A 110,982-nucleotide genomic window follows, 5' to 3' on the forward strand; every position below is an offset into this window, starting at 1 on the left:
GCCGGCGCTACCGATGCTGCGTCACGGTCGGCCGGTACCTGCGCTAGCGCGATTTGCGGCGGTAGCCCCGGCCGTTGGCCGGACCACGGATCGCTTGGGCCGGCCAACGGCCGGGCGCTACCGAAGACGCATCACATGCTTGGGTAGGTACCGACCGTTGGTCGGTACATGGCATCACCGGGCGAGGTAATCGACCACCCCGCACCCGGCCCTTAACCCGCTGGCAAAGCATGCGGTCAACAGATAGCCGCCGGTGGGTGCTTCCCAGTCGAGCATCTCACCCGCACAGAACACGCCGGGAACCTCGCGTAGCATCAGCGCCTCATCCAGCGCCTCCAGCCGCACGCCGCCGGCGGTGCTGATCACCTCGTCGATCGGGCGCGGACGCAGCGGCGACAGCGTCAGCCGCTTCAGCGCAGCGGCGATGGTGTCAGCCGGCAGCTGGCCGGCGTCTTTGCCCAGCACTTCAAACAACAGCGCCGATTTCACTCCACCCAGGCCCAGTTGGCGGCGCAGGTGTTCGCCGAAGCTGCGGCCCTGGCGTGGCTTGTGCAGCTTGTCCAGCAACTGCGCTTCGGTCTGGCCGGGCAACAGGTCCAACTGCAGCCGCACGTGGCCATCGCGCGCCAGGGTGTCGCGCAGGTCTGCGGCCAGCGCGTAGATGAGGCTGCCTTCAATGCCGTTGGCGGTGATGACACACTCACCCTGCTGCGCGTGTTCCCGGCCATCGAGCCCGATCCAGTGCGCGACCACCGGCTTCAGCGGTGCGCCGGCCTGGCGGTCACGGAAGTAAGGCGTCCAGTCGATGTCGAAGCCGCAGTTGGCCGGCTTCAGCGGTGCGATGTCGATGCCGCGCGCGGCCAGTGGTGCCACCCATGCGCCGTCCGAGCCGAGCTCAGGCCAGCTGCCGCCGCCCATCGCCAGCACCACCGCATCGGCCGGTACCGTGGCAACGCCATCCGGCGTGTCGAAGCGCAGCGTGCCGTTGTCCTGCCACCCGGTCCAGCGATGCTGCACGTGGAAGCGCACGCCCTGTTCCTTCAGCCGGCGCACCCAGCCGCGCAGCAGCGGGGCCGCCTTGCGGTCGACCGGAAATACCCGCCCGGAGGTACCAACGTAGGTGTCCACGCCGAAGCCTGCTGCCCACCCGCGCAGCGCAGCGCCATCGAAATCGGCCAACCACGCCCCGACCTCGGCGGCGCGTTCGCGGTAACGGGTCACGAACACGTCATGCGGATCGGAATGGGTAAGGTTCAAGCCGCCCTTGCCCGCGATCAGGAACTTGCGGCCGGGCGAACCCTTGGCTTCGTACAGGTCCACGACATGGCCAGCGGCGCGCACGGTCTCGGCCGCCATCAGCCCGGCCGGGCCGCCGCCGATGATCGCCACGCGTCGCGCAGGACGTACCGGGGTGCTCATGCGGTTCAGCGCGGCTTGACGTCGAGCAGCTCGACATCGAAGACCAGCGAGGCATTCGGTGGGATCGGGCCGGCGCCCGAGGCACCGTAGCCGTATTCGGCCGGAATCATCAGGGTGCGCTTGCCGCCGACCTTCATGCCGGCAAAGCCTTCGTCCCAGCCCTTGATCACCTGGCGCTGGCCCAGTCCAAAGCTGAATGGCTCGCCGCGGTCGACCGAGCTGTCGAACTTGGCGCCGTGCTTGTCGGCGGCTTTTTCGTCATATACCCAGCCGGTGTAATGGACCACGATGGTGCTGCCCGGGGTAGCCTCGGCACCGGTGCCGGGCTGGGTGTCGATTTTCTCGAAGGTGGCGATGCTGCCCCCCGGCGGCGGGCCGGGCGGGGTGCAGGCGGCCAGCAGCGACAGCAGCGCGGGAACGAGCAGGAACTTCGGCAGACGAGCCATGGGCAGCACCGGTGGAAAACGGGGACGCAAGGGTATCGCATCGCCGGGCGCTATCATGGGCGCATGTCGAAACTGCTGCTCAACCTGCGCAATGTCGCGGACGATGAAATCCAGGATGTCACCGCCCTGCTGGACCGGGTGGGCATTGCCCACTACCGCACCGAGCCCAGCCCCTGGGGGATCTCCTTTGGCGGCATCTGGATCCGTGACGACGCCGACCAGCCCCGGGCCAAGGCCCTGATGGCCGAGTACCAGCAGGCGCGTGGCGAGCGGGTCCGCGCCGAACGCCAGGCCGCGCTGGCCGACGGCACCGCCGAAACCTTCAGCACGCTGCTGCGCCGCCGCCCACTGTTCGTGGTGGCGGTGCTGGCCGGCATGCTGGTGGCCGCGGCACTGGTGCTGCTGCCGTTCGTGCTGCTGCGCGGCTGAACGCCGGGGTAAAATACCCGGATGATCGCCAATACCGCCGCCTACCACTTCACCCCGATCGCCGACCCGGACGCGCTGTGCGCGACGCTGCTGGCGCGCGCCGAGGCTGCCGCACTGCGCGGCACCGTGCTGGTGGCGGGCGAGGGCATCAACCTGTTCCTGGCCGGTCCGGAACCCGGCATCGACGGCTTTTACGCTGACCTGCGCGCCGACCCGCGCTTCGACGGGCTGCGGGTGAAGACTAGCTACAGCCAGATGCAGCCGTTCGCCCGGCTCAAGGCCAAGGTCAAGCCGGAGATCATCAGTTTCCGCATCGACGACGGCCAGCCACTGGCGTACCCGCGCGCGCCCTCGGTCGACCCGGCCACGGTGCAGCGCTGGTTGCGCCAGGGCCATGACGACGCAGGCAAGCCGGTGGTGATGCTCGATACCCGCAACACCCAGGAAATCGAATACGGCACCTTCCAGGATGCGCTGGTGCTGCCGATCACCCGATTCACCGACCTGCCCGACGCGCTGGCCCCGCACCGCGAGGCGCTGCGCGACAGTACCGTGGTCAGCTTCTGCACCGGCGGCATCCGCTGCGAAAAGGCCGCGTTGTGGATGCGCAACGACGGCATGGACAACGTGCTGCAGCTCGACGGCGGCATCCTGGGCTATTTCGAAGCGGTCGGTGGCGAAGGCTACGACGGCCGCTGCTTCGTCTTCGACGAGCGCGTGGCGCTGGATCCACAGCTGAAGCCGCTGGTTGACGCAGTCGCGGACTGATTGCGGGCGCTGATCATCTGCGTGGGCCGGCCAACGGCCGGCGCTACCGGCATTCGGCCGCGCCCCTTGCCGCTGCACCTGCGGTCGCCGGCCGTTGGCCGGCCCAGGCGGCATCGGCCGCGTCTCGTGCCGCGACACCTGCGGTAGCGCCGGCCGTTGGCCGGCCCAGGCGGTCCGTGCAGGAATCACCATCCTGCCAGCGCCCATGGTCTGCGGGGAATACGCCCCCATCGATGACGGATAACCTTGAATGGAACGCCCCATGCAGCTATCGATCCTCGACCTCGCCCCGGTCTGCGAAGGCAGCAACACCACCGCCGCCTTCGCCAACATGCTGGACCTGGCCCAGCACGCCGAAGGCTGGGGTTTCCATCGCTATTGGCTGGCCGAGCACCACAACATGCCCGGCATCGCCAGCGCCGCCACGGCGGTGTTGATCGGCCACGTGGCCGGTGGCACCCAGCGCATCCGCGTCGGTGCCGGCGGCATCATGCTGCCCAACCACTCGCCGCTGCAGGTGGCCGAACAGTTCGGCACGCTCGCCTCGCTGTACCCGGACCGCATCGACCTCGGCCTCGGCCGCGCGCCGGGCACCGACCAGCCCACCGCGCGCGCGCTGCGCCGCTACTTCGACAGCGCCGACCAGTTCCCGCAGGACGTGCGCGAGCTGCTGCACTACTTCGAGCCGGCGCAGCCCGGGCAGGCGGTGCGCGCGGTACCCGGCGCCGGCATCCCGGTGCCGGTGTGGCTGCTGGGCTCCAGCCTGTTCAGTGCGCGCCTGGCCGCGGCGATGGGCCTGCCGTTCGCCTTTGCCTCGCACTTTGCGCCCGATGCGATGGACGAAGCGCTGGCCGTGTACCGCCGCGAGTTCCGTGCCTCGCAGTACCTGGCCGCGCCGTACGCCGTGTTGGGCCTGAACGTGGTGGCCGCCGAATCCGAGGCCGAGGCAAAGCGCCTGTTCACCACCCAGCAGCAGAGTTTCGTCAACCTGCGGCGTGGCTTGCCGGGCTTGATTCCGCCGCCGATCGACGACATCGAAGCGTTCTGGCAGCCGCACGAGAAGATCGGGGTGCAGAACGCGCTGGCCTGCGCCGTGGTCGGCGACCTGCGTCAGGTCACTGAAGGCATGGCCGCCTTCGCCGCGCGTCACAAGCCCGACGAACTGCTGCTTACCGCCAACATCTACGACCACGCCGCGCGAAAGCGTTCGTTCGGCCTGGCGATGCAGGCGTGGCAAGGCATCCCCGACCCGGCGTGATGACGAACGCCTCGCCACGCGCCCGGGCAATGACGCAACGACGCACTGCCCCGCGGTAGAGCCACGCCCTGCGTGGCTGCGGGTACCGGGCAATGCGTCAGCCACGCAGGGCGTGGCTCTACCGCGCTGGTTCTTTCAGAACCAGCGCTGGAACAGCTCGGCCAGGTACTGCAGCAGTTGCCCCGAGCTGAAACTGAAGAACAGCACCGCGGCAATCGCGCCGATCCAGTTGATCAGCATCAGCGTGCCGTCGCGCTCGAGCAATGCCAGCGAAAACAGCAGCAGTTGGAACCCGAACAGGTAATTGGTGAACGGAATCGGCAGCGACAGAAGTACGCCGGTCAGCACCAGCAGCAGGCCGGTGAACGCATGCGCCGGCAGTGGCGCCAGCAATGACGGGCGACGCGGCTTGAGCATGCGATCCAGGCGGCGCAGTGCACCGTCGATCTTCACCAGGAATCTGTGCATCGTGCCGCGTCGCGGCCCGCGGTTGGCGATGAAGCCCGGCAGCCAGGGGCGCCGCAGCCCGCACAGCATCTGCACGCCGATCAGGATCACCAGTGGACCGCTGACGGCACCGCCCAGGCCCGGGATCGGAATGAAGGACGGCAGGATCGCGATGAACAGGAACGCCCCGAAGGCACTCTGCTGCAGGCCCTGCAGGATCTGGCCCAGGCGCAGGCGTTCTTCCGGGTCGCCATGGTCGAACATCGCCAGCAGCGTGCGGATGCCTTCGTTCTGATACTCCGGCCGGCTCTGGTCCGGCGCCGGGGGCCGATCAGCCGGTGAGTTCATCAGTCTCCTCTTCGGCCAGCGCGCGCAGCAGCAGCTTGTCCACGCGCGCGCCGTCCAGGTCGACGATTTCGATGCGCCAGCCGGCCCAGTCGAAGTACTCCCCGGCATGCGGGATGCGGCCGAAGTAATGGATGCACATGCCAGCCAGCGTGTAGTAATCGCCGTCCTCGGCATCGGGCAGCTGGGCATTGCCCATCAGTTCGCGCAGGTCTTCGATCGAGAGCGAACCATCCACCAGCAGCGAACCGTCTTCGCGGGTCACCACAAGCGCATCCTCGTCCACGTTCTCCACCGACTGCATGCGGCCGACCACCGCGCCCATCAGGTCGCTGATGGTCACCAGGCCCTGGATTTCGCCGTACTCGTCCACCACCAGCGCCATCGACTGCTGTTCTTCGCGGAAGATCTCCAGCAGCTTCATCGCATGGGTGGATTCGGAGACGTACAGCGGCTCGCGCAGCTGCTGGAACAGCGAGTGCTCATCGCGCACCAGGCGGGTGACCAGGCTCTTGACCTCGAGCACGCCGACGATGTCCTGGTCATTGTCGCGGTACACCGGGTAGCGCGAGAACTCATGCTCGCGCATGGCCGCCAGGTTCTTCTCCGGGTCGGCCTCGGTATCCAGCCAGGCGATCCGGTTGCGCGGGGTCATCAGGCTGTCGGCGGTGCGGTCGCCCAGGCGCATCACCCGGTTCATCATGTCCCGCTCGTGCGCATCGATCACGCCGGCCTCGTGGCTCTCGGCCACCAGCATGCGGATCTCTTCTTCGCTTACCGTCGCCGCCTCGTCGTTGCCCAGGCCGAGCAGGCGCAGGACCAGGCGGGTGGTCTTGGACAGCAGCCAGACGAACGGGAAGGCCAGCTTGGCCAGCCAGCTCATCGGCAGGGCAACCAGCCCGGCGATGTCTTCCGGGCGGGTCAGGGCCAGGCGCTTGGGGACCAGTTCGCCGAAAATAAGCGTGACGAAGGTGATCAGGGTGACAGCCAGGCCCTTGCCGACCAGCTCGGCGTGGCCGAAGCCGGGCGTCAGGCTCTTGATCCAGGTGGCAATGGCCTCGCCGATGGCGTCGCCGCCCAGCAGGCCGGTCAGCACGCCGATCACGGTGATGCCGATCTGTACGGTGGACAGGAAGCTTTCGGGCTTCTCGGACAGCTCAAGGGCCTTGGCGGCGCGCTTGGAGGTGCCGGCCATCTGCTTCAGGCGGCTCTTGCGCGAGGTCATGACCGACATCTCGGACATGGCGAAGAAGCCGTTGAGCAGGATCAGGGCGAAAACAAGCAGGATCAGTTCAAACACGGGCGTCGTCCCCGGTTGGTGGCAGGGAAGGCGTGTTCAAGCGCGGGCGGCTACCGGGCCAGGTCAAGCCTGGCGGGCGCGGCGGGGGATAAGGGTCGTCGTCCATAGAGTGCACCCGAAGGTGCCCGCGCATCTTAACAAAAGCCAGGGGGAGGGATGCAAACAGGGTCGTTCAGGAGGCCCCTTGGTGGCGTGAAGACGACAGGAGTACCCGGATTGGACATCAAACCGTCATAATTCCGCCCGGTGCCGTCCTTCCTCGACGGCGAATAGGTTTCTCAATGTTCTCTCTGCAGACCATTTTCGGCTCCGGCAAACAGTTCTACACCCTGCTGGACGAGGCTGCCCAGGCCGCCCACGACAGCGCCAAGGCGCTGCATGCGATGCTGCGCGACGCCGACCGGCAGCCGGCGCTGGATGCCTTCAAGCTGGCCCGCCTGCGCGAACGCGCCGCCTCGGACAAGATCAGCCAGGCGCTGGTGGACAGCTTCATGACCCCGATCGAGCGCGAAGACATCGAAGCGCTGGGTTCGGCGCTGTACAAGATTCCCAAGCAGGTCGAGAAGTTCGCCGACCGCTACTCGCTGGCCACCCAGCACCTGGAGCACATCGACTTCGCGCCGCGCGCGGCGATGCTCGAACAGGCCGCCACGGTGGTGGTGGAAATGGTCAGCGACCTGCGCCACATGAACCTGGACCGGATGACCGCGCTCAACGAGCGGCTGCGCTCGCTGGAAAACGAAGCGGACCGGCTGATGCTGGAGTTGTACCGCGATATCTATTCCGGTCGCCTGGACAACCTGCAGATGTTCCTGCTCAAGGAATTCTTCGAGATCCTGGAAAAGGCCATCGACCGTTGCCGCGAGGCCGGCGTGGTGGCGTACCAGATCGTGCTGAAGAACAGCTGACGGACGCCACAGCATGCTGACCCTCGTTCTGGTGGTGATCCTGGCCGCGCTCGTCTTCGAGTTCATCAACGGCTTCCACGACACCGCCAACTCCATTGCCACCGTGGTGGCGACCAAAGTCCTCTCGCCCGGCTGGGCGGTGATGCTCGCCGCCTTCATGAACCTCATCGGGGCGCTCACCGGTACCGCAGTGGCACTCACCATCGCCTCGGGCCTGCTCAACACCAACGTGATCGACGTGACCCCGCAGGTGATCCTGTGCGCGCTGCTGGGCGGCATCATCTGGAACCTGATCACCTGGTGGAAGGGCCTGCCGTCGTCGTCCTCGCATGCGCTGATCGGTGGCCTGTGCGGCGCCGGCCTGGCTGCGGCCCACAACAACTGGGACGCGCTGATCTGGTCCGAACGCATCGGCACCTGGGCGCAGAACAAGGGCCTGCTGTGGAAGGTGTTCCTGCCGATGATCACCTCGCCGATCGCCGGCTTCCTGCTCGGCATCGTGGTGATGCTGCTGCTGTGGGCGATCATCGCGGGCATGGCCAAGGTCGGTGGCTGGCTGGGCCGCCTGGCCCGCCCGCGCATCGTCAATGCGTTCTTTGGCAAGGCGCAGATCGTGTCGGCGGCCTACATGGGCTTCGCGCACGGCCACAACGACGCGCAGAAGACCATGGGCATCATCGCCATGACCCTGATCGGCGCCGAGGCGACCGGTGCGTTGAACGACCTGCCGTCCTGGCTGGCCTTCATGCACCCGGACGCGCAGGCCGGTGACGGCATCGCAATGTGGATCGTGCTGACCTGCGCGGTGGTGATGGCAGCCGGCACCGCCTCGGGCGGCTGGAAGATCATCAAGACGCTGGGTCACAAGATGGTCAAGCTGCACCCGATCCACGGCTTCGCGGCGGAAACCAGCTCGGCCACGATCCTGACCCTGGCCGCGCATTTCGGCATGCCGGTGTCCACCACGCACAGCATTTCCACCGCGATCATGGGCGTGGGTTACGCCAAGAACCCGCGTTCGCTGCGCCTGGGCGTGATCGAGCGCATCGTCTGGGCCTGGATCCTCACCATCCCGGCCGCCGGCGGCTGCGCCTACCTGATCCTCAAGCTGTTCGAGCTGTTCGGCTGGACCTGATGGATATTGATTGAAATGCGAAAAACCCGGCTTTGGCCGGGTTTTTTGTTGTTCGGCCGCCTGGATTGCAAGCGATCCCGTAGAGCCGGGCTCTGCCCGGCTGCTTCATGCATCCAGGCGAACAGCCGTGGTCTGCGAACACGCTTGGCTTAGGCGGGACGCCCCGACCCACCTTTTGACAGTGTGTCGTTGCCATGGGAAACGCGGGGGGGCAGCCGTTGGCCGTCATGTGATTTCGTTTGATTCGATGCGCTATTGAACGTTGATGCGTTCACGGCGGTTGTCTGGGGACCAACCCTACCGCCGTCGCCGGCCCAGCTCAGACCATGCGATGGCCACCGGCTGTTCGCCCAGATGCTTGAAGCTGCCGGGCAAGGCCCGGCACTACCGGATCGCGTGCAATTGCCGGGCAGGGCCCGGCGCTACACCTCGAGGGAGGCCAGGTCGCCCTTGTTCTCCAGCCACTGCTTGCGGTCGCCGGCGCGCTTCTTGGCCAGCAGCATGTCCATCAGCGCGCTGGTCTGCTCACCGTCGTCGACGGTCAGCTGCACCAGCCGGCGCGTGTCCGGGTGGATGGTGGACTCGCGCAGCTGCAGCGGGTTCATTTCGCCCAGGCCCTTGAAACGGGTCACGTTGACCTGGCCCTTGATCTTCTCGCGCTCGATCTTGTCCAGCAGCGAACGCTTTTCTTCCTCATCCAGTGCGTAGAACACCTGCTTGCCCACGTCCACGCGGAACAGCGGCGGCATCGCCACGAACACGTGGCCGGCATCGACCAGCGCCGGGAAATGCTTCAGGAACAGCGCCGTCAGCAGCGTGGCGATGTGCAGGCCGTCGGAGTCCGCGTCGGCCAGGATCACCACCTTGCCGTATCGCAGCCCGCTGATGTCGTCCTTGCCCGGGTCGCAGCCGATCGCGATTGCCAGGTTGTGCACTTCTTCCGACGCCAGCACGCTGCCCGACGACACTTCCCAGGTGTTCAGGATCTTGCCGCGCAGCGGCATGATCGCCTGGAAATCCTTGTCGCGGGCCTGCTTCGCACTGCCGCCGGCCGAGTCGCCCTCGACCAGGAACAGCTCGGTCCGCGACAGGTCCTGGCTGATGCAGTCGGCCAGCTTGCCCGGCAGGGCAGGGCCTTGGGTGACCTTCTTGCGCACCACCAGCTTTTCGGTCTTCAGGCGCGCACTGGCGCGCTCGATCGCCAGCTGGGCAATCTGTTCGCCCAGCACCACGTTCTGGTTGAGAAGCAGGCTGAAGGCGTCATGTGCCGCGCCCTCGACGAAGCCCGCGGCCTGGCGCGACGACAACCGCTCCTTGGTCTGCCCGCTGAACTGCGGGTCGGTCATCTTCAGCGACAGCACGAACGAAACCCGGTCCCAGACGTCTTCCGGAGCCAGCTTCACGCCACGTGGCAGCAGGTTGCGGAAGTCGCAGAACTCGCGCAGCGCCTCGGTCAGGCCAGTGCGCAGGCCGTTGGCGTGGGTGCCGTGCTGGGCGGTCGGAATCAGGTTGACGTAGCTTTCCTGGACCAGCTCGCCCTCCGGCAGCCAGGCCACCGCCCAGTCCACCACCTCGGTGTCCTTCTTGAGCTGGCCCACGAACAGCTCGGCCGGCAGCATCTCGCGCTCGCCCAGCTCGGCCTTCAGGTAATCGCTCAGGCCATCCTCGAAGTACCAGGTGTCCTGCTCGTCGGTGGCCTCGTCGCGCAGCTTCACCGTCAGGCCCGGGCACAGCACTGCCTTGGCGCGCAGCAGGTGGCGCAGCGCACGCAGGTTGTACTTGGGCGTATCGAAGTACTTCGGGTCGGCCCAGAAGCGCACCCGCGTACCCGTGTTCTTTTTGCCGACGCTGCCGACCACTTCCAGCGGGGTGGCGCGGTCGCCGTTGCGGAAGGTGATGCGGTGTTCGCTGCCGTCGCGCTTGATGTGCACCTCCACCAGCGTCGACAGCGCGTTGACCACGCTCACGCCCACGCCATGCAGGCCGCCGGAGAAGGTGTAGTTCTTGTTGTTGAACTTGCCGCCGGCATGCAGCCGGGTCAGGATCAGCTCCACGCCGGGGATCTTCTCCTCCGGGTGGATGTCCACCGGCATGCCGCGACCGTCATCGCTGACCTCGCAGCTGCCGTCCTTGTACAGGGTGACCTCGACCGTCCGGGCGTGCCCGGCCAGCGCTTCGTCCACGGCGTTGTCGATCACTTCCTGCGCCAGGTGGTTCGGGCGCGCGGTGTCGGTATACATGCCCGGGCGGCGCTTGACCGGGTCAAGGCCGGACAGGACTTCAATATCGGCGGCGTTATAGCGGGTGTTCATCTGTCTTCAGAAAGCGCAAAGCGACGGCGAAGTTTGCGGTCTGGCCGGTTTTTTTGCACGCCACACGTTCAGGGGCCGGCCGACCAGCCCGCGATAGACTGTGATCCAGCCATATGCGAGGAGACCCCATGAAGAAGTTGCTGACCATCGTTGCCATTGCCGCCGCCGTCGTGGCCGTGCCGCTGGCCATGGCGCAGAACGCCGGACAGGGCCAGTCCACCGCGCAGCAGGGCGAGCAGGCAGAGGCCAAGGCCCAGTCCGAGGCCGACGCCAAGGCCAAGCGCCGCGCGGCCGCCAACGCCGAAATGAAGGCCAAGGGGCAGCAGGCGCCGCAGAAGGAAGAGGAAGAAGAGGCCAAGAAGAAGCGCTGAACCCGCGTTTCGGCCTCCCTGACGCCCCGGCTTGCCGGGGCGTCTTCGTTCGTGCCCCTTGGGCTGGACGCCCTCAATCTGTAAACTATGGCTTTCCGGGAGCAGTGCGTTGTCATCCATCAGCGAATGGACTGGTCTGGTCGTGCGCGACCGCCAGCAGGTCAGGCAGGAGGTGACGGTCCCATCGGCGACCGGCACGGCCACCCCGACCTCGCCGACCGGCTGCCACCCCGCCTCTCCCTCGATCCAGGCCCTGGTGCGTGAACATCCCGCCGCCGCCCGGATCCCCCCCGATTTCCCCTTTACGTCGTCCGCCGCCCTGCGCGCCGGCGCCGTTTCCCCCTTCCTGACAGGACACCCCCAGCCATGACTCCCTTGATCTTCGTAACCGGTGGCGTGGTTTCCTCGCTTGGCAAAGGCATCGCCGCCGCCTCGCTGGCGTCCATCCTCGAAGCCCGTGGCCTGAAGGTCACGATGATGAAGCTCGACCCGTACATCAACGTCGACCCGGGAACCATGAGCCCGTTCCAGCACGGCGAGGTGTACGTCACCGACGACGGCGCCGAGACCGACCTGGACCTGGGCCACTACGAGCGCTTCGTGCGCACCCGCCTGAGCCGCAAGAACTCGGTCACCACCGGCCGCATCTACGAGAACGTGATCCGCAAGGAGCGTCGCGGCGACTACCTGGGCGCCACCGTGCAGGTCATTCCGCACATCACCGACGAGATCCGCCGCTGCATGGACGAGGCCACCGAAGGCTTCGACGTGGCGCTGGTGGAAATCGGCGGCACCGTGGGCGACATCGAATCGCTGCCGTTCCTGGAAGCCATCCGCCAGGTTCGCACCGAGCGTGGCCCGGAAAAGGCGCTGTTCATGCACCTGACGCTGGTGCCGTACATCGCCGCCGCCGGTGAGCTCAAGACCAAGCCGACCCAGCACTCGGTCAAGGAACTGCGCTCGATCGGCATCCAGCCGGACGTGCTGCTGTGCCGCTCCGAGCAGCCGGTGCCCGAATCCGAACGCCGCAAGATCGCCCAGTTCACCAACGTCTCCGAGCGCGCGGTGATCAGCGTGCCTGACGTCGACGTGTTGTACCGCATCCCGATGGGCCTGCATGAGCAGGGCCTGGATGAAATCGTCATCAACCAGCTCAAGCTCGGCGACAAGGCCGGCCCGGCCGACCTGCACGAGTGGGAAGCGGCGTTGGACGCCACGCTGCACCCGGTGGACGAAGTCACCATCGCCGTGGTGGGCAAGTACGTCGACCATCAGGACGCCTACAAGTCGGTCGGTGAAGCGCTCAAGCACGGCGGCCTGCGCCAGCGCACCAAGGTCAACCTGAAGTGGCTCGAAGCGCAGGACCTGGAAGGCACCGACATGGCCGCGCTGAAGGACGTCCACGGCATCCTGGTGCCGGGCGGCTTCGGTGACCGTGGGTTTGAAGGCAAGGTGCTCACCTCGCGGTTCGCCCGTGAGCAGCAGTTGCCGTACTTCGGCATCTGTTACGGCATGCAGGCCGCGGTGGTCGACTTCGCCCGCAACGTGGTGGGCCTGGACGGCGCCAACAGTACCGAGAACGACCGCCAGTCGCCAAACCCGGTGATCGGCCTCATCACTGAATGGCGCACCGCCACCGGCGATGTCGAAAAGCGCGACGACAAGAGCGACCTGGGCGGCACCATGCGCCTGGGCCTGCAGGAGCAGCGCCTGAAGCCCGGCACGCTGGCCCGTGAGCTGTACGGCAAGGACGTGGTGTCCGAGCGCCACCGCCACCGTTACGAGTTCAACAACCGCTACCGCACCCAGCTGGAAGACGCCGGCCTGGTGGTTGCCGGCAAGTCGATGGACGACACCCTGGTGGAAGTGATCGAACTGCCGCGCGACCAGCACCCGTGGTTCCTGGCCTGCCAGGCGCACCCGGAATTCCTGTCCACCCCGCGCGATGGCCATCCGCTGTTCATCGGCTTCATCCGCGCCGCGCGCGAGCGCAAGGCGCGCCCGATGACCGACGGGCACTGATTCGGCCATAATCACGCGGCATGTTTGACGCGCCCCTGCCGGGGCGTCCCCCCTTTCTGACTGGTAACCGGCCCGCTATGACCACGATCCGCAGCATCCACGCCCGTGAAATCCTCGACAGCCGTGGCAACCCCACGCTGGAAGCCGAAGTCACCCTGGAGGACGGTTCGTTCGGCCGTGCCGCCGTGCCGTCGGGCGCCTCTACCGGCACCAAGGAAGCGGTCGAGCTGCGCGATGGCGACAAGACCCGTTACCTGGGCAAGGGCGTGCGCAACGCCGTGGCCAACGTCAACACCACCATTGCCGCTGCATTGAAGGGCGTCGACGCCGCCGACCAGGAAGCCCTGGACCGCCGCCTGATCGACCTGGATGGCACCGAGAACAAGGGTCGCCTGGGCGCCAACGCGCTGCTGGGTGTTTCCATGGCCAATGCCCATGCCGTGGCCGCCTCTAAGAAGCAGGCGCTGTGGCAGCATCTGGCGCAGGGCCGCGACGTCTCGCTGCCGGTGCCGATGATGAACATCATCAACGGCGGTGCGCATGCCGACAACAACGTCGACTTCCAGGAGTTCATGGTGTTGCCGGTCGGCTTCACCTCGTTCTCCGAAGCGCTGCGCGCCGGCACCGAAATCTTCCATTCGCTCAAGTCGGTGCTCAAGGGCCACGGCCTGAGCACGGCGGTGGGCGACGAAGGTGGCTTCGCGCCGGACTTCCGCAGCAACGTCGAAGCACTCGACACCATCCTCGAAGCGATCGGCAAGGCCGGCTACACCGCCGGTGAAGACGTGCTGCTGGGCCTGGACGTGGCCTCCAGCGAGTTCTACGAAAACGGCAAGTACAACCTGGTGGGCGAGAACAAGCGCCTGACCTCCGAGCAGTTCGTCGATTTCCTGGCCGACTGGGCCGCCCAGTACCCGATCATCACCATCGAAGACGGCCTGGCCGAGAACGACTGGGCCGGCTGGAAGCTGCTCACCGAGCGCGTCGGCAAGAAGGTGCAGCTGGTCGGTGACGACCTGTTCGTGACCAATCCGAAGATCTTCAAGGAAGGCATCGAGTCGGGCACCGCGAACGCGATCCTGATCAAGGTCAACCAGATCGGCACCCTGACCGAGACCCTGGAAGCGATCGCGATGGCGCACCACGCCAACTACGCGGCCGTGGTCTCGCACCGTTCGGGCGAAACCGAAGACACCACCATCGCCGACATCGCCGTGGCCACCACCGCCACCCAGATCAAGACCGGCTCGCTGTGCCGCAGCGACCGCGTGGCCAAGTACAACCAGCTGCTGCGCATCGAGGAAGCCCTCGGTGCCGGCGCGCGTTACGCCGGCCGTGACGCGTTCGTGTCGCTGAAGCGCTGATCCGCATGCGCAACTGGCGCTGGCTGCTGCTGGTGCTCGCGGTACTGCTGGCATGGCTGCAGTACCGCTTCTGGTTCGGCCCGGGCAATTCGGGAGAAGTGATGATGCTCGAAGCCCAGGTCGAATCCCAGAAGCGCGACAACGCCGGCCTGCAGCAGCGCAATGATGCGCTGGCTGCCGAGGTCAAGGATCTCAAGGAAGGCGAGGCCGCCATTGAAGAACGCGCGCGCAGCGAGCTGGGCATGATCAAACCTGGCGAGACGTTCTACCGCGTGGTCGAGAACGCGCCGGTGGCGGCGCCGCGTGCGCCGGCGCGGGCCGCCGACCCGAACGCGCCGCACCAGGACGTGCCCTGATGGGCAGCGTATGGGCCGTGGTTCCGGCCGCCGGCCGTGGCACCCGCTTCGGCAGCGACACGCCCAAGCAGTACCTGGTCGCAGGCGACCGCGTATTGCTGGCGCACACCCTGGAAGCCCTGCTGTCGCACCCGGTCGTGGCCGGGGTGATGGTGGTGATCGCCGAGAACGATGCCGACTGGCCGGGCTGGCAGTCGCTGGCCGGCAAACCGATCCTTACCTGCACCGGCGGGGCGACCCGCGCCGCGTCGGTGCTGGCCGGGCTGCAGGCACTGCCGGACAGCGTGCGTGCCGACGATTTCGTGCTGGTGCATGACGCCGCGCGGCCGAACCTGGCGGCGGCCGACCTGGGGCGCCTGCTGGAAGTGGGGCGTACCGATCCGGTCGGGGCGATCCTGGCCGCGCCGGTACGCGACACGCTCAAGCGGGCCGGTGACGACGGCGGCATCGATGGCACCGAGCCGCGCGCGCGCCTGTGGCGTGCGCTGACCCCGCAGCTGTTCCGCCGCCACCAGCTGGCACGCGCGCTGCAGGACGCCGCTGCGGCCGGCCTGGAGGTCACCGACGACGCCATGGCGATGGAGCGGCAGGGACTGCGCCCGTTGCTGGTAGAGGGCAGCGAGGACAACTTCAAGGTCACCACCCCGGCCGATCTGTCCCGATTCGAATTCGAGCTGACGCGCCGCGGCTCCTGAGCCCGTCCTCGTCGGCCATCACAGCAGGTTTTTGCCATGAACACCCCGTTTCCTCCGGTCCGCATCGGGCAGGGTTATGACGTCCACGCCTTCGGCGAGGGCGACCACATCATGCTCGGCGGCATCCGCGTTGCGCACAGCTGCGGCGTGCTGGCGCACAGCGATGGTGATGTGATCCTGCACGCCTTGTGCGATGCCATGCTGGGCGCGCTGTCGCTCGGCGATATCGGCCAGCACTTCCCGCCCTCGGACATGCGCTGGAAAGATGCAGACAGCAGCCGCTTCCTGGAGCATTGCAACAGCCTGCTGCGCGAACGCGGCTGGCAGGTCGGCAACACCGACATCACCGTGATCTGCGAGCGGCCCAAGGTCGGCCCGCATGCGCTGGCCATGCGCGAGCGCATCGCCGGACTGCTTGGCATCGCGCTGGATGCGGTGAGCGTCAAGGCCACCACCTCCGAGAAGCTCGGTTTCACCGGGCGCGGCGAAGGTATCGCCGCCCAGGCCGTCGTGCTGCTGGTGGCGCTGTGATTCCGTTGCCGCTGGCCTTTGGCGAGGCCCTGCTGCGTGCGCAGATCCGCACCACCCCGGAAGATTTCCAGGTGGATGAACTGCCGGCGTTCGAGCCGAGCGGGGAGGGCGAGCACCTGCTGCTGACGATCCGCAAGCGCGGCGCCAACACCGTGCACGTGGCCAAGCTGCTGGCCAGGTGGGCCGGGCTGCCGGACATGGCGGTCAGCTACGCCGGCATGAAGGACCGGCATGCGGTCACCACCCAGCGTTTCAGCGTGCACCTGCCGAAGCGGGTTGCGCCGGACATCGCGTTGCTGGCCTCCGATGAAGTCGAGGTGGTCGAGTCGACCTGGCACAACCGCAAGCTGCAGCGCGGCGCGCTGGCCGGCAATCGTTTCCGGCTGGTGCTGCGCGGGGTGCAGGGTGAAGCGAAGGCGATCGACGAGCGCCTGTCACTGATTGCCGCGCGCGGGCTGCCGAACTGGTTCGGCGAGCAGCGCTTCGGCCGCGACGGCGGCAACGTGCCGGCCGCGCTGGCGATGTTTGGTGGCCGCCGGGTGCGCCCGGACCAGCGCTCGCTGCTGCTCTCGGCAGCCCGGTCAGCGCTGTTCAACCAGGTGCTGGCCGAGCGCGTGGTGCAGGGCAGCTGGGACAGCCCGCTGGACGGCGAGGTGTGGATGCTCGATGGCAGCCGCAGCGTATTTGGCCCCGAGCCGTGGACTGACCTGCTGGCTGACCGCCTCGGCCGTTTCGACATCCATCCCAGCGGCCCGTTGTGGGGCGAGGGCGAGCTGCGCAGCAGTGGTGCGGCCGCGGAGCTGGAGCGGGGCGCGGTCAGCGACGAACAATCGCTGCAGCTGCGCGCCGGCCTGGAAGGTGCGCGCCTGAAGCAGGAGCGCCGCGCGCTGCGCCTGCGCCCGGCCAACCTGCAGCATCGCTGGTTGGCGCCGGACGTGATGGAACTGACCCTCGCGCTGCCACCGGGCTGCTATGCCACCGCCGTGCTGCACGAGCTTGGCCAGGTCAATGACGTCGGAGGCGCCCCGGTTCCGGAATGACCGCGCAGACACGCATGGCGTGTCCCTACGCGGCCCCTCGACCAAAAAAGGTCGTTCGACCACCAGGTCGCCCGACCAAGGATCGTAGTGACACGCCATGCGTGTCAACGCCATGCCGAACACGCACGGAACCCGCCATGCGTGTCAACGCCATGCGTGACACGCCCGGTTCACCGGTTTGCCAACAACACCAACACCGCCCCGGTCCCGCCTTGCCCGGCCGGCGCCGAATGGAACGCCAGCACGTCGTTGCGCTGGCGCAGCAGCCGGTCCACCAGGTTCTTCAGCACCGGCGCGCCGCCGTCCGACTGCAGCCCCTTGCCATGGATGATGCGCACGCAGCCGTACTCATGCGCATGGGCTTCCAGCAGGAACTGCCGCAGCAGCGTCTCAGCCTGGACCACGGTGGCGCCATGCAGGTCCAGTTCGTCCTGTACCGAGTACTGGCCGCGCTTGAGTCGCTGGAACATCCGCGCCGGCAGGTTGTCGCGCCGGTAACTGGCAGTGTCGCCGGCTTCCAGCGGGCTGCTGTCGCGCAGCAGCCGGGCGAACTCCCCGCGCGCGGCGTGGTCGTCCTGTTCGGCCATGCGCGCGCGCGGCTTGGGCCGTGGCGCCGCCGGCGGCGCGGCCACGGGTCTGCGCAGCGGCGTAACCTCGCCGATGGCGGCACGGAACAGCGCGGCCGGATCTTCGTCTTCAGGATGTGACATGCGTACAGCCTAATGCCCTGAATCGGTCGTGCCTACCTCCCGCCGGGGTAGGCCGATCTGCCCGGTTGCGGCACAATAGCTGACGCACTTGCGCGGTCGGTGATCCCGGAACGGGTGAAGGCCGGCCCCGCCAACGCTGGAAAGTGATGGAAATGAAGTCTTGAACAATCAAGTGGTTAAAACCCGGATGCGGATCCTGGTCAGTAACGATGACGGCGTTGATGCCCCCGGCATCAGGATGCTCGCCAGCGTGCTGCGCGAGGCCGGCCACGATGTGATGGTGGTCGCCCCCGACCGCGACCGTTCCGGCGCCAGCAACTCGCTGACGCTGGACCTGCCGGTGCGCGTCAAGCGCATTGACCACTACACCTGTTCGGTGGCGGGAACCCCGACCGACTGCGTGCACCTGGCCCTGACCGGCCTGCTGGAATACGACCCTGACATCGTCGTGTCGGGCATCAACAACGCCGCCAACCTGGGCGATGACGTCATCTATTCCGGTACCGTTTCCGCGGCGATGGAAGGCCGTTTCCTTGGCTTGCCGGCGGTGGCGATGTCGCTGGTGAGCCACAACCACGATCCGCGCAATTTCGAAACCGCCGCACGCGCCGCAGTGGAGATCGTGACCCGGCTCAAGGCCGATCCATTGCCGGCCGACACCATCCTCAACGTCAACGTGCCGGACCTGCCCTGGTCCGAGGTGCGTGGCTTCGAAGTGACCCGGCTGGGCAACCGCCACCGTGCCGAAGGCTGCATCGCCCAGCGCGACCCGCGCGGCAATGAGGTGTACTGGATCGGCCCGGCCGGCCGCGAACAGGATTCGGGCCCGGGCACGGACTTCCATGCCGTGCGCAACGGGTTCATCTCGATCACCCCGATCCAGGTCGACCTGACCCGCTACCAGGCGCTGGAGAAAGTGGCCAGCTGGGTGGGCGGGCTGACTGCCGCGCTGGACCGGCCGGCATGAGCCAGCGCCTGCGCCTGCAGCCCGAAGCGGTCGGCATCGGCATGACCTCACAGCGCGTGCGCGACCGCCTGGTCGAGCGCCTGCGCGAAAGCGGTATCGCCGACGAAGCCACCCTCAACGCGATCCGCGTGGTACCGCGCCATCTGTTCATCGACGAGGCCTTGGCCTCGCGTGCCTACGAAGACACCGCACTGCCGATCGGCCACGGCCAGACCATTTCGCAGCCGTGGGTGGTGGCGCGGATGACCGAAGCGGTGCTGCAGTCGGCGCCGAAGAAAGTACTGGAAGTGGGCACCGGTTCGGGCTACCAGGCCGCCGTGCTCGGCGCGCTGGGGCTGGAGGTCTACACCGTCGAGCGCATCGGCGACCTGCTGCGGCAGGCGCGCAAGCGCTTCCGCGCGCTGGGCATGAACATCCGCAGCAAGCATGACGATGGCCGCATCGGCTGGGCCGAACACGGGCCGTTCGATGCCATCGTGGTCACGGCCGCTGCGCCGGCGCTGGTGGATGCGCTGGTCGAGCAGTTGGCCGTGGGCGGGCGCCTGGTCGCGCCGGTCGGCGGGGCGGGGGCGCAGTCGCTGATCCAGCTGACCCGTCGCGACGACGGCAGCGTTGACCAGCAGGTACTGGCGCCGGTTACGTTCGTGCCCTTGCTGTCTGGCATGCTGGACTGATTCCAAGGAGCGTCGCGTCATGAAGATTTTTGGTCCGCTGTACGAGCGGGCGATGAAGTGGGCCGCACATGAGCGCGCCCCGACCTACCTGACGGTGCTGAGCTTCATCGAGGCGATCATCTTCCCGGTGATGCCCGAAGTGATGCTGGCGCCGATGTGCGTGGCCCAGCCCAGGCGTGGCTGGTGGTTCGCCACGCTCAGCCTGGCCGGCTCGATGGCCGGTGCGCTGGTCGGCTATGCGCTGGGCCATTACGTATTTGAAGCGGTCAAGCCGCTGTTCGCCGCGATGGGCATGTTGACCAGCATCGAGGGCGGCATTGCCATCGTGCAGGCCAAGATGGCCGAATCGCCGTGGGCGGTGTTCACGTTCCTGGTACTGGGCGGCTTCATGCCCATTCCGATGAAGGTCTTCACGTGGGCATCGGGTATCGTCGGCGTGCCGCTGCCGCAGTATTTCCTGAGCATGCTGATCGGGCGGGGCAAGCGCGTGTACGTGCTGGCCGCGGTGATCCGCGTTGGCGGGGCGCGTGCCGAAGCGGTGCTGCGTCGTTGGATTGAACCGCTGGGCTGGATCGCCACCGCATTGGTGGTGGGTCTGGTGGCCTGGCTTGTCTGGAGGTCGAAGTTCGCATGAGTGCTGATCGTTTGAGCGGGGCCGCGCGGCTGACCGCACTGCTGCTGGTGGTGTCCACCCTGAGTGCCTGCGGCACGGCCACGGTGGTCAAGCCGTCAGGCGGGCGCACCGCGCACACCACGCCGCAGACCTCGGTGGCCAAGCCGGGCCAGACCGCCGTGGTGCGTCGCGGCGACACGCTGTACGCGCTGGCACGCATCCACAACATCACCCCGCGCGACCTGGCGGGCTGGAACGGGTTGGCCGAGCCGTACACGATCTATCCGGGCCAGGTGCTGCGCCTGTATCCGGGCAGCAGTCCGGGCCGCGCGCCCACCACCGTGGTGACCGCGCCGCGACCGGGAACCACGACGCCCACGCCGACCCCGTCGCCGACCACCGCCATCAAGAGCAACATCAGCTGGCGCTGGCCGGCCGAGGGTGCCGTCGTCGGCCGCTTCGTCGGTGCCGACGTCACCAAGCAGGGTGTCGATATCGCCGGCACCAGCGGCCAGCCGGTGCGCGCCACGGCGCCGGGCGTGGTGGTCTATTCCGGCGCAGGCCTGGTCGGTTTCGGCGAGCTGATCATCGTCAAGCACAGCGACCAGTGGCTGTCGGCCTACGGCCACAACCGCAAGCGACTGGTCAATGAAGGCCAGAGCGTCAAGGCCGGCGAGCAGATCGCCGAAATGGGCCGGACCGGTACCACCCGCGACATGCTGCACTTCGAGATCCGCTACAACGGCAAGCCGGTTGACCCGCTGCTGTACCTGCCGCCGAAATGATCGCGCAGCCACGTAGGGCGTGGCTGAAATCCCACCGAAGTCGCAAGAAAAAGGCCGCCAACGGCAGCCTTTCCTGAACAAAATCAACGAATTTCAGCCCGGCAGGATGATCGCCGCAGCCACCTTGCGGCTCTCGCTGGCCAGCAGGTTGAAGGTCCGGGCCGCCGCCGCATTGGTCATCACTTCAATGCCGATGCCACGGGTCAGGCAGGCCCCCATGACGTCGGCGGAAGGAAACTGCTGCGTTTCCCCGGTCCCCAGGATCACCAGCTCCGGCGCCAGCGCCAGTACCGGCGCCAGGTCCGCCGGCGTCAGTTCCTTTGCGCTGGCGGGTGCCGGCCAGGCCTCCACCAGCGTGTGCGGGGTCACGATGAAGCTCAGGCCCAGCTCGCGGGTGCGGACCTGCTCGCGGTCTTCAAGGACCACCGAACCCGCGCCAACGGCGCGGAACGCGTAGGCGTAATCGGGGATTTCGTGGTTCAGCTGCATGGCGATCAGCCGCGCGGAAGCACGATCTGGCGCATTTCCTTGCTGGGGCGGTAGAGCACGGCCACGTGGCCGATGCGCTGCACCAGTGCGCTGCCAGAGGCCTGCACCAGTTCGGCGATCATGGCGTCGCGGGCGTCGCGGTCTTCCGCGCCCACCTTCACCTTGACCAGTTCGTGACGCTCCAGCACTTCGTCCAGTTCAGCCAGGAAGGCCGGTGTGACCCCCTTGCCGCCGATCTGCAGCAGGGCTTTCAGATCATGGGCGTGGCCGCGGAGGAAGCGGGTCTGGGACGAGGTCAGGACAATAGACATTCAGGAACAAGCGGTTAACTGGGGCGATCAGGGTATCATGACCACCCCGTCCGGCCCTATCTCCAATGGTTTCCCGCAGCAAGAGCAGCCAACGCTGGTTGAAAGAACACTTCGCCGACCCCTTCGTGAAGAAGGCCCAGGCAGAGGGCATGCGCTCGCGCGCGGCCTACAAGCTGGAGGAGCTGCTCGCGCGTGACCGGCTGCTGAAACCGCACATGGTGGTAGTCGACCTGGGCGCCGCCCCGGGGGGCTGGTCCCAGCAGGTCCGGCGCCAGATCGGCGACACCGGCCGGGTGCTGGCCCTGGACATCCTGGAGATGCCGCCGCTGGCCGGCGTCGAGTTCCTTCACGGGGACTTCAGGGAGCAGGCCGTCCTATCGGAGTTTGAAGCGATGGTGGGGGATCAGCCGGTAGACCTTGTGCTCTCGGATATGGCCCCCAATAAAAGTGGCATGGACGCGGTGGACCAGCCGCGGATGATGCACCTGGCCGAGTTGGCGCTGGAGTTTGCCGACAACCATCTCAAGCCGGGTGGCGCGTTCCTGATCAAGCTGTTCCAGGGCGTGGGCTTCGACGACTACGTGCGCGAGATGCGCCGCCGGTACGACAAGGTCGTGATCCGCAAGCCTGAAGCGTCCCGGAAGCGCTCGCCCGAGGTGTACGCCTTGGGGCAGGGCAAACGCACCCAGATCAAGTAAGCTCAACCAGACCAATAGCATCAGGCATTAGAGGAACACCGGAGCCAATGAGGATGAACGACTTGACCAAGAACCTCCTGCTATGGGTGGTCGTCGCCGTGGTGCTCATGGTGGTGTTCCAGAGCTTCTCGCCCAAGAGCAGCGGCGCCGGTACCCAGGGCGCCACGTATTCGCAGTTCCTCGACCAGGTGGACAGCGGCAACGTCCAGAAGGTGACCTTCAGCGGTGACATGCGCAGCGGCGTCAACCAGATCGCCTATGTCACGCGCAGTGGCCAGTCGGCCACCATCACCGCGCCGCTGGACCGTGAACTGATCAACGTGCTGCGCGCCAAGAACGTGGAAATCGTCCAGGAAGAGCCCTCCAGCGGCATCTCGCTGGGCGCCATCCTGATGAATTTCCTTCCGGTGATCCTGATCATCGGCTTCTGGCTGTTCATCATGCGCCAGATGCAGGGCGGTGGCGGCGGTGCCAAGGGCGCGATGTCCTTCGGCAAGTCGCGCGCCAAGCTGCAGGGCGAAGACCAGATCAAGGTCACCTTCGCCGACGTCGCCGGCTGCGACGAAGCCAAGGAAGAAGTCGGCGAACTGGTCGACTTCCTGCGCGACCCGACCAAGTTCACGAAGCTGGGCGGCAAGATCCCGCGCGGCGTGCTGATGGTCGGCCCGCCCGGTACCGGCAAGACCCTGCTGGCACGTGCCATCGCCGGCGAAGCCAAAGTCCCGTTCTTCTCGATTTCCGGTTCGGACTTCGTGGAAATGTTCGTCGGCGTCGGCGCCAGCCGCGTGCGCGACATGTTCGAGCAGGCCAAGAAGCAGGCTCCGTGCATCATCTTCATCGACGAAATCGACGCCGTGGGCCGCCATCGTGGTGCGGGCCTGGGCGGCGGTCATGATGAGCGCGAGCAGACCCTGAACCAGCTGCTGGTGGAAATGGACGGTTTCGAGGGGGGCGAGGGCGTGATCGTCATCGCCGCCACCAACCGCCCGGACGTGCTGGACCCGGCGCTGCTGCGCCCGGGCCGCTTCGACCGCCAGGTCGTGGTGGGGCTGGCCGACGTCAGGGGCCGCGAGCAGATCCTCAAGGTGCACATGCGCAAGCTGCCGCTGGCCGACGACGTCGAGCCGATGGTCATCGCGCGCGGCACCCCGGGCTTCTCCGGTGCCGACCTGGCCAACCTCTGCAACGAGGCGGCGCTGTTTGCTGCGCGCAGCAACGAAAAGGAAGTGCGCATGGAGCACTTCGACCGCGCCCGCGACAAGATCCTGATGGGGGCCGAGCGTCGTTCGATGGCCATGAGCGAAGAAGAGAAGACGCTCACCGCCTACCACGAAGCCGGCCATGCCATCGTCGGCCGCCTGGTGCCCGAGCATGATCCGGTCTACAAGGTCACCATCATCCCGCGCGGCCGCGCGCTGGGCGTGACCATGTACCTGCCGGAAGGCGACAAGTACTCGATGAACCGCGTGGCGATCGAATCCCAGCTGTGTTCGCTGTACGGCGGTCGCGTGGCCGAAGAGCTGATCTTCGGCGCCGACAAGGTCACCACCGGCGCCTCCAACGACATCGAGCGCGCCACCAAGATGGCCCGCAACATGGTCACCAAGTGGGGCCTGTCCGACGAGCTTGGCCCGATTGCCTATGGCGAAGAGGACGACGAAGTGTTCCTGGGCCGTTCGGTGACCCAGCACAAGAGCGTGTCCGACGATACCGCGCGCCGCATCGACGAAGTGGTGCGCAGCATCCTGGACAAGGCCTACGCCCGGACCACCGAGCTGGTTACCGCCAACCTGGACAAGCTGCATACGATGTCCCAGCTGCTGCTGCAGTACGAGACCATCGATGCGCCGCAGATCGACGCCATCATGGAAGGCCGCGATCCGCCGCCGCCGATGGGCTGGGGCAAGTCCAACAAGGACGGTGGCAACAACAACGACAAGGGCGGCGATGCCCGTCCGCTGCCGCCGATCGCCGGGCCTGCCGAGCAGATCTGAGTGTAGCGCCGGGCTCTGCCCGGCAAGTCGTAGCGCCGGGCTCTGCCCGGCCGCTTCAAAGGCCGGGGCAACCCGGCCTTGTTGGTTTCCAAGCGTCCCCGGAGCTTCCATGTCCACCCCACCGCCCCCGGTCTCCCACACCACCGAAATCGTGATCGCCACGGTGGTCGGTGCCGCAGTGGGCCTGCTCAGCGAAAACTACCTGCTGGGGGGCGTTGTCGGCATCGCGCTCGGCATTGGCCTGAGCGTGGGCAAGACCCTGTACCTCGACCGCAAGCGTCGCCGCCGCTGAGCCCTTGCGCCGCTGCGCGGCAATCGGCACGATGCCGGGGCGCGGTTGCATCAGGCAACCACCGCCAACATTCCAGGGGGAATACATGCGTCATTCGATGCGCGCGGCCGCTGCCGTGCTGCTGTGCTGTGCCACGCCCGCGTTCGCGGCCACCGTCCATGTGCAGGACCCGGTGCCGTTCTCCGAGTCGTCCTACATCGCCGACAACATCAAGGCCGAATGCCGGATGGGGGCGCAGCTGGCCACCGCGCTGGGCAGCAACGCCCCAAAGTTCGGTAACACGATCGCTTTCGATGAGGCACCGGTCGGCCAAGGACGGGTGCTGAAGCTTGAGTTGGTGGAAGCGCAGAGCGCCGGCAACGCCTTCAGCGGTCACTTCAAGTCGGCAACCGTGCGTGGCGTGTTGATGGACGATGGGCAGAAGGTCGCCGTCGTAACCGCGCGCCGGGTATCGCGCGGCGGCGCGTTCGGGGGCTTCAAGGGGTCCTGCGACGTGCTCGAACGCGTGGTCACTGCCATTGGCGGCGACCTGGCCGAATGGCTGGCCAACCCGGTCGACAACGCCAGGCTCGGCGATCTCTGACCCGGTAGAGCCACGCCCTGCGTGGCTTCGGGGTGCCGGACACGGTCGAAGCCTACCCGTTGACGGAGGATGCGCCAGCGTAAACTAGGCGCTGGCGTATTTCGTGGATGGCCCATGTTCGACACTTTCCCCCAGCTTGACTGTGCCGGCCGGGTGCTGCGGCTGGACCGCCCGCGCGTGATGGGCATCGTCAACGTCACCCCGGATTCGTTCTCCGACGGTGGCGCGCACGACAATACCGACGCCGCGGTCGCGCACGGTCTGCAACTGGTCGCCGAAGGTGCCGACCTGCTCGACATCGGCGGCGAATCGACCCGTCCCGGCAGCGCCCCTGTGCCGCTGGAGGAGGAGCTGCGCCGGGTGATCCCGGTGATCGAACAGCTCGCGCGCCAGACCCATGTGCCGATCAGCATCGACACCTTCAAGCCGGAGGTGATGCGCGCGGCCGTGGCCGCCGGGGCCGGCATGATCAACGACATCCATGCGCTGCGGCAGGACGGCGCCTTGGCCGCCGCCGCCGAGCTGGGCGTACCGGTGGTGCTGATGCACATGCGGGGCGAGCCCGGCAGCATGCAGGACACTCCGCGCTACGACGACGTCGTGTCCGAGGTGCACCGCTTCCTGGCGGACCGCATGTTCTCGGCCGAGATGGCCGGCATCGCAAAGAAGAACCTGGTGATCGACCTGGGATTCGGCTTCGGCAAGAGCACCGAACACAACATGACCCTGCTGGCATGCTCCGCCCGCTTCCTGGAGCTGGGCGTGCCGATGCTGGCCGGGCTGTCGCGCAAGCGCAGCATCGGTGAGCTGACCGGGCGCGAGGTGCCGCGTGACCGCGCGGCCGGCTCGGTGGCCGCGCACCTGATCGCCGCCCAGCGCGGCGCGATGATCCTGCGCGTGCATGACGTTGCCGCCACCGTGGATGCGCTGAAGGTGTGGGCCGCGGTGGATGCGGTGCCGATGCCGCGCGTGGACGCCGCCCCGGCAATGCCGCGCTGGCCGGACGAGGACTGATGGGCGCCGATCAGCGCCCCTTGGCGATCGCAGTGATGGGCCCGACCGCCTCGGGCAAGACCGCCACCGCCATTGCCCTGGCCCGGCAGCTGGGCGGCGAGATCGTCAGCGTCGATTCGGCGCTGGTGTATCGCGGGCTGGATATCGGCTCGGCCAAGCCGGATGCCGCCGAGCGCGCACAGGCACCGCACCACCTGCTCGACCTGCGGGATCCGTGGCAGACCTACTCAGCGGCTGAATTCGCCGCCGATGCCGCGCGCGTGGTGGCCGACATCGTTGCCCGCGGACGCATGCCGATCCTGGCCGGCGGTACCGGCCTGTACTTCCGCGCGCTGCTGCAGGGGTTGTCGCCGATGCCGCCGGCCGATCCCGCCACCCGCGCGCTGATCGGCGCCGAGGCTGCCGAGCGGGGCTGGCCGGCATTGCATGCGCAGCTTGCCCAGGTCGACCCGGTTGCGGCAGCCCGCATCCACGCCACCGACCCGCAGCGTATCCAGCGGGCGCTGGAGGTGTACCGCCTGACCGGCACGCCGATCAGTGAATGGCAGAAACTGCCCGGCGTGGACCGGCTGCCGGTGCGCTGCCTGAAACTGGTGCTGGCCCCGCGCGAGCGCAGCGTGCTGCACCAGCGGATCGAAACCCGTTTCGACAGCATGCTTGGCCAGGGTTTCCTGGACGAGGTCCGGGCGCTGCGTGCCCTGCCGCAGATGGCGGCGGTCGCCGCGCCGCTGGACCTGCCGGCGATCCGTGCCGTCGGCTACCGCCAGGCGTGGGAGTTCCTGGGCGGGCAGGGGAGTGCCCGTGATTTCCGGGACAAAGCCATCTACGCCACCCGCCAGCTGGCCAAGCGCCAGTTGACCTGGCTGCGGGGGGAGCTTGATGCACGCTGGTTTGACCCCCATATAGACGGGGATTCCCTGGCCGATGCCGTAGCGGCCTTTGTTGCCCGCTGAGCCACAGCGCCTTGGCCCCGGCCCGTGTACCATCGGAGTTTCCGGTGCGGGGGCCGTGGCAGTTGCCGGAAGACCATAAAAACAATAATGAGGAGTGTGCAATGTCCAAGGGGCAATCGCTGCAGGATCCGTTTCTGAATGCACTTCGGCGCGAACGCGTGCCGGTGTCGGTGTATCTGGTCAATGGCATCAAATTGCAGGGAACGATTGAATCGTTCGATCAGTTCGTTGTCCTGCTGCGCAATACGGTGAGCCAGATGGTGTACAAGCACGCCATTTCGACCGTGGTGCCTGCGCGCAACGTCAAGGTGGGCCCCGGTGGTGGCTATGTGCAGTCCAATGAAGGTGGCGCCGACGGTGCCCAGGAAGAAGACGACGTTGAATGAAGTAAGCAATAACGGAGGCGCGCGTGTTTGATCGTTCCAAGCGAGGCGAACACGCGATCCTGATCCAGCCGCACTTCGGCCGGCTGGAAGAAGATGTGCTGGAAGAGTTCACCGATCTGGCCCGCTCGGCCGGGGCCAGCGTCGCGGCCACCCTGACCGCGCGCATCGACCGGCCCAACCCGTCGATCCTGATCGGCTCGGGCAAGCTGGACGAGATCAAGGCCGCCGCCGAGGCCACCGGTGCCGATCTGGTGCTGGTCAACCACGCGCTGTCGCCCTCGCAGGAGCGCAACCTGGAGCGCTTCCTCGAGCGCCGCGTGATCGACCGTACCGGCCTGATCCTGGACATCTTCGCCCAGCGTGCGCACAGCCACGAAGGCAAGCTGCAGGTGGAACTGGCGCAGCTGCGCCACATGTCCACCCGGTTGGTACGTGGCTGGACCCACCTTGAGCGCCAGCGCGGTGGTGCCATCGGCCTGCGCGGCCCGGGCGAAACCCAGCTCGAAACCGATCGCCGCCTGCTGCAGAAGCGGGTGGAGCAGTTACAGAAGCGGCTGGAAAAGGTCGAAGTACAGCGCACCCAGATGCGTCGCGCCCGCGTGCGCAGCGAACTGCCGCGCGTGGCGCTGGTGGGCTACACCAATGCCGGCAAATCGACCCTGTTCAATGCGTTGACCGGCGCGGAAGCGTACGCCGCCGACAAACTGTTCGCGACCCTGGACCCGACCGTGCGTCGCATCGCGGTGCCTGGCGGCAACGTGGTGCTGGCCGACACGGTCGGCTTCGTCCGCGACCTGCCGCATGAGCTGGTGGCTGCGTTCCGCGCGACCTTGAGTGAAGCGCGCGAAGCCGACTTCCTGCTGCACGTGGTCGATGCCGCCGATCCGCACCGCGAGGAGCGCATCGCCCAGGTCGACGAAGTGCTCAATGAAGTCGGTGCGGGCGAATTGCCGCAGCTGCTGGTGTTCAACAAGATCGACCGCATCGAAGGCAGCGAAGTCCGCCACGACGGCCAGGACGGCATCCCGGATACCGCACGCCGCGAACGGGTGTGGCTCTCGGCCCGCGACGGGCTGGGCCTGGACCTGCTGCAATCGGTACTGGGCAAGCGCCTGGGCCTGCAGCACGTCAGCGGCGACCTGCGCCTGCCGCCCAGCGCGGGCCGGTTGCGCTCGCGCCTGCACCAGCTGGAAGTGGTGCGTGGCGAACAGAGCGACGAGGACGGCTGGCTGCTGCAGGTCGAAATCCCGATCGCCGAAGCCGAGAAGCTGGCGGCCGCCGACGACGGTGCCCCGATCCGCGCGTTGCTCCCGGAGAAGGTACCCGAGTGGTGAATCCGTCCCAAGGACACGCATGGCGTGCCCTACGCAACGGGTGCAGCCGACATCAACGTTCGACCCCCAACCCGCGCGACCAAGGATCGTAGTGACACGCCATGCGTGTCAAAGCCACGACCCTGCGCACGTGACACCCCACGGGCAACCGGGTTAAAACGCTGCCATGAACATTCCCACCGACACCGAACTCTCCGACCTCGCCCGCGCGGTCGGCCAGCGCCTGCACCAGGCGTCGCTCCAGCTGGTCAGCGCCGAAAGCTGCAGCGGCGGCTGGATTGCCAAGGCGATGACCGACATCGCCGGGTCGTCGGCGTTCTTCGACTGCGGCATGGTGGTCTACAGCTATGAAGCCAAGCAGCGCCTGCTTGGCGTGCGCGCGCAGACCCTGGAGCAGTTCGGCGCGGTCAGCCGCGAGACCGTGCTGGAAATGGTGTCCGGTGCGCTGGTCAATTCCGGTGCCGGCATGGCTGTGGCCGTGACCGGTATCGCCGGCCCCGGTGGCGGCAGCCCCGACAAGCCGGTGGGCAGTGTCTGGATCGGCTGGAAGCAGCGCGGGGGATACGCCCGCGCCCAGCTGTTCCAGTTCGATGGCGATCGTGAAGCCATCCGCCGCCAGACCGTGCAGCAGGCGCTGACGGGAATTTTCCCGGCGCTGTGACATCCTGAGCCCTGCTGTCGAACGAGGGTGCACCGATGTGGGAAACGCTGGGAACCGTCCGTGACCTGGGGCGCCTGCAGGAAATCGCCTCGGTCCTGATCCGCTATGGCTTCGGCGACCTGGTGCGCCGCATCGGGCTGGCCGACGTGCTGGAACGCGCTGGCCGCCTGCTGCACTGGAACGACACCCAGCAGATCCTGCGCATGACCGCCCCGGTGCGGGTGCGCCGGGCGATGGAAGACCTGGGGCCTACCTTCGTCAAGCTGGGCCAGGTGCTGGCCACCCGCGTGGACCTGTTCCCGCCGGACTGGATCGCCGAATTCTCCGAATTGCAGAACGCGGTGCCGGCGTTGCCGTATGCGCAGGTCCGCGAACAGCTGGAAGCCGATCTTGGCGCACCGGCCACCGAGGTGTTCGCGTGGCTGGACCAGACCCCGATGGCGGCCGCCTCGCTGGCCCAGGCGCATCGTGCCACCCTGCACGATGGCAGTGCGGTGGTGTTGAAGATCCGCCGGCCCGGCATCCGCGAGGTGATCGAAGCCGACCTGCGCCTGCTGGCGCGCCTGGCCGAGATCGTCGAAGCGCGCCTGCCGGACCTGCAGCGCTATCGCCCCGCCGAAGTGGTGCAGCAGTTCCAGGTCTCGCTGCGGCGCGAGCTGGATTTCGCCGCCGAGTGCCGCAACGCCGAGCGCATCGCGCGCAACTTTGCCGGGCGCAATGACATCCTCATTCCCAAGGTGCATTGGCAGTGGACCTGCGAGAGCCTCAACGTGCAGGACTTCGTGGACGGTATCCCCGGCCGCGACCTGGCCGGCGTGGATGCGGCCGGGCTGGACCGGGTCCGGCTGGCCCGCACCGGCGCCCGCATCGTGCTCAAGATGGTGCTCGAGGACGGCTGTTTCCACGCCGACCCGCACCCGGGCAACATCATCTACCTGCGTGACGGCCGGATCGGCGTGATCGATTTCGGCATGGTCGGGGCGATTTCAGAGCAGCGGCGGTTCCAGGTCGCGCAGCTGCTGCATGGGCTGGTCAGCCAGGAACCGGAGTCGGTCACCGACGTGCTGCTGGACTGGTCGGGCGGCGTGGACGTTGACGAATCGCGGCTGCAGCAGGACATCAGCACCTTCGTCGACCAGTACCGGGGCGTGCCGCTCAAAGACCTGCACATGGGGCTGATGCTGGGCAACATCACCCAGCTGCTGCGCCAGCATGCGCTGACCCTGCCGGCCGACCTGGCGCTGATGATCAAGACCTTCCTGACCCTGGAAGGCATGGGCCGCCAGTTGGACCCGCAGTTCGACATGGCCACCGCCGCGCGCCCGTTCCTGGAGCGCGTGATGTGGCAGCGCTTCGCGCCCTCGGCGATGCTCAAGCGCGGCAAGCGCAGCCTGATCGGGTTGCTGGACCTGGCCGGTGACCTACCGCGCGATGTGCGCCAGCTGGTGCAGATGGCGCGTCGCGGGCGATTGCAGCTGAAGGTGGAGACCACCGCGTCGCAGGGCTTCGGTGAGCAGGTCAACCGGGCCGCGAACCGGCTGGTGGTGGGGATCGTCACCGCCGCGCTGATCATTGGGTCGTCGATCGTGATGCACAGCGTGGGCGGGCTGTCGAGCCGCTGGTTGCTGGCGCTGGGGGTGGCCGGGTTCGTGGGGGCGGGGTTCTGCGGTGTGTGGATCCTGTTCTCGATCTGGCGCTCCGGGCGGCATCCGTGACGGGAGCGAACGCCGACGATCATTTACCTACCGGCGTAGGGACACGCCATGCGTGTCCGCTCTCCGTTCCGGTGGCATGACCGCTGACGGGCGGCTTCGGACGGTCTAAACGTCGGTTGGATGGTGCCGATCGATGCCCGTTCGGCTTCGGATCCTTGTGCCGCGCTGCGCGCGGTTGCCACGCATGGCGTGGCACTACGAACTGCTACGTGCTGGCGGCCAGACCCGGATACCGACACGTTGTCTTCGCTTTTTCCTGGTGGGGGCTTGCGTGTGTCGGGTGTTAGTAGTAATACTACTAACCATGGACCTTACCGACACCCAGCAGGCGATCCTGCAGTTGATCGCCGAGCGCATCGAGACCGATGGCGCGCCGCCGTCGCAGACGGAAATCGCCCGTGCGTTCGGCTTCAAGGGCGTTCGGGCCGCGCAGTACCACCTGGAAGCGCTGGAACAGGCCGGGGCGATCCGTCGCATTCCCGGCCAGGCCCGCGGCATCCGGCTGGTGCAGGCGCCGCCGCTGCAGGACGGGCTGCCTGCCTCGCTGGCGGTTCCCGCGCTGCCCGACCACGTGCTGCGCCTGCCGGTGCTGGGCCGGGTGGCGGCGGGCCTGCCGATCGGCGCGGACATCGGCTCGGACGATTTCGTGGTGCTGGACCGGGTGTTCTTCTCACCCGCGCCCGACTACCTGCTCAAGGTCCAGGGCGACTCGATGATCGACGAGGGCATCTTCGACGGCGACCTGATCGGCGTGCACCGGACCCGCGACGCCCGCTCGGGCCAGATCGTGGTGGCGCGCATCGATGACGAGATCACCGTCAAGCTGCTGAAAATGGGCAAGGACCGGATCCGGCTGCTGCCGCGCAATCCCGATTACAAGCCGATCGACGTCCTGCCTGACCAGGATTTCGCCATCGAAGGCCTCTATTGCGGCCTGCTGCGCCCGAACCGCTGATTTCTTCAACGCACGACATGCACGGTCTTTTGTGGCGATTCTCTGGTTTGGCTGAGGTTGGTACGGATGTCCGATAATTTTTTTCCGAACGCCGGGCAGAATCTCAGCCTGTGCGATACGCCAACCTTAAAGTGACCCCGTGGCCAAGAAGACCTCCAAAGACACCCCCTCCAACGACATGACCTCTGCAAGGACCAATCCGATGGACGAGAACAAAAAGCGTGCCCTGACCGCCGCCCTGAGCCAGATCGAAAAGCAGTTCGGCAAGGGTTCGGTCATGCGCATGGGCGACCGCGTCATCGAGGCCGTCGAGATCATCCCGACCGGTTCGCTGATGCTGGACATCGCGCTCGGCATCGGCGGTCTGCCGAAGGGGCGTGTCGTGGAGATCTACGGTCCGGAGTCCTCGGGCAAGACCACCCTGACCCTGCAGGCGATCGCCGAATGCCAGAAGAAGGGCGGTACCGCCGCCTTCATCGACGCCGAGCACGCGCTGGACCCGATCTACGCCGCCAAGCTGGGCGTGAATGTGGACGACCTGCTGCTGTCGCAGCCGGACACCGGTGAGCAGGCGCTGGAAATCGCCGACATGCTGGTCCGTTCGGGCTCGGTGGACATCGTGGTGGTCGACTCGGTCGCCGCGCTGACCCCCAAGGCCGAAATCGAAGGTGAAATGGGCGACCAGCTGCCGGGCCTGCAGGCCCGCCTGATGAGCCAGGCGCTGCGCAAGCTGACCGGCAACATCAAGCGCTCCAACACCCTGGTGGTGTTCATCAACCAGCTGCGCCACAAGATCGGCGTGATGATGCCGGGCCAGAGCCCGGAAGTGACCACCGGCGGCAACGCCCTGAAGTTCTACGCCTCGGTCCGCCTGGACATCCGCCGCATCGGCGCGATCAAGAAGGGCGACGAGATCATCGGCAACCAGACCAAGATAAAGGTCGTCAAGAACAAGCTGGCGCCCCCGTTCAAGCAGGTCATCACCGAAATCCTGTACGGCGAAGGCATCAGCCGCGAAGGCGAACTGATCGACATGGGCGTGGAAGCCAAGCTGGTCGAGAAGGCCGGCGCCTGGTACAGCTACGGCGAAGAGCGCATCGGCCAGGGCAAGGACAACGCCCGCGGTTACCTGCGCGACAACCCGCAGGTTGCCCAGCGCCTGGAAGCCGAGCTGCGCGAGAAGTTCCAGCCGGCCGAAGCTGCCCGCGAGAGCGGTGACAGCGATGGCGACGACGCCGAAGAGTAAGTTTACTGCGGGGCAGGGCGGCGCCGTCAGTGACGCTCGCCCTGTCCCGCAGCTTCAGTTTTCCCCCGACGGGGAGCGCCACGGATGGCGCAGCAGATGAGGGCTGCCATGCACGATTCCGACGCCCCGCCGCCCGGCCGCAAACGCCGGGTCCGTGAACAGACCCCGGTCCAGCGGGCACTGGGCCTGCTGGTACGCCGCGAGCATTCGCGCAAGGAACTGACCCGCAAGCTCACCGCGCGCGGTATCGAAACCGAGGCCGCCACGGCGGCGGTGGAAAAGCTGAGCGAGGCCGGTTGGCAGGATGACACCCGGTTCGCCGAGAACCTGGTCCGGTTCCGCGCCAACAGTGGCTATGGGCCGCTCCATATCCGTGCCGAACTGGGGACCCACGGCCTCGACAGCGAGCAGATCGCGGCCGCCATGGACACCTTCGAGGGCGACTGGATCGAAAATGCCCGGGATATGGTCCGCCGCCGGTTTGGCGAGGCCGGGCCGCAGGACCTGGCCCAGCGCCGAAAAGCGGCCGACCTGCTGGCCCGCCGCGGGTTCGATGGCGACAGCATCCGCCGGGCGACGCGTTTTGACCTGGAAGATTGACCGGGTCGGACTGTCAGACGGGCGCGGCGTGTCGCTGCGGCCTTGGCCTGTTACCCTTGGTGGTTTCGGCGGTCCTGTAGATGACACCCGGCCATAGGGGCTGCGTGCCAGGGGCCGACCGGCCCGCAGACAGCCAGCCCCCCCATGACCGAATCCGCCAAATTCACCACCTCCCAGATCCGCAGCGACTTCCTTGAATTCTTCAAGGGCAAGGGCCATACCATCGTGCCGTCGGCACCACTGGTGCCGGGCAATGATCCGACCCTGTTGTTCACCAACTCCGGCATGGTGCAGTTCAAGGACGTGTTCCTTGGCGCCGAGAAGCGCAGCTACGTGCGTGCGGCGGACGTGCAGCGCTGCCTGCGTGCCGGCGGCAAGCACAACGACCTGGACCAGGTCGGCTACACCGCGCGCCACCACACCTTCTTTGAAATGCTGGGCAACTGGTCGTTCGGTGATTACTTCAAGAAAGATGCCATTGCCTGGGCCTGGGAGCTGCTGACCCAGGTCTGGAAGCTGCCGGCCGACCGCCTGCTGGTCACCGTGTACCAGACCGATGACGAGGCCTACGCGCTGTGGCGCGACATGGTCGGCATTCCAGAAGAGCGCATCGTGCGCATCGGCGACAACAAGGGCGCCCCGTTCGCCTCGGACAACTTCTGGCAGATGGCCGACACCGGCCCGTGCGGCCCGTGCACCGAAATCTTCTACGACCACGGCGCGCACATTGCCGGTGGCCCGCCGGGTTCGCCGGATGAAGACGGCGACCGTTACATCGAAATCTGGAACCTGGTGTTCATGCAGTTCGACAAGCAGCCCGACGGCACCCTGGTGCCGCTGCCGGCCCCGTGCGTGGACACCGGCATGGGCCTGGAGCGCCTGGCGGCGATCCTGCAGCACGTGCACACCAATTATGAAATCGACCTGTTCCAGGCGCTGATCCGCAAGGCCAGCGAACTGACCGGCATGGCGGACCTGGAAAACAAATCGCTGCGCGTGATCGCCGATCACATCCGCGCCTGTTCGTTCCTGGTGGTCGATGGCGTGCTGCCGTCCAACGAAGGCCGCGGCTACGTGCTGCGCCGGATCATCCGCCGCGCGCTTCGCCATGGTTGGATGCTGGGCGTGCGCCAGCCGTTCTTCAGCAAGCTGGTGCCGACCCTCGTCGAACAGATGGGCGACGCCTACGCGGAACTGCCGGCCCAGGCCGACACCGTGGTGCGTGCGCTGCAGGCTGAAGAAGAGCGGTTCGCGCAGACGCTTGATTCGGGCATGAAGATCTTCGACGACGTGGCGGCCCAGGTGACCAATGGCGTCATTCCGGGCGTGGATGCATTCCGTCTGTACGACACCTATGGCTTCCCGCTGGACCTGACCCAGGACATCGCGCGCGAGCGCGACCTGACCGTGGACATCGACGGTTTCAACGCGGCGATGGAGAAGCAGCGCGAGGACGGCCGCAAGGGCGGCAAGTTCGGCGGCGGCGTGACCCTGTCGGCAGACCTCGTTGCCACCCTCACGCCCACCGCGTTCCTTGGCTATGACCGCCTGCAGGCCGATGGCCTGGCCGTGGTGGCACTGCTCAAGGAGGGTCGTCCGGTTGACGCGGTGCAGGCCGGCGACGAGGTGATCGTGCTGACCGACAAGACGCCGTTCTATGCCGAATCCGGCGGCCAGGTGGGTGATACCGGCCGCCTCTCCGGCAACCGCGTGAACCTTCAGATCACCGACACGCAGAAGTTCGCAGGCCAGTTCCACGGCCATGTCGGCCGCGTGACCGACGGCAGCCTGAAGGTAGGCGACGTGCTCAGCGGCCAGGTGGATGGCCAGCGCCGTGGCGCCACCATCCTCAACCACTCCGCCACCCACCTGCTGCACGCCGCGTTGCGCGAAGTGCTGGGCACGCACGTGCACCAGAAGGGTTCGCTGGTCGCACCCGATCGCCTGCGTTTCGATTTCTCGCACTTCGAACCGATCAGTGCGCATGACCTGGCCGTCATCGAGCGCAAGGTCAACGAGCAGGTGCGCGTGAACAACGCCGTCGAAGTGCACAACATGGCCATGCAGGAAGCACTCGACTTCGGCGCGATGGCGCTGTTCGGCGAGAAGTACGGCGAGAACGTGCGCGTGCTGAAGATGGGGGATTACTCCACCGAATTGTGCGGTGGCACGCACGTGTCGCGCACCGGTGACATCGGTCTGTTCAAGATCACCTCCGAAGGTGGTGTGTCCTCGGGTGTGCGCCGCATCGAAGCGGTGACCGGGCAGGGCGCCTTGGACTACGTGGCGCACGAAGAAGCGCAGTTGGCCGAAGCCGCCGCGCTGCTCGGCGGCAACGTGGGCGAGGTGGTCGACAAGATCCGCCAGCTGGCCGAACGCCAGAAAAAACTGGATCGCGAACTGGAGTCGCTCAAGGCCAAGCAGGCCACCGGTGCGACCGCGGATCTCGGTGCTGGCGCAGTTGAGGTAAAAGGCGTCAAGGTCCTGGCCGCGCGCCTGGAAGGTTTCGACGCCAAGGCACTGCGCGAAGCCATCGACCGCCTCAAGCAGCAGCTGGGGGATGCGGTGATCGTGTTGGCCGGTACCCAGGACGGCAAAGCCGCATTGGTCGCCGGCGTGAACGGCAGTGCAACCGGCAAGGTAAAGGCCGGGGAACTGTTGTCCCACATCGCCGGTCAGATCGGGGGCAAGGGCGGCGGCCGCCCGGACCTCGCCCAGGGTGGTGGCGAGGACGGGCCCGCCCTTGCTTCCGCACTGGCCGCCGTCGTCGACTGGGTCACCCCTCGTATCTGAACGCCTGAATCCTCCTGCTCCTTGATGGGGCGGGAGAGCTGACGGTACTATGGCTAATCTTTTCCCTTTGTCGTGTGGCGTGCCTTGGCAGGGCGCTGAGCCGGTCGGGAAAATCCACCGGTTCCCTGGAGACTTGCAAAAATGTTGATCCTGACTCGCCGTGTTGGCGAAACCCTGATGATCGGTGACTCGGTCAGCGTGACCGTGCTCGGCGTCAAGGGCAACCAGGTGCGTATCGGTATCACCGCTCCGAAGGACGTGGCCGTGCACCGCGAAGAGATTTACCAGCGTATCCAGCGAGGCGATGAGCCGAATGCATCGGGAAGTGAAAATTCTTCCGATTAAGGCTTTACCTCGGGGTGTGAAAAACGTTATTCTTCGCGCCCCCGCTGAGAAGAAACACCGCAGCGACGGAACCAGAATACTGGAGCGGTGCCCGAGTGGCTGAAGGGGCTCCCCTGCTAAGGGAGTATACGGCCAAAAACTGTATCGAGGGTTCGAATCCCTCCCGCTCCGCCAGTAACAAGAAAGGCCTTCGTACGAAAGTACGAAGGCCTTTTTCTTTGTGCGCGCCTCCCTGCCGTTACAGCGGCAGGTCGAACACCAGCACTTCGGCATCGCTGGCGTTTTCCAGGGTCACTTGGGCCTCGTCGGTGATCTGCAACGCATCGCCGGTGTCCAGGGTGATGCCGTTGACCTGCAGCTGGCCGCGGGCAACCTGCACATAGGCGCCACGGCGCGGGGCCAGGGCCAGGTGGGCACGGTCGTCGCCATCCAGGATCGTGGCGTAGATGTTGGCATCCTGGTGGATCAGCAGCGCGCCATCACGGCCATCCTTCGAAGCGATGAGGCGTAGCTGGCCGCGCTTGGCCTCCGGGGCGAAATGCGTCTCCTGGTAGCTCGGGGTGATGTTCTCGGTATCCGGGAACAGCCAGATCTGCAGGAAGTGCACGGTTTCATCGGCCGAATGGTTGAACTCGCTGTGGCTGACCCCGCTGCCGGCGCTCATGCGCTGCACGTCGCCGTAGCGCAGCACCGAGCCGGTGCCCATCGAGTCCTTGTGCTCAAGCGCGCCGCCGAGCACATAGGAGACGATCTCCATGTTGCTGTGGCTGTGGGTGCCGAAGCCCTGGCCGCCGATCACCTTGTCTTCGTTGATCACGCGCAGCGGGCCGAAGCTCATGTAGCGCGGGTCATGGTAGTTGGCGAAGGAGAAGGTGTGCTGGGAGTTCAGCCAGCCATGGTTGGCCTGGCCACGGGTGGCGCTCTTGCGGATCTGCAGCATGATGCTCTCCTCGGGTGTTCGATGGTTTCGATGACGGTCCGGGGCGATGTGTGTTGTCCCTTTCCTGTTGGCGCCAGTATCCGCTTGCGTGGCGGCCTTGAAAAACGGATAGTTTTGCAAGCCATCATCGAAAAATTCGAATGCTCAAGCTCAGCCTCGACGCCCTGCAGATCCTGGATGCCATCGACCGCCGCGGCTCGTTCGCCTCGGCGGGCAAGGAGCTGCACAAGGTGCCTTCGACGATCTCCTACACGGTGTCCAAGCTGGAGCAGGACCTGGGCGTGCAGCTGTTCGACCGGATCGGCCCGCGCGCGCAGCTGACCGAGGCCGGGGTGGCGCTGCTTGAAGAGGGCCGCCACCTGCTGCGCGCGGCGCGCGAGCTGGAGATGCGGGTGCGCCGGGTGGCGTCGGGGTGGGAGGCGGAGCTGACCGTGGCGGTGGATTCGCTGTTCCAGCCGGCCTTGCTGGCCGAACCGGTGCGGGCCTTCAGCGCGGTGGCCGAGCAGACCCGGATCCGGCTGATCAGTGAGGCGCTGTCGGGCACCTGGGAGGCGCTGCTGGACCGGCGTGCGGACCTGTTGGTCGGCGCGGCCGGGGAGGGGCCGAGTGGCGGGGGATACGTAGTGGAGCCGCTGGGCGTGGTGCGGTTCGTATTCGCGGTGGCGCCCGGTCACCCGCTGGCGACCGTATCGGAACCACTGGGGCGCGAGCAGTTGGCGGCGCATTGCGCCATCGCCGTGGCCGATTCGGCGCGGCGGTTGCTGCCGCGTACGGTCGGCCTGCTGATGGGCCAGGAAACGGTGACCGTGCCCGATACGGTCAGCAAGTTCCGGCTGCAGTGCGCGGGGCTGGGGTTCGGGTTCCTGCCGGAGCCGTATGTGCAGGCGGCGGTGGCGCAGGGTCGGCTGGTGGTGCGGCAGGTGGAGGAGCCGAAGCCTGACGAGACCTTCTGGCTGGCCTGGCGGACCGGGGAGGAGGGCGCTGCGCTGCGCTGGTGGCGCGAGCGGATGCGCCAGCCGGGGGTGATGGAGGGGTGGTGGGAGCAGATGCGGGGATGGCTGTAATCCCGGGAAAATCCTGCCGTAGGGCCACGCCCTGCGTGGCTGCTCTCTGTTCCGGGGTCATGAACGCCTGAGGCGTGGCTTCGGTTCGTCCAAACGCCGGACAGATTGGCGGCGGCGGCGGTTTTCTGGGTCTTCGGACGCTTGTGCCGCGCTGCGCGCGGTGTCCGGCCAACGGCCGGACCTACGAATTGTTACGGGCCCATTGGGGCAGGGATACATCCGGTAAAGCCGTGCGCCGGACGGGGCCGTGATTGCTGAACGACGGCTGGTTGTCACGGTTTGGTCATCTGGGTGCGGTAGAGCGCCGTCCGCGCGGTCGCTAACCTGCGGGGCTCAATGTGAACCTTTGCGCCCATGAAACGCCTGCTGCTGCTTGTGCTGGCCGGGGCCGGCCTGTGGCTGGCTGCGTGCTCATCGCTTACTTCCTCTGCCGCCTCGACCTCGCTCAGCGATCGGTTGGTCGCGCCGGGCGGCGTGTCGACGTTGCTCGATACCGCGCGCATCGCGGAAGCGGTGGAGGCGGTGCCCAACCGGCATGGCTTCGTGACCGGCCGCACCGGCGTGCCGCTGTTCTGGCGCGCCTTCGATCCGGGGCGCTATGGTCTGCGCTATCAGTACCTGGCACAACAGCACGAGAACGGCGAGCCGTTGAATACCGGGCTGCAGCTGGCCTTGCCGTACCCGTTCCAGGCGCAGCCGCCGCGTGGCACCGTGGTGCTGCTGCACGGCTGGATGATGAACGGTGATTCGATGTTGCCGTGGTCGCTGCAGCTGGCCGAATCGGGTTACCGGGTGATCACCATCGACCTGCGCAACCATGGCCATTCCGGCGCGGCGCCGTCGGGCTATGGCACGTTCGAATCCGATGACGTGATCGATGTGATCGATGCACTGCAGCGCCGCGGTGAAGTGGTCGGACCGCTGTACCTGTTCGGCGTGTCCTACGGGGCGGCCACCGCACTGTTCACCGCCGACAAGCTCGGCGACCGGGTCACCGGCGTGGTCGCGATGGAGTCTTTCGCCAATGCCGGCGACGCGATCCGCAGCATGATCCCGCACCTGATGTCGCTGCAGCCAACCGCGTGGAAGGCGCAGGCGATGGCTGCGTATGGGCGTTGGCGCTATGGCGGGCAGAACATCGACGCGGTGATTGCCGCCGCCAGCCAGCGCCTGGACCTGGACCTGGATACGGTGGACGTGACCCGCGCATTGGCGGATACGCGCGCCTGCGTGCTGCTGCTGCACGGCCAGGATGACGCGCACGTGCGGGTGGAGCAGGGGCGTGCACTGGCGGCCGCCAGCCCGCGCGTGCACTACATCGAGATGCGCGGCGAAGACCACATCACCCTGCCGCTGCGCCTGGACCTGCTGGGCGGGGTGGTCGACGACTGGCTTGCGCACGATGACCACGCTGGCGGCCGATGCCCTTCGCCGCAGCTGCCCCGGGAAGCCGATCGGATGGCGATGGCCGCGGTCCGCGCGCCGGTTTCCGGGCAGGGGTAGAGACACCCCATGGGTGTCGGTGCGGCGCACACAAAAAAGGCAGCCCATGGCTGCCTTCTTCTCATCGATGCAATGGTGCGCCCGGAGAGATTCGAACTCCCGACCGCCTGGTTCGTAGCCAGGTACTCTATCCAACTGAGCTACGGGCGCGCTTGCATTGTCTGGTGTTGCCTGGCCGCGATGTAATGGTGCGCCCGGAGAGATTCGAACTCCCGACCGCCTGGTTCGTAGCCAGGTACTCTATCCAACTGAGCTACGGGCGCATTTACATCACGTTGTTGCTGCTGCCGGCAGAGGCGACGCTGCCAGCCTGTTGATGGTGCGCCCGGAGAGATTCGAACTCCCGACCGCCTGGTTCGTAGCCAGGTACTCTATCCAACTGAGCTACGGGCGCGTCAACAGGAGCGGAATTATGCGGATCGACGCCGCATCCGTCAACGCTTTTGTGAAGAACTTCATTCAAATGAATGAAAAAGTGCCTTCACCACGGCCTCCGGCGCCTTCATCCACGCGAAGTGGTCGGCGCGCGCGCCCAGCGTGCTCGCGGGCACTATGGACAGCGTGGAAGTGACCTGCGGCAGCTTGGCCAGCAGGCCCTGCATCGAGCCCGCTGGCGCCAGCCAGTCGTCGGCCAGCAGCACCGCGTCGGCCTGGCCGCGCAGCTGGCGCATGCCGGCCTCCAGATCCGCGCTGATGCCCGTACCGGCGTAGTGATTGTTCAGGCCGACCCGGGACCAGTCGTGGATCAGTCCGCGTGCTTCGGTGCCGCCAAAGCCAAGCCGGCGTCCATGCAGCACGCCCTGGCGTTGCGCCAGCCACGGCAGGAAGCGGTATACCAGCGGCAGGGTCCAGCCACGCGGGGCAGGGAAGGTGCGCCAGTATGGGGTGCCGGTGGCGACCAGCCAGAGCCGCGCGAACACGCCGGGATGCAGGCCGGCGAACACACACGCCAGCTGCCCGCCCAGGCTGTGCCCACCGATGATCAGCGGTGCGTTGCCGTGCAGGTGCAACCCGGCCAGGCTGGCCGGCAGGTCCTGTTCGAGGATGTCCCGGTAGCCCCAGTCCTGCGCGCGCGAGGGTCGCAGGCTGCTGCTGCCGTTGCCCCGCCACTCGTGCAGGAACACGCTGATGCCGCGTGCGGCCAGCGCATCGGCGAACGCCTGGTAGTTGCGCGCCGACACGCCCAGGGCCGGCAGCCACAGCAGCTGCGCGCGTGGCTGCGCCGGCACGCGCCCGATCAGCTCGAACCGATGGCCATCGTCGGCCTGCACCGGCACCACGATCGAGCGCGTCATGCCGGCCGTGCCGCGCCGAAGTGATCCAGTACCCGTACATCGCCGCGGCCGGGCGCATAGCCGTTCTGCAGGCCGCGTGCGACGTAATCGATGGCCGCCTCGCAGGCGTTCGGCAACGACAGGCCGCAGCACAGCTGTGCGGCAATCGCCGAGGACAGCGTGCAGCCGGTGCCATGCGCGTCCATCGGCAGCCGGGTGTGGATGAACTCCTCGCGGGTGACGCCATCGAAGTAACGGTCGATCACCCGTGCGCCCTCGGCCATGTGGCCGCCCTTGAGCAGCACCGCGCCCGCACCGAGGTCGAGCAGTGCGGCGGCGGCATCTTCGGCGTCATCGGCGCTGGTGATGCGGCGGCCAAGCAGCAGTTCGGCTTCGGGCGTATTGGGGGTGAGCAGGGTAGCCAATGGCAGCAGCCGCGTGCGCAACGCCGCCAGTGCGCTGCCTTCGAGCAGGCGTGCGCCGCTGGTGGCGACCATCACCGGGTCCAGCACCACGTGGGTGGGCCGGTACTTTTCCAGCGCGTCGGCGACCAGTCCGATCACCTCGGCGTTGGCCAGCATGCCCAGTTTGACCGCGTGGATGTCGAAGTCGGCGAAGCACGCGTCGATCTGCGCCTGCAGGAAATCCAGCGGCGGGACATGCACGGCGGTGACGCCGCGGGTGTTCTGTGCGGTGAGCGCGGCAATCGCCGACAACCCATGCACGCGGTGCGCGGCGAAGGCTTTCAGGTCGGCCTGGATACCGGCGCCGCCACCCGAATCGGAGCCGGCGATGGTCAGTGCGGAAACGGGAGTGGAGGGCGTCATGCGCCGATTGTGCAGTGTTTGCGGTGGTCGTGCTGGCGTGCCTGCTCAGTGCTGGTGCAGCCGTTGCCACTGCGTATACAGCATGTAGCCGAATCCGGTGCCGCCGGTCAGCAATGCCGGCGCGAGCAGGGCGTTGTAGCCCAGGCGCAGGAACAGCCATGCGCCGAGAATGCCGCCGGCCAGAAAACCGCTGATGATCAGCCCGCTGAGGGTCAGGCGCCGGATCGGCAGCGGCAGGCCGCGCAGCAGGTGGCCCAGTCCGATGCCCAGGTCGGTGAACATGCCGCTGAGGTGGGTGGTGCGCACCACCGCGCCGCTGAAGGTGGTGGCCATCGCGTTCTGCAGGCCGCAGGCCATCGCGGCGGCCAGCGCACCCCAGATCTGCTGCTGTTTGAACAGTGGAATGGCGACCAGCAGCAACAGCGACTCCAGCGTCAGCACCATGCCATAGCGGCGACCAAGCCGCAGGGCGCTGTCCTGCACGATCATGCCACTGAGCATCGCGCCCAGGCAGAACGCGATGAGCAGGCCCCAGAGGTGACCGACCACGCGCCAGTCGCCCTGCGCCAGGGCCATGCCGAGCTGGCTGGTGGTGCCGGTCATATGGCTGACGGCCTGGTGCTCGAACCCGAGGAAGCCGACCACGTTGACCATGCCTGCCACGCACGACAATGCGATCGCGCCGATCCATACCCAAGTGGGTAACCGGATGGTCATTGGCCGTGGACGGCGTTGAACATGGAGCGCTCAGCGACCCACGGGGGGGCCGTTGAACTGCAGCTCGGAGAATGTGCCGGTGGCCGGATCGAATACCGCGCCCCAGAACATTGCGCCGCCATCGCAGACGCGGATCGCTTCGCGGGCCGGATCGACTTCGCTGTGGTCGGGCAGACGGAAGGCGTTGAGATAGATCACCTTGCGTCCGTCCACTTCGATGCCGACATACTGGCGATCGAAATCGGTGACGTTGGGTACCTGCGCCTCCAGCGTGGGCAATCGGCTTTCCAGCAGTTCGATCTGCTGGCGGCTGGGTGCCCAGTAGCCGGTCACCCGCCCCGGCGTCTGGCCGGGGCTGGGACGCGAGCAGGTATCGAGCACCTGGGCAACCACCAGTGGGCGGGTTACCACCCACGATTGGCCGGTCTTGACCGCTGTCGGCACGGTGGCGCCGGGACGGGTGTTGGCAGGCGTGCAGGCGGCTGCCAGCGTGGCCAGCGCCAGCGGCAGCAACGCACGGAACAGGGAACGGTTCACAACACCTCCGAAGCGTAATCGGCCAGGCGCGAACGCTCGCCACGGCGCAGCGTGATGTGCGCGCTGTGCGGCCAGTTCTTGAAGCGGTCCACCGCGTAGGTCAGGCCCGAGGTGGTTTCGGTCAGGTACGGCGTATCGATCTGCTCGACGTTGCCCAGGCAGACGATCTTGGTGCCGGGGCCGGCACGGGTGATCAGTGTTTTCATCTGCTTGGGGGTGAGGTTCTGCGCCTCGTCCAGGATCAGGTAACGCGACAGGAACGTGCGCCCGCGCATGAAGTTCAACGAACGGATCTTGATCCGGCTGGCGATCAGGTCGTTGGTGGCGGCGCGGCCCCAGGCGCCGCCTTCCTGGGTGTGGGTGAGCACTTCCAGGTTGTCGGTGAGCGCGCCCATCCAGGGGGTCATCTTCTCTTCCTCGGTGCCGGGCAGGAAGCCGATGTCTTCGCCGACGCTGACCGTGGCACGGGTCATGATGATTTCGCGGTAGCGCTGCTGGTCCATCGTCTGGGCCAGGCCGGCGGCGAGCGCGAGCAGCGTCTTGCCGGTGCCGGCGGTGCCGAGCAGGGTGACGAAATCGATCTCCGGGTCCATCAGCGCGTTGAGGGCGAAGTTCTGCTCGCGGTTGCGCGCGCTGATTCCCCATACCGCGTGGCTGCCATGGCGGAAATCGTCGACCAGCGACAGGGTGGTCTTACCGCTGCCGTCGACCTTGGCAACGCGCAGTTCCACTTCATCCTCGCCGGGCAGGTAGGCGTACTGGTTGGGATGCCAGTCCTCGTCGTCCGTGGCCTGGATTTCGTAGCTGGTGCGGCCCTTGTCGCTCCAGCTGCGCAGGTCGTCGGTGTGCTTCTTCCAGAAATCTTCCGGCAGCTCGGTGGCGCCGGTGTAGAGCAGGCTGAAATCGTCCAGCGCGCGGTCGTTCTCGTAGTCTTCCGACACGATCCCGGCGATGGCCGCCTTGATCCGCAGGTTGATGTCCTTGGACACGAACACCACCGGAATCTCCGGGGTCTGTTCCTTCAGTGCCAGGATCGCGCCGAGGATGGCGTTGTCCGGAATGACCGCGCCAAAGCTCTTGCCGGCATCGAAGTGGCTGGTCTGGAAGCGCAGCAGGCCCACGCTCTGCTTGCCGCGCAGCTGCAGCCCGTTCGGGCGCTGCAGCGGAATGCCGTCGGCCAGGTTGTCCAGGCCGGAGGCCTGCACCAGTTCGTTGAGGAAGCGGCTCACCTGGCGGGCATTGCGGCTCGCTTCAGAGGTGCCCTTCTTGCCGTTGTCCAGCTCTTCGATCACCTGCATCGGCAGGTAGACATCATGCTCCTCGAACTTGAACAGCGCGGTTGGATCGTGCATGAGCACGTTGGTATCCAGAACGTAGATGCGCTTGCCTCGGGTCATCGTCATTTCCTGGTGGCAGAACAGGGACAAGCCATCACGGCCTGCAGGGCAGGGTGATGGCCATTGTGGGGTGCAGGTGGGTCACTGGGTTTTCGCGGCCTTCAGGGCATCAAGGACGGCATCGGCGTGGCCGGCGACTTTCACCTTGCGCCACGACTGCACGATACGACTGTCGGGAGAAATGAGGAAGGTGCTGCGTTCGATGCCACGCACCTGCTTGCCGTACATGTTCTTGAGCTTGATCACGTCGAAGGCGGTGCACAGCGCTTCGTCGGTATCGCTGATCAGTGGGAAGGCGAAACCCTGCTTGGCGCAGAAATTATCGTGCGACCTGACTGAATCGCGCGACACGCCGAACACCCGTGCGCCGGCGCGTTTGAACCTGGGCAGCAGCGCGTTGAAGTCGATGCCTTCGGTGGTGCAGCCCGGGGTGCTGTCCTTGGGGTAGAAGTACAGCACCAGCCACTGGCCGGCGAGATCGCCGAGGGTGGTGTGTTCGCCGCCGGACAGGGCCAGCGGGAGGGCGAGGGTGGTGCTGTCCAGGGTATCGCCGTTGTTCATGAGGTCCTTGCTGCGGAGCCTGAGTGAAGCGTCTTACAACTGCATGAAACACCGCGCGTTCGTGATGAACGCGCGAAGCCGTCAGAACTTCATCGGGTCCATGATCGCGTCCAGGTTGAGGTGGTCGCAGAATTCGAGGAAATCGTCGCGCAGTGCGGCGATGTGCATGTTGGCGGGCACCCCGATGGTGACCTGCGCCGAGAACATCTCCGCGCCGGTCTGCATGGCGCGGTAGCGGGTGCTCTGCAGGTTTTCGATGGTGATGCCCTGGCGGTCGAAGAAATCGGCCAGCTGGAACAGGATGCCGGGCTTGTCGGCGGCGATCACTTCCACGATGTAGGGCAGCAGGTTCGACTGCGCCTGCTTGGCGCCGGTGCGGTACCACACCAGTTTCAGGCCTTCCTCGCGTTCCAGCCGGGTCAGCATGGCTTCCAGCTTGGCCACCGAGTCCCATGAGCCGGTGGCCAGGGCGGTGACCGAGACATCGCGGCCCACGGTGGCAAGGCGGGCATCGACCAGGTTGCAGCCGCTGTCGGCGATGCGCCGGGTGACGGGCAGCAGGGGGGACTCCGGATGCGTCGTATAGGCGTTGATCAGGAGATGGTTTTCGGTCGGCGCAGGCCGCGGCGTGGTGTCGGTCAAGGTGGTTCCGGTAATGCGGGATGAGTCTGAACGGCGCCGACGACGGCGCGTTCGCCGGAGTCCAGCATACTTGCCCGCGCTTTCGACCCGCAAGTAACATGCAACGTACGTCCGACCGCGCTTTCAGCGGCCGTCGTCCCCCTTTCTTCCGAGCATCGTTTCCTTGTCCCTTTCCGGTCTCATCACCGCGCTGGCCACGCCTTTCCAGGCCAATGGCGCATTGGATCCCGACGGTTGGCAGCGCCTGCTGCACCTGCAACTGGAGGGTGGCGTTCACGGGGTGGTGGTGGCCGGGTCGACCGGCGAGGCCGCGACCCTGTCCGATGACGAATACGACCAACTGCTGCGCAGTGCGGTCGAAACCGTTGCCGGGCGCGTCCCGGTGCTGGCCGGCACCGGCCTGTCGGGAACCGCCAAAACGATCGAGCAGACCCGCCGCGCGGCCGCCAACGGCGCCACCCATGCGCTGGTGGTGACCCCGCCGTACGTGCGCCCGACCCAGGCCGGCCTGATCGCGCACTACCGCGCGGTGGCCGACCAGGGCGGCCTGCCGGTCGTCCTGTACAACGTGCCGGGCCGCACCGGGTGCGACATGCTGCCGGAGACCGTGGCCGAGTTGGCCAGGCACCCGAACATTGTGGGGATCAAGGAGGCGGTGGGGGATGTGGGCCGGGTCCAGGCCCTGCTGGCGTTGCGTTCGCCGGACTTTGCCATCCTCAGTGGCGACGATGGCACCGCCGCCCGTTCGATCCTGTCCGGCGTGGACGGGCTGATTTCGGTTGGCTCCAACGCGCTGCCCGGCGCCTACCGGCGCATGTGCGACCTGGCTGCGGCCGGCGAGCGCGAGGCCACCGAGGCCTGGGATTCCAGGCTGGAACCGTTCCATGAATTCTGTGGCGTGGAGCCCAACCCCATTCCGGTGAAGGCGCTGCTGCACCGGATCGGCATCGGCCACGGCCTGCGCCTGCCGCTGCTGCCGCTGTCGGCCGCCCACCACGCCGCCGCCGAACACCTGGCCACCGACATCGGTGCCCTTGAAGCCCTTTCCAGCCACTGACACCAGTGGCCTGACCCAGGAGATTCACATGCGTCAATCCGTTTCCGCCATCCGCGTGCTGTCGTTCGCGATTCTGGCCACCGCCACCCTGGTGGGTACCACCGGCTGCTTCAAGCGCGGTGTCAAGGGCGACTACGCACTGGCGCCGGAAGTGCGCCCGCTGGAAATCCCGCCGGATCTGAACGCCCCGGGCAACCCGGCCGCCCAGGTTCCGGTGCTGGCCTCGCAGGCCGCCACGTCGGCCCCGGCCCAGGCGCCGGCTGCCAACAATGCCGGTTTCACGATCCCGGGCAGCAAGGAAGAGGTGTTCGGCAAGGTCGGCACGGCGCTGGAGTCGGTTGAGGGCGTGAAGATCGCCAGCAAGGCCCAGCTGCTGGGCTCGTTCGACGTCAACTATGAAGACAACGATTTCCTGGTCCGCGTGGTTGCCGTCGAAGCCGGCGCCTACATCTCGGCCGTCGACCCGCGCGGCCTGCCGGCCACCGGCCCGGCCCCGACCAAGCTGCTGGGCGAGCTGAAGGCCAAACTGGCGCAGTGATTTCCTGCGGGTCCGGCCGTTGGCCGGACCTGTTTGCCCAGATGGGCCAGCAATTGTTACGGGCCCATTGGGATCGGGATTAAACAACCAGGGGCCCATTGGGCACCGGATTAACCAACCATGTGCCCCGAACCGTTACAGGCCCGGTGGGTTCCAGATGGCCACCGATTCAAACAAAAAAGGCGCCAGAGGCGCCTTTTTTCGTTTCACCGCTCCAGATGCTGGAGCTTGTCTGGTTTGCCGTCCCACTCCCCGGCGTCCGCGGGCGGGTCCTTGCGCACGGTCAGCACCGGCCAGGCCTTGGCCAGCTCGGCGTTGAGCGCCACGAACTTTTCCTGCCCGGCGGGCACGTCGTCTTCGGGGAAGATAGCGTTGACCGGGCATTCCGGCTCGCACAGGGTGCAGTCGATGCACTCATCCGGGTCGATCACCAGGAAGTTCGGGCCTTCGTGGAAACAGTCCACGGGGCACACTTCCACGCAATCGGTGTGTTTGCACTTGATGCAGTTTTCAGTGACGACAAAGGGCATGGCTGGATCTGGATCCGACAGTAAGCCGGACAATTCTAGAACAGTTGGGCCTTTGTCGCAGTGCACGATGCGCCGGAGCCGGTCGGTGCGGTTAGATGCCGATGCCCACCGGTAGACACCCGGACGGGCGGAGAGGCAGGCAGACCAACCCCCGCAGCCCTTTGTGGGCGGGCGTGGAGGTGTGAGAACCTGCTGAACGAATACCCGCTGCGCTGACCCGTTGCCGTCCCACTCCTGCCAGGACCCTTCATGTCCACCACACTTGCAGCCAACGCCGCCCGCGGCGAGAACACCTCCTTCATCGTGCTGATCAGCTGTGTCGCCACCATCGGCGGCTTCCTGTTCGGGTTCGACAGCGGCGTCATCAACGGCACCGTCGATGGCCTCAAGCAGACCTTCCAGTCCAGCGAGGCCGGGATCGGCTTCGAAGTGGCCTCGATGCTGCTGGGCTGCGCGATCGGCGCCTTCTTCGCCGGCCGGTTGGGCGACCGCATGGGCCGGCGCGGGGTGCTGATCATCGCCGCCGTCATGTTCCTGCTGTCGGCGCTGGGCGCCGGGTCGGCGCACAGCTCGTTGGCGTTCGTGATCGCGCGGGTGATCGGCGGATTTGCGGTCGGCGCGGCCAGCGTGATGTCGCCGGCCTACATCGCTGAAGTGGCCTCGGCCCGTTATCGCGGGCGGCTGGCCACGGTGCAGCAGATCGCGATCATCAGCGGGCTGTTCTGCGCGTTCCTGAGCAACTTCCTGCTGGCCCGCGCCGCCGGCGCCTCCACCGAGGTGCTGTGGCTGGGCCAGGCTGCCTGGCGCTGGATGTTCTGGATGCAGGCCATTCCCTCGGCCGTGTTCCTGGTGCTGTTGCTGGTGATCCCGGAAAGCCCGCGTTACCTGGTGGTGAGGGGCCGTCGCGCCGATGCGCTGGCGGTGATGACCCGGCTGTACGGTGCGGCGGAGGCCCAGGCCAAGATCGCCGAAATCGAGGGCTCCCTGGCCCAGGACCAGCACCGCCCGCGGCTGTCGGACCTGGTCGACAAGGGCACCGGCAAGCTGCGTGGCATCGTCTGGGTCGGCATCGGCCTGGCCGTGTTCCAGCAGCTGGTCGGCATCAACGTGGTGTTCTATTACGGCGCGGTGCTGTGGCAGGCGGTCGGTTTCTCCGAGAACGACGCGCTGCTGATCAACGTGCTTTCCGGCGCGCTCAGCATCGGTGCCTGCCTGCTGACGGTGGTGCTGATCGACCGGATCGGCCGCAAGCCGCTGCTGTGGGTCGGCTCGGTGGGCATGTCGGTGGCGCTGGCGCTGATGGTGGTGGCCTTCGCCAGCGGCACCCTGGCCGATGGCCGTCTGCAGCTGTCCGATGGCATGGGCCGGCTGGCGCTGGTGGCGGCCAACGTCTACGTGGTGTTCTTCAACATGTCCTGGGGCCCGGTCATGTGGGTCATGCTGGGCGAGATGTTCCCCAACCAGATCCGCGGCTCGGGCCTGGCGGTGGCGGGGGCGGCCCAATGGACGTCGAACTTCGCCATCACCGTGACCTTCCCGATCCTGCTGGCCGGCATCGGCCTGGCCGGGGCCTACGGCATCTACACGGCGGCGGCGGTGGCGTCGATCTTCTTCGTGGCCCGCCATGTGCGCGAGACCAAGGGCAAGGAGCTGGAGCAGATGGAGGGGTGAGAGGCTCCCCTCAACGCAAAAACCCCGCCAAGGCGGGGTTTTTCGTCAGTCAGCGCGCGGCGGTGGTGCTCCCTAGGGGACTCGAACCCCTGTTTTAGCCTTGAGAGGGCCACGTCCTAACCTCTAGACGAAGGGAGCATGCTTTGTCGCGAACTGCGCAGCGCGCTAGTATATGGACCTCGATGCCATTGGGCAATCCCGAAACTTCAACCGGAAGCGCCAACATCAATTCCTCTGCTACATCACCGTTCAGTCTGCGCGTGATTCCCCGCGACCAGCACAACATCTCCCGCAAGGACATCAGCCCCAACGCCCTGCGCGTTCTGTACCGGCTGCGCGATTCGGGCTTTGGCGCCTATCTGGTCGGTGGCGCCGTGCGCGACCTGCTGGTCGGCGGCAACCCCAAGGATTTCGACGTGGCCACCGACGCCACGCCGGAGCAGGTCAAATCGCTGTTCCGCAACTGCCGCCTGATCGGGCGCCGCTTCCGGCTGGCGCACGTGGTGTTCGGCCGTGAAATCATCGAAGTGGCCACCTTCCGCGCCAACATCGATGATGGCAGTGGCGACCGCGAGATGGAGAACGGCATGCTGGTGCGCGACAACGTGTACGGCAGCATCGAAGACGATGCGGTGCGCCGCGACTTCACGTGCAACGCGCTGTACTACGCCATTGAAGATTTCTCGGTGCGCGATTACACCGGCGGCTTCGAGGACGTGCAGGAGCGCCTGATGAAACTCATCGGCGACCCCGAAAAGCGTTATCAGGAAGACCCGGTGCGCATGCTGCGCGCGGTGCGCCTGGCGGCCAAGCTGGGCTTCCAGATCGATGACGCCAGCGCCGAACCGCTGCCGCGCCTGGCCAGCCTGCTGGGCGAAGCCGCGCCGGCCCGGCTGTTCGAGGAAGTGCTCAAGCTGTTCCTCTCCGGCCACGGCGTGGCCAGCTTCGAAGGCCTGGAGCGCTACGGCCTGCTCGACGTGCTGTTCCCCGAAAGCGCCGCCGCGCTGCGCAGCAACCGCAGTGGTGCGCTGCGCCGCATGGTGATCGAAGGCCTGCACAACACCGACCAGCGCGTGGCCAACGATGAGCCGGTGTCGCCGTCGTTCCTGTTCGCGCTGCTGCTGTGGCCGGCCTTCTGCCGCGCGCTGGCGACCCTGCAGAAGCAGGGCGTGCAGCTGGAAGAAGCGCAGCGCCGTGCCGCCGACCGGGTCACCCTGCACCAGTTGACCACCATCGCGCTGCCGCGCCGGTTCTCGCTGCCGATGCAGGAAATCTGGCTGTTGCAGGGGCGCTTCAGCTCGCGCCAGCGCAAGCGCGTCATCCGTACGCTGACCCACCCACGCTTCCGCGCGGCGTTCGACTTCCTCGCCCTGCGCCAGGTCGCGTCCAGCGAGCACCAGGCCGACGTCGAGTTCTGGCGTGAAGCCCAGCTGCAGTCCGGCCCCGAGCTGGATTCGACGCTGGATGCCGCGCAGGCCGAAGGTGAGCTGGACGAGAGCGGGGCACCGCGCAAGCGCCGCCGCCGCCGTCGTCGTCCCGGTGGCGCTGCAGGCGAGTAAGCCGTGACCCTGGCCTGTATTGGACTGGGCGCCAACCTCGGCGACGCCGCGCAGACCCTGCGCGCGGCATTCGAGGCCATGGCCGCGCTGCCGCTGACCACGCTGCGGGCGCGCTCGCAGCTCTACAGCACGCCGGCCTGGGGCAATGAAGACCAGCCGGCGTTCGTCAATGCCGCCGCGCTGTTGGATACCGGGCTGGAGCCGATCGTGCTGCTGGACGCCCTGCTGCGCATCGAGCGCGAGTTCGGCCGGGTTCGCGATGCGGCCGTGCACTGGGGCCCGCGCACGCTCGACCTGGACCTGTTGCTGTTTGGCGATGCGGTCATCGACCTGCCGCAGTTGAAGGTTCCGCACCCCTACCTGCACGAGCGTGCGTTCGCGCTGCTGCCGCTGGCAGAGATCGCCCCGGAGGCGGTGATACCGGGGCAGGGCCGCGTGCGGGATGCTGCGATGCGCATCGAGGCCTGCGGGATCGCGCCAATAGGAGGATAATGCGCGGCTTATCGCCACCGGTTATCAGCTCATGAGTACCCACGCAGACAGCAAGCCCTGGACCGTCCCCGCACTGGCCGAGGCCAAGCGCAACGGCCAGAAGCTGGTCATGCTGACCGCTTACGACGCCGGCTTCGCGCGGGCGTTCGATGCCAATGGCGTCGACCTGATCCTGATCGGCGATTCGCTGGGCATGGTGGTGCAGGGGCACGATTCGACCCTGCCGGTGACCACCGACGACATGGTGTACCACACCGCCTGCGTGGCCCGGGTGCTGACCCGCGCGCTGTTGATCGCCGATCTGCCGTTCGGCGCGGATGCCACGCCCGAACGTGCCTTCAAGGCCTCGCTGCGCCTGCTCCAGGCCGGCGCGGAGATGGTCAAGATCGAAGGCGCCGGCTTCAAGCTGGACGTCATCCGTTACCTGGTGGAGCGCGAAATCCCGGTCTGCTCGCACCTGGGCCTGACCCCGCAGTCGGTACTCCGCCTCGGCGGTTACCGGGTGCAGGGCAGGGGTGACGCCGCCCGCGAGCTGGTTGAAGACGCCAAGGCCGTGGTCGCGGCCGGTGCCAGCCTGATGGTGCTCGAGTGCGTGCCGACCCCGGTGGCCGCCGAGGTCACCGCTGCCGTGTCGGTGCCCACCATCGGCATCGGTGCCGGCCCGCAGTGCGACGGCCAGGTGCTGGTGCTGCACGATTTCCTTGGCCTGGACAGTGGCCACCGCCGTCCCAAGTTCGTCAAGGATTTCCTTGCCGAAGGCGGGTCGATCGCCGGCGCGGTCCGTGCCTATGCCGACGCAGTGCGCGACGGCTCCTTCCCCGACGCAGAACACGCCTACGCCTCATGATCGACACCGTCACCGAACTGTCCCGCCTGCGCACCGTCGTCAATGGCTGGAAGCGGGAGGGCCTGCGCGTCGCGCTGGTTCCCACCATGGGCAACCTGCACGCCGGCCACTACTCGCTGGTCACCCTGGCCCGGCAGTACGCCGACCGCGTGGTCTCCAGCGTGTTCGTCAACCCGACCCAGTTCGGCCCCAACGAAGACTTCACCCGCTACCCGCGCACCCCGGAAGCCGACACCACCGGGCTGGAGCAGGCCGGCTGCGATGTGCTGTGGTTGCCTACGGTCGAATCGATGTACCCGTTCGGGGTGGAGCTGGCGGCCAGCGTGAACGTGCCGGGCATTTCCAGCCTGCTCGAGGGTGCCCACCGCCCGGGCCATTTCGACGGCGTGTGCACCGTGGTCTCGCGCCTGTTCAACCAGGTCCAGCCGGACGTGGCCGCCTTCGGCAAGAAGGACTACCAGCAGCTGGCGGTGATCCGCCAGATGGTCGAGGACCTGGCCTTCCCGATCCAGATCGTGGGCGGCGACATCGTGCGTGAGGCCGACGGCCTGGCCATGAGTTCGCGCAACCAGTACCTCAATGGCGAGCATCGCCAGGTCTCCACGACCATCCACCAGGTGCTGCTGGGCATGCGCGAAGGCTTCATCGCCGGCAAGCCGCGCAGCCTGATCGAAGCCGAAGCCGCCGCCGCCCTGCAGGCCGCCGGCTTCCAGGTCGACTACGCGGTGGTGCGCAAGCCGGACCTGTCCGAGCCGGCCGACAGCGAAACCGGCAACCGCGTGGCCCTGATCGCCGCGCGCATCGGCAGCACCCGCCTGATCGACAACCTGGAGTTCTAAGCCGCCTGCTGTCCGGCGCGGCCCTGTAGAGCCACGCCCTGCGTGGCTGCCCCAGATTGCATGCAATCCCGTAGAGCCGGGCTCTGCCCGGCTGCCCATCGCGCTCAAATCCCCGACCCATCATCTGCCTGAACCGCTCACAGCGGGGCAGGGGCTGCTCCTGCCGCAGGGGTGGCGGGTGCTAGAATTTCGCTTTCCTTTGCCGTTGTCCCCGCTGCCATGCACCTGTCCCTGCTCAAGACCAAAATTCACCGCGCTACCGTTACTCATTCGGAACTGAACTACGAAGGTTCCATCGCCATCGATGACAACCTGCTGCTGGCCACGGGCATCCGTGAGTTCGAACAGGTGCATATCTGGGACGTCACCAACGGTGCGCGCTTCTCGACCTATGCCATCCGCGCCGAAGCGGGCAGCGGCGTGGTCTCGCTCAACGGCGGCGCCGCGCGCCACGTGCAGGTCGGCGACATCATCATCATCGCCGCCTTCGCCAGCATGAGCGAAGAAGCAGCTGACAGTTTCCGCCCGAAGTTGGTATATGTGGACGGCAACAACCAGATCTCCCACACCAACGACAGCATCCCGACCCAGGCCGCATGACACAGAACAACGGATTCGACCCGCTTCATTCCCATGCCCAGCGCCTGCGTGGCGCGAGCATCCCCGCACTGATCGCCGCCGAACCCGGTCGCGCACAATCGCTGGGGCTGCGGGTCGGTCCGTTGTATGCCAACTTCGCGCGGCAGAAGTACGACCGCGCGGCGCTGGATGCGCTGCTGCAACTGGCCGTCGAGCGTGATGTCGCCGGTGGCTTCCAGCGCCTGTTCCGCGGTGAGGTGGTCAACGTCACCGAAGGCCGCGCCGCCCTGCATACCGCCCTGCGTGGCGATGTCAGTGGTACGCCGGTGGCCGGTGAGGCCTTCGCCACCGCCGCGCAGGTACGCGTGCAGATGGGCGAGCTGATCGCCGTGCTGGGAAAGACCAACGTCACCGATATCGTCAGCGTCGGCATCGGCGGTTCGGACCTCGGTCCGCGCCTGGTCGCCGATGCGCTGCGCCCGGTCACCGGCGCGCGCTTCCGCGTGCATTTCGTCTCCAACGTGGACGGCGCGGCCATGCAGCGCACGTTGGCCATGCTGGACCCGGCCACCACCGCCGGCATCCTCATTTCCAAGACCTTCGGCACCCAGGAAACCCTGCTCAACGGGCAGATCCTGCATGACTGGCTGGGCGGCAGCGAGCGCCTGTATGCGGTCAGCGCCAACCCCGAGCGTGCCGCCAAGGCGTTTTCGATCGCCGCCGGCCGCGTGCTGCCGATGTGGGACTGGGTGGGCGGGCGCTATTCGCTGTGGTCGGCGGTGGGCTTCCCGATCGCGCTGGCGATCGGCTTCGAGCGTTTCGAACAGCTGCTGGCCGGTGCGGCCGAGATGGACGCGCATGCACTGAACGCGCCGCTGGCGCAGAACCTGCCGGTGCTGCATGCGCTGACCGACATCTGGAACCGCAACCTGCTCGGCCATGCCACGCACGCGGTGATGACCTACGACCAGCGGCTGGCGCTGCTGCCGGCCTACCTGCAGCAGCTGGTGATGGAAAGCCTGGGCAAGCGCGTGCAGCTCGACGGCAGCCCGGTGGGCAGCGACACCGTACCGGTGTGGTGGGGTGGGGCGGGTACCGACGTGCAGCACAGCTTCTTCCAGGCACTGCACCAGGGCACCAGCGTGATCCCGGCCGATTTCATCGGCTGCGTGCATAACGATGATCCGTACCAGATCAATCACCAGGCGCTGATGGCCAACCTGCTGGCGCAGACCGAGGCACTGGCCAACGGCCAGGGCAGCGACGATCCGCATCGTGAGTACCCGGGTGGTCGCCCGAGCACGCTGATCCTGCTGGACGCGCTGACCCCGCAAGCGCTGGGCGCGTTGATCGCGATGTACGAACACGCGGTGTATGTGCAGTCGCTGATCTGGAACATCAACGCCTTCGACCAGTTCGGCGTGGAGCTGGGCAAGCAACTGGCCAGCCAGCTGCTGCCGGCGCTGCAGGGTGAGGCGCATGGGATTACCGATCCGGTGACGCTGGAAATCCTCGAAAAGCTCCGCTGAAACCGTGGTAGCGCCGGCCGTTGGCCGGCCCAGGCGATCCGTGGTCCGGCCAACGGCCGGGGCTACCGCCCGTCGCGCGGATGAAACCCCGAGGTTTGCGGGTGGTTCACCACGGTAGCGCCGGCCGTTGGCCGGCCCAGGCGATCCGTGGTCCGGCCAACGGCCGGGGCTACCGCGCGTCGCACGGATGAAACCCCGGGGTTTGCGGGTGGTTCACCACGGTAGCGCCGGCCGTTGGCCGGCCCAGGCGGTCCATGGTCCGGCCAACGGCCGGGGCTACCGCCCCTCGCGCGACGGGTCGCGCTCGGGGCTGGGGCGTTTCGCCAACTTGCGCTGCAATGAACGCCGGTGCATGCCCAACAGCCGAGCGGCGGCTGACACATTCCCACCCGTCTCATGCATCGCCTGCTGGATGTGCTCCCACTGCAACCGGCTGATCGGGGTCATCGCGTCCGGTGGCTCCATCTCGCCATCGTCGGCCGGGCCGTCGTCTTCTTCGCCGAGCGCACGCAGGATCATCGGCACGGTGGCCGGCTTGGGCAGGTAATCATCGGCGCCCAGCTTGATCGCCTCCACTGCAGTGGCGATGCTCGCATAACCGGTTACCAGCAGGATGCGCATGTCCTCGCGCAGCGCCCGCAATGGTTGGATCAGCGCCAGCCCGGATTCCGAACCCAGCTTCAGGTCGATCAGCGCATACGCTGGCGGTTGCTGCCGGGCCAGCGCCAGGGCCGAGGCGATGTCGCTGGCGGTCACTGTCTCCAGGCCCTTGCGGGCCAGGCTGCGCTGCAGCGTGCGCAGGTAGAGTTCGTCGTCGTCGACCAGCAGGCCGTGGCCGGAAGCGGGCAGCGTGGGGGTGTTCATGGGGAAATCTCCGGTGCAGCCAAGGGCAGGCGGAAGCCAACGCGGGTACCGGCACCTTGGGCCGGGCGCATCCACAACTCGCCGTCCAGGCGCTCGATGGTGGCATGGGACAGGGCCAGGCCCACGCCCATGCCCTGGGTCTTGCCGCTGTTGAACAGGGTGCCGGGCAGCACCGCATCGCGCGCGTCGAACCCGCGTCCGTAATCGCGTACTTCGCCGATCAGGTCGTGGCCTTCGATGCGCAGGGTCAGGTCCACCTGCGGTCGTTCGGCCTGCTCGCCGGCGTCGGCCGCGTTGTTGAGCAGCACCATCAGCAGGTGGCCGATGCCCGGGTCCAGCGGCAGCTGCAGCGGGGCATCGTCGTTGCGCTTGAGGGTGATGGTCGGGCGCACCAGCCGCCACTGCTCCAGCACCTGCGGCAACGTCACCGGCTCATTGCCGCGGGCCTGGCCGGCAGCCGGCCGGGCCAGTGCCAGCACGCGTTCGCGGCACTGCACGAGCAGCTCGCGCAGCGTGTCCACGTCGTCGCGTACTTCCGGGTTGTCGGTCTGGTCGGCAATGTCGTCGGCCAGCAGGGTCATGGTCGCCAGCGGGGTGTTCAGTTCATGCGCCACCGACGCGGCGTGGGTGGCCAGCGCCACGATGCCTTCGTTGCGCGCGAAGCGCTCGCGCAGCAGGGCCAGTTCGTGTTCGCGCCGACGCAGCGCCATCGCCAGCCGGGTGGCGAACGCCAGCACCACCGCCGCCGACAGCAGGAAGTTGGCCACCACGCCCCATTGGTGCAGGTCCATCGCGGTGAAGTAGCCATGCGGCAGTGGCTTGCCGAAGATGCCGCTGACCGCATAGCCGATCAGGCAGGCCGCAGCCACCGCCAGGGTCCAGCGCACCGGCAGGGCCAGCGCGGCCAGTGCGATCAGGATCAGGAACAGCGAGCCGAACGGGTTGCCGACCCCACCGCTCCAGCCGACCATCCAGGTCAGCACCGCCACATCCACCAGAATGTGGCAGAACGCGGTCAGTGGCGCGGTATCGGCGTCGAGCACGCGCAGCTGCGCGTACAGGTTGAACAGGATCAGTACCAGCACCCCGGACCACAGCGGTAGTTGCGGCAGTTCCAGGCCCAGCACCCAGCTGGCCACCAGGATGGTTGCGGCCTGGCCGGCCACGGCCAGCCAGCGCAGGCTGCACAGGGTGCGTAGGAAGGGGGCGTCGGTACCGGTCATCGGCTGCCATCGTATGCGCTTGCGCGGCTGGCTGCCTGCGACAATAGGCCGCATCGGGCGGGCGCGGGCGGAAGACGTTAGGAACGGCGTTGCCGTTCCTTGCGGTACCTACCCGCGCGCGCCGGTGCCCGGCGCGCGCTAAAATGGGGAATGCACGACGCCGTCAGCCAACCGACCCAACCGTCCGACACTACCGTGTGGGCCCGCCGCCAGACCCAGGCCGTCCGCATCGGCGGCGTGGTCGTGGGTGGGGGCCAGCCCGTGGTGGTCCAGTCGATGACCAACACCGACACCGCCGACGTGGCCTCCAGCGTCAAGCAGGTGGCCGAGCTGTGGCGGGCCGGCTCGGAAATGGTGCGCCTGACCGTGAACAATCCCGAATCGGCCGCGGCCATTCCACGCATCGTGGAAAAGCTGCGGATGATGGGGGTCGAGGTCCCGCTGATCGGCGACTTCCATTACAACGGCCACCAGCTGCTGACCCAGGAACCGGCCTGCGCCGAAGCATTGGCCAAGTACCGGATCAACCCGGGCAACGTCGGCTTCGGCAAGAAAAAGGACACCCAGTTCGCGCAGCTGATCGAGTTCGCGATCCGCTATGACAAGCCGGTGCGCATCGGCGCCAACTGGGGCTCGCTGGACCAGTCGCTGGCGGCCCGCCTGATGGACGAAAACAGCCAGCGCGCCCAGCCCTGGGACGCAGGCAGGGTGCTGCGCGAAGCGCTGATCCGCTCCGCATTGGATTCGGCGCATACCGCCGTCGAACTGGGCCTGCCGCGCGACCGCATCGTGCTGTCGGCCAAGGTCAGCGGCGTGCAGGAACTGATCGCGGTGTACCGCGACCTGGCCCAGCGTTCGGACTTCGCCCTGCACCTGGGCCTGACCGAAGCGGGCATCGGCAGCAAGGGCATCGTCGCCTCTTCGGCGGCACTGGCCGTGCTGCTGCAGGAAGGGATCGGCGACACCATCCGCATTTCGCTGACGCCCGAACCCGGCCAGTCGCGTACGCAGGAGGTGATCGTCGCCCAGGAACTGCTGCAGACCACCGGCCAGCGCGCCTTCACCCCGCTGGTCACAGCCTGCCCGGGCTGCGGCCGCACCACCTCCGAGTTCTTCCAGGAACTGGCCAAGGTCGTGCAGAACCATGTGCGCGGCAAAATGCCGGAATGGAAAGTGAGCCATCCCGGCGCGGAGAACATGACCCTGGCCGTGATGGGCTGCATCGTCAACGGCCCGGGCGAATCGCGCCACGCCAACATCGGTATTTCGCTGCCCGGTACCGGTGAAACGCCGGCCGCGCCGGTGTTTGTCGATGGCGAAAAGACGGTAACGCTGCGCGGCGACAACATCGCCCAGGAGTTCGTGGCGCTGATCGACGATTACGTCGAACGCAAGTATGTCCGAAGCATCGGATAAGCCAACGGTGTTGGCGGGGCCGGAACCGGCCGCCGGCTTCCGCCACTGGATGGCGCGAAACTCCTGGCGTTTCGTGCTGCTGTTTGCCGGCGTGCTGCTGCCCCTGGCCGGTTTCGTGGCCCTGGCCGACGAAGTACATGAGTTGGAGGCGTTCTACTTCGACGCCCCGCTGCTGTGGAAGATGCACGACGCGGCCCGGCCCAGCCTGGATGCGGCATTCGTGTTCATTTCCCGTATCGGCTACCAATGGGGCGTGATCCCGGCCGACATCCTGATCGTGGCCTTGCTGCTGTTGCGCCAGCGCTGGCGCGAAGCCAGCTTCGCCGCGCTCAGCTTCGCCGGCTCGGCCCTGCTCAACATCGGCAGCAAGCAGGTCTTCCAGCGCGACCGGCCGAGCCTGTGGGAATCGATCGCTCCGGAAAGCACCTACAGCTTTCCCAGTGGCCACGCCATGGGCTCGATGACCCTGGCCGCGGTGCTGGTGCTGCTGGCCTGGAATACCCGCTGGCGCTGGCCGGCCGTGGCATTTGGCGTGCTGTTCGCCGGCTCGGTCAGCCTCTCGCGCGTCTACCTGGGCGTCCATTACCCCTCCGACATCCTGGCCGGATGGTGTGCCGCACTGGTTTGGGTGGTAGGGTGCTTCCTGGTGATGTTCCGCCGCCGCCGCCCGTGGCGGCGTACCGACCAATGGTCGGTACCTGCCGGTCGCGGGGAGCGGGCCGGATGCGGCAGGGGTTTCCGCGGACCGTGATAGGTCCAATAAACCGGTACGGCCTGGGGCGATAGGCATAGGGCAGGGGTAGTCCGGCACGGATGTGACGCGGGCATCAGAACGCGCTGATGGGGAACACGCTTCCTTGTTATCGCTTGACCCTGTCGCTAGGCTGGCCCCGGTTTGCAGCGTTTGGACGAGGGTGCGTGGGATGACGATTCGAGTGTTTCTGGTGGACGACCACGCGCTGGTGCGAACCGGCATGAAGATGATCCTGTCCAACGAGACGGACATCGAAGTGGTGGGTGAGGCCGAATCCGGCGAAGACGCGTTGCCTGCGATCCGCCAGCTGCGCCCCGACGTGGTGCTGTGCGACCTGCACCTGCCGGGCGTGAGTGGAATGGAAGTCACCGAACGCGTGGTCCGTGGCGACCATGGCACCCGCGTGGTGATCGTGTCCGTGCTTGAAGACGGCCCGATGCCCAAGCGCCTGCTCGAAGCCGGCGCCTCCGGCTACATCGGCAAGGCCTGCGACGCCCAGGAACTGCTGCGCGCCGTGCGCGACGCGGCGCTCGGCCGGCGTTATCTGGGCAACAGCATCGCCCAGAACCTGGCCCTGTCCAACGTGGAAGGCAGCCAGTCCCCGTTCGACAGCCTGTCCCCGCGGGAGCTGGAAGTGGCGTTGTTGTTGACCCAAGGGTTGCGCCAGGAAGACATTGCCAAGCGCTTGAGCCTGAGCGCCAAGACCGTCAATACCCACAAGGCGCGGTTGTTCGAGAAGATGGGTATCCACGACAACATCGCCTTGGCGCGCATGGCCAGCCAGTATGGGTTGGTGGATCCCGCAAGGCCGATGTAACGCAGGTCGCAATCAAAAAAAATGCCCGGAAATCCGGGCATTTTTTTCGACACCGCATCCGTAGAGCCACGCCCTGCGTGGCTGCGCAATCTCTGCAACCTCAGCGCGACCGAACACGCGCGACAATCTTCGCCGCCTGCGCCGCGCTCTCGCGCACTTTGTCCCAGTCGCCGTTGTCGATCCAGTTGCCCGGGACCATCCACGAACCGCCGATGCAGACCACGTTCTTCTGCTCCAGGTACTCGGCCGCCGTCGTTTCCGTGATGCCGCCGGTCGGGCACAGCTTCAGGTCCGGGATTGGACCGGCCAGGCCCTTGATCATCGCCAGGCCACCGACCGCCGATGCCGGGAACAGCTTGCACACCCGGAAGCCGCGCGCATACAGCGCCAGCATCTCGGTCGGTGTCGCCGCGCCCGGTACCACCGGCAGCGGTGCCGCCGCCAGCGCATCGGCCATGTGCGCCGGCGTCCCCGGCGTTACCAGGAAATCCGCGCCCGCATCGATCGACTGCTGCATCTGCGCCACCGTCAGCACCGTGCCCGCGCCCACCACCACATCCGGCAGCTCGCGTTTGAGCATCGCCAACGCTTCCATCGCCACCGGCGTACGCAGGGTCAGTTCGATGGCCGGCAGGCCACCTTCCAACAGTGCCGCACTGACCGCGCGTGCCTGGTCCAGCGTATGCACGGTGACCACCGGCAAGATGCCCGCGGCAAGCAACAGGGTTTCAGCGCGTTTCTGGTGTACAGCAATGGTCATGAAAATTTCTTCCTGTTGATCGGGAACACTGGTTGACCAAGGGTCCCGAGGGTCGGCCAACGGCCGACGCTACCGATTCGCCGACGCCAAAGAGGCACCGGAATGTGGGGTGAGGCCCCCGCCGTCGCCTCACATCAGGCGACACCTACCGCCGCTTCTGCCGTTCGCATCCGGCCATCCGTGGAGCCGGGCAGAGCCCGGCTCTACCGCGTCAGGCGTCCTTTGCTTCATGCGGAGCAAGCGCAGCAGCAGCGTCATGCCCCAGTTCGTACTCCGCGTCGTAATTCCAGATATCGCCGTCGGCAGCCGCCGGCCCGCAGGAAATCGAGATCGCCCCCTGGTCGGCCGGACCCACCAGACGGCGGTTCATCGCGAACAGGTTGCGGCCCAGGTCGTGCGCTGCCGGTGCCGTGTTCGGCGCCTGCTCGCGCGCTGCCCATTCGGCCGCGTCCACCAGCACTTCCAGCGTGCCCGCTTCACCGTCCAAACGGATGATGTCGCCCTCGCGTACCCGCCCGAGCGGACCACCGCGCGACGCTTCCGGCGTCATGTGGATCGCCGCCGGGAACTTGCCCGACGCGCCCGATAGACGGCCGTCCGTCACCAGTGCCACCCGCCGGCCCTGGTTCTGCAGCAGCCCCAGCAACGGCGCCAGCGAATGCAGTTCCGGCATTCCGTTCGCACGCGGCCCCTGGTAACGCACCACCGCCACGAAATCCTGCGGCAGCAGGCCCGCCGCGTGCAGCTTGTTCAACACCTGCGGCGCATCCACCACCACCGCCGGCGCCTCGATCGACCGGTACTGCGGCTTCACCGCCGACAGCTTGATCAGCGAACGGCCCAGGTTGCCGCGCAGCAGCCGCAGCCCGCCTTGTGCCTCGAACGGCTCGGCCACCCCGCGCACCACCTCACGGTCCGCGCTTTCCGCAATGCCATCGACCCAGGTCAGCGCACCTTCGCGCAGCGCCGGATCCTGCGTGTACTGGCGCATGCCACCTTCGGCCACCGTCACCAGGTCCCCGTGCATCAGCCCCGCGTCCATCAGCTCACGGAACACGAATGCCGTACCACCGGCCGCCGCGAAACGGTTCACGTCCGCCTCGCCGTTCGGGTACACCCGCGCCAGCAGCGGCACCAACTGCGACAGCTGGTCCATGTCATCCCACGTCAACACGATGCCCGCCGCCCGCGCCACCGCGATCCAGTGGATCGTGTGGTTGGTCGAACCGCCCGTGGCCATCAGCGTGACCACCGCATTGACGATCGCGCGCTCATCGATCAAACGACCCAGCGGCCGGAAATCGTCGCCCAGCGCCGTGATCTCCAGCGCACGTACCGCCGCATGGCGGGTCAGCGCATCACGCAGTGGCGTCTCTGGATTGACGAACGACGCGCCCGGCAACTGCACGCCCATCGCCTCCAGCAGGGTCTGGTTGGAATTGGCCGTGCCGTAGAACGTGCACGTGCCCACCCCATGGTATGACGCCGCTTCCGCCTCCAGCAGCTCCTCGCGCGTGGCCAGGCCGGCCGCATAGCGCTCGCGCACCTCGGCCTTCTGCTTGTTCGGAATGCCCGGCGTCATCGGCCCTGCCGGCAGGAAAATCGCCGGCAGGTGGCCGAACGCCAGCGCGCCGATCAGCAGGCCCGGCACGATCTTGTCGCACACGCCCAGGTAGACCGTGCTGTCGAACATGTCATGGCTCAGGCCGATCGCGGTCGATTGCGCGATCACATCGCGCGAGAACAGCGACAGCTCCATGCCGCCGCGGCCCTGCGTGACCCCGTCGCACATCGCCGGCACACCGCCGGCGACCTGCGCGGTCGCACCGAGCGAACGCGCGGTTTCGCGCAGGATCTCCGGGTAGTGCTCGAACGGCTGGTGCGCCGACAGCATGTCGTTGTAGGCAGTGACGATGCCGAGGTTCGGCGTCACGCCGCCGCGCAGGCGACTCTTGTCGGTCGGGCCGCAGGCCGCGAAGCCGTGGGCGAGGTTGCCGCAGCTCAGGCGCGAACGGAACGGGCCGTCGCGCAGCGAGGCGTCGATGCCGGCCAGGTACGCGGCGCGCGAGGCGGCGCTGCGCTGGACGATGCGCTCGGTGATGGCATGGAGTTTTGGATGCAGGCTCATTGGCTACCGGCTATGGGAGGGCGAACGGGACGACAGGCACATGCAATCAATCGCACCAGTGGATGCGCAGCGTGGGGCCATCGATGTCGATCGCGTTCAGGATGGGGTACAGCTGCGCGTTGTTGCTTTCCAGTGCCTGCTTCAGCACTTCCAGTTTCTGCTTGCCGCGCAGCAGCAGCAGGCGCTGGCGGCAGCGGCGCAGACCGTGCGGGGTGAGCGTGATGCGCAGCGGCCACTGGTTCGAACCCGGGCAGCCGGTGGCATCCAGCGCCGCGTAGGGCAGGGTGCTTTCCAGCGCCCGCGCCAGGTCGCGCGAGCCCGGGAACAGTGAAGCGGTGTGGCCGTCGTTGCCCATGCCCAGCACCGCCAGGCTCGGCGGCTGGCTGTACTGGGCCTGCAGGTTGGCGTCGTGCACGCATTCGGGCAGCGGCTTGCCGACCCGCACCAGCGGGTCGAAGTGCGCGCCCTCGGCGCGGTTGAGCAGGCTCTGGCGAACCAGCCAGGCATTGCTGTCCCGATCCTGCGGCGACAGCCAGCGCTCATCGACCAGGCTGACTTCCACCCGGTCCCACTGTACGTCCAGTTCGGCCAGTGCCTGGTACACCGGCGCCGGCGTGGTGCCGCCGGAGAGCAGCATGCGTGCGCGGCCTTCGGCGGCGATGTCGTGGTTGAGGATCTGCGCCATTTCGGCCGCGATCGTTTCGATCCACGCATCGGCATCGGAGTGCCGGACAAGGGTGAAGCGGTCGGAGTGGTCAAGCAGGTTCATGCAGCGCCTCCTGGCAGGTCGCGTTCGAGGTCGGCGGCATATCCCGCTGCGCCCAGCAGGCCCGCGTGCGGATGCATGACCGCCAGCGACGGCACCCGGGCCATGATCGAAGAGAACCGACCCTTGTGTTCGAAGCGCTGGCGGAAACCGGAATGCTGCAGCGAATCGAGCATCTTGGGCACCAGCCCGCCGGTCAGGAACACGCCGTCCCAGGCACCCTGGATCAGCACCAGGTCGCCAGCGATCGCGCCGAAGACCGCGCAGAACAGATCCACCGTGCGCATCGCCTGCGGGTCGCCGTGCAAGGCACGCGCGGTGACGTCCACCGGCTGCAGCTGGCCCGGATCGACGTCGGCCATCTCGCACACCGCGCGATGGATGTTGACCAGGCCCGGGCCGCAGATCAGGCGTTCGTTGGACACCCGTCCGAACTGCTCGGACAGGATTTCCAGGATGCGGATCTCCTCCGGCGTGCCGGGCGGGAAGCTGACGTGGCCGCCCTCGGTTTCCAGCGGATAGCAGCGGCCATGGCGCAGGATCAGCCCACCCACGCCCAGCCCGGTGCCCGGGCCGATCACCGCGTAGTTGCGCGGCTGTCCGGGCTGACCCGGCACCCACGTCGCACCGCCGACCTGGACCACGTCCTGCGGCTGCAGCAGCGAAATCGCCATCGCCTGCGCGGCGAAGTCGTTGATCAGGTGCAGGTCGTCGAAGCCGAGCATGTGCGCGGTGCGCATGCGCGAGATCACCCACGGATGGTTGGTGATGCGTGCCTCGTCACCATCCACGCGGCCGGCCACGGCGAACACGCCGCGGCGCGCTTCGGCGCCGATCTGCTCCAGGTAATGCCGTGCGGCATCGCCCAGTGAGGGGAAATCGGCCACCACGAACTCGCGGATGCTGTCCTTGAGCAGCGGCGCGGCCAGGCTGGTGTCGGCCAGCGCGAAGCGGGCGTTGGTGCCGCCGATGTCGGCCACCAGCGCCGGTTGGGTCGACACCGTCATGCGCGATCCTTGCGGTTGGCCTCGGCATCCACGTCGGCAGGCAGGAAGCCCAACGCCTGTTCGGGACCCCATTCGCCAGCCGGGTAGGGCTGCAGCGGCAGCTGGGCTTCCTTCCAGGCATCGCTGACGCTGTCGATCCAGGCCCACGCGGCGCGCACTTCATCATCGCGCACGAACAGCGCATGGTTGCCATTGAACGCATCCAGGAACAGGCGCTCATAGGCGATACGACGGTGCAGGCCGGTCGGCACCGACAGTTCCAGTTCCAGCGGATGCAGCTCCAGCGCACCCCACTCCGGACCCGCCAGGCTGCTCATCAGGCCCAGCTCGATGTTTTCCTGCGGCTGCAGCTGGAAGGTGATGCGGTTGGGCGTGGCGTTGCCGCGGTCGGGGCGCTCGAACAGCCAATGCGTGACCGGCTTGAGCGTGACCACCACGCGGGTGGTGCGCTCGGCCAGGCGCTTGCCGGTGACCAGGTGGAACGGAACGCCGGACCAGCGCCAGTTGTCGATATGCGCGGTGACACCGGCGAAGGTTTCCACGTCGCTGCCTTCCGGCGGCTGGTAGGCCTGCGCGGGCTGGCCGTGGATGGTGCCGGCGGTGTAGCGGCCGCGCACGCTGTCGCGCGCGGCATGCTTCGCGTCCAGCGGACGCAGTGCACGCAGCACCTTGACCTTCTCATCGCGGATGCGGTCGGCTTCCAGCGATGCCGGCGGCTCCATCGCCACCAGGCACAGCAGCTGCAGGATGTGGCTCTGGACCATGTCGCGCAGCGCGCCTGAACGCGCGTAGTAGGCATCGCGGCCATCCACGCCTTCGCTTTCGGCGACCAGGATGTGCACCGATTCGATGTAGTTGCGGTTCCACACCGCCTCGAGCAGCGTGTTGCCGAACCGCAGTGCGATCAGGTTCTGCACCGCCGCCTTGCCCAGGTAGTGGTCAAGGCGGAACACACGGTCTTCGTCGATCCACTGGCCGATGGTGGTCAGGATCTGTTCGGCGCTGGCGCTGTCGCTGCCGATCGGCTTTTCCAGCATCAGGCGCGCCGGTGCTGCCAGCGCGCCACCCAGGGCCAGGCCCTCGCAGGTCGAGATGTACAGGCCCGGCGGAATGGCCAGGTAGCTCACGCAGTTGCGGTGGACCAGGTCGCGCACCGAGTCGGCCACCGAGTCGGGATCGCGTAGATCCACCGAGCGGTAATCGATGCGATCAAGCAGCGACTGGATGTCTTCCAGGCTGGCCGCCGGCATCGCCTGCTGCAGCCGTGGGCGCAGGATCTGGCGGAATGCGTCGGTGTCATGTGGGGACAGCGCCAGTGCGCGGACCTTGAAGTCTTCCGGCAGCAGGCCATCGCCCAGCAGGCGCAGCAACGAAGGGAACAGGTAGCGCTGGGCGAGATCGCCGGTGGCGCCAAACAGGAAGAGGGTATCGTGCATCGCTCGAGTTTCAGATCCGGGTGACATCGTTGTCAATCGCTTCTCGTCTATGTTCTCGGGGGTCCAGCTGGCCGCGGTGTCCGGTAGTTGCAGCTGCAACATGAACAGGTGCGGGCCTGCCCATCATGGGGCATGTCACGGGCCGATCGGGAGAATCTGCTTCCCTGAAGGCGACGCGGTCATGACCGATCATGGGATAGTGCCACGTGAAAACGTTTACATGGCAGAATGCGCAGACTGTATTCGATTGCAGTGGTCGCCGTCATGCGGCACCACGCCATCGACCTGCCATCGGGAGGGCCGAAGGCAGTTCCGCATCAACAGCCCGGCAGCGGGCGGACTGGAATGGGTGATATGGCAAAAGTGCAGTTGCAGGGCGTGCGCAAGGTCTACGACAACGGCCAGGTGGCCGTCCACGGCGCGACCTTCGAAGTGGCTGACGGGGAATTGATGGTCCTGGTGGGACCCTCGGGGTGTGGCAAGTCGACCCTGCTGCGCATGGTGGCCGGCCTTGAGGAGATCAGCGCTGGCACGCTGAGCATCGGCGACCGCGTGGTCAACGATGTGGCGCCCAAGGATCGCGACATCGCCATGGTGTTCCAGAGCTATGCGCTGTACCCGCATATGACCGTGGCCGAAAACCTCGCCTTCGGCCTGAAGCTGCGTGGCCACGACAAGGCGACGATTGCCCGGCGGGTCAACGAGGCGGCGCAGACGCTGGGCCTGACCGACATGCTGGACAAGCTGCCCAAGGCGATGTCCGGCGGCCAGCGCCAGCGCGTGGCGCTGGGCCGTGCGCTGGTGCGCGAACCGGCGGTGTTCCTGTTGGATGAGCCGCTGTCGAACCTGGATGCCAAGCTGCGCCACAGCGTGCGCACCGAAATCGCGCAGCTGCACCGCAAGCTGGGCACGACGATGATCTACGTGACCCATGACCAGGTCGAAGCGATGACCCTGGGGCAGCGCATCGTGGTGCTCAAGGATGGGGTGATCCAGCAGATCGACACGCCGATGGCGCTGTACGACCGCCCGGCCAACCTGTTCGTGGCCGGCTTCCTCGGCAGCCCCGCGATGAACGTGCTGCGCGGCACCCTGGAACGCGGCGATGGCGGGCTGCTGGTCCGCAATGCCGCGCTGCACGCGCCGCTGGGCGAGGCGACGGTTGATCCGGCCTGGATCGGCCGCAGCCTGGCCGTCGGCGTACGCCCGGAGCATCTGCAGCCGGCGGCGCCGGGCGATGCCACCGCGTTCGAGTCGACCATTGATGGCATCGAACCGGTCGGCAACGAGATCTTCGTCAACATGACCCACGGCGACCAGGCCCTGGTGATGCGCGTGGCACCGCAGGCATTGCCGGCGGTGGGTGGCACGATCCGCGTGGCGATCCAGCCGCAGGGGTTGCATTTCTTTGATGCGGAGAGTGGGGAACGGTTGAATCACGACGTTTGACGGGACGGGTCACGACCTGCGGTTGTGACCTGCGGCTTCGTTCGGCATGGCGTTGACACGCCATCTCCGTTCGGCATGGTGTTGACACGCATGGCGGTTCGTCCTCTTCGTTCGGCATGGCGTTGACACGCATGGCGTGTCACTACGACCCTTGGTCGAGCGGTTTTGGGGTCGAACGGACAATTTTGGCTGGGGCGTAGGGACACGCCATGCGTGTCCTGCGGGGGCCGTCAGCGGGCGAGGCCTTCCAGCAACGGTACCGGGTGGGCTTCCATGCTGTTCACGCTCAACGCGCCTTCGGGCATTTCCAGTGGCAACACCGCCAAGGCCAGGTCGCCAGCGACGCTGGCGACGGTACCGATGTCGGCGCCGTTCTGCTGCACCTTGGCGCCGCTCTCGACGCCGTCGGCTACGCGCAGCAGCTGCAACGCACGCTTGGCCTTGCCCAGGAAATGGGTGCGCGCCACGATTTCCTGGCCGGGGTAGCAGCCCTTCTTCACGCTGTAACCGTTCAACCGGTCCAGGCCGAGCTGCTGCGGGGTCCACTGTTCGCGCTGGTCGGCCGCCAGGCGCGGCACGCCATAGCGCAGGTCCGACTGGCGCCAGGCCAGTTCAAACGCGGAATCCGTCGCGGTACTGTCCGCGGGCATGGGTGCGATCTTCAGGGTGCGCGGCAATGCATCGCTGCCCACGTCCAGCTCCAATGCATCGCCTTCCAGCGCAATGGCGGCGCCGGAAGCCGCTTCCGGCGCGGTGAAGCTGCCGGCCACGACCAGGTCGGTGCGCACCTCGAGCGTGACCTTGCGGCGGAACACAAACCGCTGTAACTGCGACGCAATCGCATCGGCATCGCCGTCCGCCAGCACCAGCAGCACGTGCTCCTGGTCCACCCGCAACAGCTGAAACACAGCCAGCGTGCGGCCCTTGGCGTTCAGCCATGCACTCCACTGCCAGTGCCGCAGGGGCAGGGCAGTGACGTCGCTGGAGAATTGGGCATGGGCGAACACCGCCGCTTCCGGGCCGCGCAGACTGAGCAGCGCGTGACCTGCAAGGCGCGGAAAACCGATGAAATCGAGGGCGAGGTTGTCAGGCACGTGAACGGGGTCTAAAATTTGTGCGTTGCGAGACCACCCATGATAGGCCAAACAACCCCCACTCCAGATTCCGAACCTGAAGCCCCGCTGGTACCGGAGGAGCAGCCGCTCGCCGATACGCCGGTGGTGCCTGTGGAAATCGGTGGCCGCGGCGGACTTGATCCGGTGCGGTACGGAGATTGGGAGAAAAACGGACGCTGCATCGATTTCTGATCAGCATTGAGCCAACGCGGCATTGTGCCGCCCAGCCGAGACAACGAGCCCAGCGAATGGCCGCCAGAGAACGTCCCCTTTCCCCGCACCTTCAGGTGTATCGCTGGCAGATCCAGATGGCCACCTCGATCCTGCATCGAGCGACCGGCATCTTTCTGTCTGTTGGAGCCCTGATCATCGCCGGCGGCCTGCTGGCCCTGATGATGGGTCCTGAATCCTGGAACTGCTTCGCCGGCCACGCCGGCAGCTGGTATGGAAAGCTGTTCCTGTTCGCATGGACGTGGTCGTTTGCCTACCACTTCTGCAACGGCATCCGCCACATCGTGCAGGACTTCGCCATCGGCTTCAGCATTCCCGCCTTCGTGCGCAGCAGCTGGCTGTCGGTCATCGCCAGCCTGGTGATCACTGCGCTGGTCTGGGCCTATGTGTTCCTGGGAGCCGCCGCATGAGCAAGTTCCGTACCCCGCTGAAGAACGTGCGTGGCCTGGGCGCGGCCAAGACCGGCACCGAGCACTTCGTGCTGCAGCGCCTGACCGCCACCGCCCTGATCCCGCTGACCCTCTGGTTCCTGGTGTTCGTGCTGAGCCTGATCAACGCCGATTACGTGACCGCCGCCGACGCTGTGTCCAAGCCGTGGAACGCGGTGCTGCTGGTGGGCTTCCTGGTCGCCATGTTCTGGCACGCCCAGATCGGCCTGCAGGTCGTGCTGGAAGACTACATCCATAATTCGTTGCTGGCCCTGGCGCTGCAGACCACGGTGAAGTTCATTGCCGTGCTGGGCGCGATCGTCAGTGTTTTTGCGGTCGCCCGCATTGCGCTCGGCGTTGCCTGAGTCCAGGCACCAAAACAGGAATCCAGAGTAGATGTCCGCTTACAAGATTACGGAACACAAGTACGACATGGTCGTGGTGGGCGCCGGCGGTGCCGGCCTGCGTGCCACGTTCGGTCTTGCCGCCAAGGGCCTGCAGACCGTCTGCCTGACCAAGGTTTTCCCGACCCGTTCGCACACCGTGGCCGCGCAGGGCGGTATTTCCGCCGCGCTGGGCAACATGGGCGAGGACGACTGGCGTTACCACTTCTACGACACCATCAAGGGCTCGGACTGGCTGGGCGACCAGGACGCCATCGAGTACATGTGCCGTGAGGCCATTCCGGCCATCATCGAACTGGAGCACTACGGCGTTCCGTTCAGCCGTACCGAAGAGGGCAAGATCTACCAGCGCCCGTTCGGTGGCATGACCACCAAGTACGGCGAAGGCCCGGCGGCGCAGCGCACCTGTGCGGCGGCCGACCGTACCGGCCACGCCATGCTGCACACGCTGTACCAGCAGTCGCTGGCCCACAACGCGCGCTTCATGATCGAGTACTTCGCACTCGACCTGATCTTCGACGAGGAAGGCGTCTGCCGCGGCGTGCTCGCGCTGGACATGTCCGACGGCTCGCTGCACCTGTTCCGCGCCCAGGGCGTGGTGCTGGCCACCGGCGGCTACGGTCGTGCCTACTTCAGCGCCACCTCGGCGCACACCTGCACCGGCGACGGTGGCGGCCTGGCCATGCGTGCCGGCATCGCCATGCAGGACATGGAGTTCGTGCAGTTCCACCCGACCGGCATCTACGGCGCCGGCTGCCTGATCACCGAGGGTGTCCGCGGTGAAGGCGGAATCCTGCGCAACAGCAATGGCGAGCGCTTCATGGAGCGCTACGCACCGCACTACAAGGACCTGGCCTCGCGCGACGTGGTGGCCCGTTCGATGACCATCGAGATCCGCGAAGGCCGCGGCGTCGGCGAGCACAAGGACCATATCCTGCTCGACCTGACCCACCTTGGCCCGGGCGTGATCGACGAGAAGCTGCCGGGCATCGCGGAAAGCGCCCGCATCTTCGCCGGCGTCGACGTGCATACCCAGCCGATCCCGGTCATCCCGACCGTGCACTACAACATGGGCGGCATCCCGACCAACTTCCACGGTGAAGTGGTGCGCAAGGTCGGCGACAACCCCGATGCCGTGGTGCCGGGCCTGTACGCCATCGGCGAAGCCGCCTGCGTGTCGGTGCACGGTGCCAACCGCCTGGGCTCCAACTCGCTGCTGGACCTGGTGGTGTTCGGCCGTGCGGTGGCCAACCGCTGCGCCGAGACCATCAAGCCGGGCGCGGCGCACAAGCCGCTGGCCGCCGACGCCTGCGACAAGGCGCTGGGCCTGCTGGACAAACTGCGTTACGCCAACGGCGACACCCCGACCTCGGTCATCCGCGACCGCATGCAGCGCACCATGCAGGCCGATGCGGCGGTGTTCCGTACCAGCGAAACGCTGAAGGACGGCTGCGCGAAGATGGCGCAGGTGTTCGATTCGTTCCAGGACGTGAAGGTCACCGACCGTTCGCTGGTCTGGAACTCGGACCTGATCGAAACCTACGAGCTGAACAACCTGCTGCTCAACGCGGTGGCGACGATCAACTCGGCCGAACAGCGCAAGGAAAGCCGCGGTGCGCACGCACACGAGGACTTCCCGGATCGCGACGACGTCAACTGGCACAAGCACACGCTGGTCAATGTCGACGACAACGGCAAGTGCAGCTTCGACTACCGCCCGGTGCACATGTACACGCTGACCGACGAGGTTGCCGTGGTGCCGCCGAAGCCGCGCGTGTACTGATCGCGACCCCCACCATGCAATCCGCGCCCTGAGGGCGCGGGCCGCCTGAGCCAACGAGAGCAGCCATGGCCGAGTTTTCCCTGCCAAAGAATTCCAAGATCACCAAGGGCAAGCACTTCCCCGCCGCCGCGGGTGGGAAGAACCTGCGTACTTTCAAGGTCTACCGCTGGAGTCCCGACGACGACAGCAACCCGCGTACCGATACCTACGAGATCGATCTCGACGCCTGCGGCCCGATGGTCCTGGACGCGCTGATCAAGATCAAGAACGAGATCGACCCGTCGCTGACCTTCCGCCGTTCGTGCCGCGAGGGCATCTGCGGTTCGTGCGCGATGAACATCGACGGCACCAACACGCTGGCCTGCACCCGCGCCATTGCCGACTGCGGCAAGGCCGAAGTGCCGATCTACCCGCTGCCGCACATGAGCGTGGTCAAGGACCTGGTGCCGGACCTGACCCACTTCTATGCGCAGTACGCGTCGATCAAGCCGTGGATCCGCACCCAGACGCCGCCGCCGCCGGACCGTGAGCGCCTGCAGTCACCGGAAGACCGCAAGAAGCTCGATGGCCTGTACGAGTGCATCCTGTGCGCCTGCTGCTCGACCAGCTGCCCGAGCTACTGGTGGAACGGCGAGCGTTACCTTGGCCCGGCGATCCTGCTGCAGGCCTACCGCTGGATCGTCGACTCGCGCGACGAAGACACCGGTGCGCGCCTGGACGACCTGGAAGACCCGTTCAAGCTGTACCGCTGCCACACCATCATGAACTGCGCCCGGACCTGCCCGAAGGGCCTGAACCCGGCATTGGCGATCGCCGAGATCAAGAAGCTCATGATGGCGCGCCGCGCCTGATCGTAGAGCCACGCCCTGCGTGGCTGCCAAGGCATGACGGCGAAGCCGCGCCCCCTTGACATAGGGGGCGCCTTTGTTTTCAGCGCGTCGCCACGCGCCCGTGTACTGCCGCGCACTCGGATGACGTGCTCTAGTCTGGAATCACCGAAAATGGACGAAGCCACCCTCCTCAAGAAACTCCGCTGGCGCTGCCGCCGCGGCATGCGCGAACTGGACCAGCTGTTCGAGCGTTACCTCGACCGCCAATGGGCCATTGCACCGACCGGCGAACGCGACGTTTTCCTGCGCCTGCTGGACTGCGAAGACGATAAATTGTGGCGGTGGTTCATGGGTTACGAGGAATGCCCGGATGCCGAACTCGCCGACCTCATCGCCCGGATCCGCGCCCTGCCGGCTTGAGTGGCGCCCCTCGCGCTGGCAGACCGCCGCCCACGCGCTGTTCGCGCTGCTGATGCCCTGGGCGATACAGGCCAGCGCATTGCCTGCCGCCGCGCACTGGCCGCTGGGCCTGCTGGCCGGGGCAGGGGTGGCGCTGCAGGGCTGGCGCTACCGCTGCCGCCCGATGCGGTCGATCCTGATCCCACCCGGCGACAGCCCGGCGCAGGTCGATGGCCAGCCGGTGGAAGGGGTCTCCCTGCACGACCGCGGCCCGCTCCTGCAGCTGAGCTGGTGCCGCCACGGCCGCCGCCAGGCCTGCCTGTTCTGGCCTGACACGCTGCCGCCGCAACGCCGACGTGAACTGCGACTGGCGATCCAGGCCCGTCCCATTCCGCGTTCACGTCCGTGATGGCACCATAGCGTGAATTGTCCGGCGTACCTGCATGTTCAAACCCATACCAGTATCCATCGGCCTGCGTTACCTGCGGGCCAAACGCCGCAACGGCTTCATCTCCTTCATTTCCATGGCCTCGATCCTCGGCATCGCGCTGGGCGTGACCGTGCTGATCACCACGCTGGCGGTCATGAGCGGCTTCCAGAAGGAGATCCGCGACCGCCTGCTGCAGATGACCGCGCATACCACCATCACCGCCGACGGCGCGCCCATGGCGAACTGGCAGCATGCGGTAGAGGTGGCCCGCAAGGATCCGCGCGTGGCCGGTGCCGCACCGTACATCGAGATCCAGGCCATGCTCAGCGGCGCCCGGGTGCAGGGGGCGATCGTGCAGGGCATCGCCCCCGCGCTGGAGCCAGCGGTGTCGGTGATCAATACCAAGGTCAAGAAGGGCAGCTTCGACAGCCTCAAGGAAGGCAGCTACAACCTGCTGGTTGGCCAGGAGCTGGCGATCTGGCTGGGCGTGGACGTCGGCGACACCGTGCTGGTGACCCTGGCCGAAGTGCAGGGCACCCCGATGGGCGCGATGCCACGGCTCAAGCGCTTCACTGTCAGCGGCATCTTCGAAGCCGGCTACAACGAGATCGACCGCGGCGTGGCCTACGCCAACATGGCCGACCTGGAGCGCGTGCTGCGCATGGACGGGGTCACCGGGGTGCGGCTGAAGCTGCATGACATGGACAAGGCGCTGGACGTGGGTGTGGACCTGGCCCACAACCTCAGCGGCGGCTACCGGGTCAGTGACTGGACCCAGCAGAACGCCAACCTGTACCACTCGCTGCGCATGGAAAAAGTGGTGATGGGCATCCTGCTCTCGCTGATCATCGCCATGGGCGCGTTCAACCTGGTGTCCTCGCAGGTGATGCTGGTCACCGACAAGCAGGCCGACATCGCCATCCTGCGCACCCTGGGCCTGACCCCGGGTGGGGTGATGCAGGTGTTCATGGTGCAGGGTTCATTGATCGGCATCTTCGGCACCGTGCTCGGCGTGGTCGGCGGCATTACGCTGACCTTGAACCTGGAGCGCATCCTCGGCGCGATCGAGACGGTGTTCAACGTCAAGCTGCTGCCGGAGGACGTGTATTACATCACCGGCCTGCCGACCGACATGCAGACCCCGGACATCGTCATCATCACCGTCATTGCGCTGGTGATGAGCTTCCTGGCCACCCTGTATCCCGCGTGGCGCGCTGCCCGCACCCAGCCGGCGGAGGCCCTGCGCTATGAATGAGCCGATCAACCGCGGCGACGAAGTGATCCGCGCGCAGGGGCTGGCCAAGACCTACGCCGAAGGGCGCATGCAGACCCCGGTGTTCAACGGCCTGGACCTGAGCGTGGCCGCTGGCGAGACGGTGGCGATCATTGGTGCCTCCGGTGCTGGCAAGAGCACCCTGCTGCACCTGCTGGGCGGGCTGGATACGCCGACCGCCGGCGAAGTGTTCGTGGCCGGCAACCAGATGTCGGCGCTGTCCGATGGCCAGCGTGGCCGCCTGCGCAACCGCGCGCTGGGCTTCGTGTACCAGTTCCATCACCTGCTGCCCGAATTCACCGCGCTGGAAAACGTGATGATGCCGGTGCTGCTTGGCGGTGAGGAGGTCGCCGACGCCCGGACCCGTGCGCAGGCGCTGCTGGAATCGGTTGGCCTGGGCCACCGCCTGGAGCACAAGCCGGGTGAGCTGTCCGGTGGCGAGCGCCAGCGTGCCGCCGTGGCCCGCGCGCTGGTCAACCGCCCGGCCTGCGTGCTGGGCGACGAACCGACCGGTAATCTGGACGACAAGACCGCCGCGACCGTGTTCGAGCTGATGCTGGAACTCAACCGCGCCCACCACACCAGCCTGGTGCTGGTGACCCACGACCGCAGCCTGGCGCGCAAGCTGGACCGCGTGCTGGAACTGCGCGAAGGCCGGCTGCACGCCTTGGCGCACGCCCAGGTCTGAGCTGGCAGCTGAACAGCCGCCAGCCCGTCCCTGCGGGCCAGTGGCAGCGGGTGCATGATCGCCTTGTCCATCACCGCGGAGGTGCCATGAAGACGCTTATCGCCATCGTTGCCATGGGCTTGATGTTGGCCGGCTGCGCCACCGGCCGCCTCACCAGCGCCGAACGCCTGGCGTTGTACCGCGCGCATGCGGGCCCGCCGCAGCCCTCGATGCGGTACTTCGGCTCGCTCAATGGTTGGACCGAACTGGGCGACAGCGCGCTGGCGGTGTGGACGCGTCCCAGCGAAGCGTACCTGATCGAGCTGCGCGGCCCCTGCTACGGTCTCAGCTATGCCACCGCGATCGGCCTGACCAGCCAGACCGGCCAGGTGTCATCACGCTTCGACCGGGTGCTGGTCCGCGACCCGAACCGTGGCCCGACCGTGCCGTGTTTCATCGGCACGATCCGCAAGCTCGACGTCAAGGCGCTGCGTGCCTCGGAACAGGAAATGCGCCAGGCCCAGGTGCAGGAGCGCGAAGCGGGCCAGGTCCCGCCCCCGCCCGAAGACTAGGGGCGGCGCGCACGACGTTGTGCCGGACACCGCCATGCATCCGGAGCCCTGGGTTGATTGATCCAGATCCCAATGGGCCCGTAACAATTCGTGGGTCCGGCCGTTGGCCGGACACCGCGCGCAGCGCGGCGCAAGGGTCCGAAGGCGGATGCCTGTCGATCGCGGCGATCCATCCGGCGTTTAGACCGTATCGAAAACGTCCGTCAGGCGTTCATGACCCCGGAACGAAGAGCATCCGGCCAACGGCCGGCGCTACCGGCGCAGGCCATTCGGCCTAGGCCTCCGGCACGAACCCTGCCGGTTTCTCCGCCCCACCGCTGAACAGGTACTTGACCAGCTCCTCCTCCAGGAACGCGCGATGCTTCGGGTCGCGCGGCGACAGGCGGTTTTCGTTGATCAGCATGGTCTGGTGCGCCAGCCACGCGGCCCAGGCGGTCTTGCCGATGCCGTTGAAGATGCGCTGGCCCAGCTCGCCGGGATAGGGCACGAAATCCAGGCCGTCGGTGTCGCGTTGTTCGTACTGGCAGAAAACGGTGCGGGGCATGGGCTACTCGATGTGCTTCAGGGTCGTTGCAATGCGTAGTTTACGGCGTGCGGTGGGTAGCGGCGGAGGGCTGCCGGTATCCAGCAGCTTGCGGATCGGGGCCGGCAGGCCCAGCGCAGGCAGTTCCTGCGCCGACACCCAGCGCAGCCGCGCGTGCTCCTGGCGCAGGCCATCGACCCGCCGCGACAGGATCTGCAGGTGCAGCCGGTAATGGCTGAAGGTGTGCTGCAGCACCGGCAGTTCCTCGGCATCTTCCAGCGAACCGAGCACATGCGCATCGAACCAGTCCTGCAGCGAGGTGCCGCTGTCGGCCTGCGGCAGCGTCCACAGCTGCGCCCAGATGCCGGTGTCCGGCCGCTTCTGCAGCAGCACCCGGCCCTGGCCATCGCGCAGCAGCAACGCCACCGCCTCGCGTTCGGGCAGGACCTTGCTTGGCTTCGGCGTGGGCAGCTGGTCACTGCGCCCTTCGCGGCGCGCCACGCAATCGTCCTGCAGCGGACAGATCACGCACGCCGGTCGGCTGCGGGTGCAGACCGTAGCGCCCAGGTCCATCTGCGCCTGGGTGTAATCGGCCAGGCGGTTGGCCGGGACGTGCTCCACATGCAATTGCGCCAACGCCCACAGCACTTTCTCGACCGCCGGCAGGCCGGGAAATCCCTCGACGCCGTGGTAACGGGTGAGTACGCGTTTGACGTTGCCGTCGAGGATCGCGAAGCGATCGTTCCAGGCCTGGCTCAGGACCGCGCCGGCGGTGCTGCGGCCGATGCCGGGCAGCGCATGCAGTGCATCGACGTCGCGCGGCAGTTCACCCCCGTGCAGCGCAACGCACCGCTGTGCAGCGGCATGCAGGTTGCGCGCACGGGCGTAGTAGCCCAGGCCGGCCCACTGCGCCATGACGGCGTCGTTGCTGGCCGCGGCGAGGTCGGGCAGGGTGGGGAACACTGTCAGGAACTTCAGGAAGTACGGGATGACCGTGGCGACCTGGGTCTGCTGCAGCATGATTTCCGACAGCCACACCCGGTACGGCGTACGCGGGTGCTGCCACGGCAGGTCATGCCGGCCGTGGCCATCGAACCACGGCATCAGCCGCCCGACAAAAGCGTCTTTGGCCATGGGCGGGGTGCTGGCGGAGGGCTGGCGGGGCATGGCGGGTTGTTTGGCGTTACGTGGGACACGCCATGCGTGTCAGCGCGGTCCATCAGACGCCCAATGCCTCAGGCAGCAAGGCATCCACGAAAGCCTCAGGGTCGAACACGCGAAGGTCTTCGGGGCGTTCGCCGATGCCGGCGAAGCGGATCGGAATGCCGAACTCGCGGGCCAGCGCGAACACCACGCCGCCCTTGGCAGTGCCATCCAGCTTGGTCACCACCAGACCGGTCACGGTGACTGCCGCATGGAACTGGCGCAGCTGCGACAGCGCGTTCTGGCCGGTGGTGCCGTCGATGACCATCAGCACCTCGTGCGGCGCGCGTTCGTCGATCTTGCCCAGCACGCGGCGGATCTTGCCCAGCTCGTTCATCAGCCCGCCCTGGGTATGCAGGCGGCCGGCGGTATCGGCGATCAGCACCTCGGTGCCGCGCGCCTTGCCGGCCTGCAGTGCGTCGAATGCCACCGAGGCGGCATCGGCGTTCTGGCCCTGCGCGACCACGGCCACGCCGTTGCGCTCGCCCCAGGCCTGCAGCTGCGCCACGGCGGCGGCGCGGAAGGTATCGCCGGCGGCCAGCATCAGGCTGTGGCCGTCGTCCTTGAAGCGCTTGGCCAGCTTGCCGATGGTGGTGGTCTTGCCCACGCCGTTGACGCCGACGGTGAGGATCACGAAGGGTTTTGCGCTGCGGTCGACCACCAGCGGGCGGGACACCGGTTGCAGGATCGCGATCAGGTCTGCACGCAGCGCCTTGAGCAGGGCGTTGGCATCGGTGAATTCGCGCGCCTTCATGCGCTTGCGCAGGCCTTCCACCAGGTCGGTGGTGGCACCCACGCCGACGTCGGCGGTGATCAGGGCGGTTTCCAGCTCATCCAGCAGGTCGTCGTCGAGCTTGGGGTTGCGCGAGAACAGGCCGCCGAAGCTGCGCGCGATGACGCTGTTGCGCAGGCGGTCGCGCCAGCCGGTCTTGCCAGGAGCGGCCGGAGCGGCTTCGTCGGTGGCGGCCGGCGAGGCCAGCGGCTGTGGGGCTTCCTGGACGATGTCACTGGCGACCAGGACTGCGGCGGGCGGATACAGCGGCGCTGGCGCGGCCTGCACCGCCTCGATGCGCGGTGCATCGGCCGGCGCCGCCGGCGGCACCATTGCGGGGGCGGGTGAGTCGATGGTCGGCGTTGCCACCGGTGTCGCCGCGACCGCGAGCGGCGGGGCGGCCTCGATGGTGGGCGCTGCGGGCGCGGCGGTCGGGCCAATCGGCTCGCCCTCGGACGCGGCGGACGGGAACGCGGCGGCCAGCTCTTCAGCCGAGTAGTGCTGGGTCTTGGACGCGTCCTGCGGAGCGTCCTGGGGCTTTTTGCGGCGGAAGAAGCTGAGCATTGGATTCGGCGCTGAAATCAGGGGGATATGTTATCACCCGGGCCTGTGCGGCCCGCGTGCATTGGCGGGTCGGGTCGCGCGATCCAACACCGCCTGGGCTGGCCAACGGCCGGCGCTACCGGAGCCGTGGTCGGTTGATCCCGATCCCAATGGGCCCGTAACGGTTCGTAGCGCCGGCCGTTGGCCGGCCCAAGCGGTGCCGGCCATCACGTAACGCTTAAGCCGACAATTCCAGCAACAGCTTGTTCAACCGGCGAACATACGCGGCCGGGTCCTTCAGCGTATCGCCGGCCGCGAGCGCGGCCTGGTCGAACAGCACCCGGCTCAGGTCGCCGAAGCGGGCCGCATCGGCTTCCTGGTCCAATTTGCCGATCAGTGGGTGGGCCGGGTTGAACTCGAACACCGGCTTGCTGTCGGGCACCTTCTGGCCGCTGGCTTCCAGGATCTGGCGCATCTGCAGGCCCAGGTCCTGTTCGCCAATGGCCAGGATGGCCGGCGAATCGGTCAGGCGGTGCGAGACGCGCACGTCGGCCACGTCATCGCCCAGCGCGCTCTTGATCCGCTCGACCAGGCCCTGCTTGTCCTTGGCAGCCTCTTCCTGTGCCTGCTTGTCTTCAGCCGTTTCCAGCGCGCCCAGGTCGAGGTCGCCGCGGGCGACGTCGACGAACGACCTGCCGTCGAACTCGGTCAGGTAGCCCATCAGCCACTCGTCGATACGGTCGGTGAGCAGCAGCACTTCGATGCCCTTCTTGCGGAACACTTCCAGGTGGGGGCTGTCCTTGACCTGGGTATGGCTGTCGCCGGTCAGGAAGTAGATCCTGTCCTGGCCTTCGATCATGCGGCCGACATAATCGGCCAGCGACACGCTTTGCTCGCCGTTGGCGTCATGGGTGGACGCGAAGCGCAGCAGGCCGGCGATCTTCTCGCGGTTGTTGAAGTCTTCGGCGGGGCCTTCTTTGAGCACCTGGCCGAACTGCTTCCAGAACCCGGCATACACCTCGGGCTTGTCGGCGGCCAGCTTCTCCAGCATGTCCAGCGAGCGTTTGGTCAGCGCCGATTTCATCGAGTCGATGACCGGGCCGGACTGCAGGATTTCGCGCGAAACATTCAGCGACAGGTCGTTGGAATCGACCACGCCCTTGATGAAACGCAGGTACAACGGCAGGAACTGCTCGGCCTGGTCCATCACGAACACGCGCTGCACGTACAGCTTCAGGCCCTTGGGCGCGTCGCGGTGGTACAGGTCGAACGGCGCGTGGCCGGGCACGTACAGCAGCGAGGTGTACTCGAGCTTGCCTTCGACCTTGTTGTGGCTCCACGCCAGCGGGTCCTGGTGGTCGTGCGCGGCGTGCTTGTAGAACTCCTGGTACTCGGCGTCGCTGATCTCGGTACGCGGGCGGGTCCACAGCGCGCTGGCACGGTTGACGGTTTCCCACTCGACCTCGGCCGGGGCATCGTCGCCGTGGTGATCCTTGACCATCTGGATGGGCAGGCCGATGTGGTCCGAATACTTCTTGATGATGCCGCGCAGGCGCCAGGCATCGGCGAAGTCCTGCTGGTCGTCCTTGAGGTGCAGCACGATGCGGGTGCCGCGCTCGGGCTTGTCGATGCTCTCGACGTCGAACTCGCCCTCGCCACGCGAGGACCAGTGCACGCCTTCGCTGGCCGGCAGGCCGGCGCGGCGCGAGTACACGTCGACCTGGTCGGCCACGATGAAGGCGCTGTAGAAGCCGACGCCGAACTGGCCGATCAGCTGCGAATCCTTTTTCTGGTCGCCGGACAGCTGGCGCAGGAAGTCGCCGGTGCCGGATTTGGCGATCGTGCCCAGGTGGGCGATCGCCTCGTCGCGGCTCATGCCGATGCCGTTGTCGTCGATGGTCAGCGTGTGCGCTTGCGGGTCGACACTGACCTGGATGCGCAATTCACCGCTGCCCGGTAGCGTCGGGCTCTGCCCGGCTGCCTCCAGCAGTTCCGGCTGGGTCAGCGCTTCGAAGCGCAGCTTGTCCGAGGCGTCTGCGGCGTTGGAGATCAGCTCGCGAAGGAAGATTTCCTTGTTGGAATACAGCGAGTGGATCATCAGCTGCAGCAACTGCTTCACTTCGGTCTGGAAGCCCAGGGTTTCTTTTGGGGTCGGCTCGGTCATGGGGCGATGCTCCTTGAAGGCGATGGCGCGCAGGGCGCGGTGGCTGGTCAAGGGGTAGGGATCGATTGTCCCGTTTTCAAGGTATCCCCCGATGCGTAGCGCCACGCCCTGCGTGGCTGGAGCGGATCCGCAGGAAGCAGCCACGCAGGGCGTGGCTCTACAATAGGGGGATGAAACCTCGTACCTCCCAAACCGCCCCTACCGGTCAGGTCCGCATCATCGGCGGCAAATGGCGCAATACCAAGCTGCCGGTGCCGCTGGCGCCTGGCCTGCGGCCCAGCAGTGACCGGGTCCGCGAGACCCTGTTCAACTGGCTGATGCCGCGCTTGGGCGGGGCCCGGGTGCTGGATCTGTTCGCGGGCAGCGGCGCGCTGGGGCTGGAGGCCATTTCGCGCGGCGCCGCCCACGCCACCCTGGTCGAGCGCGACGCGGCGCTGGCCCGGCAGCTGCGGGAATCGGTGGCCAGGCTGGGCGCGCAGGGGCAGGTCGAGGTGGTCCAGGCCGATGCGCTGCACTGGCTGGCTCAGCGCCCGTCGGCGCTGGCCGATATCGCCTTCATCGACCCGCCCTTTGCCGATGGCGTGTGGGAGGCCACGCTGGCCGGGCTGGGCCCGCACCTGGCGGCCGATGCCTGGCTGTACCTGGAGTCGCCGGCCGGGCAGACCCTGCGCCTGCCGCCGGGCTGGCTGCTGCACCGGGAGGGCGGCACCCGCGAGGTCGGCTTTGCCCTGTACAGGCGCGCCACTGCTACACTTTCACCAGATCAGAACGCGTAGCTTCCGCATGACCGTAGCCAACCGCCGCATCGCCGTATACCCGGGCACCTTCGATCCGATCACCAACGGTCACATCGACCTGGTGAACCGGGCCGCGCCGTTGTTCGAGAAACTGGTGGTCGGCGTGGCGCAGAGCCCGTCCAAGGGTCCTTCGCTGCCATTGGAACTGCGGGTGTCGCTGGCGCGCGATGCACTGGCCCACCACCGCAACGTGGAAGTGCGCGGCTTCGACACCCTGCTGGCACACTTCGTGCGCTCGGAGCAGGGTGGGGTGCTGCTGCGCGGGCTGCGCGCGGTGTCCGATTTTGAATATGAATTCCAGATGGCGAGCATGAACCGCCACCTGATTCCCGAGGTCGAGACGCTGTTTTTGACCCCGGCCGAGCAGCACAGCTTCATTTCGTCCTCGCTGGTCCGCGAGATCGCCCGTCTTGGCGGCGACGTGTCCGGCTTCGTGCCGGCCTCGGTGCTCGAGGCGCTGCGCAAGGTCCGCGAAGTGAAGTCGGCCCCAACGTAAACCCCAAGACCCACACATACCAAGAATCACCAAGAGGGAGACTCCATGAACAACACCATGCGTGCCATGTTGATCGCGTCGTTCGCGCTGGCCTTCACCGCCTGCAAGAAGGAAGAAGCCGCACCGGTCGCCGATGCCCAGCAGGCGCTCGTCGCCCCGGCCAAGGATGACGATGCAGGCTGGAAGAAGTACCTGCAGTCGGTGGCCGTGCAGAACATGGGCAACATCACCAACAGCCCGTTCCTGTACTACCTCTCGCCGGAATCTGACCCGGAGTTCCAGGCCAAGTACGACCGCCAGGTCGAGAGCGCCACCGCCGCCGTCGCCCGTGGCGTGCAGCCGGGCAACATGCTGGCCTTCGGCTCGTCCGCCTCGGGCAGGATGGCCGACATGATCCAGGCCGTGTTCAAGGACGTGTCCGCCGACTCGATGAAGGGTGTGCGCGTGGTGTTCATCGGCCAGGCCGCCGACAACGCCCGCGTCCAGTCGATCGTCCAGCCGACCGGCGCCGAGTACATCTTCGTCGAAGCCAAGTAAGCCGTGCCATGGCGGCCGCGCCTTTGCGCGCGGCCCGGGTGGCGTCCTCCGTGGACGCCGCCGTTGACCGGCCCGCGCAGCTGCGCAGGTCGGTTTTCCTCTGCCGGCACTGGCGTGGAGTAACGCCATGTCGCTGAAAATCAATGAGCTCTGCGTCAACTGCGACGTATGCGAGCCCGCCTGTCCCAACCAGGCCATCTCGATGGGTGAAACCATCTACGTGATCGACCCTGCACGCTGCACCGAATGCGTGGGGCATTTCGACGAACCGCAGTGCGTGGTCGTCTGCCCGGTGGAATGCATCGATCCCGATCCGGACATTCCTGAAACCCAGGAAGCGCTGCTGGCCAAGCTGTTTGGACTCCAGCGCGATCATCCCGAACTCTACGTGGAGTCTGCGCCCGAATGAAAACCCCCGCCCGTCGCTGGTTGCTGCTGCTCCTGCTGTGGACACCGACCCTGTGGGCCGCCGAGCCTGCGGCGCAGGCCTCGTTGGCCGCCCATCCTGAAGGCGCCGCCATCGCCAGTGGCCACCACCTGGCCACCGAGGCGGGCATGGAGATCCTGGCCAAGGGCGGCAACGCGTTCGACGCCGCCGTGGCGGTGTCGTCCACGCTGGCAGTGGTCGAGCCGATCAGCTCGGGCCTGGGCGGCGGCGGGTTCTTCCTGCTGCACGATGCCAGCACCGGCAAGGACGTGATGCTGGACGCGCGCGAGACCGCGCCGGCCGCAGCGACTCCTGAAGCGTTCCTCGACAAAAAGGGCGAACTGGACCGCGACCGCTCGGTCAATGGCCCGTGGTCGGCCGGCATTCCCGGCTTGCCGGCGGCGCTGGTGGAGCTGTCGGCCAAGCACGGCAAGCTGCCGCTGCAGGCTTCGCTGGCCCCGGCGATCCGCATCGCACGCGAGGGTTTTCCGGTGTACGCGCGCATGGCCAAGGGCTACGCCTCGCGCCGTGAAGTGATGGAGCGTTACCCCGGAACGCGCGAGGTCTACCTGCGCAACGGCAGGCCGATTGCCGAAGGCGATGTATTCAAGCAGCCGGAACTGGCGCAGACGCTGGAGCGGTTGGCGGCAGGTGGGTTTGACGGCTTCTACAAGGGCCAGACCGGCAAGCTGCTGCTGGCCGGGATGAAGCAGGCCGGTGGCAGCTGGACGGCCGAAGAACTGGCCGGCTACCGGGTCAAGCAGCGCGATCCGATCGTGTTCAACTACCGCGACTGGAAGATCACCACGGCCTCGCCGCCATCGTCGGGCGGCATCGCGCTGGCGTCGATGCTGCAGATCCTGGAAGGCTGGGACCTGAAGGCGATGGACCCGGCCCACCGCACCCACCTGGTGGTGGAATCGATGCGCCGCGCATTCCGTGACCGCACCTTCTTCCTCGGCGATCCGGACTTCGTGCAGATTCCGCAGAAGGTGCTGACCAGCCGCGATTACGCCCAGGGCCTGCGCGCCACCATCCACCCGGAGAAGGCCACCCCCAGTGACCTGCTGTCGGGCAACCCGACGCCGCTGGAAGATGACGAGACCACCCACTTTTCGATCATCGACCAGCAGGGCAACCGGGTCGGCGCCACCCAGACCGTCAACCTGCTGTACGGCTCGGGCCTGATTCCGTCGGGTACCGGCGTGCTGCTCAACAACGAGATGGACGATTTCGCGCTCAAGCCGGGCACGCCCAATGCGTTCGGCGTGATGGGCTATGCGGCCAACGCGCCGAAGCCGGGCAAGCGCATGCTGAGCTCGATGACGCCTACCTTCATGGAATCTGCGGACAAGGTGGTGGTGCTGGGTACGCCGGGCGGCAGCCGCATCATCACCATGGTGCTGCTGGGCGTGCTGGGCTTTGATGACGGCCTCGACGCGCAGCAGGTCGCGGCGTTGCCGCGCTTCCACCACCAGTGGCTGCCGGACGTGATCGAGGCGGAAAGCGATGCCTTCGACGAAGCCACGATCAAGCAGCTGCAGGCGATGGGCCACAAGATCGACCTGCCGGGCAACAGCGCCGCCGGCGGCCGCGGTTCCAGCCACGTGTGGGGCAACCTGCAGACGGTGGAATGGAACCGCCGCAGCAACCAGCTCAGCGTCGGCAGCGACCCGCGCAACCCGGTCGGCAGTGGCGCGATTTCCACATTGGAATAAGCGATTGCATGCGATGACCTGGGTCCGGGCGTTGCCCGGCTTCAGGCATCTGGGCGAACAGCTGTGGTCTGCGAGCGTTCCCTGGATTGGGCCGCCCGGTGCCGGTTTGCGGGGTCGCCGTAAACCCATCCATGGGGGCTAAGCGGTCGCCATCCATGGCGCCGATTCCCCCGCAAACCGACACCGGGCGACCCTCTGACAGATGGCCGGTGGCCATGGCAAACGCGGTAGAGCCGGGCTCTGCCCGGCTGCTCTTCCAACCGCATCACGACCCTGTGTGGGGGCAGCCGCCGGGTAGCCCCCGGAGGGACGCTAGAAAACATGGATGTTTTCTAGCAGCCTACAAGGACGTACTTGCGGCGTGTCCCGGAGCGGGGCTGCCCGGCGGCCGCCCCTGCACGTAGCACTGAGACGCTGCATTTGCTTTGGCCCCGGCTCCGGCCCCGGCCACAAATCCACATAGCGATTTATTAACGCAAGCCGCCGGATAATTTACCGATGAAACTATGGTCCATCCGCGGTAACTCACAGAAGCTCGACGGCGGCGCGATGTTCGGCAATGCACCCCGCGCCGTGTGGGAGAAATGGGCAGCGCCAGATGATCTCAACCGGATCGAACTCGCATGTCGCGCACTCCTTGCCAGCCCGCTGGCCGGCAAGACCGTGCTGTTCGAAACCGGTATCGGCGCGTTCTTCGAACCGAAGCTGCGTGACCGCTACGGCGTGCAGGAGCCGCGGCATGTGCTGATCGAGTCGCTGCGCGAAGCCGGTTTCGAGCACGAGGACATCGACGTGGTGGTGCTCAGCCACCTGCATTTCGACCATGCCGGTGGCCTGCTGGCACCGTGGAGCGAAGGCCGCGGACCGGAACTGCTGTTCCCCAACGCGACCTTCCTGGTCGGTGCCGGACACTGGGAGCGCGCGCTGCATCCGCACCCGCGCGACCGCGCCAGCTTCATTCCGGAACTGCCGCAGTTGCTGCAGGACAGCGGGCGGCTGGAGATCGTGGACGGACCGTATTCGCGCACGCTGGGCCATAGCGTGCGCTTCAGCTTCAGCGATGGGCACACCCCGGGCCTGATGCTGGCCGAGATCGTCGGCCCCGAACAGGTCGAAGGCCAGCCGCGCGGTGGCGTGGTGTTCTGTGCCGACCTGATTCCCGGCCGCTCATGGGTGCACGTACCGATCACCATGGGCTACGACCGCAACGCCGAACTGCTGATCGACGAGAAGCGCAGCTTCCTCGAAGACAAACTGGCGCGCAACGTGCACCTGTTCTTTACCCACGACCCCGACTGCGCGCTGGCCCAGGTCACCCGCGACGAGAAAGGGCGATTCGGCACCGCCCACGAACAGGGCGAGCTGAAAGCGCGCGCGTTGGCCTGACATAGCGTGGGACATGCATGGCGTGTCGCTACGGTGCCTGCGCACAACGTCGATCATCCCGCCACGCGGGTACCGAAAATACGATCACCTGCATCGCCCAGGCCCGGCAGGATGTAGCCACGCTCATTGAGCCGCGTATCGATCGCAGCCGTGAAGATCTCCACATCCGGATGCGCAGCCTGCACCGCGGCGATGCCTTCCGGCGCGGCCACCAGGAAAATGCCCTTGATCCGCCGCGCCCCGGCGCGCTTGAGCATGTCGATGGTCGCGATCAGGGTGCCGCCGGTGGCGAGCATCGGGTCCAGGATCAGCGCATCGCGCTCCTCCAGGCGGCCGGTCAGGCGCTCGAAGTAGGGCACCGGCTGCAGGGTTTCCTCGTCGCGCTGCAGGCCGACCACGCTGACCCGCGCCGCCGGAATGAGCGACAGCACGCCGCTGAGCATGCCCAGCCCCGCGCGCAGGATCGGCACCACGGTGATCTTGGCGCCGGCAATGCGTTGCACGGTCACCGGGCCGGCCCAGCCCGGGAGGGTATGCGCTTCGGTATCCAGGTCGGCGGTGGCCTCGTAGGCCAGCAGCCCGCCCAGTTCGTTGGCCAGCTCGCGGAAGTCCTTGGTGCTCAGGGACGCGTCGCGCATCAGGCCGATCTTGTGCTGCACCAGCGGGTGGCGGACTTCGACGATTTTCATGGGAATGCCAACAAAACGGGGAGACCGCCATTTTGCCGCACCGGCGCTGTACCCGGCCAGAGGCGGATGCTGGCCGTGGCCGCCGCTACCGGTGTCACGACCATGCAATCTTCCGGACATATCGTGCTGACCCAATCTTTACACCGTTGGGGATGCCGTGCAGAACAAATCGCCGTTGGGGCTGGCCATCAGCCTGTCGTTGCTGGTCCTGTCCACCGCGCCTGCCGTGGCCGCCGCGAGCGGGGAGCTCGCTGGTGCTGCGGCAGCCACCGAACTGGACCGGGTGGAAGTGCGGCCGCAGTTGGAATCGCAGACCCGTGCAGTCGACCTCAAGCGCGGCAGCGATGCCATCCAGGACGCGGTATCGTCCGACGCCATGGGTGTCTACCCGGACAAGAACGTGGCCGAATCGCTGCAGCGCCTGCCCGGTGTCAGCGTTACCCGCGACCAGGGCGAAGGCCGCTTCGTGGTGGTGCGTGGCCTGGATGCCAACCTCAACAGCGTCAGCATCGACGGCATCGCCGTGGGCACGCCGGAAGATTCCAGCCGCGCCGCACCGCTGGACGTGATCCCGTCCGATTCCACCGAACGCCTGCGCGTGGTCAAGTCGCCGACCCCGGACATGCCCGGTGATGCCATCGGCGGCGCGATCCTGGTCGAATCGGCGTCCGCCTTCGACCGCGACGGACGCAGCCTGCGCGGCAAGATCGAAGCCAGCCACCAGGACCTGTCCGGCCACACCAGCCCCAAGGCGGCCTTCAACTACAGCGAAGTGTTCGCCGATACCTTCGGCGTGGCGCTCGGCGTGAACTACCAGAACCGCAAGTTCGAGTCTGACAACAGCGAAGTGGAGTACGGCGAGTTCGATGGCGGCAGCGAAGACGACCTGTTCGCCACCAGCCTGCAGCACCGCAAGTACGAGATCGAGCGCAAGCGCATCGGCGCCAACCTCAATGTCGACTGGCGCCCGAACGAAGACAGCCAGTACTACCTGCGCACGTTGTACAGCCAGTTTGACGATGCCGAAACCCGCCAGCGTACGATCTTCAACTTCGGTGATGGTGACGTCACCGCGCTGGGCAACAACCGGTTCCGCGTCGACGACCTGCCGGCCGACGCGATCCAGAAGCGCATGCGTTACCGCACCAAGAAGGAAAACACCTTCGCGGCCAGCCTGGGCGGCGAGAACCGCCTGACCAACGCGGTGGTCGACTACAAGGTTGGCTACACGCGTACCGAAGAACGCGTCAATGATGAAATGGAAGCGCGTTTCGAATACAACGGTGACGACCTCGCTGCCACTGTGGACCAGAACAGCGGCATCCCGCGCTACACCCTCGGCGATGCCAGCTGGATGGACAACGGCAACTACGATTTCGACCGCTTCGTGGTCTCGCCCAAGCGCGTGGACGACAAGGAGCACAGCGCGCAGGTCAACATCCGCTTCGACGGCGACAGCAGCAGCTACAAGTTCGGCCTGCTCGGTCGTTGGCGCGACCGCGATGTCGATACCGACGAGCGCGAACTGCGGGTCGGCCCGGACGTGGCGTTGTCCGACTGGACCACGACCACGCCCGATCACCGTGGCGGCAGCCTGGGGCAGGGCATGAGTTCGGACGCGATGCGCCGCTACTGGGCGCAGTTCGGCAGCCAGTACAGCTCCCGCCCGCAGGATGTCGGCGCCAATGCGATGACCTCGCTGGAAGAGGACTACACCGCCAGCGAAGACATCTTCGCCAGCTATGCCATGGGCACCTGGGACATCGGCAACCTGCGCATCATCGGCGGCGTGCGGGTGGAAAACACCCAGTTCCAGGCCACCGGCAACCAGGTGGACGTGGCCGCCGACGGCCGCAGCTACACCGTTGCCCCGCTTACCGCCGAGCGCAGCTACACCAACGTGCTGCCGGGCCTGCACCTTCGCTATGACGCAGGCAGTGACTGGGTGCTGCGCGCGGCCGCCAACAAGACCGTCTCGCGTCCGTCGTTCGGCGATATCGCCCCGCGCATCGGCTACAACCGTGGCGATGAGGAAGTGCGGCTGGGCAACCCGGAACTGGATCCGTACGAATCCAAGAACGTGGACCTGTCGTTCGAGCGCTACATCGGCAGCACCGGCATCCTCTCGCTGGGCCTGTTCCACAAGTCCATCGATGGCTACATCGTCAACACCGTCAGCGACAGCGATCCCGAATACCCGGGCTTCGAGGTCACCCGCGTGATCAACGGCGACAAGGCCAAGGTCTACGGCGCCGAGTTCAACTGGCAGCAGCAGCTCAGCTTCCTGCCGACCGGTTGGGATGGCCTGCTGGTCGGTGCCAGCGGCACCTGGCTGGAGACCGATTTCGATCCGGGCCTGGACGGCCGCGCCGATGAGGACTTCACCCTGCCGCGTGCATCCAAACACGTGTACAGCGCACACCTGGGGTACGAAAAGGCCGGCTTCAGCACCCGCCTCGCCGCCGTGTACCGCAGCGAATACCTGGATACGCTGGGCGACAGCCGCGCCTACGACATCTTCGTGGCGCCCAACACCCAGCTCGATTTCAGCCTGGACTACAAAATCACCGCCAACGTCAGCGTATACGTCGAGGCACAGAACCTGCTCGACAAGCCGTTGGAGCTTTACCAGGGCGTGCGCTCGCGCACGCTGCAGAACGAAGAATACGGCCGCACCTACGCGCTGGGCCTGAAGGTGGCGCTGTGATGCGCGCGCGTGCCATGCTGGGGCTGGTCGCCATGGCGATGCTGGCCGGCTGCAAGCCGGTCGCCAGTCCGGCACCGGCTGCACCGGCAGTGGATGCGGCCGCTGCCACCACCGGCCGCTCGGTGGCGACCGTGGCCGAAGCGTTCCTCACGCCGATGACGCCGGCCGACAACATCGATTCGCCGGCCAGCTGGACCAGCCCGGACGGGCAAGTGTGGTTGATCGCCACCGCCAAGGCCACCGACAAGCTGGTGGTGTACGACGGCCAGACCGGCGCGCGCCTGCGCGACGTGGGCAGTACCGGCACCGCGCCGGGCCAGTTCGACCGTCCCAACGGCATCGCCGTGGTCGACGACCTGGTGCTGATCGTGGAGCGCGACAATCATCGCGTGCAGGTGCTGCAGCTGCCGGACTTCACCCCGTTGGGCGTGTTCGCTGCCGACGATCTGCGCAAGCCTTATGGGCTGTGGGTCAATAAACAGGCCAGCGGCTACGATGTGTATGTCACCGACTCCTACGATGCCGGTGAAGACGCGCAGGGCAATGATGTGCTGCCGCCGCTGGCTGAACTGGACAAGCGTGTGCGCCGGTATGCGCTGCAGGTGCAGGGCGGAAAGGCAAAGGCGACCCTGGCGGCCACCATCGGCGACACCAGCGAGGCCGGCGCGCTGCGCGTGGTCGAATCGATCTGGGGCGACCCGGCCAACGACCGCCTGCTGATCGCCGAGGAAGACGAGACCTATGCCAGCGAGATCAAGGTGTACTCGCTGGAAGGCAAGTTCAGTGGCACCACCTTCGGCCGCGATGCGTTCAAGGCCCAGGCCGAGGGCGTGATGTTGCGCACCTGCGGCAACGGCGGCTGGTGGATCACCACCGAACAGGGCAAGCAGCGCAGCGTGTTCCATCTGTTCGACCGCCACACGCTGAAGCATGTCGGCGCCTTCCAGGGCAATACCGTGGCCAACACCGATGGCATCTGGTTGAGCACGGCCGCATCGCCTCGCTTCCCGCATGGCGCGCTGTACGCCGTGCATGACGACCAGGGCGTGGTCGCTTTCGACTGGGCCAGCGTGGCCAGGCAGCTGTCGCTGCCGCTGGAGTGTGCGCCTTGATCCGTCCGTACCGATGTGCCGCCGCGCTGACCGTGGCGCTGCTGCTGTGCATGGGGGCGGCCTCGGCCAGCTCCGATGGCAAGGCCGAGCCGAACACCCAGGTGCCGGCAGGCAATACCCACTACGTCGCGACCGGCTTCCCGGATCGCCTTGTGGCCTCGCCGGCGCAGGATGCCGCGCGCGGTTTCGCGGTGGCCTGGCGTACCGACGGCACGGTCAACGCGCCGGTGCTGGAGTGGGTCGTGGCCGGTGATTCGCCGGACGTCGGCACGCCCAGCCGGGTCACGGCCGTCACCACGCCGCTGAAGACCGAACTGGGCGTCTCCCACCATCACCGTGCCGACGTCGCTGGACTGGCGCCGGACACGCTGTACCTGTGGCGGGTGCAGGGCAACGGCACCTGGAGTGCGTGGAACCAGCTGCGTACCGCCGGGCGCGCCGGGCAGCCATTGACCCTGCTGTACTTCGGTGACACCCAGAACAAGAACGTCAGCCACGTCTCGCGCGTGCTTCGGGCCGGCATCAAGGCAGCGCCGGATGCGCGGTTGACCCTGTTTGCGGGTGACCTGGTCAGCGGTGGGGATGGCGTGGACGACAGCGAGTGGGGCGAGTGGTTCGCGGCCGCCGGCTGGCTGCCGCAGGAAACCGCGGTCGCTCCGGCGATCGGCAACCATGAGTACTTCGAGGAGTTCGAAGACACTCCGCAGGAACGTCGCGTGCTGGGCCGGCATTGGCCGGTGACATTCGCGCTGCCGCGCAACGGCGTGGATGCCGCAGCGACCAGCACCTACTGGTTCGACTACCAGGGCGTGCGCATCGCCGTGCTGGATGGCACCTCTGCACTGGACCTGGGCACGGCGCAGGCGCAGGCGGCGTGGCTGGACAAGGTGCTGGCCGGCAACCCGCACCCGTGGAGCATCGTGCTGCTGCACCAGCCGTTCTATTCCCCGCGCGAGGGCCGCGAGAACGCCGAGCTGCGCGACGTGCTGCTGCCGGTAGTGCGCCGCCACAAGGTGGACCTGGTGTTGCAGGGCCATGACCACACCTACGGCCGCCGCGGCGAAGGCCAGGCCGCCACCCCGCAGTACGTGGTGACCGTGGCCGGCCCCAAGCAGTACCGGCTGTCCGACGAAGCGCGCGCAACGATGGCGCCGGTCGGCGAGGACACCCAGCTGTACCAGGTGCTCACGATCGATCCACGCCATCTGCGCTACGAAGCACGGACGGTGACCGGTCGCCTGTATGACGGCTTCGAGCTCAGCCGCAGCGCCGACGGCCACAAGCAGAAGGCCGAACTGACCGAAGGCCGCATCGCCCCCCGCGACTGCACGCGCGCGCAGACCCTGAAGGGCCGCGCCGACCGTTGCTGGGAATGACCCGGACCGACCTGCAACGTGATGCCATGAACGCCAATCGCACCCTCCCGCTTGCCGCCTTCACCACTGCACTTCTTCTCCTGACCAGCGCCAGCCTCGCCAGCAATGCCGTGCTGCATCCGTTCCTGGCCGCGCAGCCCAAGGAAGCACCCGAGGAAGCCAACCTGGCGGTGGAAATTCCGGCCGGCAGCTTCACCAAATACGAGATCAAGGAAGACGGGCTGGTTCACGTCGACCGCTTCCAATCGATGCCGGTGGCATACCCGGCCAACTACGGCTCGATGCCGCGCACGCTGGCTGGTGACAACGACCCGCTGGATGCGCTGGTGCTCACCCGCGAACCGCTGCACCCGGGGGTGATCGTTCGCTTCCGCCCGATCGGGTACCTGAAAATGATCGACAAGGGCGAGCACGATGAGAAGGTGATCGGCGTGCCCACCGACAGGATCGACCCCACCTACGCCAACGTCCGCGACCTGCAGGACCTGCCGCTGATCGAGCGCCAGCGCATCGAGGCGTTCTTCCGGGTCTACAAGGACCTGCCCGAAGGCCGCAACCCGGTGCAGCTCAACGGCTGGGGCAATGCCGCCGAAGCCAGGGCGGTGATCCGCGAAGCCATGCAGCGCTTCGATGCGCAGCAACGGCCCGCCCAGCGAAGGAAAGATCATCCACCGTAATGACACCGCATCGGTGTCAACGCCATCCCATGCCCACCCGTAGAGCCACGCCCTGCGTGGCTGCGCCATCCTGCCACCCGCGTAGGACACCCCATGGGTGCCCTCGGCATCCCGGCAGCGGGGCAGAGCCCCGCTCTACGTCCTGGGCAGCGGGGCAGGGCCCCGCTCTACGCCGCGTGGCCGCTTGCGGAGTACCTTCACCCGGCATCGCTATCATGTGGCTCTCTTTCAGCGTGGGCGGTGCTTGTGTCGGTAGCTCTGATCTGGTTCCGCCGCGATCTGCGCCTCCAGGACAACCCGGCACTGCAGGCCGCGCTCGACGCGGGGCATGTTGCTGTTCCGGTCTACATCCACGCACCGGACGAGGAAGGTGCGTGGGCGCCGGGCGCTGCATCGAACGTGTGGTTGCACCGTTCGCTGGCTGCGCTTGACGCCGATCTCCGCGCCCGAGGCTCGGCGCTGGTGCTTCGCCAAGGCCACAGCGAGGCGCAGCTGCGGGCACTGATCGCCGAAACCGGTGCCGAAGCGGTCTACTGGAACCGGAAGTACGAACCGGGCACGCAACCGCGCGACGCCCGGATCAAGCGCGAACTGCGCGAGCAGGGCATCGACGCCACCAGCTGCAACGGCAGCCTGATGTTCGAACCCTGGGACATCGCCACGCTGCAGGGCGGCCCGTACAAGGTATTCACCCCGTTCTGGCGCAACGCGCTGACCCGGATGAACCTGCCGACGCCGTGGGCAGCGCCGGCGGATATGCCGGCGCACGCGGTGCAGGGCATCCCGCTGGACGCGCTGCAGCTCACCCCGCAACTGGACTGGGACCGGCAGTTCTGGGAACACTGGCAGCCCGGCGAGGCGGGAGCGCACGAGGCGTTGTCGGTGTTCATCGACGGTGCGTTGAACGGCTACCGCCAACAGCGCGACCTTCCTGACCGGGTAGGCACTTCGCTGCTGTCGCCGCACCTGCACTTCGGCGAACTATCTCCGTGGCAGATCGTGCGACGTCTGGAGACCGGGCGCAGCGCGAGCCTCGGCGCCGATATCGACGGCTACATCCGTGAGCTGGGTTGGCGCGAGTTCTCGTACCACCTGCTGCACCATTTCCCGCAGGCGCCCGATCAGAACCTCAATCCGCGCTTTGCGCAGTTCAACTGGGCAGCGCCGAACGAAACACAGCTGCAGGCCTGGCAACAGGGCCGAACCGGCGTGCCGATCATCGATGCCGGCCTGCGCGAGCTGTGGGCTACCGGGTACATGCATAACCGGGTGCGCATGCTCGTCGCAAGCTTCCTGTGCAAGCACCTGCGCCAGCACTGGCTGCACGGCGCGCGCTGGTTCTGGGACACACTGGTGGATGCCGACCTGGCCAACAACACCATGGGCTGGCAATGGGTAGCCGGAACCGGGGCAGATGCGGCGCCGTATTTCCGCATCTTCAATCCGGTCACCCAATCGGAAACGTTCGATCCGCAGGCCCGTTACATCACCCGCTGGGTACCGGAACTGGCCGCGCTGCCCCTGAAGGCGCGGTTCGCGCCGTGGCAGTCACCGGCGCTGCTGGCCGAGCTGGCGCCGGGGTATCCGGCGGTGCCGCTGGTGGATCTCGCGGCGGGGCGCGAGGCCGCATTGGCCGCGTATCGGCATACCCGCTGATGCCGCTACCTGAACGAAATGCCGAATTCGTGCGTGTTCATCATGCCGACATCGCATTTGCGTGTTTATCCTTCTGGCCGTCCGCACGCCGTCAGACCGGCAACCAAGGAGATGACACCATGATCCGACCCGTAACCCGCAACGTGGCCCTGGCCCTGATGACCGCTGCCGCTTTGTCGGCCTGCGCCACCGGTGGCACGTACGTGCAGAGCGACCCGTATGGCAACCCGACCCAGCAGCAGAGCAAGACCGGCCGCAATGCGCTGATCGGTACCGCGATCGGTGTCGCCGCCGGCCTGCTGACCGGTGACAGCGCCACCGAGCGCCGCCAGCACGCCATGGTCGGTGCGGGTATCGGTGCACTGGCCGGCGCCGGTGTCGGCGCCTATCAGAACAAGCAGGAGCGCCAGCTGCGCGAGCGCACCGCCAACACCGGTATCGACGTGCAGCGAGATGGCAACAACATCATTCTGAGCTTGCCTGATGGCGTCACCTTCGACTTCGGCAAGTCCGCGTTGAAGCCGCAGTTCTATGGCGCGCTGAACGGCGTGGCGGGTACGCTCAACGAATACAACCAGACGATGATCGAAGTGGTCGGCCACACCGACAGCATCGGCAGCGATGCGGTGAACAACAAGCTCTCGCTGGAGCGGGCCAATTCAGTGGCCGATTACCTGCAAGGGCAGGGCGTCCAGCGCGTGCGCATGGAGACCTTGGGTGCCGGCAAGGCCTACCCGATTGCCGACAACAGCACCGATGCAGGCCGGGCAAAGAACCGCCGCGTGGAAATCCGCGTGATTCCGTTGCAACAATAAAACGCGCGAGCGCTTTCTATAGCTGCGTTACATCACTTCGGCCTATGCAGTGCGAAGATGCCGCCCCAAAGGGCGGCATCTCTGTATTGCGCGTCGATACCATCCGACGGTAGGGTCGGTCGCCAGACGACTGCCCGTAACGCTGCAACGTCCGGTAACGCATGGCCTCCAACGAAAGGTGCCTCTTCGTCAGAGGTACATGCGTCAAAGCGCCGATCAGCGTAATCGGCAGTCGTCTGGAGACCGACCCTACCGGCGAAGCGTCCCGATGGGCCCACGCTCAGCCGGCGGTAGCTGTCTCCAGAATCCGCTTGCCGGCTTCCTGCAGATCCGCTTCTGCTTCCTTCTGGTGCTGCTTGGCATACTTCGCGTTCGGACACTGGGCGAGCATGTAGTTGGCATCGAAGTTGAGCTTTTCCACCAGGAAATCCACGAACGCACGCACCTTCGGTGATACCAGCCGGCCACCGGCGAACACCGCGTTGAAGTCCACTTCCGGGCCGGTCCAGCCGGCCAGCACGCGCCGCACCATGCCAGATTCGATGAACGGCTTGGCCATCACATCGCCGGTGAGCAGCAGCCCTTCGCCGCAGACCAGTGCGCCGTTGAGCGCAGAGGGATCATTGGCCACCAGCAACGGATTGACCGGGAAATCGCGCAGGTCGCCGCCGTTCTCGCCCAGCTGCCAGAAGAACCGGTTGTTGTTGAGGTTGCGTGCCTTGCGCATGGCCAGGATGCGGTGGAACTGAAGTTCTTCCGGGTGCAGCGGCTCGCCGTAGCGTTCGATGTAGGCCGGGCTGGCGAACACCTGCGTGCGCAGGCTGCCGAGCTTGCGCGCCACCAGGTTGGAATCGGGCAGGGCGCCTACGCGCAGCGCCAGGTCGGCTTCGCCGGCAATCAGGTCCAGCTTCTCGTTGCCCAGGTGCATGTCCAGCTGGATCTCCGGGTACTGGGCGTGGAACTGCCCCAGCAGCGGTGCGATCCAGGTGATGCCGATCGAATAGGGCACAGTGAAGCGCAACCAGCCGCGCGGGCCGGACTGCAACTGGTTGACCGCGCCTTCGGCTTCTTCCAGCTCGCGCGCGATGCGCTGGCAATGTTCGTGGTAGACCGAGCCGGCCTCGGTCAGGCCCAGCCGGCGGGTGGTCCGGTGCAGCAGGCGTGCGCCAAGCCGCGTTTCCAGTTCCTGCACCTTGCGGCTGACAGTGGTCTTGGGCAGGCCGAGCGCGTTGGCAGCGGCGATGAAGCTGCCCTGCTCGACCACCTTGACGAAGATCAGCGTGTCGTTGAGATCGTGAGCCATGACGGAGTCCGTATCGGGGGGAGGGTAGGGTGCCCGAAAGATTGTGCCGGGTACGGGACGATTATTCCCCTTAATTCGGACTAATCAAGGGGGAGTTTGAGGACTAATCTGGCGCCATTCCCGAATTGGAGGACGCCAACCATGTGGTTGCAGAACATTCTTGGCCGCGTCATCGGCGGCCGCACGCCCTCGCTGGACCTTGCCCTGACCGTGGAGAAGCGCCCTTCAGCCTTCTCCGGCAAGGCGTTCCGCGAGTTTACCCCGCCTGCCAACCTGCAGCGCGGTGGCAGCCTGCGCCTGGGCGCCCGCTACGGCGGTCGACTGGGTCGAATTGGGATTATCCCGACGACGGGAGTGAAAGTCCCATGAACGGGACACTGGCCCCCGAAGTACTGGTGCTTGGTGGCACCGGCAGCGTCGGGCAGGGCATCGTGGCTGCGCTGCTGGAGGCCGGCAGCCCGGTCCTGGTGGTCGGTCGCGACCCGGGCCGGCTGACGGCGCTGCGTGAGCAGTTCGCCGATGAGCCGGGGCTGGAAACGCTGTTGGGCTCGCTCGCCGACGATGGTTCGGCGCTTGCGCTGGCCGAACGCATCGCGCAGCGGCCGCGCATGCTGGCGGCGGTCATCGATGTGATGGGCGGTCCCTACAACCGCGGTCGGGTCATCGACCGCAGCGGCGACGCGCTGCTGCAGGCGCTGCAGGCCGACATGATGCCGCACGTGCACGCAGGCCGCCGCCTGCTGCCGCTGCTGCGCGGCGACGGCCACCCGCGCCGTTACGTGCTGGTTGGCAGCCCGGCCGGCTTCAAACCGTGGGCCGGCTATGGTGAGAGCTCCATCACCGGCGCCGCCACCCGCATGTACGCGCAGGTGCTGCACCAGGAAGCACAGGCACTGGGCGTGCGCGCGCAGATGCTGGAAGTGTGCAACCCGGTGTGCACCCCGACCAACGCGGCCAATGCATGCATCGAGTGGCCGAGCGCGCTGCTGGTCGGCCGCCGCGTGGTTTCCCTGCTCGACAACTGCGTCGACAACCGCGCCATCGTGCGCTGCGATACCCGCGATGCGGAACTTCCGCGTGGACTGCTGCAACTGGACCGACCCCCCACCTGGCGCGACATCGCAGGTGTCGCTTGACCTTTACCCAGGTTCAGGTCCCAGGCTACCGCCCCCAGCAGCACAACGTGATTCTGTTTTTCTTTGACCACCCCTACGTACGGATGCATTCCATGACTTCCTCCAATTCCATTCCGCATCGTTTCTCCCGACGGCTGGCCATGGCCGGCGTGTCGATCCTGGCGGCCGCGGTGCTGACCGCCTGCAGCGGCAGCCAGGCCGAAACCGCCGGCCCGCCGCCGCCGCAGGTCAGCGTCGCGCCGGTGCTGGTCAAGCCGGTCAGCCAGTGGGACGACTTCAGCGGCCGCGTCGAAGCGGTACAGAGCGTCGAGCTGCGCCCGCGGGTGTCCGGCTACATCGACAAGGTCAATTATGTCGAAGGCGATGAAGTGAAGAAGGGCGATGTGCTGTTCACCATCGACGCGCGCAGCTACCAGGCAGAGTACGACCGCGCCCGCGCCGAACTGGCACGCGCGCGCACCCAGTCGACGCTGGCACGCAGCGAGTCCGAGCGTGCCAAGAAACTGTCCGACCAGCAGGCCATCTCCACTGAAACCTGGGAACAGCGGCGTGCCGCCGCCGAGCAGGCCGGTGCCAGCGTGCAGGCGGCGCAGGCCGCGTTGGATGCGGCTGCACTGAACCTGGAATTCACCAAGGTGCGTGCCCCGATCAGCGGCCGTGCCGGCCGCGCGATGGTCACCGCCGGCAACCTGGTCACCGCCGGCGACAGCGCCAGCGTGCTGACCACGCTGGTCTCGCTGGATACGGTGTTCGTGTACTTCGATGCCGACGAAGGTACCTTCCTGCGCTACGCACAGATGGCCCGCAACGGCGAGCGTCCGAGCGAGCGCGACAGCGAGCTGCCGGTCAAGGTCGGGCTGTCGGGCGAGGAGGGCTTCCCGCACCAGGGCAAGGTCGACTTCCTGGACAACCAGGTCACCCGCAGCACCGGCACCATCCGCGTCCGCGCACTGCTGGACAACGCCGAGCGCGCCTTCACCCCGGGCCTGTTCGCCCGCGTGCAGCTGCTCGGCAGCGGCGAGTTCCAGGCCATGTTGATCGATGACAAGGCCGTGCTCACTGACCAGGACCGCAAGTACGTGTACGTGGTTGACAAGGAAGGCAAGGCGCAGCGCCGCGACATCCAGCTGGGTCGAACCGCCGAAGGCCTGCGCATCGTGCAGCAGGGTCTGGCGGCCGGTGACCGCGTGATCATCGATGGCGTGCAGAAGGTGTTCATGCCGGGGATGCCGGTGCAGGCCAAGGCGGTTGCGATGCAGCCAGCTGCGGCTGCGGTTCCGGTACGCGCCACCGCGTTGAATTGACAGGCAGCCGGGCAGAGCCCGGCTCTACCCGCCCCGTGGGCACCGCTTCCGCTGTCGGGTTCGACAGCGGCAGGGGTGCTGCACCCGGCGTTGCAGAAAACACTAGGAATCCCCTAATGGACTTTTCCCGTTTCTTCATCGACAGGCCGATTTTCGCGGCGGTGTTGTCGATCGTGATCTTCGCCGCCGGCCTGATCTCCATACCGATGCTGCCGATCGGCGAGTACCCCGAAGTGGTGCCGCCTTCGGTGGTGGTGCGCACCGTGTACCCGGGCGCGAACCCGAAGGTGATCGCCGAAACCGTGGCCACCCCGCTGGAAGAGGCGATCAACGGCGTTGAGGGCATGATGTACCTCAAGTCGGTGGCCGGCTCGGATGGCGTGCTGCAGATGACCGTCACCTTCCGCCCGGGCACCGACCCGGACGATGCGGCGGTGAAAGTGCAGAACCGCGTCGCCCAGGCGCAGGCGCGCCTGCCGGAAGATGTGCGCCGGCAGGGTGTGACCACCCAGAAGCAGTCCCCCACCTTCCTGATGGTGGTGCACCTGACTTCACCGAAGGGCAAGTACGACACCCTGTACCTGCGCAATTACGCCCGCCTGCACGTCAAGGACGCGCTCGCGCGCATCCAGGGCGTCGGCGATGCGCAGATCTTCGGCGGTGGCGACTACGCCATGCGTGCCTGGCTGGACCCGGACAAAGTGGCCGCGCGCGGCCTGACCGCCAGCGACGTGGTGCGCGCGATGCGCGAGCAGAACGTGCAGGTTTCGGCCGGCCAGCTCGGCGCCGAGCCGATGCCCAACAGCCAGTTCCTGACCCTGATCAATGCCCAGGGCCGCCTGCGCAGTGAACAGGAGTTCGGCGACATCGTGCTCAAGGCCGGTGCCGACGGCGAAGTGGTGCGCCTGTCCGATGTTGCCCGGGTCGAGCTGGGTGCGGGCGATTACACCCTGCGCTCGCAGTTGGATGGCAAGAACGCAGTGGGCATCGGTATCTTCCAGGCCCCGGGGGCCAACGCGCTGGAGATCCGCGATGCGGTGATCGGCACGATGGACGAGATGCAGAAGACCTTCCCGGCCGACGTCAAGTACGAAGCGGTGTACGACACCACCATCTTCGTGCGCGACTCGATCAAGGCCGTGGTCTCCACGCTGCTGGAAGCCATCGCGCTGGTGGTGCTGGTGGTGATCCTGTTCCTGCAGACCTGGCGCGCCTCGATCATTCCGCTGATCGCCGTGCCGGTGTCCATCGTCGGTACGTTCGCAGCGCTGTACGTGCTGGGCTTCTCGATCAACACGCTGAGCCTGTTCGGGCTGGTGCTGGCGATCGGCATCGTGGTCGATGACGCGATCGTGGTGGTGGAAAACGTCGAACGCAACATCGAAGAAGGCCTGACCCCGCTCGCCGCGGCGCACCAGGCCATGAAGGAAGTCTCCGGGCCGATCATCGCGATCGCGCTGGTGCTGTGTGCCGTGTTCGTGCCGATGGCCTTCCTGTCCGGTGTCACCGGCCAGTTCTACAAGCAGTTCGCGGTCACCATCGCCATCTCCACGGTGATCTCGGCGATCAACTCGCTGACCCTGTCGCCGGCCCTGGCCGCGCGCCTGCTCAAGCCGCACGATGCACCCAAGGATGCGCCGACCCGGATCATCGACCGCCTGTTTGGCTGGGTGTTCCGCCCGTTCAACCGCTTCTTCAAGTCCAGCTCGGAGAAGTACGAGCGCAGCGTGTCGAAGATTCTTGGCCGTCGTGGCGCGGTGTTCCTGGTGTATGCAGTGCTGCTGGTCGCCACCGGTTTCATCTTCAAGGTGGTGCCGCCGGGCTTCATCCCGACCCAGGACAAGCTGTACCTGATCGCCGGTGTGAAGCTGCCGGAAGGCTCTTCGATTGCCCGTACCGATGAAATGCTGCGCAAGGTGGCGAAGATCGCGCAGGAAACCGAGGGCGTGGCACACACCATTTCGTTCCCGGGCCTGAACGCGCTGCAGTTCACCAACACGCCCAACACCGGCGTGGCGTTCATTCCGCTCAAGCCGTTCAACGAACGTCATGGCCGCACCGCCGCGCAGATCAACGCTGAGATCAACCAGAAGATCGCCGGGCTGCAGGAAGGTTTCGCCTTTGCGTTGATGCCGCCGCCGATCCTGGGCCTGGGCAACGGCAACGGCTACCAGATGTTCATCGAAGACCGCGGCAACCTGGGTTACGGCGCATTGCAGGCGGCGGTGAGCCAGATGCAGGGTGCGGTGGCGCAGACCCCGGGCATGGCCTTCCCGATCACCAGCTACCAGGCCAACGTGCCGCAGCTGGATGCCGAAGTGGACCGGGTCAAGGCCAAGGCGCAGGGCGTGCAGCTGACCGAGCTGTTCGACACCCTGCAGACCTATCTGGGTTCGTCCTACGTCAACGACTTCAACGAGTTCGGGCGTACCTGGCAGGTGATCGCGCAGGCCGACGGCCAGTTCCGCAACAGCGTGGAAGACATCGGCAAGCTGCGTACCCGCAACGACCGCGGCGAGATGGTGCCGATCGGTTCGATGGTGACCGTCAAGGAAACCTACGGCCCGGACCCGGTACTGCGCTTCAACGGCTATCCGGCGGCGGACCTGGCCGGCGAAGCCGACCCGCGCCTGCTGTCCTCGGCTGAAGCGATGAACAACCTGACCGCGATCGCTGCCAAGGTGCTGCCGGTCGGCATGACCACCGAATGGACCGACCTGAGCTACCAGCAGGCCACCCAGGGCAAGGCCGCGTTCATCGTATTCCCGGTGGCGATCCTGCTTGCGTTCCTGGTGCTGGCTGCGCTGTATGAGAGCTGGTCACTGCCGCTGGCGGTGATCCTGATCGTGCCGATGACGCTGCTGTCGGCCCTGTTCGGCGTATGGTTGACCGGCGGTGACAACAACGTGTTCGTGCAGGTGGGCCTGGTGGTGCTGATGGGCCTGGCGTGCAAGAACGCGATCCTGATCGTCGAATTCGCCCGTGAGCTGGAAATGGGCGGCAAGGGGATCGTGGAAGCCGCGCTGGAAGCCTGCCGCCTGCGTCTGCGTCCGATCGTGATGACCTCCATCGCGTTCATTGCCGGCACCATCCCGCTGGTGCTGTCGCACGGCGCCGGTGCGGAAGTGCGCTCGGTGACCGGTATCACCGTGTTCGCCGGCATGCTCGGCGTGACCCTGTTCGGCCTGTTCCTGACCCCGGTGTTCTACGTGGCCCTGCGCAAGTTCGTCAGCCGCAATGGCGGCGGCAAGCTGGTCGCCCACGGCGAATCCACCCTGCATCACTGATCCTGACCCCTACGAGGAATCACGCATGAATACCGCTACTTCCAGGATTGCCCTGGTCACCGGTGCCACCCGTGGCATCGGCCTGGAAACTGTCCGCCAGCTGGCCCAGGCCGGCGTGCACACGCTGCTGGCCGGGCGCAAGCGCGACACCGCCGTGGCCGAGGCGCTGAAGCTGCAGGCCGAAGGCCTGCCGGTGGAGGCGATCCAGCTGGACGTGGGCGATGCGGCCAGCATTGCCGCGGCCGTGCAGGAGGTCACCGACCGCCATGGCCGGCTGGACATCCTGGTCAACAACGCCGGCATCCTGCTCGACAACCCGGCACTGGCGCCGTCGGCGCAGACGCTTGAAACCTGGCGCGACACCTTCGACACCAACGTGTTCGCGGTGATCGCGGTCACCCAGGCGTTCCTGCCGCTCGTCACCGCCTCGCCGGCCGGGCGCATCGTCAACGTGTCCAGCATCCTGGGCTCGCTGACCCTGCACAGCCAGCCCGGTTCGCCGATCTATGGCTTCGCGGTGCCGGCCTACAACGCCTCCAAGAGCGCGGTGAATGCCTGGACGGTGCAACTGGCCTACGAGCTGCGCGAGAGCACCACCAAGGTCAACACTGTGCACCCGGGTTACGTGAAAACCGACATGAACCGTGGCGAAGGCGAGCTGGACATCGCCGATGGCGCGCGCTCCAGCGTGGGCATGGCGCTGATCGGCGTCGACGGCCCCAACGGCAGCTTCACCTACCTGGGCGAGGTGCTGCCATGGTGATCCGTGTGTTGACCGCAGCCGTCGCCAGCGCGCTGCTGGCCGGCTGCGTCAGCGTCGGCCCCAACTACCAGGCACCCCCGGCGCAGCCGGTGGTCCTGCAGGGCGCGGCCGCGCCGGTGTTCAGCACCACCTCGCCGGTGGCCAGCTGGTGGGCGCAGTTCGATGACCCGGTGCTGGAACAGCTGGTGCACGACGCGCTGGGCGACAACCTGGACCTGCGCATTTCGATGGCCCGCGTGCGTGAAGCACGTGCGGTGTTCGTCGAACAGCGGCTGGACCAGTTGCCGCACGTGACCAGTGGCGGCAGCTACGATCGCCGCAAGCAGCCGGACCTTACCGCCGGTGGCGAGCGTGTCTTCAGCGAAACCTACCAGCTGGGCTTCGATGCCGGTTGGGAACTGGACCTGTTTGGTCGCCAGCGCCGTGCCGCCGAAGCGGCGCGCGCGGACCTGGGTGCCGAGCAGGACAACCTGGCCGACGCCCAGGTCACGGTCGCTGCTGAAGTGGCGCGCAACTATTTCGAACTGCGCGGCACGCAGAAGCGCATCGAAGTGGCCAAGCGTACGCTGGTGAACCTGCGCGACACCCAGAAGTTGACCGAAACCCGCTGGGATCTGGGCGCGGGCAGCGAACTGGACGTGCAGAGCAGCCGTGCGCGGTTGAAGGCGATCGAGGCCGACATTCCGCTGCTGGAAGTGGCCGAAGTGCAGTCGCGGCATCGCCTGGCCGTGCTGCTGGGCCAGCGCCCGGATGCGTTGGACACGCTGCTGGAACCGCGTGATGCTGCGCCGTATGCCAAGGCGTTGCCGCTGGGCGACACCACCGACCTGCTGCGCCAGCGCGCCGATGTGCGGGTGGCCGAGCGTCGCCTGGCGGCGGCGACGGCGCGAGTGGGGGTGGCCACCGCCGATCTGTTCCCACGGATCAGCCTGAGCGGCTTCGTCGGGTTCCTGTCCGGCGATGCCAGCGGGCTGGTCAACGGCAACAACAAGGCATGGTCGGTGACCCCGTCGATCAGCTGGGCCGCATTCGATTTCGGCACGGTCAAGGCACGGCTGCGCGCGAGCAAGGCGCAGGCCGACGGCGCCGCGGCCGAGTACGAAAAGGCGGTGCTGCTGGCGTTGGAAGACACCGAGAACGCCTTGACCCGCTATGCCAAGCAACAGGCGCGGTTGGCCATCGTGGCTGAGCAGGCGCAGGCGGCGCGGCGCGCGGAGCAGCTGGCGCAGATCCGTTATCGCGAAGGGTCGGAAGACTTCCTGACCCTGCTTGATGCGCAGCGTACGCAGCTGGCGGCCGACGATGCACTGGCTGCAGCCGAATCCACGGTCAACGTCAGCGTGGTCGGTGTCTACAAGGCACTGGGTGGTTGGGGCCAGCAGCAGGACGCAACCCCGCCTGCAGTGGCCGGCACGATGCGGTGAAAGAACGCAGAGGGCGACAAGGGTCGCCCTCTGCACACTTTGTAATGGTTCGCCGCGATGGCGTACCGGAGAACCCCGCGCTGACGGCTTTGCCTCTGCCGGGCCCGCGTGGGGCGGTGCCAAAAACACCGCCTCTCCGGGAGATGTGCAATGCAAGGGAACGGCTTGGGTCCGCGGCGCGCGGGCAGGGAAGAACGGCAACCGGCCGCGTCGGGCCTGTCGGCCAGCGTCATCGTGCTGCTGGTGGTCGCGGCGCTCACCGTCACCCTGGGCTTCGCACGCCTGCCGGATGGCCAGCTCGGCATCGGCGTGCTGGGGGTGGGCGTATTCCTCGCGGTGAGCGCCCGCATCTGCCAGGCCCGCGAACAGCACCAGGCGCTATGCCAGGCGCTGGATGGACTGCGCGGGTCGCGCGGGTGAGCCGTGGCCCCGCGGCGTGGGCACCGGTAGGGTCGCATCCCAATCGACGATGTGCATGGATGCACGAGTGGTGCGGCCGCAGGACGCGGGAGAGCACCACTGCACGCGTGTCGTCCGCGCTCGATAACGGCATGGACGCCGGCGGACAGGGCCTTTGCTTCGACGAAGGTCATGCGTTACCGGATGCTGCAACAACATGTGCGGTTGTTTGGGAACCAACCCTACCGCCCCGGGAAGGTCAACTCCGCCCGTACCGGGTAATGATCCGACGGCACCACGCCACCGGGCTTCTGGTCCAGGGTCTCAAACTGGTTCACACCGAAACCACGCACCAGGATCCAGTCGATCTCCGCGGTGGGCGTGTCACTGAAGTTCTGGAAGGTCAGACGCGGGCCTTCGACTTCTTTTGCCAGCTTGCGTGCATCGCCCAAGGTGCGGGTGAATTCGGCATAGGTGCCGCTGCCCGGTTCGCTGTTGAAATCGCCGGTGACCACCACCGGGATGTCCTTCGGCAGCGCGGCCAGCCGCTGGGTGATCAGCTTGGCGCCCAGCACGCGACGCGGCTCGTCTTCATCGCGGTAGGGCAGGTGCGTGTTGTACAGGTAGAAGCGTTTGCCATCGGCATTACGCTGGAACAACGCCCAGGTGACCATGCGCGGCATCAGGTTGCCCCAGGTGATGCTGCCGGCCACCTCGGGGGTGTCGGACAACCAGAAGTTGCCCGATTCCACCACCTTCAATTGCGCGCTGTCGTAGAACACGCCCATGTGTTCCTCGTTGTCGCCCGGACCGCGCGGCTCTCCGAACCAGCGGTAGCCCGGCAGGTGCTGCACCAGGTAATCGGCCTGGTTGGTCTTCAGTTCCTGGGTACCGAACACCACCGGGTGCTGTGCCTTCAACAGTGCCACCATCGCATCGCGACGGTCCTCCCAGCGCTTGTTGGGTTCGGTATCCACCGGGGTGCGGACGTTGAATGACATCACCCGCAACGGCTCGGGGGCCTTGGCCAGGGCCGGGCCGAGCGGCAATGCCAATGCGATCAGGGCCAGCAGGGCCGGACGACGAAAAGCAGACAACATGGGAGTCCCTCCATTCCGTGAAATCGTTTGCAGAGGGTGCCATGGAATCGCCGGGCCTGGGTATGCGGAGGTTGGCGGCAGTGGCGGCACGCCGTACCGGGACGGGCGCCTGTCACGACAGACCCCGATCACGCCGCCACTGGTTGAAGAACGTGACCAGCCCAGGATTCGGTGGGACGGGAACGACCGCAGGTGCCTGCAGCTCGATACCGCCGGAGAAGGAGGTTCCATAGTCCTCCAGGTAGCGCACGGAGAAGGTCTGCGCGTCCGGGAACCGTGCCCGCATCTGCGGGAGCACCACGCCCCCGCAAGAGAAGCAGGTACCCAGCACCGTGCGCAGCTTGAAGCTGACCACTTGGCGATGTTCGCCCATGCAACTGGCAATCAGCCGCTCGGAATCCACGCTGCGGTCGAACACCAGGGTGCGGGTATCGTCTGCGTGCCGAAGTACCGGCAGGCTGGTGATCTCCGGCAGTGGAGCAACGCCTTGCATGGCCGCGCGGGCGTCGACGAAACGGGTGCCGTCGGGCAGTGCAGGGTTCGGGCGCAGATGGATGTTGCGCGCACGTTTGCCGCCGGAAAGCGCGTAGTAGATGGTCCGGGTGCCGTCCGCATCCACTACCTCGGCAAACGCGAGGTTCGCTCCCTTGAGATGGTCCAGAATCGGCTTGCCGGCATCGGGCAGGGCCAGCGCCGCCGCATCGATGCCCGACCACGTGCCTTTGCCCCCGGTGGCGGGAAGCAGTGCATTCAGGATTTCGGCCACCGAAGCGCGCTCCTCCTCTCCGGCGTTGCGCAGTGCCTGCCAGTCCGGAATGCGTTGCCGGGCGATGCTTACGAAGGTGCGCTGCTCGCGCTGGCCGGTCAGCACCTGTCCGCATAGGTGGTGAGCACGTCGGGGCGGCCCCGTTCGGCAAACGACGCCACGTAGGCTTCATATGTCGGGAAGCGCTCCGTCAGTTCGGGGCTCAGTGTCGGCTGGATATAACCGAACGCCAGTCGCGCGATGTTGTCGCGGTCCTGTTCCAGATAGGGACGCAGCAGGCGGACGCGGTACGCCTCCGACGCGCGCAGGTACACGTTGATCGCAGCGTCATCGCGGCCCGGTTGCAGGCGGGTGAAATGCAGTTCAGCACCGGCATCGTCGGTGTCAGGCAGCGCTGCCCGGTAGATCACACCGTCATCGGGTTCGATGCACAGCCCGCGCAGGAACGGCGATTCCACCCGTATCGCGCGCAGGCGGCGGGCATCGGCGACCGCAGGTAGCAGCTCGCCCACGTCCACCACCGGCAGCACGTGTTGCAGTTGCGTCATGTGTTCGTTGGTTGGCGACCCGAGCAGGCCGAAGCGGGGTTCGTCCGCGAGCGTTGCCTCGAGCATGTCGGGGTACTCAACGTTGGTCGGCAGGTTCAGCGCCTCCAACTGCGCCGCCGCCATGGGAACGAGCTTGGGCGGCGCAGCGGTACGCGGTGTCCACGAACAGATCCGGCCCTGGTGCACCATCAGGCGGAGCGGTAAGCCGCTGTCCGGGTCCACCTGCGCAAGGTCCAGGGTGAACTCACGGGTGGCAGCGGCGACGGCGTGGGCGCGCTGGTCGGGCAGGGCGTCGACGTCCAGCTCTTTCGCCGCGTCGGGGGTGAAACGCAGCCGCGATTGCAGCACGCAGGGCATCATCTCCAGCGAACGACGTGGCCGGCAACGCGGGGGAACCTCGCGCCATTGCCCGGCAGGCCCGCTGCCTTCCGGCGTGGCGATGCGTTCGAACGCATCGCCGGCGGCGTTGAGCCGGTAATGCTGGTCACGGATCACCACTTCCCACTCGTCGTGGCCGTGATCCAGGAACTGCGCGGGCGTATCGCCGATTGCGATCTGCACTCCGTCTTCGGTACGCGTGGCCGGAAGGGTGGGCGGCAGGTCATGTTCCAGCGTGAACGCGTCCAACGCCGGTCCATACGGCTGCCCGCTGTACAGGTCGTAGCGGTGCCACGCCGTGCCGCGCGCCATGGCCAGCACCGTGCTGCCGTCCCCCAGTCGCGCTTCGGCCAGCGAGGGGGTCAGCGCGCGCCGTTCCTGCAGTGCAGCGGTTGGCACGGCGCCGCTGACCACCGCGTGTTCCAGCGCCAATGCCGAGCGTTCCAGTTCCGGGCTGCTGCGCAGCACCTGCTTCAACCACGCCACGCCCTGCAAGGCGTTGTTCCAGGCATGGCTGCCGGCCCACCAGCTGCCCTTGGCCACGTCGCGCAGCGTGCCCACGCCGCCCTGCATCGCCAGCGATGTGCCCAGCGTCTGCAGCGCGCCGCCCGCTTCGGCAGCGATCGACTGGATGCTGCGCTCGCCGGCGGTGCGCACGATGCGCACCGTATCGGCGAAGAATCCGCCCAGCGGCATGAGCATGGAAGCGCCGTCCATCGCGCAGCCGGCCATCGCACTGGCGGAGAAATCACCCGCCTGCATTTCTTCGACACATTGGTAGAGGGGCACGAGGAACTCAGCCGCTGAATTCAGTGCGTGCAGCTCGCGCTGATGGCGTTGCTCAAGACCGGTGAGATGGCCAAGTTCGTCCACGCGTGCCTGCTCAAACCGCGTTTTCCACAGGTGCGCGGCGGCAGCAGAGGAAACGGCCTTGAACGTGTGCCTGCCATGGCCGGTAACCGTTGCGCTGTATGGCGTCAGCGTCAATCCGTCCAACGGGGTGAGCTGGTTGCCATCGCGTTGGCGCTGGACCGTGCCGCTGAACAACCCTTCGACGTCCACCAGATTGCCCAGTGCGCGGTCCTGCCACACCCGCCGTGCCACACCGGCCTGTGGAATGATTTCGAAGTACACCGGCTCGGCGCCGGGCGCTGTCGGCGTGCAACGCAGCAGCAGGCCCTGATCGGCCTGCCGCTCGTCGCAGCTCACGCGCAACGGCGTACATCCGGAGGCTTCGACCAGCTGCCGGTCGGCCGACGGCAGTCCATCCAGCGCCGTGCCGATCAGGCCGGCCAGTCCTGCTTCCACGGTGTGCTGCCAGACGTCTGATGCGGTGTCGAAACGGGTGGCGGTGGTCGGTCCGTTGGTCGACACCCAGGCGTCGGCCACCACCAGCGCCTGCAGCGTGTCGTCATGGGTGACCAGTTCGCGTTCGACTGGATCGTCAGCCCCGCCACCGCCACCGCCACCGCCTGCGGCGCCCGGCTTGGCCAATTCATACATATGCTGCTCGAATGCGACCAGGCGCGAGGGCTCGACGCCATGGCGTGCCAGGTAGGCTTCGCCAATGTCGGCCGGGCGCTGCGACCACAGGGCCGGATCCACGCCGGCCTCGCGCAGGGTCTGCGCGGCGATGTCCATGCGTCGCGGCGGCGGGCTGGCCAGTTGCTGTACGTGAAGCGCGTGCGCGCCCTGGTCGGCCTGCAACCCATCCAGCGCGTCACCCAGTTGCTGCCCGGTTGCCGCGTCGATCCGGGTAATGTTGGCGCCGTCGGCGTGCGCGGCCGCATAGGCCAGCGCCGCAGGCGCAAGCGCGCCGGCCCAGGCCGCATGCAGGTCATCGTGCTCACCGGGCGT

109 protein-coding genes and 5 tRNA genes (1 of these 114 running past the window's edge) are annotated in these 110,982 nt (G+C 66.9%); 76 read left to right on the top strand and 38 right to left on the bottom strand.

All coding sequences use genetic code 11. From position 1 onward, the window contains the following. Positions 1 to 174: 174 nt before the first annotated feature. Complete coding sequence (locus tag J7J08_RS02875; RefSeq protein ID WP_214901295.1) at positions 175 to 1,419, bottom strand: TIGR03862 family flavoprotein; 1,245 nt, start codon at positions 1,417 to 1,419, stop codon at positions 175 to 177. A gap of 5 nt (positions 1,420 to 1,424) precedes the next feature. Continuing rightward, positions 1,425 to 1,865, bottom strand: coding sequence for an FKBP-type peptidyl-prolyl cis-trans isomerase (locus tag J7J08_RS02880; RefSeq protein ID WP_214901297.1), 441 nt, complete (start codon positions 1,863 to 1,865; stop codon positions 1,425 to 1,427). Between the two features lie 63 nt (positions 1,866 to 1,928). On the opposite strand from J7J08_RS02880, the gene J7J08_RS02885 reads away from it, so the two are divergent. From J7J08_RS02885 to J7J08_RS02895, 3 genes are all read left to right on the top strand, one after another. Continuing rightward, positions 1,929 to 2,294, top strand: coding sequence for a DUF6164 family protein (locus J7J08_RS02885; protein ID WP_214901299.1), 366 nt, complete (start codon positions 1,929 to 1,931; stop codon positions 2,292 to 2,294). Between the two features lie 21 nt (positions 2,295 to 2,315). Further along, positions 2,316 to 3,062, top strand: a complete 747-nt coding sequence (locus J7J08_RS02890) for a sulfurtransferase (protein WP_214901302.1) — start codon at positions 2,316 to 2,318, stop codon at positions 3,060 to 3,062. A gap of 262 nt (positions 3,063 to 3,324) precedes the next feature. Beyond that, positions 3,325 to 4,320 carry an LLM class flavin-dependent oxidoreductase gene (locus J7J08_RS02895; RefSeq protein ID WP_214901304.1) on the top strand — a complete coding sequence of 332 codons (996 nt, stop codon included), beginning with the start codon at positions 3,325 to 3,327 and terminating at the stop codon, positions 4,318 to 4,320. Between the two features lie 135 nt (positions 4,321 to 4,455). Here the strand turns inward: J7J08_RS02895 and J7J08_RS02900 are convergent, their stop codons facing one another. After that, a complete protein-coding gene (locus J7J08_RS02900) occupies positions 4,456 to 5,115 on the bottom strand; it encodes an exopolysaccharide biosynthesis protein (protein WP_214901305.1) in 660 nt (219 codons plus the stop codon). Then, a complete protein-coding gene (locus tag J7J08_RS02905; RefSeq protein ID WP_214901306.1) occupies positions 5,099 to 6,412 on the bottom strand; it encodes a hemolysin family protein in 1,314 nt (437 codons plus the stop codon). Before J7J08_RS02905 ends, J7J08_RS02900 begins: the two co-directional genes overlap by 17 nt. Before the next feature lie 281 nt (positions 6,413 to 6,693). Between J7J08_RS02905 and J7J08_RS02910 the strand changes: the two genes are divergently transcribed. Both J7J08_RS02910 and J7J08_RS02915 read left to right on the top strand, forming a co-directional pair. Further along, complete coding sequence (locus tag J7J08_RS02910) at positions 6,694 to 7,320, top strand: DUF47 family protein (protein WP_214901307.1); 627 nt, start codon at positions 6,694 to 6,696, stop codon at positions 7,318 to 7,320. Between the two features lie 13 nt (positions 7,321 to 7,333). After that, positions 7,334 to 8,455 (top strand): inorganic phosphate transporter, encoded by a 1,122-nt coding sequence (locus J7J08_RS02915; protein WP_214901308.1) that lies wholly within the window; start codon positions 7,334 to 7,336, stop codon positions 8,453 to 8,455. Between the two features lie 422 nt (positions 8,456 to 8,877). On the opposite strand, the gene parE is transcribed toward J7J08_RS02915, so the two are convergent. After that, positions 8,878 to 10,767, bottom strand: coding sequence for a DNA topoisomerase IV subunit B (gene parE / locus J7J08_RS02920; protein ID WP_214901309.1), 1,890 nt, complete (start codon positions 10,765 to 10,767; stop codon positions 8,878 to 8,880). A 128-nt stretch (positions 10,768 to 10,895) separates the two neighbouring features. On the opposite strand from parE, the gene J7J08_RS02925 reads away from it, so the two are divergent. From J7J08_RS02925 to truD, 7 genes are all read left to right on the top strand, one after another. After that, the gene (locus tag J7J08_RS02925) at positions 10,896 to 11,138 is read left to right on the top strand and encodes a hypothetical protein (RefSeq protein WP_214901311.1); all 243 of its coding nucleotides are present in this window, start codon (positions 10,896 to 10,898) and stop codon (positions 11,136 to 11,138) included. A 366-nt stretch (positions 11,139 to 11,504) separates the two neighbouring features. After that, the gene (locus J7J08_RS02930) at positions 11,505 to 13,160 is read left to right on the top strand and encodes a CTP synthase (RefSeq protein ID WP_214901313.1); all 1,656 of its coding nucleotides are present in this window, start codon (positions 11,505 to 11,507) and stop codon (positions 13,158 to 13,160) included. Positions 13,161 to 13,237: 77 nt separating this feature from the next. Beyond that, a complete protein-coding gene (gene eno, locus J7J08_RS02935; RefSeq protein WP_214901315.1) occupies positions 13,238 to 14,524 on the top strand; it encodes a phosphopyruvate hydratase in 1,287 nt (428 codons plus the stop codon). Between the two features lie 5 nt (positions 14,525 to 14,529). Continuing rightward, a complete protein-coding gene (gene ftsB, locus J7J08_RS02940) occupies positions 14,530 to 14,880 on the top strand; it encodes a cell division protein FtsB (protein ID WP_214901317.1) in 351 nt (116 codons plus the stop codon). Then, complete coding sequence (gene ispD, locus J7J08_RS02945; RefSeq protein WP_214901615.1) at positions 14,877 to 15,575, top strand: 2-C-methyl-D-erythritol 4-phosphate cytidylyltransferase; 699 nt, start codon at positions 14,877 to 14,879, stop codon at positions 15,573 to 15,575. The genes ftsB and ispD overlap by 4 nt, the downstream gene beginning before the upstream one ends. A gap of 36 nt (positions 15,576 to 15,611) precedes the next feature. Beyond that, entirely contained in the window at positions 15,612 to 16,106 is a 495-nt protein-coding gene (gene ispF, locus J7J08_RS02950) for a 2-C-methyl-D-erythritol 2,4-cyclodiphosphate synthase (protein WP_214901319.1), read from the top strand. Further along, on the top strand, positions 16,103 to 17,146 hold the full coding sequence (truD, locus tag J7J08_RS02955) for a tRNA pseudouridine(13) synthase TruD (protein WP_214901321.1): 1,044 nt from the start codon (positions 16,103 to 16,105) through the stop codon (positions 17,144 to 17,146). The genes ispF and truD overlap by 4 nt, the downstream gene beginning before the upstream one ends. 170 nt (positions 17,147 to 17,316) lie before the next feature. Here truD and J7J08_RS02960 read toward each other — a convergent pair whose 3' ends face one another. Beyond that, positions 17,317 to 17,856: a Smr/MutS family protein gene (locus J7J08_RS02960; protein ID WP_214901323.1), complete on the bottom strand. Its 540-nt coding sequence runs from the start codon at positions 17,854 to 17,856 to the stop codon at positions 17,317 to 17,319. Between the two features lie 187 nt (positions 17,857 to 18,043). Between J7J08_RS02960 and surE the strand changes: the two genes are divergently transcribed. The 4 genes from surE to J7J08_RS02980 are packed head-to-tail and all read left to right on the top strand — an operon-like array spanning position 18,044 to position 20,895. After that, entirely contained in the window at positions 18,044 to 18,823 is a 780-nt protein-coding gene (surE, locus tag J7J08_RS02965; protein WP_214901325.1) for a 5'/3'-nucleotidase SurE, read from the top strand. Further along, complete coding sequence (locus tag J7J08_RS02970) at positions 18,820 to 19,497, top strand: protein-L-isoaspartate(D-aspartate) O-methyltransferase (RefSeq protein WP_214901327.1); 678 nt, start codon at positions 18,820 to 18,822, stop codon at positions 19,495 to 19,497. Before surE ends, J7J08_RS02970 begins: the two co-directional genes overlap by 4 nt. Before the next feature lie 19 nt (positions 19,498 to 19,516). Then, positions 19,517 to 20,131 (top strand): YqaA family protein, encoded by a 615-nt coding sequence (locus tag J7J08_RS02975; protein ID WP_214901329.1) that lies wholly within the window; start codon positions 19,517 to 19,519, stop codon positions 20,129 to 20,131. Then, the gene (locus tag J7J08_RS02980) at positions 20,128 to 20,895 is read left to right on the top strand and encodes a peptidoglycan DD-metalloendopeptidase family protein (RefSeq protein WP_214901331.1); all 768 of its coding nucleotides are present in this window, start codon (positions 20,128 to 20,130) and stop codon (positions 20,893 to 20,895) included. The genes J7J08_RS02975 and J7J08_RS02980 overlap by 4 nt, the downstream gene beginning before the upstream one ends. A 93-nt stretch (positions 20,896 to 20,988) precedes the next feature. Here J7J08_RS02980 and J7J08_RS02985 read toward each other — a convergent pair whose 3' ends face one another. Beyond that, on the bottom strand, positions 20,989 to 21,384 hold the full coding sequence (locus J7J08_RS02985; protein ID WP_214901333.1) for an Mth938-like domain-containing protein: 396 nt from the start codon (positions 21,382 to 21,384) through the stop codon (positions 20,989 to 20,991). 5 nt (positions 21,385 to 21,389) lie between these two features. Further along, the gene (gene yhbY, locus J7J08_RS02990) at positions 21,390 to 21,695 is read right to left on the bottom strand and encodes a ribosome assembly RNA-binding protein YhbY (protein WP_214901335.1); all 306 of its coding nucleotides are present in this window, start codon (positions 21,693 to 21,695) and stop codon (positions 21,390 to 21,392) included. Between the two features lie 65 nt (positions 21,696 to 21,760). Between yhbY and rlmE the strand changes: the two genes are divergently transcribed. From rlmE to J7J08_RS03070, 16 genes are all read left to right on the top strand, one after another. Beyond that, positions 21,761 to 22,393 carry a 23S rRNA (uridine(2552)-2'-O)-methyltransferase RlmE gene (gene rlmE / locus J7J08_RS02995; RefSeq protein ID WP_214901336.1) on the top strand — a complete coding sequence of 211 codons (633 nt, stop codon included), beginning with the start codon at positions 21,761 to 21,763 and terminating at the stop codon, positions 22,391 to 22,393. Between the two features lie 53 nt (positions 22,394 to 22,446). Then, entirely contained in the window at positions 22,447 to 24,387 is a 1,941-nt protein-coding gene (gene ftsH / locus J7J08_RS03000) for an ATP-dependent zinc metalloprotease FtsH (RefSeq protein WP_214901337.1), read from the top strand. A 109-nt stretch (positions 24,388 to 24,496) separates the two neighbouring features. Then, positions 24,497 to 24,679 carry a hypothetical protein gene (locus J7J08_RS03005; protein WP_214901338.1) on the top strand — a complete coding sequence of 61 codons (183 nt, stop codon included), beginning with the start codon at positions 24,497 to 24,499 and terminating at the stop codon, positions 24,677 to 24,679. An 85-nt stretch (positions 24,680 to 24,764) separates the two neighbouring features. Then, complete coding sequence (locus J7J08_RS03010; protein WP_214901339.1) at positions 24,765 to 25,262, top strand: hypothetical protein; 498 nt, start codon at positions 24,765 to 24,767, stop codon at positions 25,260 to 25,262. Between the two features lie 114 nt (positions 25,263 to 25,376). Beyond that, positions 25,377 to 26,276: a dihydropteroate synthase gene (folP, locus tag J7J08_RS03015; protein ID WP_214901340.1), complete on the top strand. Its 900-nt coding sequence runs from the start codon at positions 25,377 to 25,379 to the stop codon at positions 26,274 to 26,276. Continuing rightward, positions 26,276 to 27,229, top strand: coding sequence for a tRNA (adenosine(37)-N6)-dimethylallyltransferase MiaA (miaA, locus tag J7J08_RS03020; protein ID WP_214901341.1), 954 nt, complete (start codon positions 26,276 to 26,278; stop codon positions 27,227 to 27,229). Before folP ends, miaA begins: the two co-directional genes overlap by 1 nt. A 101-nt stretch (positions 27,230 to 27,330) precedes the next feature. Beyond that, positions 27,331 to 27,615 (top strand): RNA chaperone Hfq, encoded by a 285-nt coding sequence (hfq, locus tag J7J08_RS03025; RefSeq protein ID WP_214901343.1) that lies wholly within the window; start codon positions 27,331 to 27,333, stop codon positions 27,613 to 27,615. 23 nt (positions 27,616 to 27,638) lie between these two features. Further along, positions 27,639 to 28,949: a ribosome rescue GTPase HflX gene (gene hflX, locus J7J08_RS03030; protein ID WP_214901345.1), complete on the top strand. Its 1,311-nt coding sequence runs from the start codon at positions 27,639 to 27,641 to the stop codon at positions 28,947 to 28,949. Between the two features lie 166 nt (positions 28,950 to 29,115). Continuing rightward, on the top strand, positions 29,116 to 29,610 hold the full coding sequence (locus J7J08_RS03035) for a CinA family protein (protein WP_214901347.1): 495 nt from the start codon (positions 29,116 to 29,118) through the stop codon (positions 29,608 to 29,610). Positions 29,611 to 29,645: 35 nt separating this feature from the next. Continuing rightward, positions 29,646 to 31,325 (top strand): 2-polyprenylphenol 6-hydroxylase, encoded by a 1,680-nt coding sequence (ubiB, locus tag J7J08_RS03040; protein WP_214901349.1) that lies wholly within the window; start codon positions 29,646 to 29,648, stop codon positions 31,323 to 31,325. Positions 31,326 to 31,629: 304 nt separating this feature from the next. After that, entirely contained in the window at positions 31,630 to 32,280 is a 651-nt protein-coding gene (gene lexA, locus J7J08_RS03045; RefSeq protein ID WP_214901351.1) for a transcriptional repressor LexA, read from the top strand. 202 nt (positions 32,281 to 32,482) lie between these two features. Then, positions 32,483 to 33,526, top strand: a complete 1,044-nt coding sequence (gene recA / locus J7J08_RS03050; RefSeq protein ID WP_214901353.1) for a recombinase RecA — start codon at positions 32,483 to 32,485, stop codon at positions 33,524 to 33,526. A 108-nt stretch (positions 33,527 to 33,634) separates the two neighbouring features. Continuing rightward, a complete protein-coding gene (gene recX / locus J7J08_RS03055; RefSeq protein WP_214901355.1) occupies positions 33,635 to 34,126 on the top strand; it encodes a recombination regulator RecX in 492 nt (163 codons plus the stop codon). A gap of 144 nt (positions 34,127 to 34,270) precedes the next feature. Beyond that, complete coding sequence (gene alaS, locus J7J08_RS03060; protein ID WP_214901357.1) at positions 34,271 to 36,919, top strand: alanine--tRNA ligase; 2,649 nt, start codon at positions 34,271 to 34,273, stop codon at positions 36,917 to 36,919. 141 nt (positions 36,920 to 37,060) lie between these two features. Next, a complete protein-coding gene (gene csrA, locus J7J08_RS03065) occupies positions 37,061 to 37,264 on the top strand; it encodes a carbon storage regulator CsrA (protein ID WP_019183311.1) in 204 nt (67 codons plus the stop codon). 81 nt (positions 37,265 to 37,345) lie between these two features. Continuing rightward, positions 37,346 to 37,438 (top strand) — tRNA-Ser (locus tag J7J08_RS03070). 64 nt (positions 37,439 to 37,502) lie between these two features. Here J7J08_RS03070 and J7J08_RS03075 read toward each other — a convergent pair. Further along, on the bottom strand, positions 37,503 to 38,204 hold the full coding sequence (locus tag J7J08_RS03075) for a pirin family protein (protein WP_214901359.1): 702 nt from the start codon (positions 38,202 to 38,204) through the stop codon (positions 37,503 to 37,505). Between the two features lie 140 nt (positions 38,205 to 38,344). On the opposite strand from J7J08_RS03075, the gene J7J08_RS03080 reads away from it, so the two are divergent. Both J7J08_RS03080 and J7J08_RS03085 read left to right on the top strand, forming a co-directional pair. Beyond that, complete coding sequence (locus tag J7J08_RS03080) at positions 38,345 to 39,268, top strand: LysR family transcriptional regulator (protein ID WP_214901361.1); 924 nt, start codon at positions 38,345 to 38,347, stop codon at positions 39,266 to 39,268. 354 nt (positions 39,269 to 39,622) lie between these two features. Continuing rightward, complete coding sequence (locus J7J08_RS03085) at positions 39,623 to 40,771, top strand: alpha/beta fold hydrolase (protein WP_214901362.1); 1,149 nt, start codon at positions 39,623 to 39,625, stop codon at positions 40,769 to 40,771. Between the two features lie 73 nt (positions 40,772 to 40,844). Here J7J08_RS03085 and J7J08_RS03090 read toward each other — a convergent pair. The 10 genes from J7J08_RS03090 to J7J08_RS03135 form a co-directional block, all read right to left on the bottom strand. Then, positions 40,845 to 40,921: transfer RNA gene (locus J7J08_RS03090), tRNA-Arg, on the bottom strand. Positions 40,922 to 40,957: 36 nt separating this feature from the next. Continuing rightward, positions 40,958 to 41,034 (bottom strand) — tRNA-Arg (locus J7J08_RS03095). A 54-nt stretch (positions 41,035 to 41,088) separates the two neighbouring features. Then, positions 41,089 to 41,165, bottom strand: a tRNA-Arg gene (locus J7J08_RS03100). Positions 41,166 to 41,226: 61 nt separating this feature from the next. Then, entirely contained in the window at positions 41,227 to 42,066 is an 840-nt protein-coding gene (locus J7J08_RS03105; RefSeq protein WP_214901364.1) for an alpha/beta fold hydrolase, read from the bottom strand. Next, positions 42,063 to 42,872 carry a bifunctional hydroxymethylpyrimidine kinase/phosphomethylpyrimidine kinase gene (gene thiD, locus J7J08_RS03110; protein WP_214901366.1) on the bottom strand — a complete coding sequence of 270 codons (810 nt, stop codon included), beginning with the start codon at positions 42,870 to 42,872 and terminating at the stop codon, positions 42,063 to 42,065. Before thiD ends, J7J08_RS03105 begins: the two co-directional genes overlap by 4 nt. A gap of 45 nt (positions 42,873 to 42,917) precedes the next feature. Then, the gene (locus J7J08_RS03115; protein ID WP_214901368.1) at positions 42,918 to 43,589 is read right to left on the bottom strand and encodes a YoaK family protein; all 672 of its coding nucleotides are present in this window, start codon (positions 43,587 to 43,589) and stop codon (positions 42,918 to 42,920) included. 30 nt (positions 43,590 to 43,619) lie between these two features. Beyond that, entirely contained in the window at positions 43,620 to 44,126 is a 507-nt protein-coding gene (locus J7J08_RS03120; RefSeq protein ID WP_214901371.1) for a hypothetical protein, read from the bottom strand. Beyond that, positions 44,123 to 45,523, bottom strand: coding sequence for a PhoH family protein (locus J7J08_RS03125; protein WP_214901373.1), 1,401 nt, complete (start codon positions 45,521 to 45,523; stop codon positions 44,123 to 44,125). The genes J7J08_RS03120 and J7J08_RS03125 overlap by 4 nt, the downstream gene beginning before the upstream one ends. Before the next feature lie 81 nt (positions 45,524 to 45,604). Next, the gene (locus J7J08_RS03130) at positions 45,605 to 46,084 is read right to left on the bottom strand and encodes a peroxiredoxin (protein ID WP_214901374.1); all 480 of its coding nucleotides are present in this window, start codon (positions 46,082 to 46,084) and stop codon (positions 45,605 to 45,607) included. Positions 46,085 to 46,165: 81 nt separating this feature from the next. Beyond that, complete coding sequence (locus J7J08_RS03135) at positions 46,166 to 46,726, bottom strand: glycine cleavage system protein R (RefSeq protein WP_019183297.1); 561 nt, start codon at positions 46,724 to 46,726, stop codon at positions 46,166 to 46,168. A 163-nt stretch (positions 46,727 to 46,889) separates the two neighbouring features. On the opposite strand from J7J08_RS03135, the gene dapA reads away from it, so the two are divergent. Together dapA and J7J08_RS03145 are read left to right on the top strand one after the other, a co-directional pair. Continuing rightward, positions 46,890 to 47,783, top strand: coding sequence for a 4-hydroxy-tetrahydrodipicolinate synthase (dapA, locus tag J7J08_RS03140; protein WP_214901376.1), 894 nt, complete (start codon positions 46,890 to 46,892; stop codon positions 47,781 to 47,783). Between the two features lie 28 nt (positions 47,784 to 47,811). After that, a complete protein-coding gene (locus J7J08_RS03145; RefSeq protein WP_214901378.1) occupies positions 47,812 to 48,321 on the top strand; it encodes a hypothetical protein in 510 nt (169 codons plus the stop codon). 206 nt (positions 48,322 to 48,527) lie between these two features. Here J7J08_RS03145 and fdxA read toward each other — a convergent pair whose 3' ends face one another. Then, positions 48,528 to 48,851 (bottom strand): ferredoxin FdxA, encoded by a 324-nt coding sequence (gene fdxA, locus J7J08_RS03150; protein ID WP_214901380.1) that lies wholly within the window; start codon positions 48,849 to 48,851, stop codon positions 48,528 to 48,530. Positions 48,852 to 49,100: 249 nt separating this feature from the next. On the opposite strand from fdxA, the gene J7J08_RS03155 reads away from it, so the two are divergent. Beyond that, positions 49,101 to 50,522: a sugar porter family MFS transporter gene (locus J7J08_RS03155; RefSeq protein ID WP_214901382.1), complete on the top strand. Its 1,422-nt coding sequence runs from the start codon at positions 49,101 to 49,103 to the stop codon at positions 50,520 to 50,522. 63 nt (positions 50,523 to 50,585) lie between these two features. Here the strand turns inward: J7J08_RS03155 and J7J08_RS03160 are convergent. Beyond that, positions 50,586 to 50,660: transfer RNA gene (locus J7J08_RS03160), tRNA-Glu, on the bottom strand. A 50-nt stretch (positions 50,661 to 50,710) separates the two neighbouring features. Between J7J08_RS03160 and pcnB the strand changes: the two genes are divergently transcribed. From pcnB to pgi, 6 genes are all read left to right on the top strand, one after another. After that, on the top strand, positions 50,711 to 52,081 hold the full coding sequence (gene pcnB, locus J7J08_RS03165) for a polynucleotide adenylyltransferase PcnB (protein WP_214901384.1): 1,371 nt from the start codon (positions 50,711 to 50,713) through the stop codon (positions 52,079 to 52,081). 3 nt (positions 52,082 to 52,084) lie between these two features. Continuing rightward, a complete protein-coding gene (gene folK / locus J7J08_RS03170) occupies positions 52,085 to 52,573 on the top strand; it encodes a 2-amino-4-hydroxy-6-hydroxymethyldihydropteridine diphosphokinase (RefSeq protein WP_214901386.1) in 489 nt (162 codons plus the stop codon). A 31-nt stretch (positions 52,574 to 52,604) separates the two neighbouring features. Continuing rightward, positions 52,605 to 53,420 (top strand): 3-methyl-2-oxobutanoate hydroxymethyltransferase, encoded by an 816-nt coding sequence (gene panB, locus J7J08_RS03175; protein WP_214901387.1) that lies wholly within the window; start codon positions 52,605 to 52,607, stop codon positions 53,418 to 53,420. Next, the gene (panC, locus tag J7J08_RS03180; RefSeq protein ID WP_214901388.1) at positions 53,417 to 54,259 is read left to right on the top strand and encodes a pantoate--beta-alanine ligase; all 843 of its coding nucleotides are present in this window, start codon (positions 53,417 to 53,419) and stop codon (positions 54,257 to 54,259) included. Before panB ends, panC begins: the two co-directional genes overlap by 4 nt. Before the next feature lie 219 nt (positions 54,260 to 54,478). Beyond that, complete coding sequence (gene panD / locus J7J08_RS03185) at positions 54,479 to 54,859, top strand: aspartate 1-decarboxylase (RefSeq protein ID WP_214901389.1); 381 nt, start codon at positions 54,479 to 54,481, stop codon at positions 54,857 to 54,859. Continuing rightward, positions 54,856 to 56,367 carry a glucose-6-phosphate isomerase gene (pgi, locus tag J7J08_RS03190; protein WP_214901390.1) on the top strand — a complete coding sequence of 504 codons (1,512 nt, stop codon included), beginning with the start codon at positions 54,856 to 54,858 and terminating at the stop codon, positions 56,365 to 56,367. Before panD ends, pgi begins: the two co-directional genes overlap by 4 nt. Positions 56,368 to 56,643: 276 nt before the next feature. Here pgi and J7J08_RS03195 read toward each other — a convergent pair whose 3' ends face one another. Continuing rightward, a complete protein-coding gene (locus J7J08_RS03195) occupies positions 56,644 to 57,231 on the bottom strand; it encodes a response regulator transcription factor (protein ID WP_214901391.1) in 588 nt (195 codons plus the stop codon). Continuing rightward, positions 57,228 to 58,454, bottom strand: a complete 1,227-nt coding sequence (locus J7J08_RS03200) for an ATP-binding protein (protein ID WP_214901393.1) — start codon at positions 58,452 to 58,454, stop codon at positions 57,228 to 57,230. The genes J7J08_RS03195 and J7J08_RS03200 overlap by 4 nt, the downstream gene beginning before the upstream one ends. A 150-nt stretch (positions 58,455 to 58,604) precedes the next feature. Between J7J08_RS03200 and ispG the strand changes: the two genes are divergently transcribed. The 3 genes from ispG (at position 58,605) to J7J08_RS03215 (ending at position 61,441) form a co-directional block, all read left to right on the top strand. Continuing rightward, a complete protein-coding gene (ispG, locus tag J7J08_RS03205; RefSeq protein WP_214901395.1) occupies positions 58,605 to 59,870 on the top strand; it encodes a flavodoxin-dependent (E)-4-hydroxy-3-methylbut-2-enyl-diphosphate synthase in 1,266 nt (421 codons plus the stop codon). After that, positions 59,851 to 60,621 carry a phosphatase PAP2 family protein gene (locus tag J7J08_RS03210; protein ID WP_214901397.1) on the top strand — a complete coding sequence of 257 codons (771 nt, stop codon included), beginning with the start codon at positions 59,851 to 59,853 and terminating at the stop codon, positions 60,619 to 60,621. The genes ispG and J7J08_RS03210 overlap by 20 nt, the downstream gene beginning before the upstream one ends. A 172-nt stretch (positions 60,622 to 60,793) precedes the next feature. Then, positions 60,794 to 61,441, top strand: a complete 648-nt coding sequence (locus J7J08_RS03215; RefSeq protein WP_214901399.1) for a response regulator — start codon at positions 60,794 to 60,796, stop codon at positions 61,439 to 61,441. Positions 61,442 to 61,541: 100 nt separating this feature from the next. Here the strand turns inward: J7J08_RS03215 and eda are convergent, their stop codons facing one another. From eda to zwf, 5 genes are all read right to left on the bottom strand, one after another. Then, entirely contained in the window at positions 61,542 to 62,201 is a 660-nt protein-coding gene (eda, locus tag J7J08_RS03220) for a bifunctional 4-hydroxy-2-oxoglutarate aldolase/2-dehydro-3-deoxy-phosphogluconate aldolase (RefSeq protein ID WP_214901401.1), read from the bottom strand. 211 nt (positions 62,202 to 62,412) lie between these two features. Further along, positions 62,413 to 64,329, bottom strand: coding sequence for a phosphogluconate dehydratase (gene edd / locus J7J08_RS03225; protein ID WP_214901403.1), 1,917 nt, complete (start codon positions 64,327 to 64,329; stop codon positions 62,413 to 62,415). Positions 64,330 to 64,375: 46 nt separating this feature from the next. Next, entirely contained in the window at positions 64,376 to 65,098 is a 723-nt protein-coding gene (gene pgl, locus J7J08_RS03230; RefSeq protein ID WP_214901404.1) for a 6-phosphogluconolactonase, read from the bottom strand. Continuing rightward, complete coding sequence (gene glk / locus J7J08_RS03235) at positions 65,095 to 66,102, bottom strand: glucokinase (RefSeq protein WP_214901406.1); 1,008 nt, start codon at positions 66,100 to 66,102, stop codon at positions 65,095 to 65,097. Before glk ends, pgl begins: the two co-directional genes overlap by 4 nt. Continuing rightward, on the bottom strand, positions 66,099 to 67,538 hold the full coding sequence (gene zwf, locus J7J08_RS03240) for a glucose-6-phosphate dehydrogenase (protein WP_214901408.1): 1,440 nt from the start codon (positions 67,536 to 67,538) through the stop codon (positions 66,099 to 66,101). Before zwf ends, glk begins: the two co-directional genes overlap by 4 nt. 354 nt (positions 67,539 to 67,892) lie before the next feature. Here zwf and ugpC point away from each other — a divergent pair, with 354 nt between their 5' ends. Then, complete coding sequence (gene ugpC, locus J7J08_RS03245) at positions 67,893 to 68,987, top strand: sn-glycerol-3-phosphate ABC transporter ATP-binding protein UgpC (RefSeq protein WP_214901410.1); 1,095 nt, start codon at positions 67,893 to 67,895, stop codon at positions 68,985 to 68,987. Between the two features lie 230 nt (positions 68,988 to 69,217). On the opposite strand, the gene J7J08_RS03250 is transcribed toward ugpC, so the two are convergent. Then, on the bottom strand, positions 69,218 to 70,081 hold the full coding sequence (locus J7J08_RS03250) for a folate-binding protein (protein ID WP_214901412.1): 864 nt from the start codon (positions 70,079 to 70,081) through the stop codon (positions 69,218 to 69,220). A 39-nt stretch (positions 70,082 to 70,120) separates the two neighbouring features. Here J7J08_RS03250 and J7J08_RS03255 point away from each other — a divergent pair, with 39 nt between their 5' ends. The 10 genes from J7J08_RS03255 (at position 70,121) to J7J08_RS03300 (ending at position 77,119) form a co-directional block, all read left to right on the top strand. Then, entirely contained in the window at positions 70,121 to 70,294 is a 174-nt protein-coding gene (locus J7J08_RS03255; protein ID WP_214901414.1) for a DUF1674 domain-containing protein, read from the top strand. A 56-nt stretch (positions 70,295 to 70,350) separates the two neighbouring features. Continuing rightward, positions 70,351 to 70,743, top strand: a complete 393-nt coding sequence (gene sdhC, locus J7J08_RS03260) for a succinate dehydrogenase, cytochrome b556 subunit (protein ID WP_214901415.1) — start codon at positions 70,351 to 70,353, stop codon at positions 70,741 to 70,743. Beyond that, entirely contained in the window at positions 70,740 to 71,126 is a 387-nt protein-coding gene (gene sdhD, locus J7J08_RS03265) for a succinate dehydrogenase, hydrophobic membrane anchor protein (protein ID WP_214901417.1), read from the top strand. Before sdhC ends, sdhD begins: the two co-directional genes overlap by 4 nt. Before the next feature lie 31 nt (positions 71,127 to 71,157). Further along, on the top strand, positions 71,158 to 72,948 hold the full coding sequence (gene sdhA / locus J7J08_RS03270) for a succinate dehydrogenase flavoprotein subunit (RefSeq protein ID WP_214901419.1): 1,791 nt from the start codon (positions 71,158 to 71,160) through the stop codon (positions 72,946 to 72,948). A 65-nt stretch (positions 72,949 to 73,013) separates the two neighbouring features. Next, entirely contained in the window at positions 73,014 to 73,799 is a 786-nt protein-coding gene (locus J7J08_RS03275; RefSeq protein ID WP_214901421.1) for a succinate dehydrogenase iron-sulfur subunit, read from the top strand. Between the two features lie 150 nt (positions 73,800 to 73,949). Beyond that, complete coding sequence (locus tag J7J08_RS03280; RefSeq protein ID WP_214901423.1) at positions 73,950 to 74,198, top strand: succinate dehydrogenase assembly factor 2; 249 nt, start codon at positions 73,950 to 73,952, stop codon at positions 74,196 to 74,198. Continuing rightward, a complete protein-coding gene (locus J7J08_RS03285; protein ID WP_214901424.1) occupies positions 74,149 to 74,586 on the top strand; it encodes a hypothetical protein in 438 nt (145 codons plus the stop codon). The genes J7J08_RS03280 and J7J08_RS03285 overlap by 50 nt, the downstream gene beginning before the upstream one ends. A 34-nt stretch (positions 74,587 to 74,620) precedes the next feature. Continuing rightward, entirely contained in the window at positions 74,621 to 75,862 is a 1,242-nt protein-coding gene (locus J7J08_RS03290) for a lipoprotein-releasing ABC transporter permease subunit (protein WP_214901425.1), read from the top strand. Next, on the top strand, positions 75,855 to 76,568 hold the full coding sequence (gene lolD, locus J7J08_RS03295) for a lipoprotein-releasing ABC transporter ATP-binding protein LolD (RefSeq protein WP_214901426.1): 714 nt from the start codon (positions 75,855 to 75,857) through the stop codon (positions 76,566 to 76,568). Before J7J08_RS03290 ends, lolD begins: the two co-directional genes overlap by 8 nt. An 86-nt stretch (positions 76,569 to 76,654) precedes the next feature. After that, positions 76,655 to 77,119 (top strand): DUF6491 family protein, encoded by a 465-nt coding sequence (locus J7J08_RS03300; protein ID WP_214901427.1) that lies wholly within the window; start codon positions 76,655 to 76,657, stop codon positions 77,117 to 77,119. 274 nt (positions 77,120 to 77,393) lie between these two features. Here J7J08_RS03300 and J7J08_RS03305 read toward each other — a convergent pair whose 3' ends face one another. The 4 genes from J7J08_RS03305 to htpG all read right to left on the bottom strand — a co-directional run bounded on the left by J7J08_RS03305 (position 77,394) and on the right by htpG (position 82,324). Then, positions 77,394 to 77,663, bottom strand: a complete 270-nt coding sequence (locus J7J08_RS03305) for an oxidative damage protection protein (RefSeq protein WP_214901428.1) — start codon at positions 77,661 to 77,663, stop codon at positions 77,394 to 77,396. Between the two features lie 3 nt (positions 77,664 to 77,666). Next, a complete protein-coding gene (gene mutY / locus J7J08_RS03310) occupies positions 77,667 to 78,809 on the bottom strand; it encodes an A/G-specific adenine glycosylase (RefSeq protein WP_214901429.1) in 1,143 nt (380 codons plus the stop codon). A 52-nt stretch (positions 78,810 to 78,861) separates the two neighbouring features. After that, positions 78,862 to 80,181, bottom strand: coding sequence for a signal recognition particle-docking protein FtsY (ftsY, locus tag J7J08_RS03315; RefSeq protein ID WP_214901430.1), 1,320 nt, complete (start codon positions 80,179 to 80,181; stop codon positions 78,862 to 78,864). A 217-nt stretch (positions 80,182 to 80,398) separates the two neighbouring features. Beyond that, entirely contained in the window at positions 80,399 to 82,324 is a 1,926-nt protein-coding gene (htpG, locus tag J7J08_RS03320) for a molecular chaperone HtpG (RefSeq protein WP_214901432.1), read from the bottom strand. 170 nt (positions 82,325 to 82,494) lie between these two features. Between htpG and rsmD the strand changes: the two genes are divergently transcribed. From rsmD to J7J08_RS03350, 6 genes are all read left to right on the top strand, one after another. Continuing rightward, positions 82,495 to 83,100 carry a 16S rRNA (guanine(966)-N(2))-methyltransferase RsmD gene (gene rsmD, locus J7J08_RS03325; protein WP_214901434.1) on the top strand — a complete coding sequence of 202 codons (606 nt, stop codon included), beginning with the start codon at positions 82,495 to 82,497 and terminating at the stop codon, positions 83,098 to 83,100. 7 nt (positions 83,101 to 83,107) lie between these two features. Beyond that, positions 83,108 to 83,617 (top strand): pantetheine-phosphate adenylyltransferase, encoded by a 510-nt coding sequence (coaD, locus tag J7J08_RS03330; RefSeq protein ID WP_214901435.1) that lies wholly within the window; start codon positions 83,108 to 83,110, stop codon positions 83,615 to 83,617. Between the two features lie 45 nt (positions 83,618 to 83,662). Further along, positions 83,663 to 84,154: a hypothetical protein gene (locus tag J7J08_RS03335; RefSeq protein WP_214901436.1), complete on the top strand. Its 492-nt coding sequence runs from the start codon at positions 83,663 to 83,665 to the stop codon at positions 84,152 to 84,154. A gap of 127 nt (positions 84,155 to 84,281) precedes the next feature. After that, positions 84,282 to 84,563: a YfhL family 4Fe-4S dicluster ferredoxin gene (locus J7J08_RS03340; RefSeq protein ID WP_214901437.1), complete on the top strand. Its 282-nt coding sequence runs from the start codon at positions 84,282 to 84,284 to the stop codon at positions 84,561 to 84,563. Continuing rightward, positions 84,560 to 86,299, top strand: a complete 1,740-nt coding sequence (gene ggt, locus J7J08_RS03345; protein WP_214901438.1) for a gamma-glutamyltransferase — start codon at positions 84,560 to 84,562, stop codon at positions 86,297 to 86,299. The genes J7J08_RS03340 and ggt overlap by 4 nt, the downstream gene beginning before the upstream one ends. A gap of 498 nt (positions 86,300 to 86,797) precedes the next feature. Then, entirely contained in the window at positions 86,798 to 87,685 is an 888-nt protein-coding gene (locus J7J08_RS03350) for an MBL fold metallo-hydrolase (RefSeq protein WP_214901439.1), read from the top strand. Between the two features lie 53 nt (positions 87,686 to 87,738). Here J7J08_RS03350 and upp read toward each other — a convergent pair whose 3' ends face one another. Next, positions 87,739 to 88,374 carry a uracil phosphoribosyltransferase gene (gene upp / locus J7J08_RS03355; RefSeq protein WP_214901440.1) on the bottom strand — a complete coding sequence of 212 codons (636 nt, stop codon included), beginning with the start codon at positions 88,372 to 88,374 and terminating at the stop codon, positions 87,739 to 87,741. A gap of 157 nt (positions 88,375 to 88,531) precedes the next feature. Here upp and J7J08_RS03360 point away from each other — a divergent pair, with 157 nt between their 5' ends. The 6 genes from J7J08_RS03360 to J7J08_RS03385 all read left to right on the top strand — a co-directional run bounded on the left by J7J08_RS03360 (position 88,532) and on the right by J7J08_RS03385 (position 96,717). Continuing rightward, positions 88,532 to 91,081 carry a TonB-dependent receptor gene (locus J7J08_RS03360; RefSeq protein WP_214901442.1) on the top strand — a complete coding sequence of 850 codons (2,550 nt, stop codon included), beginning with the start codon at positions 88,532 to 88,534 and terminating at the stop codon, positions 91,079 to 91,081. A 38-nt stretch (positions 91,082 to 91,119) separates the two neighbouring features. Further along, a complete protein-coding gene (locus tag J7J08_RS03365; protein WP_251006402.1) occupies positions 91,120 to 92,193 on the top strand; it encodes a phytase in 1,074 nt (357 codons plus the stop codon). Positions 92,194 to 92,243: 50 nt separating this feature from the next. Beyond that, entirely contained in the window at positions 92,244 to 93,569 is a 1,326-nt protein-coding gene (locus J7J08_RS03370) for a metallophosphoesterase family protein (RefSeq protein ID WP_214901617.1), read from the top strand. A 26-nt stretch (positions 93,570 to 93,595) separates the two neighbouring features. Further along, a complete protein-coding gene (locus J7J08_RS03375; RefSeq protein WP_214901446.1) occupies positions 93,596 to 94,246 on the top strand; it encodes an inorganic diphosphatase in 651 nt (216 codons plus the stop codon). A gap of 246 nt (positions 94,247 to 94,492) precedes the next feature. Further along, positions 94,493 to 95,902 (top strand): deoxyribodipyrimidine photo-lyase, encoded by a 1,410-nt coding sequence (locus J7J08_RS03380; protein ID WP_214901448.1) that lies wholly within the window; start codon positions 94,493 to 94,495, stop codon positions 95,900 to 95,902. 119 nt (positions 95,903 to 96,021) lie between these two features. Continuing rightward, positions 96,022 to 96,717 (top strand): OmpA family protein, encoded by a 696-nt coding sequence (locus J7J08_RS03385; protein ID WP_214901449.1) that lies wholly within the window; start codon positions 96,022 to 96,024, stop codon positions 96,715 to 96,717. 280 nt (positions 96,718 to 96,997) lie between these two features. Here the strand turns inward: J7J08_RS03385 and J7J08_RS03390 are convergent, their stop codons facing one another. Then, positions 96,998 to 98,020, bottom strand: coding sequence for a LysR family transcriptional regulator (locus J7J08_RS03390; protein ID WP_214901451.1), 1,023 nt, complete (start codon positions 98,018 to 98,020; stop codon positions 96,998 to 97,000). A 141-nt stretch (positions 98,021 to 98,161) separates the two neighbouring features. Here J7J08_RS03390 and J7J08_RS03395 point away from each other — a divergent pair, with 141 nt between their 5' ends. From J7J08_RS03395 to J7J08_RS03425, 7 genes are all read left to right on the top strand, one after another. Further along, entirely contained in the window at positions 98,162 to 98,389 is a 228-nt protein-coding gene (locus J7J08_RS03395; RefSeq protein ID WP_214901453.1) for a hypothetical protein, read from the top strand. Then, complete coding sequence (locus J7J08_RS03400; RefSeq protein ID WP_214901454.1) at positions 98,386 to 99,156, top strand: SDR family NAD(P)-dependent oxidoreductase; 771 nt, start codon at positions 98,386 to 98,388, stop codon at positions 99,154 to 99,156. Before J7J08_RS03395 ends, J7J08_RS03400 begins: the two co-directional genes overlap by 4 nt. Before the next feature lie 92 nt (positions 99,157 to 99,248). Continuing rightward, on the top strand, positions 99,249 to 100,460 hold the full coding sequence (locus J7J08_RS03405; protein WP_214901455.1) for an efflux RND transporter periplasmic adaptor subunit: 1,212 nt from the start codon (positions 99,249 to 99,251) through the stop codon (positions 100,458 to 100,460). Positions 100,461 to 100,576: 116 nt separating this feature from the next. Further along, positions 100,577 to 103,747, top strand: a complete 3,171-nt coding sequence (locus J7J08_RS03410; RefSeq protein ID WP_214901457.1) for a multidrug efflux RND transporter permease subunit — start codon at positions 100,577 to 100,579, stop codon at positions 103,745 to 103,747. A gap of 25 nt (positions 103,748 to 103,772) precedes the next feature. Beyond that, positions 103,773 to 104,510 (top strand): SDR family oxidoreductase, encoded by a 738-nt coding sequence (locus J7J08_RS03415; RefSeq protein ID WP_214901459.1) that lies wholly within the window; start codon positions 103,773 to 103,775, stop codon positions 104,508 to 104,510. Continuing rightward, positions 104,504 to 105,934, top strand: coding sequence for an efflux transporter outer membrane subunit (locus J7J08_RS03420; RefSeq protein ID WP_214901460.1), 1,431 nt, complete (start codon positions 104,504 to 104,506; stop codon positions 105,932 to 105,934). The genes J7J08_RS03415 and J7J08_RS03420 overlap by 7 nt, the downstream gene beginning before the upstream one ends. A 150-nt stretch (positions 105,935 to 106,084) precedes the next feature. Next, a complete protein-coding gene (locus J7J08_RS03425) occupies positions 106,085 to 106,354 on the top strand; it encodes a hypothetical protein (protein ID WP_214901462.1) in 270 nt (89 codons plus the stop codon). Positions 106,355 to 106,575: 221 nt separating this feature from the next. On the opposite strand, the gene J7J08_RS03430 is transcribed toward J7J08_RS03425, so the two are convergent. The 3 genes from J7J08_RS03430 to J7J08_RS03440 form a co-directional block, all read right to left on the bottom strand. Then, complete coding sequence (locus tag J7J08_RS03430; RefSeq protein WP_214901464.1) at positions 106,576 to 107,433, bottom strand: endonuclease/exonuclease/phosphatase family protein; 858 nt, start codon at positions 107,431 to 107,433, stop codon at positions 106,576 to 106,578. Positions 107,434 to 107,545: 112 nt separating this feature from the next. Beyond that, positions 107,546 to 108,304, bottom strand: coding sequence for a deaminase domain-containing protein (locus J7J08_RS03435; protein WP_214901466.1), 759 nt, complete (start codon positions 108,302 to 108,304; stop codon positions 107,546 to 107,548). Then, positions 108,298 to 110,982, bottom strand: the final stretch of a protein-coding gene (locus tag J7J08_RS03440; protein ID WP_214901468.1) for a hypothetical protein. Its footprint extends 4,287 nt past the window's final position; 2,685 of the gene's 6,972 nt are visible here — the last part of the coding sequence; its start codon lies off the right edge, out of view; it ends in the stop codon at positions 108,298 to 108,300. The genes J7J08_RS03435 and J7J08_RS03440 overlap by 7 nt, the downstream gene beginning before the upstream one ends.

The sequence above is a fragment of the Stenotrophomonas sp. ISL-67 genome, from assembly GCF_018612915.1.
Lineage (GTDB): Bacteria > Pseudomonadota > Gammaproteobacteria > Xanthomonadales > Xanthomonadaceae > Stenotrophomonas.

Excerpts from the sequence above, each read along its gene's own strand:
- J7J08_RS03400 (WP_214901454.1), top strand. The coding sequence starts at position 98,386 with ATGAACGGGACACTGGCCCCCGAAGTACTGGTGCTTGGTGGCACCGGC.
- J7J08_RS02985 (WP_214901333.1), bottom strand. The coding sequence starts at position 21,384 with ATGCAGCTGAACCACGAAATCCCCGATTACGCCTACGCGTTCCGCGCC.
- ftsH (WP_214901337.1), top strand. The coding sequence starts at position 22,447 with ATGAACGACTTGACCAAGAACCTCCTGCTATGGGTGGTCGTCGCCGTG.
- lexA (WP_214901351.1), top strand. The coding sequence starts at position 31,630 with ATGGACCTTACCGACACCCAGCAGGCGATCCTGCAGTTGATCGCCGAG.
- J7J08_RS03125 (WP_214901373.1), bottom strand. The coding sequence starts at position 45,523 with ATGACCCGAGGCAAGCGCATCTACGTTCTGGATACCAACGTGCTCATG.
- zwf (WP_214901408.1), bottom strand. The coding sequence starts at position 67,538 with ATGCACGATACCCTCTTCCTGTTTGGCGCCACCGGCGATCTCGCCCAG.
- J7J08_RS03375 (WP_214901446.1), top strand. The coding sequence starts at position 93,596 with ATGAACGCCAATCGCACCCTCCCGCTTGCCGCCTTCACCACTGCACTT.
- J7J08_RS02915 (WP_214901308.1), top strand. The coding sequence starts at position 7,334 with ATGCTGACCCTCGTTCTGGTGGTGATCCTGGCCGCGCTCGTCTTCGAG.
- J7J08_RS03365 (WP_251006402.1), top strand. The coding sequence starts at position 91,120 with ATGCTGGCCGGCTGCAAGCCGGTCGCCAGTCCGGCACCGGCTGCACCG.
- ugpC (WP_214901410.1), top strand. The coding sequence starts at position 67,893 with ATGGCAAAAGTGCAGTTGCAGGGCGTGCGCAAGGTCTACGACAACGGC.
- J7J08_RS03300 (WP_214901427.1), top strand. The coding sequence starts at position 76,655 with ATGAAGACGCTTATCGCCATCGTTGCCATGGGCTTGATGTTGGCCGGC.
- J7J08_RS03215 (WP_214901399.1), top strand. The coding sequence starts at position 60,794 with ATGACGATTCGAGTGTTTCTGGTGGACGACCACGCGCTGGTGCGAACC.
- J7J08_RS02900 (WP_214901305.1), bottom strand. The coding sequence starts at position 5,115 with ATGAACTCACCGGCTGATCGGCCCCCGGCGCCGGACCAGAGCCGGCCG.
- J7J08_RS03280 (WP_214901423.1), top strand. The coding sequence starts at position 73,950 with ATGGACGAAGCCACCCTCCTCAAGAAACTCCGCTGGCGCTGCCGCCGC.
- J7J08_RS02970 (WP_214901327.1), top strand. The coding sequence starts at position 18,820 with ATGAGCCAGCGCCTGCGCCTGCAGCCCGAAGCGGTCGGCATCGGCATG.
- J7J08_RS03305 (WP_214901428.1), bottom strand. The coding sequence starts at position 77,663 with ATGCCCCGCACCGTTTTCTGCCAGTACGAACAACGCGACACCGACGGC.
- J7J08_RS03415 (WP_214901459.1), top strand. The coding sequence starts at position 103,773 with ATGAATACCGCTACTTCCAGGATTGCCCTGGTCACCGGTGCCACCCGT.
- J7J08_RS03010 (WP_214901339.1), top strand. The coding sequence starts at position 24,765 with ATGCGTCATTCGATGCGCGCGGCCGCTGCCGTGCTGCTGTGCTGTGCC.
- J7J08_RS02975 (WP_214901329.1), top strand. The coding sequence starts at position 19,517 with ATGAAGATTTTTGGTCCGCTGTACGAGCGGGCGATGAAGTGGGCCGCA.
- thiD (WP_214901366.1), bottom strand. The coding sequence starts at position 42,872 with ATGACGCCCTCCACTCCCGTTTCCGCACTGACCATCGCCGGCTCCGAT.
- J7J08_RS03285 (WP_214901424.1), top strand. The coding sequence starts at position 74,149 with ATGCCGAACTCGCCGACCTCATCGCCCGGATCCGCGCCCTGCCGGCTT.
- alaS (WP_214901357.1), top strand. The coding sequence starts at position 34,271 with ATGACCGAATCCGCCAAATTCACCACCTCCCAGATCCGCAGCGACTTC.
- J7J08_RS02925 (WP_214901311.1), top strand. The coding sequence starts at position 10,896 with ATGAAGAAGTTGCTGACCATCGTTGCCATTGCCGCCGCCGTCGTGGCC.
- yhbY (WP_214901335.1), bottom strand. The coding sequence starts at position 21,695 with ATGTCTATTGTCCTGACCTCGTCCCAGACCCGCTTCCTCCGCGGCCAC.
- J7J08_RS03035 (WP_214901347.1), top strand. The coding sequence starts at position 29,116 with ATGAACATTCCCACCGACACCGAACTCTCCGACCTCGCCCGCGCGGTC.
- recA (WP_214901353.1), top strand. The coding sequence starts at position 32,483 with ATGGACGAGAACAAAAAGCGTGCCCTGACCGCCGCCCTGAGCCAGATC.
- J7J08_RS03420 (WP_214901460.1), top strand. The coding sequence starts at position 104,504 with ATGGTGATCCGTGTGTTGACCGCAGCCGTCGCCAGCGCGCTGCTGGCC.
- rlmE (WP_214901336.1), top strand. The coding sequence starts at position 21,761 with ATGGTTTCCCGCAGCAAGAGCAGCCAACGCTGGTTGAAAGAACACTTC.
- J7J08_RS03155 (WP_214901382.1), top strand. The coding sequence starts at position 49,101 with ATGTCCACCACACTTGCAGCCAACGCCGCCCGCGGCGAGAACACCTCC.
- htpG (WP_214901432.1), bottom strand. The coding sequence starts at position 82,324 with ATGACCGAGCCGACCCCAAAAGAAACCCTGGGCTTCCAGACCGAAGTG.
- panB (WP_214901387.1), top strand. The coding sequence starts at position 52,605 with ATGAGTACCCACGCAGACAGCAAGCCCTGGACCGTCCCCGCACTGGCC.
- eda (WP_214901401.1), bottom strand. The coding sequence starts at position 62,201 with ATGACCATTGCTGTACACCAGAAACGCGCTGAAACCCTGTTGCTTGCC.
- surE (WP_214901325.1), top strand. The coding sequence starts at position 18,044 with ATGCGGATCCTGGTCAGTAACGATGACGGCGTTGATGCCCCCGGCATC.
- J7J08_RS03425 (WP_214901462.1), top strand. The coding sequence starts at position 106,085 with ATGCAAGGGAACGGCTTGGGTCCGCGGCGCGCGGGCAGGGAAGAACGG.
- J7J08_RS03275 (WP_214901421.1), top strand. The coding sequence starts at position 73,014 with ATGGCCGAGTTTTCCCTGCCAAAGAATTCCAAGATCACCAAGGGCAAG.
- mutY (WP_214901429.1), bottom strand. The coding sequence starts at position 78,809 with ATGCCCCGCCAGCCCTCCGCCAGCACCCCGCCCATGGCCAAAGACGCT.
- J7J08_RS03105 (WP_214901364.1), bottom strand. The coding sequence starts at position 42,066 with ATGACGCGCTCGATCGTGGTGCCGGTGCAGGCCGACGATGGCCATCGG.
- glk (WP_214901406.1), bottom strand. The coding sequence starts at position 66,102 with ATGACGGTGTCGACCCAACCGGCGCTGGTGGCCGACATCGGCGGCACC.
- J7J08_RS03075 (WP_214901359.1), bottom strand. The coding sequence starts at position 38,204 with ATGCTGCAGATCCGCAAGAGCGCCACCCGTGGCCAGGCCAACCATGGC.
- J7J08_RS03350 (WP_214901439.1), top strand. The coding sequence starts at position 86,798 with ATGAAACTATGGTCCATCCGCGGTAACTCACAGAAGCTCGACGGCGGC.
- ubiB (WP_214901349.1), top strand. The coding sequence starts at position 29,646 with ATGTGGGAAACGCTGGGAACCGTCCGTGACCTGGGGCGCCTGCAGGAA.
- csrA (WP_019183311.1), top strand. The coding sequence starts at position 37,061 with ATGTTGATCCTGACTCGCCGTGTTGGCGAAACCCTGATGATCGGTGAC.
- J7J08_RS02930 (WP_214901313.1), top strand. The coding sequence starts at position 11,505 with ATGACTCCCTTGATCTTCGTAACCGGTGGCGTGGTTTCCTCGCTTGGC.
- J7J08_RS03080 (WP_214901361.1), top strand. The coding sequence starts at position 38,345 with ATGCTCAAGCTCAGCCTCGACGCCCTGCAGATCCTGGATGCCATCGAC.
- J7J08_RS03385 (WP_214901449.1), top strand. The coding sequence starts at position 96,022 with ATGATCCGACCCGTAACCCGCAACGTGGCCCTGGCCCTGATGACCGCT.
- miaA (WP_214901341.1), top strand. The coding sequence starts at position 26,276 with ATGGGCGCCGATCAGCGCCCCTTGGCGATCGCAGTGATGGGCCCGACC.
- lolD (WP_214901426.1), top strand. The coding sequence starts at position 75,855 with ATGAATGAGCCGATCAACCGCGGCGACGAAGTGATCCGCGCGCAGGGG.
- parE (WP_214901309.1), bottom strand. The coding sequence starts at position 10,767 with ATGAACACCCGCTATAACGCCGCCGATATTGAAGTCCTGTCCGGCCTT.
- J7J08_RS03335 (WP_214901436.1), top strand. The coding sequence starts at position 83,663 with ATGAACAACACCATGCGTGCCATGTTGATCGCGTCGTTCGCGCTGGCC.
- panD (WP_214901389.1), top strand. The coding sequence starts at position 54,479 with ATGCACCTGTCCCTGCTCAAGACCAAAATTCACCGCGCTACCGTTACT.
- J7J08_RS02875 (WP_214901295.1), bottom strand. The coding sequence starts at position 1,419 with ATGAGCACCCCGGTACGTCCTGCGCGACGCGTGGCGATCATCGGCGGC.
- J7J08_RS02980 (WP_214901331.1), top strand. The coding sequence starts at position 20,128 with ATGAGTGCTGATCGTTTGAGCGGGGCCGCGCGGCTGACCGCACTGCTG.
- coaD (WP_214901435.1), top strand. The coding sequence starts at position 83,108 with ATGACCGTAGCCAACCGCCGCATCGCCGTATACCCGGGCACCTTCGAT.
- J7J08_RS02880 (WP_214901297.1), bottom strand. The coding sequence starts at position 1,865 with ATGGCTCGTCTGCCGAAGTTCCTGCTCGTTCCCGCGCTGCTGTCGCTG.
- J7J08_RS03290 (WP_214901425.1), top strand. The coding sequence starts at position 74,621 with ATGTTCAAACCCATACCAGTATCCATCGGCCTGCGTTACCTGCGGGCC.
- pgl (WP_214901404.1), bottom strand. The coding sequence starts at position 65,098 with ATGAACCTGCTTGACCACTCCGACCGCTTCACCCTTGTCCGGCACTCC.
- pgi (WP_214901390.1), top strand. The coding sequence starts at position 54,856 with ATGACACAGAACAACGGATTCGACCCGCTTCATTCCCATGCCCAGCGC.
- ftsB (WP_214901317.1), top strand. The coding sequence starts at position 14,530 with ATGCGCAACTGGCGCTGGCTGCTGCTGGTGCTCGCGGTACTGCTGGCA.
- J7J08_RS03395 (WP_214901453.1), top strand. The coding sequence starts at position 98,162 with ATGTGGTTGCAGAACATTCTTGGCCGCGTCATCGGCGGCCGCACGCCC.
- edd (WP_214901403.1), bottom strand. The coding sequence starts at position 64,329 with ATGAGCCTGCATCCAAAACTCCATGCCATCACCGAGCGCATCGTCCAG.
- J7J08_RS03195 (WP_214901391.1), bottom strand. The coding sequence starts at position 57,231 with ATGAACACCCCCACGCTGCCCGCTTCCGGCCACGGCCTGCTGGTCGAC.
- J7J08_RS03405 (WP_214901455.1), top strand. The coding sequence starts at position 99,249 with ATGACTTCCTCCAATTCCATTCCGCATCGTTTCTCCCGACGGCTGGCC.
- J7J08_RS02895 (WP_214901304.1), top strand. The coding sequence starts at position 3,325 with ATGCAGCTATCGATCCTCGACCTCGCCCCGGTCTGCGAAGGCAGCAAC.
- J7J08_RS02910 (WP_214901307.1), top strand. The coding sequence starts at position 6,694 with ATGTTCTCTCTGCAGACCATTTTCGGCTCCGGCAAACAGTTCTACACC.
- hfq (WP_214901343.1), top strand. The coding sequence starts at position 27,331 with ATGTCCAAGGGGCAATCGCTGCAGGATCCGTTTCTGAATGCACTTCGG.
- J7J08_RS02890 (WP_214901302.1), top strand. The coding sequence starts at position 2,316 with ATGATCGCCAATACCGCCGCCTACCACTTCACCCCGATCGCCGACCCG.
- J7J08_RS02960 (WP_214901323.1), bottom strand. The coding sequence starts at position 17,856 with ATGTCACATCCTGAAGACGAAGATCCGGCCGCGCTGTTCCGTGCCGCC.
- J7J08_RS03005 (WP_214901338.1), top strand. The coding sequence starts at position 24,497 with ATGTCCACCCCACCGCCCCCGGTCTCCCACACCACCGAAATCGTGATC.
- upp (WP_214901440.1), bottom strand. The coding sequence starts at position 88,374 with ATGAAAATCGTCGAAGTCCGCCACCCGCTGGTGCAGCACAAGATCGGC.
- J7J08_RS03340 (WP_214901437.1), top strand. The coding sequence starts at position 84,282 with ATGTCGCTGAAAATCAATGAGCTCTGCGTCAACTGCGACGTATGCGAG.
- J7J08_RS03390 (WP_214901451.1), bottom strand. The coding sequence starts at position 98,020 with ATGGCTCACGATCTCAACGACACGCTGATCTTCGTCAAGGTGGTCGAG.
- ggt (WP_214901438.1), top strand. The coding sequence starts at position 84,560 with ATGAAAACCCCCGCCCGTCGCTGGTTGCTGCTGCTCCTGCTGTGGACA.
- sdhD (WP_214901417.1), top strand. The coding sequence starts at position 70,740 with ATGAGCAAGTTCCGTACCCCGCTGAAGAACGTGCGTGGCCTGGGCGCG.
- J7J08_RS03210 (WP_214901397.1), top strand. The coding sequence starts at position 59,851 with ATGTCCGAAGCATCGGATAAGCCAACGGTGTTGGCGGGGCCGGAACCG.
- recX (WP_214901355.1), top strand. The coding sequence starts at position 33,635 with ATGCACGATTCCGACGCCCCGCCGCCCGGCCGCAAACGCCGGGTCCGT.
- ispG (WP_214901395.1), top strand. The coding sequence starts at position 58,605 with ATGCACGACGCCGTCAGCCAACCGACCCAACCGTCCGACACTACCGTG.
- J7J08_RS03255 (WP_214901414.1), top strand. The coding sequence starts at position 70,121 with ATGATAGGCCAAACAACCCCCACTCCAGATTCCGAACCTGAAGCCCCG.
- J7J08_RS03430 (WP_214901464.1), bottom strand. The coding sequence starts at position 107,433 with ATGTTGTCTGCTTTTCGTCGTCCGGCCCTGCTGGCCCTGATCGCATTG.
- J7J08_RS03370 (WP_214901617.1), top strand. The coding sequence starts at position 92,244 with ATGGGGGCGGCCTCGGCCAGCTCCGATGGCAAGGCCGAGCCGAACACC.
- ispF (WP_214901319.1), top strand. The coding sequence starts at position 15,612 with ATGAACACCCCGTTTCCTCCGGTCCGCATCGGGCAGGGTTATGACGTC.
- J7J08_RS03145 (WP_214901378.1), top strand. The coding sequence starts at position 47,812 with ATGCGTCAATCCGTTTCCGCCATCCGCGTGCTGTCGTTCGCGATTCTG.
- J7J08_RS03410 (WP_214901457.1), top strand. The coding sequence starts at position 100,577 with ATGGACTTTTCCCGTTTCTTCATCGACAGGCCGATTTTCGCGGCGGTG.
- J7J08_RS03200 (WP_214901393.1), bottom strand. The coding sequence starts at position 58,454 with ATGACCGGTACCGACGCCCCCTTCCTACGCACCCTGTGCAGCCTGCGC.
- J7J08_RS03130 (WP_214901374.1), bottom strand. The coding sequence starts at position 46,084 with ATGAACAACGGCGATACCCTGGACAGCACCACCCTCGCCCTCCCGCTG.
- J7J08_RS02885 (WP_214901299.1), top strand. The coding sequence starts at position 1,929 with ATGTCGAAACTGCTGCTCAACCTGCGCAATGTCGCGGACGATGAAATC.
- sdhA (WP_214901419.1), top strand. The coding sequence starts at position 71,158 with ATGTCCGCTTACAAGATTACGGAACACAAGTACGACATGGTCGTGGTG.
- rsmD (WP_214901434.1), top strand. The coding sequence starts at position 82,495 with ATGAAACCTCGTACCTCCCAAACCGCCCCTACCGGTCAGGTCCGCATC.
- ftsY (WP_214901430.1), bottom strand. The coding sequence starts at position 80,181 with ATGCTCAGCTTCTTCCGCCGCAAAAAGCCCCAGGACGCTCCGCAGGAC.
- folP (WP_214901340.1), top strand. The coding sequence starts at position 25,377 with ATGTTCGACACTTTCCCCCAGCTTGACTGTGCCGGCCGGGTGCTGCGG.
- eno (WP_214901315.1), top strand. The coding sequence starts at position 13,238 with ATGACCACGATCCGCAGCATCCACGCCCGTGAAATCCTCGACAGCCGT.
- J7J08_RS03085 (WP_214901362.1), top strand. The coding sequence starts at position 39,623 with ATGAAACGCCTGCTGCTGCTTGTGCTGGCCGGGGCCGGCCTGTGGCTG.
- sdhC (WP_214901415.1), top strand. The coding sequence starts at position 70,351 with ATGGCCGCCAGAGAACGTCCCCTTTCCCCGCACCTTCAGGTGTATCGC.
- fdxA (WP_214901380.1), bottom strand. The coding sequence starts at position 48,851 with ATGCCCTTTGTCGTCACTGAAAACTGCATCAAGTGCAAACACACCGAT.
- J7J08_RS03115 (WP_214901368.1), bottom strand. The coding sequence starts at position 43,589 with ATGACCATCCGGTTACCCACTTGGGTATGGATCGGCGCGATCGCATTG.
- panC (WP_214901388.1), top strand. The coding sequence starts at position 53,417 with ATGATCGACACCGTCACCGAACTGTCCCGCCTGCGCACCGTCGTCAAT.